The organism is Pseudomonas sp. FP1740 (assembly GCF_030687165.1).
In the GTDB taxonomy this organism is placed as follows: Bacteria; Pseudomonadota; Gammaproteobacteria; order Pseudomonadales; family Pseudomonadaceae; genus Aquipseudomonas.
Genome location: NZ_CP117461.1, coordinates 3,289,891 through 3,405,233, shown reverse-complemented (window position 1 = coordinate 3,405,233; position 115,343 = coordinate 3,289,891). Strand labels below are relative to the sequence as shown.

Sequence of the window (115,343 nt, the reverse complement as noted above, 5' to 3'; positions counted from 1 at the left end):
GTTCGCCATCTCGGCCAGACCGTTCACGAGTCCTATCTGGAGGCCGTATGAAACTGTCCATACGTCACGACACCACCTACAGCTACGCCGATGAAGTCTGCACCAGCATTCAGTTCCTGCGTCTGACGCCGCAGAACAGTGAACGCCAGCGCATCCTGGAATGGCACCTGGAACTGCCGCGCCTGGTGCGCAGCCAGTTTGATCCGTACGGCAACATCCTGCATGTGTTGACGATGGACGAACCCCATGGGGCCTTGGTACTGACAGCTTATGGTCAGGTGGATATCGACTCGGACCGTGAGCTGGAGCGCGACAGCCAATCGCCTTTGCCGTTTTTGCGCACCAGTAAGCTGACGATAGCGGACGATGCCCTGAATGCCTTCGCCGTGCAGCACTGCGGCATACGGCGTGATCGAATGGCGTTGATCGACCTGATGCACGGCCTGGCCGACCATATGGTCTACAACCCGGGCGCAACCACCGTGGACACCACGGCCGCCGAGGCGTTTGCGGGCGGAGGCGGGGTCTGTCAGGACCACGCTCACGCCTTCCTGGCCTGCGCCCGTAGCCTGGGGATTCCTGCGCGTTATGTCTCCGGTTACTTGTGCACCGAAGATGAAAACCACTTGGCCAGCCATGCCTGGGCCGAAGCCTGGCTCGACGATGGTTGGTACAGCTTCGATGTCACCAACCGGCTGTCCCGGCCCGAACGCCATCTGAAACTGGCGGTGGGCCTGGACTACCTCGACGCCTGCCCGGTACGTGGCATGCGTCGTGGTGGCGGGGCCGAGTCGATGCTGGCGCGGGTACAGGTAACGTCGCTGTTTCAGGTTCAGCACCAATAAGCCTGAAATGTTCACCGCAATTGGCCATGCCGTCGGGGAGACGGTATGGCCTTTCATCCAGAATTCACGAGTAAGCGCAAATGACTTATTGCGTCGCTATGCACCTGGCCGACGGTATGGTGTTCATCTCCGACTCACGGACCAATGCCGGTATCGACCAGATTTCAACGTTTCGTAAGTTGTTTATTTTCAGCACGCCGGGCGAGCGGCTGATTGTGTTGCAAACGGCGGGCAATCTGGCCACCTCGCAGTCGGTGGTGAACTTGCTCAAGCAGCGTTGCAGCGGGCCTGGCTCGCACCTGTTGAATGTCCGCACACTCTATGACGCCACTGTGCTGGTGGCCGAAACCGTTCGCGAAGTCGTCGCCCGGGACCGTACCAAGTTGGCCGGCAAGACCGACTTGAGTTGCTCTTTTCTGGTGGGCGGGCAGATCGCGGAGGGGGCGATGGATGTGTACAGCATTTACCCGCAAGGCAACTTCATTCAGGCGACGGAGGACACGCCATTCCTGCAATTGGGTGAAAGCAAGTACGGCCGACCGATACTCGATCGCAACCTCACGTACCGCACATCACTCGAAGAGGGCCTGCGCTGCGGGCTGATCTCGTTCGACTCGACCATGCGCAGTAACCTGTCAGTGGGCATGCCACTTGACCTGCTGGTGTACAGGAAAGACAGTTTTGCCAGCGCGAAAAGTTATCGCATTACGGCTGATGACCCGTATTTTATGCGTATCCGTATGCAGTGGGCTGCCGGACTGCAGGACATGCTTGCCGCATTGCCGGCGCCGCCTGACGCTTACATGTCGGGGGGCTGCCAATAAAGCGCTGACTCTGCGTCAGCGCTGAAGTAAAGCGGCCGGGCCAGCGATTACCAAGTGCGCGATATCGTGATGTCGATTGGCTAAAGCAGCGGAATGCTGTAGCTCACGATCAAGCGATTCTGGTTCTGGTCACGCGCCGCCTCGCTGTTGGACTTGCCGTTACGCCATCCAAATCCGACACCTTTAAGCGTGCCGGACTGAATCACATAGTTCAGATCATGCCCACTACGGACGCGACGCCAGAGGAGATTTTAGAACAGGCTGAGCGGGTAGGGCTCTCTCGGATTGAGGCAGAGGGGCATTCCAGTTGACCTAGGCTCACCCACCTTTCGTCAGCGAGATCAGCAACCCTTGTTGACAGAAAAATGCATCAGGAGAATACTCGCCTCAAGATTCATATATATGACTAGATAACAAGGTGAATAAAGTCGATGAACTCCTTATCCAGTGATGTCCGGCTACCGCTTTATCAGCGCCTGCGAGATCAGTTGGCTGAACAGATTGCCAACAATCGTTGGCGTCCCGGGGAGGCCATTCCCACCGAGGCTGCACTTTCAGCGGAGTACCAACTGTCCACTGGCACCGTACGCAAAGCGGTTGACGCGCTGGTCAGTGAGGGCGTTCTTGAGCGTCAGCAAGGTCGAGGCACCTTCGTTCGCCGGCCGCAGTTTCAATCGTCACTGTTCCGATTTTTCCGCTTCCAGACCGCTGCGGGCGAGCGCCAGGTGCCGGAGAGTCGCATCTTGTCGATTGAGCCGGTGGCCGCACCCTCGGCGGTGGCCCAAACGTTAGGCCTGCCAATCGACGCACCGGTTATTCGCATTGTTCGCGTACGTCTTCTCGATGTTCAGCCGGTACTTGCCGAAGAAATCTGGCTACCTCGCAGCCGGTTTCAGCCGCTGCTGGAGATCGACCTGAGTCGAAAAGGGCCGCTGTTGTATCCGATTTACGAAGAAGTCTGCGGTCAGGTCGTCGCTTCTGCCGAAGAAACACTCACCGCCGAGTCTGTAAACGACGTGCATGCGCGATTGCTGCAAGTACCGGTCAACAGTCCCGTGGTGGTAATCGAGCGTCTGGCGCGTGACTACGCCGGGACGCCTCTGGAATGGCGTCGCTCCCGTGGGCATGCCGAGCATTTCCGTTACAGCGTGGATATTCGCTAGCGCCTTGCCTCAATAGCGGATCGCTCATCGGCGCCTGATCTGCGCCGTCTTCATCGTCTTGCTTGCCATGCCTGGCCTCGTAGCGGCGCGGTTTGCTTTCGGCTGCCTCACGTTTCACTTATAAGGATAAGAAATCATGTTCAGCTGGTATCGCCAAGTCACTCCTCGGGAGCGCAAAACGTTTTGGGCCTGCTTCGGCGGATGGTCGCTGGATGCTCTGGAAGTACAAATGTTCGGCCTGGCCATTCCGGCATTGATCGCTGCGTTCGCACTGACCAAGGGCGATGCCGGGCTGATCAGCGGCGTCACGCTGGTCACTTCGGCCATCGGCGGATGGGTAGGGGGGACGTTGTCCGACCGCTACGGCCGGGTGCGTACGTTGCAGTGGATGATTCTGTGGTTCTCCTTCTTCACCTTTCTGTCCGCCTTCGTCACAGGGTTCCATCAGTTGCTGATGGTCAAGGCACTGCAAGGCTTCGGCATTGGCGGTGAGTGGGCCGCCGGCGCGGTATTGATGGCCGAAACCATCAACCCGAAATACCGCGGCAAAGTGATGGGCACTGTGCAAAGTGCCTGGGCGGTCGGTTGGGGGCTGGCGGTCGGGGTATTTGCGCTGATTTATACAGTCGTACCGCAAGACATGGCCTGGCGTGTGATGTTTATTGTAGGCCTGCTGCCCTCGTTCTTGATCCTCTGGGTACGGCGTAATGTCGAGGAGCCTGACAGCTTCCAACGTTTGCAGAAAGCACACGCCATTCCGCAGAGCTTCTTCAAATCCCTGGCCGGTATTTTCCGACCTGAACTGCTCCGCGTAACGCTGTTCGGCGGGTTGTTGGGCTTGGGCGCACATGGCGGATACCACGCGGTGATGACTTGGCTGCCGACATTCCTCAAGACCGAACGCAACCTGTCGGTGTTGAACTCCGGTGGCTACCTGGCCGTGATCATCTTTGCCTTCTGGTGTGGCTGCGTTGTTAGCGGATTCTTGATCGACCGTATTGGCCGCCGCAAAAACATCGTGCTGTTCGCCCTGTGCTGTGTGGTTACCGTGCAGTGCTACGTGTTCCTGCCCCTGACCAATACCCAAATGCTGTTCCTCGGTTTTCCGCTTGGCTTCTTCGCGGCGGGCATTCCGGCCAGCCTCGGTGCACTGTTCAATGAGCTGTACCCGGCGGATGTGCGCGGCGCTGGCGTTGGGTTTTGCTACAACTTCGGCCGAGTGCTCTCTGCGGTGTTCCCGTTTCTGGTCGGCCATATGAGTGACTCCATGTCGCTGGGCTCGGCCATTGGTATTGACGCCGGGATCGCCTATGGCGTGGCGGTAGTCGCGGCCCTCTGCCTGCCGGAAACCCGTGGTCGCAGTCTCGAAGCTACAGCCTCATCCGTCCCGGTTAACGGCGAGAGCGCCCGGGCGTGATGATCCTTACTTGCGATAGATGAAACCTATGTCTGATACCTGTTCAACATCGATCACTGGCATCGATTCCCATGCTCATGTCTTTAGTCGGGGACTAAGCCTGGCCGCTACACGGCGCTACGCCCCTGACTACGATGCCACGCTTGCCGAGTATCTGAACCACCTGGGTAACCATGGTTTGAGTCATGGCGTATTGGTGCAGCCGAGCTTTCTCGGTACCGACAATAGCTACCTGCTGGCGGCGTTGAGGCAAGCGCCGGAGCAGTTGCGAGGCGTGGTCGTGCTGGAGCCAGGCGTCAGTCGCGCGATGTTGGATGAGATGGATCACCTGGGCGTGGTCGGCGTTCGCTTGAACCTGATGGGTAAGGCGTTACCTGATTTTCGTAACAGTGCCTGGAGAGAGTTTTTCAGCCACATTGCTGATCTTGACTGGCATGTCGAGTTGCATCGGGAGGTAAAGGATCTGCCGGGACTGATCCATCAATTGACGCCGTTCGGTTTGAAGTTGGTGATTGATCACTTTGGTCGGCCGGATGCCAATTCGGGCGTCGATCAGCCCGGCTTTTGCGAGTTACTGGAGTTGGGATCGAAAGGTTCGATCTGGATGAAGGTATCGGGAATCTATCGTTTGGGAGGTACGCCGCAACAGAACATCAATTTCGCTCGAATGGCATTACCGCTGCTGGAACAAAGTTTCGGCCTTCGCCAGCTTGTATGGGGCAGCGACTGGCCGCACACGCAGCATGAGCAAAGCATCGGCTTCGGCACAGTAATCGATCAGCTGCAAGCCCTGGCGTGTTCGACGCAGCTTAGTTATTCGTTGCTGGTGCAAGCACCTCGAAGGCTATTCGGTTTTGCGAAAGGCGAAAGCTGAAACTTACGCGTGCATTAGCAGATAACCATTCATCTCACCCATTTATAACGAAAACATACAGAAAGCTTGAAGTGTGACGTTGCAGTCAAACCTCTCGTGCCGCATCGAGAAGTTCTGCACTGGGTCAGCCTATTCCAATTACAAGAGAGTTGTTTCCATGAACAAGCCATCCAATGATGAAATTGAAAGTTCGACGATGCGCAAGTTGGGGTTTCGCCTGATTCCCTTTCTTGTACTCTGTTATTTCATCGCCTACATCGACCGAGTCAATATAGGCTTCGCTGCCCTGACAATGAACCAGGACATCGGCCTGACGGCCAGTGCGTTCGGATTCGGCGCCACGCTGTTTTTCGTTGCTTATGTACTTTGCGAAATGCCCAGCAACATGGCCATGGAGCGTTTCGGTGCCCGGCGGTGGATCGCGCGTATCATGATCACTTGGGGGATCGTCGGGTTCTGTTCGGCATTTGCGGTCGGGCCGATATCCTATTCGATTTCCCGCTTTCTCTTGGGTGCAGCCGAAGCCGGTTTCTTTCCCGGCGTCATTCTTTACCTCACGCAGTGCATCCCCAAAGCATACATGGCTCGAATAGTTGCGCTGTTCATGGTGGCGATACCACTTTCCAACTTTCTCGGCTCACCTGTGTCGGCACTGCTGTTGCAAATGGACGGCCTGGCAGGCCTCAAGGGATGGCAGTGGTTGCTTATGCTTGAAGCAATTCCCGCCATCACTCTGGGATTGCTCGCGCTGAAGGTATTGCCAAATCGACCAAGCGAAGCGAAATGGTTGACTCAGCAGGAACAGGATTGGCTGAGCGAGCAACTGATCAGCGATAAGGCCGCGCGGGAAAGTCGTATTCCTCAACACGCTCATAGCATAAGCGGCACCCTCAAAGCCGTGTTTACTAACAAATATGTATGGGTACTTTCGATTATCTACATGGGCAGTTCGGCAACCAGCAATACGCTGTCGCTGTGGATGCCGCAGATCCTGAAGTCCTTCCATCTGTCCAACATGCAAACGGGTCTGCTGAACATGATTCCGTTCGGCATGGCCGCCGCTTTCATGATTTTCTGGGGACTGCGTGCGGACAAGAGCGGGGAGCGGATCAAGAGCACTGCTATACCGCTGGCCATTACTGCAGTGAGCTTCGCGGCTACGCTGTTCACGGACTCCCTGACCATCACGCTGATACTGCTGACGCTCGTATTGATGGGCAACTATGCGATCAAGGGGCCGTTCTGGGCACTTTGTTCCGAATCCCTGCCGCCGGCGACTTTGGCCACCGGGATTGCAGCGATCAATACCTTTGCCCACTTGGGTACGGGTGCCATGAGTTCAGTGATCGGGGTACTGCATGATCAGACCGGGAGTTTTCCTATCGCACTGATGCCGCTCTGTGCATTGACCGCGATCGGTTCACTGTTGGTGTTTCTAATTGGCAAACAGAACCGTCGTGCGAAGCAAATCGCTACGGTCAGCAGTTAACTCATTCCTGCTGAGGAGGCTTGGAATTGGCGGGCCTCCTCAATGAGCACGTAAATTGCCCCGGAAGCCAAACGAAAGGCGATGGTGTCTTTCTGGGTGCCGCGCAGAACCGCGCAATGTTGGACTCCCAGGCCATACCGAAGATTGCTTGGTACGACATCGTTTTAACCGGTAACAGAGCATTAAATGAAGTCATGCTTCCAGGCGATCTTCCAATCCAGGAATGCTCAACCAGTCGGAGCGAGCAGTTCCGCTTGCCGGAAAAGGCGCCTAAATTTGGCGACTGATTCATACTTAAATAGTTTTTCAGAGCAATGCTGGGCGCAGGGATTGCTGAGAGCCTAATTTTCGACGGCGTCGCTTGGGCGTTGATCATATGGCTGTCCTTGAAATTCGTGCACCAACACCATGCAGAAAGCTGCAGATTTCACACAGCGTCGTGATTGGTGACATTCCTATATTCGTCGTTCTCGCAGAACGATCAGGCACGACGAACGCTGCAAGGACAGCGCTAGAGATTGGAGAAATCAATTGACTGCCGGACAGGTGATCTGAAAGCAAATCCGTCAATGAGAGACAAAGGCTCGATTCACACGATGACGTATGAAGACTGACGGGCATGTTTAAATAATATTTTCCAGAGCAAGACTGGGGCGTAGGGGCTCGATAAGAGCCTGATTTTACTGCCGTTTCGTATATAGCTGTTTATTCGCATATTTAAAAAATCTCGACAGCTCTAATCGCGGCAGCGTGTGTTGGGCTAATCTTGAAACACAATGTTACGTGTAATGTATATTATGTTAAATGTTGGATCATGTCGTAGATGTTCATGAGCTGCCTAAGCCACTGATTCGACAAATCTGCTTCTGACGCCCACTCTCTCAATGGGCCATGCCCTTCGTGTTCATGGTGAGTCATTCATGAGGTGGCTGCCGATGAAACTGATTCAGTGCCGTTTCTCTTCAGGTCAGCGTGTGTCGCTGCTCGTGCAAGCTGGTCACGCAGCGCCGTTGCCCATACTCATTCCGTTCATCTACGTCCAACTCAAGCTCAGGCACCGCGCTTACAACACAGCTGCGGCGCACCTGCGCGCGATCCAGGCTTTCTACACCTATGCCAAAAGCCGTGACCTCAATATTGATGGCGCCATCTTGGCCTGTCACTTCGAGTCGATTCTGGCTTTACTGGACGGTTACGCCATCTGGCTCCAAAGCGGCCGTCAAGCCGACGACCTGGTCGCCCAAATCGACACAGCTGCAACGGTACCTTTTCTTCAGATCGATCCGCGCACCCGTGACCAGTACCTGCGGCTGTTAAAGCAGTACCTGTCCTGGTGTGTCACCCGCTACATCCCGCGCGAGTCAAAACTCAACCACCCGGGCGAACATCGAGGTTGTATTTGCAGATGTCGCCGACGTCATTGAACGACGCTTTGAAAGCCATATCATCAATGTTCGTCCCGACCACGCTCGTTACCGCAGCCTGACAGATACGCAACTCCAGATCCTTTGATCCACTCATTTCGGAACGCCAAGCGCCGGATGATTTGCAGGACTGCTCATACCTACAGCGCAGTTATGGATTCGCGCTCAGAAAGTATGATTTGAAGGCGATCAAAGTTAAGTCGTCGACATTCAGTCTCGGCGCCTTCTCGAGACTCATAGGTAGTCTTCAGACGTAGTTTCTCTTCGCTACCATAGATGTTGAAACCTTTCGGTGCAGTCTGGCAGTAGAGCGCGCTCCGTTACGCATTGATCCTGTTTCTGTTTGGATTGTAGGAACAACAACGAATCTCAAAATCATTTTCAGGCCCTCTCCTATATTGTCTTGCGGTTTGGTGGTCGCCGCGGTAATCGATAGGCATTCCAACAACAATTTGACGTGGAGCGACGACGTTTGGAATTAAGACAACTGCGATATTTCGTAAAAATCCTCGAACACGGCAGCTTGGGACGCGCAGCTCTTGAACTGGACGTCGGCGTATCAGCCCTTAGCCAACAGATCGCGAAACTTGAAAGTGAGCTGTCAACCCGCCTCCTTAATCGCACCACTACTGGCGTCACACCTACCAGCTCCGGTATGGCGTTCCTGCACCATGCCCAGCTGTGTTTGCGGCAAGCCGAAAATGCGATCATGGCCGCTCACCGTGGGCGAATGAGTGGGTACGTCACCGTCGGAATGGCGCCCACGACTGCCACTGTTCTTGCCCTGCCATTGATCAACGCGATGCGAGAGCGCTACCCGGATATCCAATTGCACCTGGTCGAAATGCTATCCGGGCATTTGGCCACGCAACTCAATGCTCGCCAGATCGACCTGGCCATTCTGTTTCAACTCGAAGGTGGTAAGCGCTGGAGCGTGACACCGCTGCTCGACGAAAAACTATTTGTCATCAGCTCACCGCACCTGCCCCACGCACCACAAGGAACCAGCGTGCAACTGGCGGATCTGGGGCAACTTCCACTGGTAATGCCGAGTGCGCAACACGGTTTGCGTTCTACGCTGATGGTTGCGTTTGAACGTTCGGGATTGGCTCCCAACATCATCATGGAAGTGGATGGTCTTGCCGTATTGATGAACGCCGTACGCGCAGGTCATGCTGCCACCATCCAGCCCGGTGCGGCAGCAGCGCTCAAAGGTGAGTCGGGACTTTCAGTGGTGGAAATTTCCGATGCTCACGTAGGTCGACGAAACCTGCTGGCGACACTGCCTGATGATGAGCTGTCTCCCGCTGCTCTGGCGGCGCGACTGGTTATCACCGATGTCGCTCGACAGTTGGTCGTTGATCAGCAATGGCCGGGAGCGTCGTGGATTGAGGACGTCGCGTCATGATCCCGGCGCACCCTCTTCCCGGTTTCCAATACTGGGGTGTCCGCACCAAAGCCTTTACGAAAACTAAACACCCCCACTCATTTCGCGCCTTTCGACAATAAGCTGACAGCTCTACCTTCTCCCCTCTCGCGAGGAGCACTTCGTTCATGCCTCCTTGCGATTGAGGAGTGATGATGATCGACGTATTAGTAATTGGCGGCGGCAATGCCGCCTTGTGTGCAGCGTTGATGGCGCGAGAGGCTGGCGCTAGCGTGATGCTGCTGGAGGGCGCACCGAAAATCTGGCGTGGTGGCAACTCGCAACACACCCGAAACCTGCGATGTATGCACGACGCACCGCAAGATGTGTTGGTCGATGCCTATCCCGAAGAAGAATATTGGCAGGATCTGCTGAAAGTCACCGGTGGGATTACTAACGAAAAGCTTGCACGTATTGTCATCCGCGCCTCGTCGAACTGCCGTGACTGGATGCGCTCCCATGGTGTGCATTTTCAGCCGTCGTTGTCTGGTGCCCTACATGTTGCGCGCACCAATGCGTTTTTCATGGGCGGCGGCAAAGCGTTGGTTAACGCGTACTTCCGCAGCGCCGAGCGGCTGGGCGTAAAGATCCGCTACAACGCTCAAGTCACCGACATCGAGTTGAAGGACGGAGCATTCGTCGCAGCCCACATCGGTGAACGTGAGGTCAATGGTCAGCGTTTGCCCGCCGAGCGGATCCAGGCCAAGACATGCGTTCTGGCGGCTGGCGGTTTCGAGTCGAACCGCGAGTGGCTCCGTGAGGCTTGGGGTCAAAACGATCGCGGAGAATGGCCGTCAGACAATTTTCTGATTCGCGGGACACGCTTCAATACTGGTGTACTGCTTCGGCGCATGCAGAGCCTGGGCGCCGATTTTATCGGTGACCCAACCCAAGCGCACATGGTGGCCATCGACGCCCGTGCGCCCCTGTATGACGGTGGTATCTGTACCCGTATCGATTGCGTATCGCTGGGCGTGGTGGTCAATCGCGACGGCGAACGCTTTTATGACGAAGGCGAGGATTTCTGGCCCAAGCGCTATGCGATCTGGGGCCGCCTGGTGGCGGGTCAACCCGGTCAACAGGCCTACTCAATCATCGACCAACAAGCCCTCGGCCGTTTCATGCCTCCGGTGTTTCCGGGCACTAAAGCCAACTCTCTGCAAGACCTGGCCCGCCAATTGAAGCTTCCCGTGACGCAATTTGTCAAAACCATCGAGGAATATAACGCAGCCTGCTGCGTCGGCACGTTCGACCACACCGCGCTGGACAATTGCCACACCGAAGGTTTGACACCCGCCAAAACCCATTGGGCCCGCCCATTGGTAAAGCCCCCCTTCTGTGCCTACCCACTTAAGCCAGGCGTGACCTTCACCTATCTGGGGCTGGCTACCGACGATACCGCCGCCGTTCACTTCAACGGCAAGGCTAGCCCCAACCTGTTTGTCGCAGGAGAAATGATGGCGGGCAACGTATTGGGCAAGGGCTATACCGCCGGCATCGGCATGGCCATTGGTACCGCATTCGGTCGCATCGCTGGTGTGCAAGCCGCGGCTGCGGCCGGCTTCCTGACCCCTTCCTCCACGGAGCCCCAACATGCAGCTGTTTGATCCCCAGGCACCGGGTAATTTGATTCCCGTACTCAACCTTGATGAAAGCGAAGTTCAGCGACAAATGACCGTTTGCAATGCCTGCCGTTACTGCGAGGGCTTCTGCGCTGTATTCCCGGCCATGACAAGGCGTCTGGAGTTTTCTCAGGCGGATATCCATTACTTGGCGAACCTTTGCCATAACTGCGGCGCATGCCTGCATGCCTGTCAGTACGCTGCCCCTCACGAATTCGAAATCAATGTGCCCAAGGCCATGGCCAAAGTCCGCCTCGACACTTATGCCGAGTACGCCTGGCCACAGGTGATGGGCAAGTTATACCGGCGCAACGGGTTGGCTCTGGCGCTGGCATCCGGTGCGGGGTTGGCACTGTTCCTCTGCCTCACGTTGATGGTGATGGGCAATCTGTTTACCGCAATGCCGGGGGGGAATTTCTACGGGATCTTCCCGCATAACACCCTGGCACTGATGTTCGGTGCGGTTTTCGGTTTCTCGGTACTTGCGTTAACGATTGGAGTGCGGCGTTTCTGGCGCAACGTTTCACCGGCGGATGCGCCCCAGCAGGAAAAGACAGCCGCTGCACTGGAGGCCACGGCCAACGTCGCCCGGCTCAAATTTCTGGACGGTGGCCATGGCGAGGGCTGCAATAACGCCGATGATCAGTTCACCCAGTGGCGGCGGCGCTTCCACCACTTCACCTTCTACGGCTTCATGCTGTGCTTCGCAGCCACTGGGGTCGCCACGCTCTACCATTTCCTTCTGGACTGGTCGGCGCCCTACCCCGTCTTGAGCTTGCCGGTGATGCTGGGCATCAGCGGTGGGCTCGGGTTGCTGGTCGGCCCTGCGGGTCTGTTGTGGTTGAACCTGCGTCGCAACCCCGAACACGGCGACGAAAACCAGAAACCCATGGATCGCGGCTTTATCGCACTGCTGTTCCTGGTCAGCGCCAGCGGCCTGGCACTCCTGGCGTTCCGTGAAACCGCAGCCTTGGGCCTGTTGCTGGCAATCCATCTCGGCCTGGTCATGGCGTTTTTCCTGACAATGCCCTACAGCAAATTCGCCCATGGCATCTTCCGCAGCGCCGCGCTGCTCAAGTACTCCATCGAAAAACGCCAACCCAACCCGATCAACGCAGGTAGCGACTGATCGGCGATCCATTCATTCCAAAAACAATATTGATCACCACGGTAGCCATGATGAAAACAACAACTCAAGACACCCGATCCAAGGGGTCGAAACTGGGCGCCATCCTGCGGGTCACTAGCGGCAATTTTCTCGAACAGTTCGACTTCTTTCTGTTCGGGTTTTACGCGACCTACATCTCCCAGACGTTCTTTCCTACCACCAGTGAGTTCGCCTCGCTGATGATGACCTTCGCCGTATTTGGCTCAGGATTTCTGATGCGGCCGCTGGGCGCTATCGTGCTGGGGGCGTACATCGACAAGGTAGGGCGGCGCAAGGGATTGATCGTGACGCTGTCGATCATGGCCGCGGGCACGGTCTTGATCGCCTTGGTTCCGGGCTACGCCAGCATAGGCATCGCAGCGCCGATATTGGTGTTGCTCGGGCGACTGTTGCAGGGATTCTCCGCAGGTGCGGAAATGGGTGGTGTTTCCGTGTACCTGGCTGAAATCGCCACGCCCGGACGCCGGGGTTTCTATACCAGTTGGCAGTCGGCCAGCCAACAAGTGGCGATCATTCTTGCGGCTGCGTTGGGCTATACGATTAACGCGTCCATGGAGGCAGCCGACGTTGCAGCCTGGGGCTGGCGTATCCCATTCTTCATTGGTTGCCTGATTATCCCGTTCATCTTCATCATTCGTCGCTCGCTACAGGAAACCGATGCGTTCAAAGCACGCGCGCACCACCCAAGTGCCAATGAAGTGTTTCGCTCGATGCGAGACAACTGGCGAACAGTGCTGGCGGGTGGCTTGCTGGCTTCAATGACCACCACCACTTTCTATCTGATTACCGTCTACACCCCCACCTTCGGAAGGACTGTCCTGAACCTGAGCACCACCGACAGTCTGGTGGTCACGCTCTTCGTCGGCCTGAGCAACTTCATTTGGTTGCCCATCGGCGGCGCACTCTCCGACCGCATCGGCCGTCGCCCCTTGTTGCTGGCGATTTCCTTACTGTGCCTGTTCACCGCTTATCCCGCCATGCATTGGCTGGCCGCGGCGGCAAGCTTTGAACGCCTTCTCGCCGTGCTGTTGTACTTTTCTTTCTTCTTTGGCATTTACAACGGCGCGATGGTTGCGGCTTTGACTGAGGTGATGCCTCAGAACGTACGAGTCGTGGGATTTTCTCTAGCATTCAGTTTGGCGACCGCTTTTTTTGGCGGTTTCACACCGGCCGTATCCACAATCCTAGTGCAGGCAACCGGTGACAAGGCGTCGCCTGCCTACTGGCTGATGTTTGCCGCTTTGTGTGGTTTCACAGCGACGACGATCTTGTATCGCCGGCAAAAGGCAGTGACAGTCAACGCTTGATCAACGAGAGGTTTCGTTGGAGCTCTGGTTTTTAACTGAATAAATCGCTCTACCTTGCCTGCATTGACTCGCTTTTCGTATCAATGCAGGCCTGCCACGCACCTGTCCTGTCCAACACCCTGCCCCCATCGTCCTGATAAAACGCTGGGCAGGCGCGATTGATTCGGTTGGTAGCCATACGCTGGCCAACGTCTGTGCCAGCACTTGTTATGGAGGCACCGTTGCGGCATGCGTGCACTCAGAGTCTAGTGATGTTACCAGTAGCTTCGACAATAGTGACCGCACCACCTCAATTCCATCGATGTCAGCCTGCGCGGATGGATGTGAATAGGCCCGGTTTACCTTCCGAAATTTCCATACAAAGACGTTCTGCTGCCTGAACCACTGTGCTAGCCCAAGAGCTCTATACGGCCTTTAACGAATGATATCGACACCGCCCATGTAGGGTTTGAGCACCTCCGGCACACGGATGGATCCGTCGGCCTCCTGGTAGTTTTCCAGTACCGCGACCAAGGTACGCCCCACCGCCAGCCCAGAGCCATTGAGGGTGTGCACAAGCTCCGGCTTGCCGGTTTCTGGGTTGCGCCAGCGCGCTTGCATGCGACGGGCCTGGAAGTCACCGCAGTTGGAGCAAGAGCTGATCTCACGGTATTTGCCCTGGCTTGGCACCCAGACTTCCAAGTCGAAGGTTTTGACGGCGCTAAACCCCATATCGCCGGTGCACAGAACCAAAACACGGTATGGCAATTCGAGCGCCTGCAACACACGCTCGGCACAAGCTGTCATGTCTTCCAAAGCCTCCATGGACTTCGCAGGCTCAACCACCTGAACCATCTCGACCTTGTCGAACTGATGCTGTCGGATCATTCCTCGATTGCGCCAGTGCGCGGTGCAGGCGCGCCATCGGGCCGTGCAAAACGGAAAAGCGAGCGCCAGACAGCTTGGCTGCGGCCTCAAAGTCCTTGATCCCGTGGGATTCGGCATCGTCCGGAACTACAAGCTTACGACGGCTCGAGCATATGGCGAGCCGCCCAAAGTAACACCACCCCACCAGCTACACTCATTCGATACATTTCCACGCCGAGACTTCGACCATGGCGACCAAAACCGCAATCGTATTCGCTGGCGGCGGCAGCTTGGGTGCGGTGCAGGTGGGGATGTTGCGGGCCTTGGTCGAGGCCGATGTTCGATTCGACATGGTGGTTGGCGCTTCGGTAGGCGCTATCAACGGTGCCTACTTTTCCGCAAGGCCCGATTCCGATGGCGTCGAGGCGCTCGCTGGGTTCTGGCGTGGGCTGAGTAAAACGGACATCTTTCCCCTCTCCTGGCTCGACACCTGTAGAGGACTGCTCAAACGGCGTGGTTTTCTGTTGCAGCCGGCGGCCTTGCACCGATTGCTGGGTCAGGCACTGCCCATTCATCGCATTGAGGATGCGGCGCTGCCCCTGCACATCGTCACCACCGACCTGCTCAGTGGTGCCGAGACGGTTTTGTCCAGTGGTGAACTTGAGCAGGCGTTACTGGCCAGCGCTGCCATCCCACTGGTGTTCCCCTGCGTACAAATCGCCGATCGGTTCCTGGTTGACGGCGGCGTGGCAAGCAATACACCTATTTCGACTGCCGTAGCCTTGGGAGCCACCAACGTCGTGGTCATCCCCACCGGGGTCAGTTGCGCCCTGACACAACCGCCCCGAGGCCTGGTCGCCTTGGCCTTGCACACCGTCAATCTGATGAGCATGCGCCAACTGGTGAGCGACATCGAACACTTCCGCACGCTCACCAGCCTGCACATCGTCCCGCCCTTGTGTCCTGTGGATGTCTCGGTGTTCAACTTCGACCAGACCGAGTCTTTGCTGCAGCGTGCCTATGAGCAGACCCTCCGGTGGCTGGAACATGGGGGGCTCGAACGCACCAAGGTACCGGGGGCCCTGACCATCCATTCACATGCCCATGAGCATTGAGAAAAAACATCGGGTGTCACTGGACGAGCAACTTCACCCGATGTAACGGTCGACGGTAATTAGCTACTTTGATGGCTCAACCCATTTCATTGATGCAGACCACTTTGGGCTGCGTCATGTCCTCATAGGCAAACCGGACACCTTCTCGCCCCAGACTTCCGTACTTGAAGCCACCGAAAGGCATGGCATCAAAACGATAATCGGAAGAGTCATTGATCATCACGCCACCGGCTTGAATTTGTCGCGCCAATTTCAAGGCCTTGGAAAGATCACGTGTGAAGAGTCCCGCATGCAAGCTGTACTCCGGAGCGTTGGCCAGAGCAACAGCATCATCCAGGTGGTCAAAAGGCTCCAGGATGACAACCGGCGCGAAGACTTCCTGCTGCCAGATCCGACTGTTATGGCTTACACGCTCCAGCACGGTCGGCGCATAGCTTCCCACTTCGCGATGGTGCCCACACAGAAGAACGGCCCCCTCGGCCAGTGCTTCATTTACCAATTGCTCGGTACGACGGGCCGCCTGTTCCGTAATCATCGGGCCCACATCCGTTGCTCGCTGGTCAGGATCACCCACTACCAAGGCGCGCGTTTGGCTGACAAAACGCTCACGGAAGTCCTCATAAATTGAACTATGTACAAGGATGCGTTGAGTGCCGATGCAATTTTGCCCTGCTGCCCAAAACGCACCAGACACGCAGGACTCAACAGTCGGTTCGATATCGCAATCTTCAAGCACGAGAACCGGGGCATTTCCTCCCAGATCCATCGCTAGCTTCTTCAACCCTGCACTACGAGCAATGGCCTCACCCGTGGCAAAACCGCCCGTAAAGGAAATCATCCGAACTTCACGAACCTCCACCAATGCTTTACCCAGATCGACGCCACCGGTCGCCGGGGTTACCACAGACGGAGGCAGACCCGCTTCCACCAGGCACTCAACCAGCTTGAGAGCAGACAACGGTGCGAGTTCTGAGGGCTTCAGGATCACCGCATTACCACCGGCGATGGCCGGGCCGAGTTTATGGGCGACCAGGTTCAGCGGATCGTTGTAGGGAGTGATCGCGACGATAAGCCCCAACGGTTCTCGAGTGAACCAGCCCTGGCGCGATTCGGAGCCTTCATATGCCTCAAATGGAATCACTTCCCCGGCATTACGACGAGCCTCTTCTGCCGATAGCTTCAGCGTGTTGACACAACGCTTCACCTCCTTCTCTGCTTGTCGCAGCGTCTTCCCCGCCTCTGCAACAATGAGTTTGGCAAACGCTTCAGCCTCAAGCTCTACACGCCGGGCCGCCTCCTCAAGGATGCGTGCACGAAGGTGACGAGGCATTGCCGCACTCTCGCGCACGCCGATTCGCGCGCGTTCCAGCAAGCCAGGAACTGCGGCGGCATCGAGGCAAGGGACACTGCCCACCAGGCGACCGTCGAATGGACTGAACACATCAATCTGTTTGGCTTCAACAAGCTGGATACTGGCCATGCTGGATACGCTCATGACTATCTCCTGTTATTTGCCGTGGGCGGTGTGGATGGCGACGATGTCCGACAGCAATGCGAAGGCTGTTTCGATGCGCCCTGCCCCAGGCCCGGACACTGTGACAGCTCCCAGCAGTTCGGTATTGAATGACACTGCATTCGTAGCGCCGTTGATTCCGGCAAGAGAATGTGAGTTCGACAGTAACCGAGCTTCCACACTCGCTCGAACCGAGCCATCTGCTTCACGATCGGCTGAGCCAATCAGTTTCCAGCTCGCGCCATTGGCACTTGCCTGGGCAATATCTTGTGCGCTGATATTGCTGATACCCGAGCACGCGACATCGCTGACATTCAGTCGTGCGTTGAGCAGTTCGTTGGCCAGGATCACTACCTTGAGGCGTACGTCAAACCCTTCCACATCGGCGGTTGGATCTGCCTCGGCGTAGCCGAGTTGTTGCGCTTGTACGACGGCATCGTTGAATGCCAGCCCGTCTTTCATCCGGGTGAGCACGTAGTTGGAAGTGCCGTTCAGGATGCCTTCGAAGCCTTGCACGTTGGCACCCGCCAAGGCCTGCCTGGCCAGACGAATCACGGGGGTGCCACTCATCACCGCCCCCTCGTATTCGAAGGCGACCTGGTTGCGACGGGCCAACGCCTTGAGCTCGGCACCGTGCAGCGCAATAGGCCCCTTATTGGTGGTCACTACATGAATGCCGCTTTCCAAGGCCCAGCGGCAAAAGGTAGTGGCGGGCTCGCCATCCACCGGATTGGTAAAAGTGGCCTCAGCGATGATGTCTGCACCGGAATGCTTGATCACGGTTTCGTTGAAGGCCTCAGCATTGCCGCCGGGCAGTTGAGCGAATGCGCCCTTCTCAACCGGCAGCGCCACCAACTGCTTTGCATCCAGACCGTCTTTGGCAACGATTGAGCCGAGAAACAGATCGGTGACGCCGACAATTTTAATGGTGAAGCCGAGGGCCTCTTTCCACTCGGCATTACGATCGGCGACCAATTGGGCGAAGCCACGGTTCACGCCACCAAACCCTACCAAGGCAATTTTGTACTCAGTCATAAGCGCTCTGTTCCTATATTGATGTTGTTCGTTAGGAACATCCTAAGAGCCGGGCTTTGGCAGTTGAATATGGCAGAGTGCTGTATTAGTTGGGCGTTTTGCCCAAGCACAATGTTGTCAAAACACCGCAGAAAGGACGAACGATGTCACGGTGTTTTCCACCCCCGGCATGGCCGCGATTTCCTTCCACACGAGATGGACGCGTTCAGGTGTGGCGGCATTCACACGCAGCATTAAATCGAACTCACCACTGAGTACTTCACATTGCACGACTTCGGGAATGGAGCGCAGCGCAGTCAGTACTTCTTCGCCACGCATGCGGTCGTAGCGGTAGACAAAGATCACCGCGCTGATAAGCGACGTAGGCCGCCGGGACTCGCCGAGAAGTACCGTATAGCCCTGGATCGCACCGTCGCGCTCAAGGCGCTCGATGCGTTGGCGCACTGCATTGCGTGACAAGTTGATCTTGGCACCCAGTTCGATATGGGCTATTCGCGCATTGGCGGTAAGTTCGGCCAGTATGCGTTCGTCCAACGGATCTAGAATGCGCTTCATGCAGACCTCTGCTGCGCCAGACGAAGAGCCTGGCACAGACCGTCAAGATCGCCCTTGGCCAGGTACGGTGGTTGCGCGCGCACCTCGACAGTGCTCGGAACGCTTGCTTGCCAGACGCCCAGTTCGGCCAACAGCGCCGCTGACTTGGCCGGCGCAATTTGCCCGAAGGTGACCATCGGCGCGCCCAGGCTGCGTCGATGAAGCCTGCCGGCTAGTACACCGACGGCGGTGTGAGGATCGATGGCCGAGCCTGTCTCTCGGAACAGTTCGACTACTTCATCGCGCACTTGGGATTCGTGTACGGCATAGGAATCGAAGAGTACTCGAGCACGTAGCCATTGCTGGTTGCCGATGCTCATTTCTCCGCAACTTTCAAAATGCTCCATCAGTGTTTTTGTTGAGCAGCCATCGTGCTCGTAAATCTCCCAGATAAACCGCTCCAGGTTGGAAAACAACGAGAAGTCCATCGCCGGCGACACTGTTCGATTAGTCATCCGGGTGGAGTAGCGATTGCAATGAAAAAACTGGTGCAGGGCATCATTGCTGTTGGTGGAAATGATCACCTGATTGATCGGCAATCCCATTTTCTGCGCAATGTAACCAGCGTAGATTTCGGCCGAGCTGGCAGCTGGAACGCTAAAGCCAACGGGACGCGAGCCACCGCCCAGTTGCAAGGCTGCGTGGAAGTAAAAAACGATCTGGGCCAGGACGCCGATCCAATTGGTCGAGTTGAAACAGATCGGCAACACTTCATCCAACGGCCACTCGCGCAAGAGTCGGGAGACCAGCGTCTGGCAATCATCGAAATTACCGTCAACCGGAAACAGCTGAACCCGCTGCGGGTCGGCTGCCTGCAAGGCACTGAGTTGCTCAGGTGCAAGCCCGTCGCGCGGATACAGTATCGCCATGCGGGCGGCCGGGCAGTTAGCAAAGGCTTCAAGCGCCGCGACGCCGGTATCACCATTAGTTGCACCGACCACCAACGCTTCTTTACCGACATCTTCCAGAAAATGCTCAACCAGGCGCGACTGCAATTGCGCGGCGAAATCCTTGGAGGAACCGGTCGGGCCATGAAACAGCTGGAGTATCCACTCGTTGTGCCCGATTTGCTCAAGCGGCGTAATAGCGCGGTGCTTGAATTGTTGATAGCTGTCACTGAGCAAGGCACGCAGGGTGCTTTCGTCTATGGATGAACCAACAAAAGGCGAAATCACTCGCCAAACCAACTCATCAAACGGCAGCCACGACCAGCCGGCAATCTGTTTCTCGGTAAAGACAGACAAACTGGCTGGGACATAGAGACCACCATTTTCGGCGAGCCCCGACAGAACCACACTGCGAAAATCAGCACGCATGTCGCCGCCGCGAGTGCTTACATAATCCATGGCAACTCCAAATCAGTTTTACAAAAGGCGATGGGCTTGCGCCACCAGCCAGGTAGAAAAATGTGCGGCATCAGGCGATAGCACTTCGTTCTGTTCGTGCACCAGATAAAAGGATTCGCTTGCCTCGATTCGGTGATTGAATGGCGCAACCAATTGCCCGCTCTTAAGCAAATCCTCGACCACGGAAGACCGTGCCAGCGCAACGCCCTGCCCCAATTCGGCCATGCGGATCGTGGAAATCAGCGTGTCAAACTGAAGGCCACGGGAGTAGTCGACGTCGTCTGCTCCAACTCGCTTCAACCAGTAACCCCAACCTTCTTCGTACCCCAACACATGAAGCAGTGAATGGTTCATCAAATCGCGAGGCTCATGTATGGGTGAGCTGGCCATGAGCGTTGGGGAGCAAACAGGCTGAAGGATGTCCCAAGTCAATCGCTGAGCGTGCAAGCCCGACCACTCACCGCATCCCCAGCGAATCTCCAGGTCATCCTCACCGTCCGGTTCTTTCACCCAAATATTGCTGATCTATCGAATATCAATCTGGGGATACTCCCGACAAAAATCTGCGAGTCGGGGGGCCAACCAATAGTGAAGAAAGGAAAGGCTGCCACGCACCTTCAAATGTCTTCGATTGCGCTGGCCGAAAATCTCGTTTGTGCCGACTGCAAGGCGACTGATCGCGTCTTGTACGACAGGCAGGTACGACTGCCCTTCCTCGGTCAATCCAAGTCCTCGAGGTAAGCGCTTGAACAGCGCCACACCGAGGTGACTTTCTAACTGACGGATCTGCTGACTCACAGCCCCTTGAGTCAAATGGAGCTCTTGCGCCGCGTGGGTAAAGTTCAAACAACGCGCCGATACTTCGAATGCCCTCAACCAGTTCAAGGGTGGTAGTGACTTTTGACTCATCGGCGCAACCTCATCAGGGCTTTAACTATGCTCAATCATTGCCTGAGAAATTCACGCAGTGCCAGAGGGATGAACAGCGGCGGCTAAAGCCAACCGCTCTGCTCTCTTGTTTCGAGTGACCCAGTAGACGAAATAACACCACGCGATAAAGGGGAGACCGAAGTAAAGCGCCACTCGCTGCTCAGGATCAAAAGCGATACCCACACAGGCCAGCAGACAACACAACAGTGCACCGATAGGCACCCATGGATAGCCGCGTACACGGAAATGCAGGTCTTCAACTCGTCCGCCATTAGCAACGTATTGGCGACGGAACGCGATCTGGCTGGCAGCAATGCTCATCCACACGACTACGACCGCCAGACCGGAAATGGACACCAAGGCCAAGTAAACCGTATCAGGGGCAAACACACTGCTGAGCAGAGAAGCCACTGCGCCCGCCATACTAAGAACGATGGCGTTCACCGGTGTGCCACGACTGGAGAGCCTGGCGTAGCGCTTAGGCATATGTCCTTGATCGCTCAATGTCCACAGCATGCGCGATGCTGCATACAGCCCCGAATTAGCGGCGGAAATCAGTGCCGTAAGAATGACGAAGTTCATAATGTCGGCAGAGTATGGGATGCCAATCAGCTCAAACACCATGACGAACGGACTTTCTACGAGCCCCGCTTGCTCTCGTGGCAGTAACGTCGCAAGGACGAAAATGGTCCCCACGAAGAACAGCGCCAAACGTACCACTGTCGTGCGAATTGCCTTGGGCACGCTAGTTTGTGGGTCTTGCGCCTCACCTGCCGCAATCCCGATCAGCTCAGTTCCGGAAAATGCGAAGGAAACAGCCAGGAGGGTCATTGCAATGGGTAGAAACCCGGTGGGAAAAAGCCCCTCACGTGTGAAGTTGGAAAGTCCCGCACCCTGCAAACTCTGTACTTTAAAAAGACCGAAAATTGCCGCTCCGCCGATCACAATGAATGTGATAACGGTCAAAACCTTAATCAGCGAAAGCCAAAACTCAGTCTCCGCAAACAACCGAACGGAGACAACATTGCTTGAGAACACTGCGATGGCAAATAGCGCGCTCCAAATCCAGACGGGTGTATCAGGAAACCACCGAACCATCAGTATGCCCGCAGCTGTGAACTCTGAACCGATAGCTACTGCCCAAGTGAGCCAGTAAAGCCAGGCCACTGTATAGCCTGTGCCTGGGCCCAGGTATCGCGTTGCGTAACTACTGAAAGATCCGGTTTCTGGCATCTGTACAGCCAACTCACCGAGACAGACCATGACTAAATACACCATCACTGCACCGATGATGTAAGCAATCACTGCACCGAGTGGCCCTGCCTGATTAACCGTGTAACCGGAGGTAAGGAATAACCCCGTACCGATCACACCGCCCAGTGCCAACATAACGATGTGGCGTGTTTGCATTTCCTTTTTGAAACGCGAGTTTGGGTCGGACTGATGATCTTTAATATGCGTGGACATAGTTTTATTCTCATGAAATGTGCGGACAAGCGTCCTTGTAACTGGCGGTTGGGCAGTACAATTTAGTTGTCGCTGGATTTTATTATTTTCATTCTTCATGAAGGGCTTAAGATGAATCTCGAGCGTCCTGCCCGTATTCAGGTTTCTACCTCAATGAAACGTTGGGCACTATCAGCGTTAAAGCTCGCATCACCATGTTTACCTCGCACTAAAGCGAAAGCTTGTTTTAGGTCAGCCAATAAATCTGCTGAATCTTCAATGCCTACGGACACTCGAACCAAACCTTCGGAGATTCCCAGTGCCTGACGCTCTTCCAAGGTATTTTCCACGTGACTGGTCGTCCGAGCCGGCCCATAGATGGTCTCGACAGCGCCCAAATTACCCGCCCGATGCGCATACCTGAGCAGCGGTAGCAAACGAGTCACTGTGTCCATGCCTCCTTTCAGCACGAAGCTGACGATGGCTCCGAATCCGTTCATTTGCGAACGAGCGATGTCATGACCTGGATGTTGAGGCAGCCCCGGATAGTTCACCGACTCAACCAGCGGTTCGGTACAGAGGTACTCGGCCAAAAGTTTCGCGCTCGCCTGTTGCTGGCGAACACGCAGAGCCAGAGTCTTGATGCCTCGGATGATTAGATACGCCGAAAAAGGATCCAGCGAGGCACCATTGATTTCGCGGTAATGGCGAACTTGAGACATCAAATGCTCGGCGCCGCAGACCACACCACCGAGGACATCACCATGACCGGACAGGAATTTGGTCGCGCTGTGCACAACCACATCAACGCCTAAAGCGAGCGGATTCTGATTCAGAGGCGTCGCGAATGTATTGTCCGCAACAACCAAAGCGCCCACTCGCTTGGCCGCTGCCACAAGGCGCCGAATATCAACGATTTTCAGCGTTGGGTTCGTGGGTGTTTCCAGGTACAGGACGCTGCAGCCTTTAGCGATTTCCTGCTCAAGCGCCATAGTGTCGAGCGTATCGCAAAGGGTTACCTCCACACCCATGCGTGGAAGAAACTCCTCGAAAATCTTGTTCGTACCGCCGTAGCTGTCACGCGTAGATATCACACGCTGCCCATAGGACAGGAAGGTGTGTAGTACACCGCTAATCGCAGCCATTCCGGTACTGAAAGCGACAGCCGACTCTGCGTTTTCGAGCTCACAGAGTTTATCTTCCAAGATGCAGACAGTGGGATTGCTCATCCGGCTGTAAATGAAGCCGGGCTCCTTTCCCAATGCCACGTCATACCACTTATCGATATCGTCATAGCCATAGGCAGCACTGACCACGATGGGTGTCTGCGTCGCATTGTAGGGATGTTGAACCTGCTCTCCTCCCCATACGACTCGAGTCCCCATCCCAATCTCTGAAGCCTGGACGGCGCGTTTCTTATTTTCCATAAAGTTCTCTCGCATCAAGGGAAACACAGCCGTGTTCCAAGTGGGCTTGGGAGGACTATATGGAAAGCTCATGCTTGTGAAAAATCATGATATCCGGGAGTAAGGGGTACTTTTTTTAATGGCTGGGTACCGGGTGCCCTGACCATCCATTCACATGCCCATGAAACATTGAGTGAAGTGAATTACCTATAACAGATGCCCTCTTAGCTGCGCGCCCTTCCCCGCTACACGTGCTGCCATCTGCCATCAATCGAATAGCTTCCCTGACTGCCCGGCAGGCAGCATACGGAGCTGCTAGTGTTAATCCGCATGCCGTCAAAGTCCCTGCAGTCGGGTGGGTGTGAGCCGCCGTTTTGTTCGTGACCGAGTGCTGCACCTGCCGCTGCAGTTCGTTGGCAGTGGTGTAACCCAAGATCTTCCTAATCCATCGAATGGCGCTTAATCCAGGAGAAAAATCATGGCGAAGGTACTGGTTCTCTATTACTCAATGTACGGTCACCTCGAAACGATGGCTGGAGCAGTGGCCGAAGGCGCACGATCCGTACCCGGCGCAGACGTGACGCTCAAGCGTGTCGCTGAAACCATCCCGGCCGAACAGGCAGCAGCCATCGGCGTCAAACTTGACCAGAAGGCACCGGTGGCGACACCTGACGAGCTGGGCAATTACGATGCAATCATCTTTGGTACACCGACGCGCTTCGGCAATATGGCGGGACAGATGCGCACGTTTCTCGACCAGACCGGCGGACTGTGGATGAGCGGCGCGCTGGTCGGGAAAATCGGCAGTGTCTTTGCGTCGACCGGCACCCAGCACGGTGGCCAGGAAACCACGATTACGTCGTTTCACAGCACACTCCTGCATCAAGGGATGGTCATCGTGGGTGTGCCTTACACCTGCGCAGGGCTGACCAACATGAGCGAGATCACCGGCGGTACGCCCTATGGCGCGACCACACTGGCAGGCGCTGACGGTAAACGGCAACCGTCACAGAATGAACTGGATATTGCGCGTTTCCAGGGTAAACACGTCGCTGAGCTTGCAATAAAGATCGCGGGTTAACGCAAGCACCTGAATGGGCGCGTGTTGCAGGACAGGAGCTAGCCTGTATAACGCCGGGGCGGACTTCACCACCGCGCCGCTGATAATCGCTGGTGGCTTGGCGATTCTAGAGAAAGCCTTCGCGTCGGGAGTCATTGAAGACGACGTAAGCGTTTTTGGATTCAGAGGAGCGACGTTCCAGTGAGGTCGCTCCTCATTACCCATACCGCTCATACACCTCCAGCTCAAGCATCGCGCATACAACATTGCTGCAGCGCACCTGCGGGCTATCGATAGCATCTCGTAATACACCTCAATGATGAAAACCCGCCCCCACAGAGCCATCGCTCGCTACCGGAGTGAGCGTCAACAAACTGTTACTTTTTTGATACACCCCTCGAACCGCCGATCAGTTAGTCCGGTTTTTTGACACATCCCCGATATGCGGTCATAACTTTTGCACTCCGCTGGGTCAAAACACGGTGGTTGTCGATGGAATATTGGCATCTTCCGAGGTTTTGGCCGGATACGGAGATAAGCTCATGATTTTCAATGCACAAAATTTTGGCGCCAAAGGAGATGGCATCACTGACGACACAGCGGCGATACAAAGTGCAATTGATGCGGCGGCCGCCGCAGGCGGGGGGCAGGTGTATATGCCGACCGGAACTTACATCGTTTCGGGAGGTGTGGAACCTTCCGACGGTTGCCTGATGCTCAAGAGCAACGTCTATCTGTACGGCGACGGCATGGGCGCAACCACCATCAAGGTGGCTGACGGCTCCGACACCAAGATCACCGGAGTCATCCGCTCCGCCTATGGCGAGGAAACCCACGACTTCGGCGTCAGCAACCTCACCATCGACGGCAACCGTGACAACACTACGGGCAAGATCGACGGTTGGTTCAACGGCTACATTCCCGGGCAAGCAGGCTACGACTCCAACGTCACCCTCGACAGCGTCGAGATCAAGGACTGCTCCGGGTACGGTTTCGACCCCCACGAGCAGACCATCAACATGGTCATCAAGAACAGCGTGTCCCACGGCAACGGCCTGGACGGTTTCGTAGCTGACTTCCTGAGCAACAGCACCTTCGAAAACAACGTCGCCTACGACAACGACCGGCACGGTTTCAACGTCGTGACCAGCACCCACGACTTCACGCTCACCAATAACATTGCCTACAACAACGGCGGCAATGGCATCGTGGTGCAGCGCGGCAGCGAGAACATCCCCTCCCCCAGCAACATCACCATCACCGGTGGCGAGGTGTATGGCAACGGCGCCGAAGGGGTGCTGATCAAAATGTCCAGCGAGGTGACGGTCAGCGGCGTCGACATTCACGACAACACCAGCGCCGGGGTCCGAATCTACGGCAGCAACCACGTCGAGCTTATCGACAACACGCTCCACAGCAATTCCCTGGGCAACCCCGTACCGGAGATCATCATCCAGTCCTACAACGACACCCTGGGGGTGTCCGGCAAGTACTACAACGGCAGCGATAACATCATCCAGAGCAACATCATCACCGGCAGCAACCTGTCGACCTACGGCGTTGCGGAACGCAATGAAGACGGCACTGATCGCAACGCCATCATCGGCAACACCATCAGCCACACCAGCAACGGTGCGACGCTGGTCTATGGCGACGGCAGTTACGTCAGCGACACGGTCCCGATGATCACCGTGCAAGGCACGGCTGGCAATGACACCCTGCTGGGCAGCGCCGGCAGCGAGATTTTCTATGGCGATGCCGGCAACGACACCATCAATGGCGGGGCCGGTGACGACATTCTGGTAGGCGGTGCAGGCATCGACAAACTCACCGGAGGTACCGGCGCCGATACGTTCCGTTTCACCACTCAGTCCGACAGCTACCGCAACGCAACCGCAAGCTTCGATGACACCATCACCGACTTCGATGTCACCCAGGACAAGATCGACCTCGCAGGCCTCGGTTTCACCGGCCTGGGCAATGGCCATGGCAGTACCCTGCAAGTCAGCTACAGCGCCAGCACTAACCGCACCTACATCAAGGACTACGATGCCGACGCCAGTGGCAATCGCTTCGAATTGATACTCTCGGGCAACCTCGCCAGCACTCTGACCGCCAGCAATTTCATCTTCAATCGTGTGCTCACCGGCACCAGCGGCAACGACTCGCTGCTGGGCAGTGATTCGGCCGACACCCTGCTCGGCCTGGCGGGTAACGACAGCCTCAGTGGCGGTGCGGGTGACGACAAACTCGATGGCGGTGCCGGTATGGACACCCTCACCGGTGGCGCCGGAGCAGACACCTTTGTGTTTTCCAATCGCCTGGACAGTTATCGCAATTACAACACCGGTGGTGCCAACCTTGCCGACCTGATCACCGATTTTGATATCACCGCCGACAAGATCGACCTCTCGGCCATGGGCTTCACCGGCCTGGGGGATGGCAAGAACAACACCGTGTACGTGGCGCTCAACAGTACCGGCACCAAGACTTACATCAAGTCCCTGACCGCCGACGCCGATGGCAACCGCTTCGAAGTGGCACTGAACGGTAACTACCTCGACAAGCTGACCAGCGCCAACTTCGTCTTCGCCACGTCGTCACCGACCAACCACGCGCCGGTTCTGGCCGCCCCGCTGCTGGATCAGAACGCCACCGAAAACGCCCCGTTCACCTACGTGGTGCCAGCCACCAGCTTCACCGATGCGGATAATGACAGCCTCAGCTACACCGCCACCCTGGCCGATGGCAGCGCCCTGCCCGCGTGGCTGAGCTTCAATGCCACCAACCTGACCTTCACCGGCACGCCGACCAGCACCGCGTCCGGCAATTACGACGTGCTGGTCAAGGCCACAGACCCGGCCGGTGCATCGGCCAGCGATAGCTTCGCCCTGGGAGTGGCCAACACTGTCACCGGCACCAACAATGCCGAAACCCTCAACGGCACGGCGGGTGCAGACCTGATCCTCGGCCTCGGTGGCAACGACACGATCAAGGCCGGCACTGGCGCCGACATCGTCGACGGCGGCGGCGGACGCGATTCGCTGTATGGCGGCGACGGCGCCGACACCTTCCGCTACACCAACCTGCTCGACAGCTACCGCGACTACGACACCGGCGGTGTCACCGCCACCGACACGATTTATGACTTCACTGCGGGCGTCGACAAGATCGATGTGTCGGGCCTGGGCTTTGTTGGCCTTGGTGATGGCAGTAATGGCACGTTGTACGTGACCCTCAATGCGGCCGGCGACAAGACCTACATCAAGTCCGCCGAAGCGGATGCCGATGGCAATCGCTTTGAAATCGCCCTCAGTGGCAACTACCTCAACACCCTGACCGCCAGCGACTTCGTGTTCGGCACGCGCGCCCAACAGGACATCCTCTACCTGCCCACCCTCGGCCAATCCAATGCGCGCCTGCTGCGCATGACGGAGGACGACAATCAGTCCGGCACCTCGATGCTGGTCAACGACCTGGACCGCTACACCCCCTATGACGTGCGCAGTCAGTTCACCGATGCCGATGGCAACGGCATCGACATCGCGGTGGGCGGCAGCACGGTCACCGGCCTGTCGACGCTCAGCGCCGAAGAACTCAAATTGTGCTGGTGGCTGACCGACACCAACCAACCCGGGGCTGCGCTGTTGCGCGCCGTGACGCTGCTGAGCGACCAGCGCAGCGAACTGCAATCGATCAATAACGTCACCATGGGCATCATTTGGGGCCAGGGCGAGGAAGCCGCCCAGGAGATCGCCCGCGCCACGGACAAAGCAGCGGCAGCGGCGGCCTACAAGGCTGCGACCCTTAAGGTGTTTGATTACCTGCATGCCCAGCTCGGCAACTTCAACGTGTACATGATGGAAACCGGTCACTACGAACAGGACGCGGCGCGTGCCCGTGGTTATTCGGAAGACAAGATTGCCGCCGTCGTCGAAGGGGTTGGTTATGTCCGCGCCGCCCAGGAAGCCATCGCCACCGAGCGCGCCGACGTCAAGCTGGCGGTGGACTACACCGATCTCCCCTTGCGCCACGAAGTCGATGCGCTGACGTATCCCGACGACGTCTGGCACCTGCACGAGGAATCGGCGGAAATCGTCGGCCAGCGCCTGGCCGACTACATTGCCAATGACCTTGGCTTCCAGGGCAACCCTAACGACAACAACAGCGTGCAGGACATTTTCGCCAACAACCGGACGATGATTTCCGGTACCGACCAGGCGGATACCCTGGTGGGCAGCTCGGGTAACGACACGCTGGATGGCGGCCTGGGCGCCGACACCATGACCGGTGGCGATGGCAACGACATTTATGTGGTCAACAACGTGCTCGACCGCGTGGTGGAAAGCAACACCTCGACCTCGCAGATCGATACGGTACAGGCCTCGGTCAGTTGGACCCTGGGCGCCAATCTCGAGAACCTGGTGCTCACCGGCGTGTCGAGCATCAACGGCACCGGCAATGAGCAGCACAACTTCATCACCGGCAATGCCGGCAATAATGTGCTCGATGGTGCCGCAGGGGGCGACAGCATGAGCGGTGGCGATGGCAACGACACCTACTATGTCGACAACGCTGACGACGCCGTGATCGAGACCAACAGCAATGCGGCGTCCGGAGGGATCGACAGCGTGCACAGCAGCCTGGCGGCCTATACCCTCGGCAACAACGTCGAGCGTCTGTATATCGATAGCCCTGGCGCCGCCAATGGCACGGGCAACGCGCTGGACAACACGCTGTTCGCCGGAGCCGGCAACAACGTGCTGGACGGGCGCGAAGGCAATGACACGGTGTCTTATGAACGCGCCGCGTCTGGCGTTACCGTCAGCCTCTCGACGTCAGTGCAACAAAACACTGTGGGTTCCGGGCTCGACACCGTGAAGCTCTTCGAAAACCTCACGGGAAGCGCCTACGCCGACACGCTGTCGGGCAACAGCGGCGCGAACGTTCTGAACGGTGGTGCGGGCAACGATACGTTGGTGGGCGGTTCGGGCGATGACCGGCTGATCGGCGGTGCCGGCACCGACAACCTCACCGGAGGCACTGGCGCGGATACCTACGTGTTTGATGCGCTGTCGGACATGGGCGCCGGCGCTTTACGCGATGTGATCAACGGTTTCAAGAGCACTGAAGGCGATCATCTGGACTTCACCGGCCTGGACGCCAACCCGCTGACCACTGCTATCGACGCCTTCACCTTCATCGGCGCCAACGCCTTCGACCCTGCCGACGCCACCGGCCAACTGCGCTTTGCCGATGGCATTCTCTACGGCAGTGTCGATGCCGACGCCGCCCCCGAGTTCGAAATCACACTGGTGGGCGTCACGGAGTTGCACGCCAGCGATTTCACAGCCTGAGTCAAGCCGAGGGGGGATTTGCAGTGCTCGAAAGATTAAAAACAACACAGACAATGTCGGGGGTATAGACGAATTTTGTGGCGAGGGAGCTTGCTCCCTCGCCACGGGCGCTACTTGAAACCAAGAGATCGCGCTTCTCGGCGAGCCCCTCCTGCAACCCAACCACCGCCGAGCGGTATGGCAAGTTCTGAGCACTGACTTACACTGCGATACACCAATGCGAACGAATAACTATTCAACGCATCGATAAATCCCACGGCAATCCGGGCATCACGTAATGATCTGGGTGAAGCCAACATGAAAACGGTCACGGCCCTTTTCAGCTGTCTACTCGCTGCCAGCGTATGCGTGGCGGCGAGCACTTGTGTTAATGCTGCACCAACCTTCAAGACCAGCTTCGACTGTGCCGAGGCAAAGGCGTCCGTCGAAAAGCTGATCTGTCGCGATCCGCAGCTGGCGCAGATGGATATCGAACTGACGCGTCTTTATCGCCTGGCGCTCACGGATGAACATTCGGTGCCGCGTCCAGACAAGGTTGCGATGGACCAACAGTTCTGGATCGATGCCCGCAATCAGTGCGCCTCCGAGCCTACGCCTAAGGCGTGCACGATCCGCAGTTATGCCGAGCGGGCGCACCAGCTGCGCCAAGGCTCGGCCATTGTGAGAACCAAGGACCCATACAGGCTCACCGAAGGCCCTGTGGCTTTTCGTTGTACAGGGCTTAACCCGCTGGTTGCCGCCACCTTCTTTACCACGCAGCCTGGTGTCGTGTACCTGAAATGGGCGAACACCTCGATCGTCCTGAACCAGGAGCCGAGTGATTCGGGAACCCGATACACAGGCAAGGACTCCCAGGGGAATTACAGTTTCTGGCAAGACGGCGACGTGGTGCTATTCCAGAAGCCAGGCTCAGGGTCAATGAGTTGCAAGGCTGAGCCGGTCGGTTGATGTCGCTGGCGCAAGTCCGGCGCCCTACTCCCTGCCCCAAAACCTGCACGCAAAAAAAAAGCCCCGAAACCACATAAGGTACGGGGCAAAAAATTGGTTGGTTGCGGCCAACCAAAGGAGCATTTTTCAAAGCGGTTACGGGTTACAGGCATTCCTGCGCGGCACGTTCGAAACTCGAAGGCATGAAGTTCGACGCCAGCAAGTGGCGCTCATACAAAAACACCTTGCCGCCGTTTGGCGCTTTGTAGGCTTCCAGGACGTTGTCCGCGGCGACTTTGCTCGGCACCACGATCCTGTAGCTGCGCTGGGTTTGCGAGACCGTCGGGTGCAGTGCGCTGCCCTGCAACTTCGGCACCACGCAATCGGCGTACTCGGCAGGCGTTTTTTTCGTCTGCAAGGTCAGCGTCGGGTCGTTCGGCGCAGAGGCACAACCGGCCAGCAGCAAGGTGGCAACAGCCATGGCAGGAACAAATAAAGGGCGCATCGGTGCAGTCCTGAAGTAAAAAATCTGTTTCGTTGCGCAACGGGTCGCTGTCGTTGCGGTTATGGTCCGGGTGTTCAGCCAGCAGTCACCAGGGTTTTGAGCGAGTCATCGAACTGCTTCAAGGCGCTGAGTTGCAGGTCGCGTTGCTGATCGATCTGGGCGGCAATCTCGGCTGCAGCTTTACGGTGTACCCAGACCGAAGGCATTTGTTTCTCGACGGCGCCTTCGGCCTTGCCGATGTATTGCAGGTTGGCGTCGTAGAACCGTGCGGCGAAACGCGCTTCGACCTGACTGTTGCGTTGGGTCAGCAGACGGTTATGGGTATCGAGCATCACCACCACATCCGGATGGGCCTGCAACAACGCATCGAGGTTGTCGTAGACGGTCACCGACAGGAACTGCTGCTGTAACGAACTCATCAGCCAGTCGATTGCCAACTCTGGGTCGGAGCTGTTGATGAACGCGTCGCGAATCCGCGCATCCAGCGCATCGCGCGCGCCGTTCACCGCCACATCGTGGTAACGCTCGAGGTATTGCAGGTTGTCCAGGGTGTTTTCGCTGTACAGCACACCGACGGTTTGCGAATGCTGCAACCCGGTACTGGCGCCGGCGATGGGTAGAAAATGGCACGATTGGGCGTCGTCTGCGTAGGCGGTTGCAGCAGTAGCAACCCCGCCCATCAACAGGGCGACAATTGCCAGTCGGGTCAATGTCTTCATCGCGCAAATTCCTTGAGCTGCGTCTTCGATGGAGGCGATTTTCCGCCTTTACCCGACCCAGCAGAACTTGCGTTTCTTGATTGTCACTATCACTTGAACCGATAGTTGCGCCGCGTGCCGATTATTTGCTCTTTCCTCCAAGTGCCTGCTCGATCACGCGACGCTCAGCTGATTTCTCCCCTGCGACTTCGCCGCGTAAAGCGCGCGATCTGCACGACCGATCAGTGCCTTTTCATCAGGGTCGCTGCCGTCGGCGACATATGTCGCCAACCCCAGGCTGACGGTCACGATACCTAACGGGCTCGACAAATGCGCAAGCTGCTCGGCCGCAATACCCGACAGGATCGCCTCGGCAACCTTGCGCGCTCCTGATTCGTCCGTATTGGGCATCACCACGGCGATTTCTTCCCCGCCATAGCGAGCCGCCATGTCACCCGGGCGACATACACAGTGCTTGATCGCCTGACCGATGATCCGCAGACATTCGTCTCCAGCGAGATGGCCGTAGTGATCGTTGTAGCGTTTGAAAAAGTCCACATCGATCAGAATCAGTGACAACGGGCTTGCGAGTCGCTTGGCGCGTTTGAGTTCGACATCCAGGAACTGATCGAAATGCCGGCGGTTGGCGAGGCCGGTGAGTTTGTCCTCGCTGGCGAGAACTTCCAGCGTCTGGTTAAGCTCGATCAGTGTGGTTTGAGTGGCGAGCAATTTTTCCTCCGCCCGAATACGCCGACTGATGTGGGAAATCAGCCTGCGCCCCAGTGCGACGAGGAGCCCCAACAACAGCAGCACCACAGCGACAGATTGCTTTGTCTGACTGAGCCACGCTTGCGTTGCCTCGGCCTGCCCCACCGCAACCGTCGTGACGACAGGATATTGATCGCTTCTCTTGAACGCATAGAGGCGATGGATGCCATCGACATTCGACGCAAAATCCACGGTGCCCGATGAGGTATTGCGCAAGTATTCGGAGAATATGGGCGCGCGCGACAGATCACGGCCGATGTCTTCCACTTGAAAGGGATACCGCACCAGCAGGCTCCCTTCGGATGAGGTCAGGCTGATGACGCCGAATTGCCCCACGTGGATGCTTCGATAAAGTTTGAGGAAATGTTCAAGGCTGATGGTCGCAGCGATCACCCCCGCAAAACTTCCATCAGGGTGATCGATGCGTCGGCTGACGGAAATCACCCAGGTGCAAGTGACACGGCTGAGAATCGCCGGGCCGATATAGATACCGCGATCCGCGACGTCTCGGTGATGCTTGAAGAACGCCCGATCTGCGTTGTTGCTATTGGATGAGATCAGCATGTTGGTCGAGAATAGCCAATCCCCTTGGGCGTCATATAGCACCACATTATTTAATTGCGGGAGCGCATCCATCTGCTGGGCAACCAACTTGCTCAGCCGTTCGAGTTGCTCCGGGCCGGTGCCGTCTTTCTCGATCCTTTCTGTCAGGCCCAGCAACAGCACTTCACTTTGCTTGAAGGTGCCCTCGGTGTAAGTGTTGAGCGCCTGAGTCAGGTTCAATGTATCGGTATTGATGTCGCTCAAGGTGTTCTGTCGGGCTGTCCATGTCTGCCAGGCCGTCAGCAGCACCACGGAGACACACACCAGAAAGATCAGAAAAGTGGCAAGTCGAAGATCGCGTTTCAAGGAAGTACCGGGCTGTTGAGTACACTGGCGTCAAAGGCTGCGCATTATAGAAGGCTTTTGGCCATCACTGCTGATGCATATGGATAAGTTAGCCCTGCGCCGGGAATGCTTCCACTCTTAGTTTCTCCATCACCAGTTCAATGAAGGCCGATACCGCCAACGGCAGATGCTGCCGGCTCGGGTAAAGCACGTGCAGGCCAAAGCCTGCACGCTGGAAGTGTGGCAACACGCGTACAAGTCGGCCCGCCTGAAGGTCGAGCATGGCGAGCGTCGGCGGCAGCAGCGCGATGCCCAGGCCGGCCACCGTAGCCTTGCGCAGTGCCTGGGCCGTGTTACCGGAAAAACGGCTGGCGATTTGCACCTCCTCCTCCACGCCCTCTGGTCCGGTCAGACGCCAGGTGGTGAAGCCGCTGGGATGGGCGAAACTCACGCAGTCATGGTTCACCAGGTCCTGCAGCGTACCGGGCATACCGCGAGCAGCGATGTAAGCCGGACTCGCCACCAAGCCCTCGCTGCCTGCACTGAAGAGCTGGCGCCCGACGTAACCTGAGTCTTGCAGCGGACCGCCGCGAAACGCGATGTCGATACGCTCGGCGATCAAGTCGGCGCGGGCATCACTGAGCACGAAGTCAAGCCGCACCCGCGGATGCGCGGCAAGAAAGTCAGCCACCCATTCCATGGGGAAGAAGTCGAAGAAATCCGCCGTCGCAGCGACGCGCACCAAGCCACTGGGTTCCTGGCTGCCCGTCATCAACTCGTGCCCCGCCTCGATCAGCCCGTCCACCGCGCCCACGCAGCGCTCGTGAAAAGCCTGCCCGGCATGGGTCAGCGTCAACTTGCGCGTGGAGCGTTGCAGCAGTCGTGTGTCGAGTTGTGCCTCGAGCTGCTGGACACGCCGGCTGACGGTGTTGGGCGGCATGCCCAGTCGCCGCGCCGCTTCGGCAAAGCTGCCGCTGCGGACCACTTGAACAAACAAGGCAATGTCATTCAAGTCGAGCATAAGGCGATAATTCCAGCAAAAAATGGACGGGCTCAATCCAATTGTTCCATCTAATCAACCAATCCGGGCACGCTTATCCTTCTTGCATCGCGGCAGTTAGCCCTCTAACTGCGTAAACCACAGGCAAGGACATCGTTTCCCATGACTCAAACTTCATCCCTCTCCCCTATTCAAAACCGCATCCTTTGGGGTGTTCGCATCTTTCTGGCCTTGGCGTTCGCTGCGGCCGGCATCGCCAAGCTGGCCAGCGCTCCGCAGATGGTTCAGGTGTTCGATGCCGTCGGCCTTGGGCAATGGTTCCGCTACCTCACCGGTGCCATTGAAGTGGCTGGCGCTGTGTTGCTGCTCATCCCGGTCACGAGCTTTTTCGCCGGGCTGCTGCTGACGGCGACCATGACCGGCGCAGTGGTCACGCATCTCTTCGTGATTGGCGGCAATCCCGCCCCTGCCCTGGTGCTGCTGGCGATGTCTGCCTTCGTGGCCTGGCGGCAGAAGCCCGCGGCCTTGCTCGGTGCAGCGCGCTGATCCATCCCAAGGCGATCGGCTCAAGACTTGAGGAAAACCTATGAACAGCATCATCGCAACACCAACGCGTGCCATCGTTCACCGCACATCCGGCAGCTCTCACGGGCCGATCACGCGACTCATGAGCCCTGGCGACCTGGGCCAGTTGTTGAAGCCTTTTGTGTTTCTTGATCTCTTCGGCTTCAAGCCCCAAGGCGGGCAGAAAGGTTTCGGCATGCACCCGCATTCAGGGATAGCAACACTGACCTACATGATTGAGGGCGGCGTGGAGTACGAAGACACCACGGGCAAGACGGGCGTGCTGCCCACCGAAGGTGTGGAGTGGATGCGCGCCGGTAATGGCGTGTGGCACGACGCTAAACCAGTCGGCGACAGCTCAATATCGGGCTTCCAACTCTGGGTCGCCCTGCCCGCTTCGCACGAAAACACACCGGCGGAAAGCCTCTACCTGGCGCCGTCGCAGATCCCGCAAGCAGGCCCGGCGCGTGTGCTGCTCGGACGCTATGGCGCAGAGCAAAGCGCGATTGCGGCACCTTCGGACATGAACTATCTCGTCGTGCGCTTGAAAGACGGAGAACGCTGGCGCTACACACCTCCCACCGGCCACAACGTGGCGTGGTTGGCGGTCAATGCCGGTCGGCTGGACGTTGGTGGCCCGGTCAATACTGGCGAGTTGGCGGTGTTCGAGGAGTCAGACCAACCCATCGATTTCGTGGCGCACGGCGACACGTCTTTCGTGCTGGGCTCGGCGGTGAAGCACCCACATGATTTGGTGATGGGTCGTTATTCAGTACACACCAGCCGAGCGGCACTGGCGCAGGGCGAAGCTGAAATTCAGCGTATTGGCGCGCGTCTGTTTCATGAGGGACGGCTGGCCTAGCACTCGCTAATGCCATATCTGCATCACTTGGTAAAAACCTGATATGTTGTACGATGACAGATGAGTTAGCGTAATTCATCTGTCATCCTCGCATCTATAACAACAAGGAATTACCCATGAAAAAAGTGAAACTGATTATCGGTTTTTTATGCCTGTTCAGTGGCTACGTGGCGGCCTCCCCCGCATCGAGCGAGAAGGATGTTGCCGCTGCGGTAGACCATCTGACTCAAGCGATGCTGACCAAAAACGTCCCACAACTGAATGCGCTCACCGCTGAAAACCTGACCTACGGGCATTCCAGCGGGAAAATCCAGGACAAGAGAGAATTCATCGCCGACATCGAAACCGGAAAAAGCGCTTTCAAAACGCTGGAGATGCAGAATCAGAAAATCACCGTCTCGGGTGATGTGGCGTTGGTCCGCCATCATTTTTCGGCGCAAGCCATCAAGGGCACCGAGATTGTTCCCACGGAAATCGAGAACTTTCAGATCTGGCAAAAGCAGCAAGGCAAATGGTTACTGGTAGGACGACAAGCGTTCCGGCTCTGACCTGGCGAGGGGTGTCAGGCAGTTGCAATGCTGGATGTGCCGGTCTCTTCGCGAGCAAGCCCGCTCCCACACTGGATTTTCTGTGAGCACAGTATTTGTGCACGCCAGCGATCACATGTGGGAGCGAGCCTGCTCGCGATGGCGTCCGTCGCTACCACTAAACAGCAGCCTTGAACCCCTCCTCCCGCTGCAACGCCCGAGCCTGGATCACATCCAGCACGGCACAGCCTTCACGCGTCAGCAGATGCACCGCCCGGGTGACGCGGGTCAGGTCGCAGTCGGAAATACCTTTGAGGTTGAGACTGGACAAGGTGTCCGTCAGATCGCGAACCACGGTGAATCGATGCATGGCGCAGGCGGCCAGGTCGCTGAGTTCTTTATGGGTATTGATGAAGAGCACCGGGGATTCGGCGTCGTAGGTGTCGATGGGGAGGTAACGCGGCATGACTTGGTCGGACATTGAGGTAGCTCCTGATTAATTGAGTTCTCCTGGGTTATCGACCGGCCAAGATCGTCGCGAATTTTGCCGCGAGCCGGAACTATAAGGGGCGTACTGGAGCGTAGCAACGAGAGACTCTGTCAGAAATTTCCGGAAAATTTGTGCGCCACGTTCCTACGCTTTGCCCGGGAGCGAATGCGGTATGTCAGGCAGACCGCGTCAGTCGGATACACGACTGCTTCGCAGCCGAACGCAGCCTTCGGCAGCTGCTACAGATCGCGCTGGGAGCCAGGTAATCAGCCGTCAATCATCCTCATGCAACTTGATCCCACGCTTATGCAGCAGATACGGCACCAGCAACACCAACAACGTCAACGCCAGCACCGACGCCGCAATCGGTTGCGTCACGAATATCATCCAATCGCCCTGGCTGATGGACAAGGCGTTGCGCAGCTGTTTTTCCGCCATCGGCCCCAGCAGCATGCCGACGATCACCGGGGCGACGGGAAAATCGAAACGCCGCATCAACACCCCCGCCCAGCCGATGCCCAGCATCAGGAACAAGTCGAAGGATGAGTGGCGCATGCCGTACACGCCGATGGTGGCGAACACCAGGATCCCGGCGTTCAGGTACGGCCGAGGGATTTGCAAGAGTTTGACCCACAGCCCCACCAGCGGCAGGTTCAGCACCAGCAGGATGACGTTGCCGATGTACAAGGAGGCCACCAGGGTCCAGACCAGTTCGCCCGAGGTCTGGAACAGCAGCGGCCCCGGTTGCAGGTTGTAGTTCTGGAACGCTGCCAACAGAATCGCCGCCGTGGCGGAGGTCGGTATGCCCAGGGTCAGCAGCGGCACCAGTGAGCCGGTGGCGCTCGCGTTGTTCGCCGCTTCGGGACCTGCGACGCCTTCGATGGCGCCTACGCCCTTGCTGGCGGCGAATTCTTTCGGGTACTTGCTGAGTTTGCGTTCAGTGGAATAGGACAGGAACGTCGGGATTTCCGCGCCACCGGCCGGAATCGACCCGAAGGGAAAACCGATCAAGGTGCCCCGTAACCACGCCGGGACCGAGCGTTTCCAGTCGGCGCGAGTCATCCATAACGAGGTCAGGCGGTGTCGGCCGGCCGTTTCTTCCTTTTGGTAAAGCACGCCGTACAAGGCCTCACCGACGGCAAACAACCCCACCGCGACCAGCACCACTTCGATGCCATCGACCAGCTCGGGAACTCCCAAGGTGTAGCGGGCAATGCCTGACGTCGAGTCGAGGCCGATCAAACCGATGGTCAGCCCGATGCCCAATGAAGCAAAGCCGCGCAGCATCGACGCGCCGAGCACTGCCGACACGGTGGTGAAGGCCAGCACCAGAATCGCGAAATACTCCGCCGGCCCGAATTTCAGCGCCAGCGTGGCCACCAGGGGCGCGAACAACGTCAGCAAGATGGTTGCGATGGTGCCGGCCACGAATGAACCGATGGCGGCCGTTGCCAGCGCCGGGCCTGCCCGTCCATTGCGGGCCATGAGGTTGCCTTCCAGGGCCGTGACCATGGAGGACGATTCCCCCGGGGTGTTGAGCAGGATCGAGGTGGTAGAGCCGCCAAACTGAGCGCCGTAATAGATGCCGGCGAACATGATCAGTGCCCCGGTCGGATCGACCTTGGCGGTAATCGGCAGCAGCAAGGCGACGGTCAGCGCCGGGCCGATCCCCGGCAATACTCCGATTGCAGTGCCCAGCAGACAACCGATAAAACCCCACATCAGATTGATCGGCGTCAGCGCGCCAGCGAAGCCGACGGCCAGATTCGAGAGAATATCCACCTTGTCGACCTCCTTCGGCCTGGATCAGATCCAGGCGTTGATCAAGGGCGGAAGGGAAACCCCTAGCCCGGCGGTGAAAAGCCAGTAGATCGGCAGTGCCAGAGCGATGCCGATGGCCAGGTCCCGCACCGGGCTGCGGCTGCCAAAGCCCCGCGCCGAACAGGCAAACAGCAATGCAGCAGCCAATACGAAGCCGATGTAGGAAATGAGCAACGCCACACCCAGCAGCCCTGCCGTAACCCAGGTCGCCCCGGACTTGCCGCCGGGCTCGGCCCCGGAAGTCTCATGATCATCGGCGAGGTTGCGAAAACCACCGGTGAGCGCCTGATAGCCCATCAACAGACCGACGGCGCCCAGAAATGCCGCCACGGCATAGGGGTAGACGTAGGCCGGCATGATGACGAACCCCATCTCGGCGGGAAACCGCGAGGCGCCGACCGCCAATACCGCACTGATCACGACAATACCGACGCCAATCGCCAGTTGAGCCGGCCTTACGCTCCAGCGCCCGGCCATCTCAAAGCAGCCCGACCTTGACCAGCATCGCGCGCAGGCGTCCGTGCTCCTCATCGACGAATTTGCCGAAATCATCCCCGGTCAGAATGCTCGGCGACCACGCATTGGTTTTTTGGTTTTCCTGCCAGACGGCGCTTTTGGTGGCGGTCAGGACGGCTTCCGTCAGAGCCTTGCGCTGTTCAGGCGTCAGGCCCGCTGCGCCGTAAACACCCCGCCAGTTGCCGATCGTCACGTCGTAGCCAGACTCTTTGAGGGTCGGTGCGTCGATGCCTTCAACGCGGTTGGGCGCGCCGACGGCCAGTAAGCGGAACTGTTTGGACTGCACGTATTTGGCCAGCTCGGCGTAGCCGCCGGTGATCACCGTGATGTGCCCCCCCAGCACCGCGGCAACGACTTCGCCGCCACCGGCGAAGGCAACGTAATTGACCTTGTTGACGGGGATGTCCATTTTGCTCGCCAGTTCGGCGATGCCGATGTGGTCGATCGAACCCTTGGAGCCACCGCCCCATTTGATGCTGGACGGGTTGGCTTTGAAGTCCTTGAGCAAGTCCTCCAGTTTTTTGTATGGCGAGTCGTCGCGTACGGCGATCACGTTGTATTCGGTAAACAGCCGGGCGATCGGGGTTACGTCCTTCAAGGTGATTTGCGGTTTGTTCTGCTCGATGGACGCGACCATGATCGCGCCGACCACGATCAGCGCATCGGGGTCGCCCTTGGTGGCGTTGGCAAATTGCGCCAACCCCAGGGTCCCGCCGGCGCCACCCTTGTTCTCGAAGGTGGCGGCTTTGGCCGTTTGGGCCTCGACCATGGCTTTGCCCAGGACTCGCGCGGTCTGGTCATAACCGCCGCCCACGGAACCTGGGGCCATGAACTTGACGGTGTCCAGGGCAAAAACGGGTGATGCGAGTGCGGCGGCGGTAATGAAAGCGGCGAGGTTGCTGCTGAATCGACGGGCCAGTGCAAACATGAGACGTCTCCGGATAGCCGTTCTTGTAGTTTTCGATCAGGGAAGCCCCTGTTCGGTGAGCATGCGTCTGGAAACAAGCGTAGGTCATAGATGTGTTTGTTGACGGCCTTTGTGCTGATGCGCCGCTAATCAAAGACAGCACATCGACTCAATATCCGCATCGAAATCTACGCAACCATAGGCCCTGTGAACCCACCCACAATCCACTTGCAAGGACATCATCATGGCCATCGCAAAAGCAGCACCTGGCAAAACCCTGCTGAATCCGACCGACCACACCCTGATCATGATCGATCACCAGTCGCAAATGTCCTTTGCGACCAAGTCGATCGATGCCGTCACCCTGCGCAATAACGCCGCACTGGTGGCCAAGGCAGCCCGGGGCTTCAACGTGTCGACCATCCTCACCACCGTTGCCGAGAAAAGCTTCTCCGGCCCGATCTTCGACGAAATCAAGTCGGTGTTCCCGGAACACAACGTGATCGACCGTACCAGCATGAACACCTGGGAAGACGAGCGTATTGCCGTTGAAGTCAACGCCATCGGCAAACAAAAAATCGTCCTGGCCGGTCTGTGGACCTCCGTGTGCATCGTTGGCCCGGCACTGTCGGCCCTCGACCAAGGCTTCGAGGTGTACTTCATCGCCGATGCCTGTGGCGATGTCTCCATCGAAGCCCATGAAATGGCCGTGCAACGCATGATCCAGCTCGGTGCCCGCCCAATGACTTCGCTGCAATACCTGCTTGAACTGCAGCGCGACTGGGCACGTAGCGAGACGTACGACGAGACGGTGAAAACCTCCATCGCCAACGGTGGTGCCTATGGTCTGGGCCTGATCTACGCCAAGACCATGTTCCATGCCTCTGAAGGCCATTGAGAATAAATAGCGACTCTTCGGAGTCGCTATTTCAGGCGGGAGATCAATCATGTTTTCTTTACAAACCCTCCCGCGCATTTCCGGGCAGAAGGACGTACCCAGGGCGTCCTTCTGGCTCTGCGTGTTTTTTGCCGGAACAGCCCTGGCGGATGAGACACCGGATTCCGCGCAAGGATTTCTCGAGGGCGGGAAGCTTGAGGTGCTCAGTCGAAATTTCTTCCTCAACAGCGACTACCGCTCACCCTCGCCTTCGGGCAAGAACTACAAACAAGAGTGGGCTCAAGGCTTTATCGGCTCATTTGAATCCGGATTCACCCCCGGCACGCTAGGTTTCGGCGTCGACAGCCACGCGTTTATGGGGCTGAAGCTCGACGGCGGCAAAGGGCATTCGGGAACCGGGTTACTGCCGCTGGACAGTGACGGTCGCAGCGAAGACAACTACTCCAGTGCCGGTGGCGCGCTGAAAATCAGGGCCTCCCGAACCACCCTGGCCTTCGGTGAAATGACCGTGGAAACCCCGGTGTTCGACACTGCCGACAAACGCCTGCAGCCGGAATACGCCACGGGCTTTCTGTTGAACAGCAACGAAATCGACGACATGAAACTGGTGGCTGGTCATTTCACGGCGTTCAAGAATCAGGACAACACGACAAGCAAGGGCAACTTTTACGGCTACGGTGCCAACACCGAAGCCGGTGGCATCACGTTTCTGGGCACTGACCTGTTCACACACAGTCCTGTCGGCGGCGCGTTATACGCCTCCGAGCTGAGCGACACCTGGCGCCAGTATTACGCCAACCTGCACCTGAAACAGTCCGCCGTGTTCCTCGACGCCAACCTGTACCGCACGCAGGACACCGGCAAGGCACTGGCCGGTGCCATCGACAACACCGCTTATAGCCTGTCGGGCAAATACACCCTGGATGCTCATGCCTTCACCCTGGCCTGGCAACGCATCAATGGCGACACACCGTTCGACTTCGTCGGTGGCGACTCGATTTACCTGGCCAACTCGATCAAGTACGCCGATTTCAACGGCGCCCATGAACGCTCCTGGCAGGCACGCTACGACCTCGACCTCGGCGCTTATGGCATCCCCGGCCTGAGTTTCATGACGCGTTATGTCAGGGGCAGCGACATCGACGGCACCCGTGCGCCCAAGGGTGGGGCCTACAACCCGTTCGACCCGACCATCGGCGAGTACGTGCCTCAACAGGGCGATGGCGGGCGGCATTGGGAGCGCGACATCGACCTGCGCTACATCGTGCAGTCAGGCGCCGCCAAGGGTTTGTCACTGCAACTGTCCCATGTGTCTCATCGGGCCAACACCGCTCAGGCGGGCGATGACATCGACAGGGTTTACGTTGTCATCCATTACCCGCTGACCTTCGGGCATCCGTGATTCAACCTCACCGTGGAAATGGCGGAAGGCAGCCGGAGTCGAACCTGCCCGGGAACGGATGCCATCCCCAACCGGGTTTGAAGCCCGGCCGCGCCACCGGGCGCGATTGCCTTCCTTGAAGTCATACTGCGGTTTGTTGGGCCAGTGCATTGTCGAGCCGGATATGGCGTCGATCGCCAAAGCGGCGGGTCAGGCCGAGCCGGTCGAAGTATTCAAGAATCTGAATACTGCGCTTGCGCCCCAGGCCCACGGCATCGCGAAATGCGGCGACCTGAATCACCGGGTTATCGCTGGCCAGTTGCACCAGCATAGCCGCCAATCGGCGCACCAGTGTTTCGGTGTAAAACAGGTCACGGACGATTTGATGCAGCAGTCCCAACCGGGCCATCTTGCGCAGCAGCAGGCGCACGGCAGCCTCGTCATGGCCAGTGGCTTTGGCCAGATCACGCACCCACGGCGGATCGAAACCCGCCTGTTCGAACAACGGCTGCAATTGTTGCCACAGGGTTTCGTCGTCCTCGCTCAAGCGTACTTGGTGATCGGGTAAATGCAGCCACGGGCCGCTGGCCGCCATTGCACCACTGGCCAGTAATTCGTCGAGCAGGCTGATAAAGGTCGACCGTTCCAGCACGCTGCCGGCGAAACGACGCAGGCGATCCCGGTCCGGTCCCATCTGGTCCGATTCGAGTTGATGAAAGCGTGCGAGGTGTTCCAGCAGCGGCGCTTTCAGCGCTTCCCAACGCACCGCGCTGAACAGCAACGGCCCCTGCCGCGTATCGATGAGACGCACGTCATCGGGCAATTCCCAAGTCTCGCGCGGACGGTTGAACTGGCGTTCCAGTCGCTGCGGATCGAGCCCGGTGTCGCTGTTGGCCAGCAGCGCCGGCAGTGCCGCTTCCAGACTATTGGTGGTGGCCAGCGCTTGTAGCTGCGCCAATCGCTCAGGGCTGCGACGATGTCGGGCCGGGGCGAACGGGTCCAGCACCTGTCCGCCGCCAAGGGTGCGTTGGGCGCTTTGGTCGCGCAGGATCAAGCGGTCGCCCTTCACCGCCAGCACCGGCGCATTGACCAGCAGTTGCGCGAACATCTGCTCCCCCGGGGCCAGGCTCGCGCCCTCCAGCAAGGCCACTCGCCCCGTGATGTCCTGAGTGCCGAGATGCACATGCACCGGTTGAAAGTGTTCGAAGCTTCGCGCTTCGCTGGCTAACACCGTCATCTCGATATCCAGGCGCTGAGTGGGCGCATGCAGCCATTCGGCCACCAGCCAGTGGCCACGGTGGATCTGCTCCAGGGCCAGACGCTCGGCACTCAGGTTCAGCGCGACCCGCTGCCCGGCCGTTGCGCGGTCAGCGGCCTGGTTTTGCGCATGCAGGCCACGTACTCGCACCAGTTTGCCCTGCGGGCTCAACATCAGCGTATCGCCCACCGCCACCTGGCCGGACAACGCCGTACCGGTCACCACGATGCCGGCGCCGGCTACGCTGAAGGCCCGATCAATCGCCAGACGAAAACCGCCGCAGGCGCTGCGTTGAACAACCTCATGCTGCGCATCCAGCAAAGCCTGACGCAGAGTCTCGATACCCTCGCCAGTGACACTCGACAGCGGGATTTGCGGCGCGCCGGCATACGGTCCGGGCGCCAGTAATGTTTCGATCTGCTCACGAACAGCCTGCACCCGAGCCGGGTCAACCCGGTCGCACTTGCTGATTGCAATCAGTGCCCGAGGGATGCCCAGCAACTCGACAATCGCCAAGTGTTCACGGGTTTGCGGCATGACGCCGTCATCGGCCGCTACCACCAGCAACACCAGATCAATCCCTTGAGCGCCGGCCAACATGTTGTGGGTGAAGCGCTCATGGCCGGGCACGTCGATAAAACCGGTCAGGGCGGCGCCCGGTTCCAGCGCCGCATAGATATAGCCCAGGTCGATGGTCATGCCACGTTCGCGTTCTTCGCGGCGACGATCACCGGCCTGCCCGGTCAGTGCCTGGAGCAAGGAAGTCTTGCCGTGATCGATATGCCCCGCCGTGCCGACAATCACCCGTCCCGGTCCTCCTCCTGCAGTTGATCGAATCGCACCAGCTGATTGAGCTGCGCCAGCCATGCCGCTTCGTCATCGAGTTGGCGCACGTCGAGCCACAAGGCGTCATCGTCGATACGCCCGAGCACCGGAATGGGCAGTTGCCGCAACGCTGCCTCCAGCCCTAGTAATCGTCGCCCACGCAGGCGTTTCGAAACGTTTGGCCGCAGGCATAACGCCGCACTGGGCAACCGGGCCACGGGTTGGCTGCCGCTACCGATCATGCCTAGCGCCGGAATCGCGCTGACGCTCCAGCCATCGCCCAGCACCTGCGCCAATGACGGTTGCAGGCGTTCGGCCTGGGCGAGGATGTCGGCTTGGGGTCGGGTCAATAGACGCAGACTCGGCAGTCGTTCGGCCAGACGATCGGGATCGCGGTACAGCGCCAATACGGCTTCGAGGGCCGCCAGGGTCAGTTTGTCGACCCGCAAGGCACGCTTGAGCGGATTTTTCTTGATCCTGGCGATCAGGTCTTGGCGGCCGACGATCAATCCGGCTTGAGGCCCGCCGAGCAGTTTGTCGCCGCTGAAGGTGACGATGTCCGCGCCATCGAGCAGTGCCTGGCGCACCGTCGGTTCGGCGGGCAACCCCCAGCGTGTCAGGTCCAGCAGGCTGCCGCTGCCGAGGTCTTCGAGCAAGGGCAGTCCGTGGCGGTGAGCCAGCTGCGCCAATTCCGCCGTCGGCACTCTCGCGGTGAAGCCTTCGATGCTGTAATTGCTCGCGTGTACGCGCATCAGCAGACCACTGCGCGGGCCGATGGCGGCCTCGTAATCGCGCGCATGGGTGCGGTTGGTGGTGCCCACTTCGTGCAGCTTGACCCCGGCGCGGGCCATGATGTCGGGAATGCGAAACGCGCCGCCGATTTCGATCAGCTCACCTCGGGAGATGATCCCTTCCTTGCGTGTGCCCAGGCTGTTGAGCGTCAGCAACACGGCGGCGGCATTGTTGTTGACCACGGTGACTGCTTCGGCGCCGGTCAGTTCGCGGATCAAGCCTTCGATCAAATCGTCCCGGTCGCCGCGCTTGCCGCTGTGCAGGTCGAATTCCAGATTGAGCGGATAGCGCGCAGCCCGTTGCACCGCTTCAATGGCTTGTTCCGGCAACAACGCACGACCGAGGTTGGTGTGCAGCACCGTGCCGGTGAGGTTGAACACCCGGCGGATCTGGCTGCGATGCTGGATCGCCAGACGCTCACCTGCCCTCCCCGCTAATACGTCGGGGGCGATTTCAATGGCGGCGAGTTCACCGTTGTGCACCGGCTCGCGCAAGTCATCGAGCAATTGCCGCAGGCCGGCCAGCAGTGCGTCGTGTCCGTACCGCTCGGCCAACGGTTGGCAGGCGGGATGGCGTAGCAAACTGTCGATGGAAGGCAGCCGCAAGGTTTGGCCGGCGAGTGTTGCGGGCATCAGAGGCTCCCGGAAGCGAGTGACCGTCGCGTCTGAGTGTAGCCTCTGGGATCGATAAGCTCAGTCGCCTCCGGGCGCCAGCAGCAGATTGGGCGCTGGTCGCTGGTAACCTTCCTGCTCCAGGCGCATGTCCAGCATCAGGCTGGACAGGTCCGCCGACAGGGCTTCGGCTTCGGCGTCGTTTTCCAGGTAGATCAGTTTCAGGTAGCTGTTGCAGCCGGGACAGACCTCCGCCCGCAACGGCGCCTGATTGGCGGCGTGGCGATCATCCTCGAAGCTGACGTATTCCAAGCCCTTGCTCTGTTCGCAATACACGCATTTGACCCGCACCACATGCCATTCACAGGCGCACAGCGAGCACACCAGATAACGCAAACCGTTGTATTTGCCGCGATGACGAATCACCCCGGCCATCGCCGGTGAACCGCAGGCCGGGCATTGGCTGAGGCTGTCGCCATGCTGGCGCTGCAGATGGAGTTCAAGGTTAGGTGTGTTCAGCAGCCAATAACTCCAGGCCGCTTGCAGCGCTGCACCGAGAAACGGCACCAGCGCTGCCGGAAGCATCGAGTACTGGCCGCTGACCAGAGCAATCGCCCACGCCTTGAGCAACCCAGGGTTCGCGCTGCGCAACGTCGCCACGGCGTTTTCTACCGCCGAGTGTGGCAATGGCTGATAGCGCTGCAACAAGGCCTCGAGATAGGGCAGCCAAACGTTTTCGCGCACCAGGCTGTCGGCAGCGAACGGCGGCAAGCCATGTTCTACGCACAATCGCAGGCGTTCGGGGTCGGGCATGGTCGCCACGGGCGGATCGTCCATCAGCTGCTGCTGGACATGACACAACCCCGCGATCAAACGCAGATAGTCCGCCATGGGATGGCCGTCCGCCAAACGTTCCAGGCGCAACGCGCGCAAGGTGAACAGGTTGTTCGGTGGCAGGTACAGAAACGGCGGTGAACTCGCCACCGCTTCTATCTGCCCAGGCTCGAGGATCGTGGCCAAGGGGTTATCCTTTTTTGCTGATCGGTCGCTCAGGCGTTTCGTCACCGGTCACTTCCCGGTACCAGAGCTGATGGTGTTTTCTCGCCCAGGCGCGGCTGACCCGGCCACGCACCATGGCGTGGACCGAACCGCGAATCCAGATACCCGCGTAGACGTGGACGATGATGCTCAGCACCAGGATGAACCCCGCCAACGCATGCAGCAGCATCGCCCAGCGAATGCTGGTAATGCCGAAGTACGCGCTGAACCAGGCACGCCAGATCACCAGCCCGCTGAACAGCAGCACCAGCATGCAGATCAGCAATACCCAGAACAGCAGCTTCTGCCCCGGATTGTATTTGCCGATCGGCGGCACACCCTCCTCCTCGTTACGGATCACATGCCCGACACGCCTGAGCCACAGCCGGTCGTTGGTGATGAAGTAGTTCGCCCGCCAGAAACTGCACACCAGGCCGAGGAACAGCACAAACATCGTCACACCCAGGTACGGATGCAGAATGCGCGTCCACGAACCGCCGCCAAACAGGTTGCTCAGCCAAAACAGCCCCGGATGGAACAGGGCCAGCCCCGACAGCGCCGCCATGAGAAACAGAATTGCCACCAGCCAGTGATTGGTGCGCTGGTTGACGGTGTAGCGCAGGATCGGTTTGTCGTTCATGGCCTGTCCTCCCCGCCCGGTTTGCTCGGATCGAAGGTGTGCACCGACGGATCGAATTCATGCACGGCGGGGTCGACGGTGGTCGGATGTTCGTCCTCCTCGACCAGTTGTGGCCCGACGCGCACGTAGTGGAAGAACCCGGCCAGCACCGCCGCGCCCATGGCCAGCAGCGCCAGGGGTTTGCTCAGGCCTTTCCACAGGTCCACCAGCGGACTGATCGCCGGGTGATCCGGCAAACCGGCATACAACCTGGGCGTGTCGGCATGGTGCAGCACATACATGACGTGGGTACCGCCGACGCCCTCGGGGTCGTACAAACCGGCGTTGTCGAAGCCACGGCTCTTGAGGTCGACGATGCGTTCGGCGGCGTGTTCCTTCATGTCTTCCTTGGTGCCGAACACGATGGCCCCGGTCGGGCAGGTTTTCACACAGGCCGGCTCCAGCCCCACCGCCACCCGGTCCGAACACAGCGTGCATTTGTAGGCCTTGTGGTCCTTTTGCGAGATGCGCGGAATGTTGAACGGGCAACCGGTGATGCAATAACCGCAGCCGATGCAGTGGTCCTGATCGAAGTCGACGATACCGTTGGCGTGCTTGATGATCGCGCCGGGGCTCGGGCACGCCGCCAGGCAGCCGGGCTCGGCGCAATGCATGCAGCCGTCCTTGCGGATCAGCCATTCGAGGTTGCCGGCGTCGGTTTCATGCTCGGTGAAGCGCATCAGGGTCCAGGTGTCTGCGCTGAGGTCGTGGGGGTTGTCGTAGGTGCCGAGGTTGTGACCGACGTCGTCGCGCAGCTCGTTCCATTCCGAGCAGGCGACCTGGCAAGCCTTGCAGCCGATGCACTTGGTGGTGTCGATCAGCTTGGCCACTTCCTCCTGGGTGCGCACCGAGGGCGGCACGGTGGTGGTGGCCGAACGGGCGATGATGTCTTGGCTGGCCATTTAGACTTTCTCCACGTTGACCAGGAATGACTTGGATTCCGGGGTCTGAGTGTTGCCATCGCCGAGGAACGGCACCAGGGTGTTGGTCAGGTAACCGTGGCGGGTGGCGCCGGTGAAACCCCAGTGCAACGGGATACCGATCTGGTGCACCACCTGATTGTTGACCTGCAGCGGACGAATCCGCTTGGTCACCACCGCCACCGCTTCGATATGTCCGCGCTTGGAACTGACCCTAACCCGGTCGCCAGCGGCAATCCCCTTCTCCTTGGCCAGCGCCTCGCCGATTTCGACGAACTGCTCGGGCTGGGTCACGGCGTTGATCGGGCAATGCTTGGTCCAAAAGTGGAAGTGTTCGGTCAGCCGGTAGCTGGTCGCCGCATAAGGGAAGTCCTTGGCCTGGCCCAGGGTGTCCCAGACCGAATCGAAGATCCGCCCGGCCGGGTTGCTGGTCGCCTGTTTGTTGTTGGGGTGCATCGGGTTGATGCCGATGGGCGTCTCGAACGGTTCATAGTGTTCGGGGAATGGCCCTTCGTTCATCTTGTCGAGGGCGAAGAACCGCGCCACGCCTTCGGGGTTCATGATGAACGGGTTCATCCCGGCTTCCGGCGGCACATCGACCTTGTAGTCGGGCACGTCGGTGCCGGTCCAGACCTTGCCGTTCCACCACACCAGCCGTTTTTTCGCATCCCACGGTTTGCCCTGAGGGTCGCACGAGGCGCGGTTGTAGAGAATCCGTCGGTTCGCCGGCCAGGCCCAGGCCCAGCCCAGGTTCTGCTTCATGCCGAAAGGATCGCTGTTGTCACGCCGGGCCATGTTGTTGCCCTGCTCGGTCCAGCTGCCGCAGAAGATCCAGCACCCGGACGCCGTGCTGCCATCGTCCTTGAGCTGGCCGAAGCCGGACAGTTGCTGACCGGCCTTGACCACCGCACCCGAGGCGTCGGTGACATCGGCGATGGCGTAGCCGTTGAATTCCCGGGCCAGTTCTTCTGGCGTCGGGTCATCCGGCACTTTGTAGGGCCAGTCGAGTTTGAGGATCGGCTCGGCCCAGGCGCCACCATTGGCCTGATAGCGCTGGCGCAGGCGCATGAACAGCTCGGCCATGATTTTCACGTCAGTGCGCGCCTGCCCAGGGCCATCGGCGCCCTTCCAGTGCCATTGCAGCCAGCGACCGCTGTTGACCAGCGAGCCGTTTTCTTCGGCGAAACAGGTGGTGGGCAGACGGATGACTTCGGTCTGGATGTCGGCCGTCTGCACATCGTTGTAAGGCCCGACGTTGCGCCAGAACTCCGAGGTTTCGGTGGCCAGCGGGTCCATCACCACCAGCCACTTGAGTTTGGCCAGAGCCTTCATCACCCGGTTCTTGTCCGGCAAGGCGGCAATCGGGTTGAAGCCCTGGCACATGTAGCCGTTGACCTGGCCCTTGCCCATCATGTCGAACATTTTCAGGATGTCGTAGCCGGGAATGTCCAGTTTCGGCAGCCAGTCGTAGCCCCAGTTATTCTCGGCGGTGGCACTGGCGCCATACCAGGCTTTCATCAGGCTGACGTGGAACTTGCCGTAGTTCTGCCAGTAGGACATCTGCCCGGGACGCAGCGGCTTGAGGGCACGCTTGGCGATGTAGGCGTTGTAGTCCTGTTCGGCTTCGGCCGGCAGGGTCAGGTAACCGGGCAGCAGGTTGGACAGCAAGCCGAGGTCGGTCAGGCCCTGGATGTTGGAGTGCCCGCGCAGGGCGTTGACACCTCCGCCCGGCATGCCGATGTTGCCCAGCAGCAGTTGCACCATGGCCGCGCTGCGGATCATCTGCGAGCCGATCGAGTGCTGGGTCCAGCCCAGGGCATAGAGAATCGTCATGGTCTTGCCCGGTTGCGCACACGTGGCAATCTCTTCCCAGATTTTCTTCATCGCGTCGGTGGGCATGCCACAGACCTGACTGGCCAGCTCCAGGGTGTAGCGGCTGTAATGCTGCTTCATCAATTGATAGACGCAGTGTGGGTCCTGCAAGGTCGGGTCGACTTTGGCAAAGCCGTCCTCGCCGATCTCATACCCCCAGCCGGACTTGTCTGTGTAGCTGCGCTTGCTCGCGTCGTAACCGCTGAACAAGCCGTCCTCGAAACCGTAGCCGGCCTTGACGATGAACGACACGTCCGTATAGGCCCGCACGTATTCGTGCTGGATCTTGTCTTCAGTCAACAGGTAATTGATCAGCCCGCCCATGAAGGCGATGTCGGTGCCGGTGCGGATCGGTGCGTAATAGTCCGCTACCGAGGCCGTACGGGTGAAACGCGGGTCGACCACAATCAGCCGCGCCTTGTTGTGGGCTTTGGCTTCGGTCACCCATTTGAAACCGCAAGGGTGCGCTTCTGCTGCGTTGCCGCCCATCACCAGAACCAGATTCGCGTTGGCGATATCGGTCCAGTGGTTGGTCATGGCACCACGGCCATACGTCGGGGCAAGACTTGCCACCGTCGGGCCATGTCAGACACGTGCCTGGTTATCGAACCCCAGCATGCCCAGACTGCGAATGACCTTGTGGGTGATGTAACCCGCTTCGTTGGACGAGGCCGAGGCCGCGAGGAAACCGGTGGTCAGCCAGCGGTTCACCGTTTGCCCCTGGGCGTTCTTCTCGATGAAGTTGGCGTCACGGTCGGCCTTCATAAGGTCGGCGATACGGTCCAGCGCTTCATCCCAGGAGATCCGCGTCCACTCCTTGGTGCCGGGCTTGCGCACCTGCGGGTATTGCAGACGGCTGGGGCTGTGAATGAAATCGAGCAGGCCTGCGCCTTTGGGGCAAAGGGTGCCGCGATTGACCGGGTGGTCGGCATCGCCTTCGATGTGAATGATGCTCTGGGCGACATTCTTCGCATTGTCGCCCTGGCTGTACATGATCAAGCCGCAGCCGACCGAGCAGTACGGGCAGGTGTTGCGGGTTTCATGGGTATGGGCGAGCTTGAAATGACGCACTTGTTCGGCGAAGGCTGGCGTCGGGGCCATGCCCAGCGCGCCGAGGGTGGATCCTGCAAGGCCGAGACCAGCGACCTTGAAGAACTGACGACGGTTGAGGTCCATCGTGCACTCCTGATCAGGTGGAAGCCCGGTGCGTTGGCCGGGTTTTTCTGGACGATCACGGTGACGGCAACGGAACTACCGCCAATTAGAACTTTAGACAATGTTGTGGTGCACGGTCTGAAAACCGACCGTCGGCGGCTTGCCGGTCATGCCCTGTTGCACAACTCGCCAGCAGTGAAGGTTGGCGCTTATCATGGCCGCCGGATTACCCCCTCTGCCTTTTATGAGACTGAGCATGACTTTCGATTTTGATCAGGTGTTCGACCGCCATGGCACCGGCAGTACCAAGTGGAGCCGTTACCCGGCCGACGTGTTGCCGATGTGGGTCGCCGACATGGACTTCGCCGCGCCGCCGGCGATCATTCAGGCCCTGCAAAAACGCCTGGAACACCCGATGCTCGGTTACAGCGTGGCCCAGGATGACTTGCGTGACGCCATCGTCGCCGACCTGTGGGACAAGTACACCTGGCGTGTGCAGCCCCAGGAACTGGTGTTCCTGCCGGGTATCGAATCAGGCTTCAACATGGCCCTGCATGCACTGGTTCAGCCGCAACAGAACGTGGTCGTGCAGACGCCCAACTACCCGCCACTGCGCCATGCGCCGGGCCACTGGCAGCTGAACAAGGTCGAACTGGACTTCAACGTGCTGGCCGATGGCACGTACGCCACGCCACTCGATGCCTTGCGCCAGGCTCTGCAAGGCGGTGGCGCGTTGCTGCTGAGCAACCCGCATAACCCGCTGGGCAAGGTCTTCCCCCGGGAAGAACTGCAAGCGGTTGCCGACATCTGCCTGGAACAGGATGCCTGGATCATCTCCGACGAGATCCATTCCGAGCTGTGCTTCGATGGGCGCGTGCATATTCCGACCGCCTCGCTCAGCCCGCAGATCGCCAAGCGCACCATCACCTTGATGTCGGCGAGCAAGGCCTACAACATCGCTGGCCTGAAGACTGCGTTCATGATCATTCAAGACGCAGCGCTGCTCCATCGCGTCAACCATGCCCGCTGCGGCATGGTCGACAGCGTCAACCCGCTGGGCCTGGAAGCCACCCGCGTCGCCTACAGCGAAGGCCGCCCATGGCTGACCGAACTCATGGCCTACCTGCAAAGCAATCGGGACTATCTGGTGGAGGCGATTCGCACGCGGTTGCCGGGCGTGACCATGAACGTGCCCCAGGGCACTTATCTGGCGTGGCTCGATTGCACGGCACTGGGGCTGGACAACCCGCAGCAATTCTTCCTCGAACAGGCCAAAGTCGGGCTGAGCGCCGGGCTGGATTTCGGCGATCACGCCCGGCAATTCGTGCGCCTGAACTTCGGCTGCCCACGGGCGTTGCTGGAAGAAGGAATTGCGCGGATGGAGCATGGTTTGCGTAGCCGCAAGGCCTGATAGCAACGAAGATCCAATGTGGGGCTTGCTCGCTCCCGCACTGCTCGCATGATGCTGTCCCGGCAAAAAAAATGAACCCTGACGATTGAAGCACCTCGATACCTTAGGAGCCCAAGGTTAAGTGCCTTGGGCCAGCCATCCCTCGGCGGTCGGCCGCACGTATCCGGGAACCAGGCATGAGTTTCATCGTTTGGATGGCGGTGTTGGGGGCGGTGCTGCTGACCCTGGCGCTGACCTCTTCCTATCTGCGCTGGATGCCGGTGACCACCTCGGCGGTGTGCCTTGCGCTGGGCGTGGCGATCGGCCCGGCGGGCCTGGGCTTGCTGAAACTGGACATCAAGGACGCTGCGGTCTGGATGGAGCACCTGACGGAAGTCGCGGTGCTCTTTTCGCTGTTTGTCTGCGGACTCAAATTGCGCCTGCCGCTCAAGGATCGCCAATGGCGGGTGGCGTTCGGCCTGGCGGGACCGGTGATGGTCTTGACCATCATTGGCGTCTGCCTGTTGCTCCACTATGGATTTGATCTGGCATGGGGGCCGTCGCTGCTGATCGGGGCGATTCTGGCACCCACCGATCCGGTGCTGGCCTCGCTGGTGCAAGTCAACGACGCCAGGGATGACGACGCAGTACGTTTCGGGCTCTCCGGTGAGGCCGGCCTGAACGACGGCATCGCTTTTCCTTTCGTGATCCTTGGTTTGTTGTTTGTGCAGCAGAACGGCGCCAGCGATGCCTGGCTCGGTGAATGGGCCTTGAAACGCGTGTTGTGGGCCGTACCGGCGGGCTTACTCATTGGTTACTGGATGGGCCATGGCATCGGGCGCCTGACCTTGTCGATGCGCATCCGCAATGCCGACAGCACCCTTTCCCCCAACGATTACCTGACCCTGGCTTTGATCGCCCTGGCTTACGTCGCCGCCGAACAGATCCATGGCTATGGCTTTCTGTCGGTATTCGCCGCTGGCCTCGGTTTGCGGCAAGCCGAAGTCAAATCCACCGGCGACACCCAGATGCCCGCCGAGCATCTGGTGCAACCGGTGGTTGGTCACCAGAACGTCGAGCCCGAAGCCGCCGTCCATGGCGACGTGTCGAATCTGCAGGACACTCAAGTGGCGGCCGGCATCATGATGGGCGACATGCTGGCTTTCGGCGGCCTGGTGGAGCGCGCCATGGAAGTGTTTCTGGTGACCCTGCTGGGCGTGGTGCTGGTCGGACACTGGGATTGGCGAGCGCTGGTGGTTGCGTTGGTGCTGTTTTGTGCCATTCGCCCTTTAAGCGTATGGCTTATGCCGTGGGGGCGTTTGCTGGATGGCCGACAACGCCTGTTAATCGGCTGGTTCGGGATTCGCGGCATCGGTAGCTTTTACTATCTGTTCTACGCCTTGAATCATGACCTGGGTCCATCGGCAGCGACGCTGTGCACCGACCTGACGTTGTCGGTGGTGGCGCTCAGCATTCTCGCCCATGGCGTCAGCACTCAACCGATGCTTGCCCGTTATGAGCGGCGCAACCGGCCGGATGTCTGAGGCGGTCTCGTCATGGCTTCGGTCAACCTGCACTGAACAGCTACGCCGATTCATGCAGGCTGCACGACGACGGCCACCCGCGGTTAACCGTAACCGACTGTTTTCAATGAGTTTATCTTTAGTACAAAAACAGGCACGGGAAATGCTCCAACCATAGGAGCGACTGACGGGGAGAACACCGTTTTGCGCTTGCCCCGTGACTAAACAAGAGGTTCGACCATGAACGCCATTGACCTGTTGAAAGCCGACCATGAACGTGTAAAAGACATCCTGAGCCAGTTGAGTGAATCCACCGAGCGTGGCGTGAAAAAACGCACCGAGCTACTGGCCAAACTGGAAATGGAGATCTCGATCCATACCCGCCTGGAAGAAGAAGTCTTGTACCCGGCGTATAAAAAGGCCGGGGGCAAGGAGCAGGACGTGATGTATTACGAAGCCAAGGAAGAACATCGCACTGTCGATTCGCTGGTGCTTCCCGACCTGAAAACCACCGATCCCTCTACTCCGCAATTCGCCGGCCGAGTGAAAGTGGTCAAGGAGTTGCTGGAACATCACATCGAAGAAGAGGAAAAGGAAATGTTTCCTCAGGCCAAAAAGCTGCTGAGCAAAACGACGCTTGAGGAGTTGGGCGCAGAGATGGAAAGCCTCAAAGCTCGGTATAAAAAAGAGTATGGACTAGCGGCTTAATACAAACGCGGTCTGTAGCAGCTGTCGAGCTTGCGAGGCTGCGTTCGGCTGCGAAGCAGTCGTCAAACCAGAACTTGCGGTACATCAGACACACCGCGTTAGCGCGGATTAAAGACTGCTGTGCAGCCGAACGCAGCCTCGCAAGCTCGACAGCTGCTACAAGTGAACGCAGGTTTTACCGCTGTGACGAACAAGGACTTTTTGGACCCGAGTGCCTCCGTCATTCACTTCATGACCAGAGCAATGACTTCCACCAGGTTGAGTTGGGTAAAAGGCTTGGACAGGCGCGGAAGTCTGGCCGCGAAGCCTTCCAGTCGCTCGGCGTAACCGGTGGCGAGGATGATCGGCAGGTGTGGCTTCAAGGTCCGGATCGCCTGCGCCAGTTGCGCGCCACTCATTCTGGGCATGACCATGTCCGTAATCACCAGGTCAATGTCATGTCCGTTGTCGAACAGCTCCAGTGCCTGGGCACCGGACGCGGCACTGATCACCCGATGGCCAAGGTCCTCAAGCAACAAACTGGTACTGGTCAACACCAGGCTGTCATCGTCAACGACCAACACACACAAACTGGGCACCCGCGACGCAGCGGTCTGCTCGGTAGCGGGTTCGGTGGTTGAGCCTGCGACTGCGACGGGTAACCAGAGTTCGGCAGTGGTGCCTGCATTCTGCTGGCTTTTCAGGATGAAGCGCCCGCCCAGTTGTTCGGTAAACCCATGAACCATCGACAGTCCCAGGCCTGTGCCTTTGCCGACGCCTTTAGTGGTGAAGAACGGATCCATTGCCAACGCCAGGGTAGCGTCATCCATACCCTCCCCCGTGTCCGTGACACTCAGGCAGACGTAACGACCGGCCGCAAGGGATAACTTCGTCTGATCGCAGACCTCCTCCATCCGGGCACTGATGAGAAGTTTTCCACCGTCGGGCATTGCATCGCGGGCGTTGGTCGCCAGATTCAGTACCGCCAGTTCGAGCTGATTGACGTCGGCCATCACGGGTTCGAGTTCGGGCGCAAAGCGGGTTTCTATGCTCACCGAAGGCCCTAGGGAGCTGCGCAGCAACCCGGTAATTCCCTGCACCAGCGTCGGTATCTCGACCGGTTCGGTCTTGAGCTCCTGGCGCCGGGCAAACGCCAGCATGCGCTGGGTCAGGGAAACGCCACGCAAGGCACCCTGGGTCGCGTTGTCGAGCAGGCGGGTAATTCTCGGATCGTCCGCTGCGCGTTTGCGCACGATTTCCAGATTGCCGAGGATAACGGTCAGCAGATTATTGAAATCGTGGGCAATGCCCCCGGTGAGTTGGCCGATGGCCTGCATTTTCTGCGCCTGAAACAACGCTTCGCGGGTTTGTTCAAGCGCCTGCTGGGCTTGTGTCACCTCGGTGATGTCCCGGGTGATCTTGGCAAATCCCAGCAATGTACCGGTGTCGCCCCAGATCGGATCGACCACGACGTGCGCGAAAAAGCGCGTACCGTCTTTGCGAACGCGCCAGGCCTTGTTTTCGAATCGGCCCTCGCGAGTCGCAATGTCCAGCGTCCGCTGCGGTTCGCCGGCTTCACGGTCTTCAGGGGTGTAGAAAATCGAAAAATGTTGACCGATGACTTCTTCTGGCCGGTAACCCTTGATGCGCTGTGCCCCCGGATTCCAGTTGGTCAGGCGTCCATCGGGGGCGAGCATGTAGATGGCATAGTCCGTAACGCTTTGAACCAGCAGCCGGAACTGCTGCTCGCTTTGCTTGAGGGTTTCCTCGGCCATCTTGCGATCGGTCAAATCCCGGGTGATCTTGGCAAAACCCAGCAACTTGCCCGACGGATCGAAAATGGGATCGATCACGACGTGGGACCAGAAATGCGTGCCGTCCTTGCGAACCCGCCAGCCTTCGCCTTCGAAACGCCCTTCGTTAATGGCGGTATCAAGGGCGCGCTGAGGCAAGCCGGCCTTGCGATCTTCCGGGGTATAAAAACGCGAGAAGTGCTGGCCGAGGATCTCCGCTTCTTCATACCCTTTGAATCGCTTGGCGCCAGCGTTCCAACTGGTAATGATGCCATCGGGGTCAATCATGTAGATCGCGTAATCGACCACCGCATCTATCAGCAGCCGAAAGCGCATCTCTTCAATGGCATTCTTGGTCCGGTCATCGCTCATGGAACCCTGCCCTTATTGTTGTTCTTCTGGAGTATGCGACAAACCAAACGGGTGGAAGGTCCAAAAATAACCAATACGTTGGTGTGTCGCAGTGACGGGACGAATTACCGGTGCACGTATTTGACGATATAGGCGTACAGCTCGTTGTAGACGAAGTTCGGGACATAGCGGGCATGAGTCCGGGACTTATGCAATGCCACATGACACTCTTTGACCATTTCGTCCCGGTCGGCCATCGCGAAGACATGCTTGTCGATGATGCCGGAATAGACGCCGTGCGAAAAAAGCGTGTTGAGGGTCGTCGAGTCAGTCGTTCCGTTGGCGGCCTTGGTGTAGGTACTCTGAGCGCGCAAGACACGGTCTTTCAAACCACCAAACCCACGCTCGTACAAGATGATTTGCGAGCCGCTGATCGCCTTTGCGGCTGTCTCGAAGGCCAGGATGATCGCTTGTGCATATCTCATGCTGGCCTCCAGCTTTGATGCCGGGAGAAATCTTTCCATTTCCTGATCTTCCAGGCTTTTCAGTGCTCTTTTGATGCTCGACACATGAGCGAACTCCTGACTGCAGGCGACGATGTGAGTTTCGAACTGGTAGCCGGCAGCCGTCGCCGTCGGTGGGAAAGCCGCGAAATCGATGCTGTCGAATGCACATTCCATGATGATGTTGTATTTGTTTTTAAACGCCTCGGTGAAGATCTTCGTGCTCACATCCCGGACAAAAGCCTCCGTATGTTCATAAGCGTGCAGGACACCGAGTTTGATCATTTCTGCGTATTGAGGGTGTTTTTTTCGGTATTCGGGCAAGTACAGCCGGACATAATTGGTATAGCGCTTGGTGGGCAAAAGGTTTTTTTCCAGCAGATAGGTTTTACCCGAGCCCTGTACCCCCGCGACAATCAGCATTTTGGGGAGTGTTTCGGCGGTGATGCCACTGAATAATGTGGTGGTGATTTCAGTGAACGCTGCGGTGACTTGTTCTGGGGTGTAAGCGTAATTCGGTGCTACTGACATACCTTGATTTCCTTATCAAAGATTCGCTTGAAAGTGATTGCCTGCCCTTTGAATAAAGCGGTGTTTCGTTGTTTGTTCAAACGAGCGTGTCTTTCAAGATATGTCACTGTTTTACAAGGTAAAAACCCCTACAAGCCAGAAGGAAAATGCGTCAGCTCAACGGACCACCAACGCGGCAGTAATTGCTTGACCTTACTCTCGCCAAACCGGTCGTCGATCAGCATCACCACCCCTTGGTCCTCCCGTGTACGGATCACCCGCCCCGCCGCCTGCACCACTTTCTGCACACCTGGAAACAGGTAGGTGTAGTCATAACCGGCACCGAAAATCGCCGCCATGCGCTGTTTCAGCTGTTCGTTGACCGGATTGAGTTGCGCCAGCCCCAGGGTGGCGATGAAGGCGCCAATCAAGCGGGCGCCGGGCAAATCGATGCCTTCACCGAACGCGCCACCCAGCACCGCAAACCCGATACCCTGCCCGTCGGCGGTGAACTGGTCGAGAAAGTCCTGACGCTGCGCTTCCCCCATGCCCCGGGACTGCGACCACAGCGTGATCTGCGGATACCGCTCGGCCAGCAACTGCGCCACTTGCTGCAAATAGTCGAAGCTGCTGAAAAACGCCAGGTAGTTGCCCGGACGCTGGCTGAACTGTTTGGCCATCAACTCGACGATGGGCGCAAGGGAGGCCTGACGGTGAACGAACCGCGTGGAGATCTGGCTGACGATATGCACTTGCAGCTGATCGGCGTGAAATGGCGACTCCACGTCGATCCACACCGTGTTCTCGGGTGTTCCCAGTAAATCGGCGTAGTAATGCCGGGGGCTCAGGGTCGCGGAAAACAGCACCGTGCTGCGTGCCGCGGTCAGGCGTGGGCGGATGAAACCGGCGGGCACCACATTGCGCAGGCACAGCTGCGACAGGTTGCGCTTGCGCTCGAGGTCACGTTTGCTGATGTCGAATAGAAAATGCTCATCAAACAGTTCAGCCACGCGGCCGAATTGCAGCATGTCGAAGTAAAAAGTCTGCAACCCGCTGTCCAGCCCCTGAGGGTGGTCATTCAGGTAGTCGCCGATGCTCGCACAGCACAAGGACAGTGCCTGAAGCAGTTTTTCCGGGACTTTGTCGTAGGCCTGATATGGCGCGAGTTGCTGATCGTGCAGGGTATTCCATTCACGATTGACTCGCTGCAAGGATCTCTTCAACGGCTCGGGCGCGGTTTTTCGTACGCCATTCAAAGTCGCCTGGTCGAGACTGGCGCTGTACATCTGCCGCCCGCGCTCCACCAGGTTGTGGGCCTCATCCACCAGCACCGCGACGTTCCAGTTATTGGCCTGGGCCAGCCCGAACAACAACGCGCTGAAGTCGAAATAGTAGTTGTAGTCAGCGACCACCACGTCCGCCCAGCGGGCCATTTCCTGGCTCAGGTAGTAGGGGCAAACCTCATGCTGCAGGGCCACCTCACGCAAGGCACTCTGGTTCAACAGGCTCAATTGACTGGCGGCCTGACGCGCGTCCGGCAGACGATCATAAAAACCCTGGGCCAACGGGCAGGATTCGCCATGACAGGCCTTGTCCGGGTGCTCGCAAGCCTTGTCCCGGGCGATCATTTCGAGGACTCGCAACGGCTGCGCATCGGCGCTGTCGAGGATGACCTGAGCCGCGTCCAGCGCCAATTTGCGCCCCGGGGTTTTCGCCGTGAGGAAAAACACCTTGTCCAATTGCTGCGGCGCCAGGGCCTTGAGCATCGGGAACAGCGTGCCAATCGTCTTGCCGATACCGGTCGGCGCCTGGGCCATCAGACAGCGGCCGGTGCTGACCGCCTTGAACACCGATTCGGCCAGATGCCGTTGGCCGAGGCGAAAGTCGGCATGGGGAAAGCCCAGCTGTCGAGCCGCCAGATTGCGCGCTTCGCGATGGGCCATTTCCTGCTCGGCCCAGTGCAGGAACAACCCGCAGTGGTGCTCGAAGAACAGCTGCAAGTCGGCGGCGCTGAAGGTCTCGACCAGACGGGTTTCCTTCTCGCTGATGATGTCGAAGTACACCAGGGCCAGGTCGATCTGCGCCAAATCCAGTTTCTGACACATCAACCAGCCATAGACTTTCGCCTGCGCCCAGTGCAGTTGCCGGTGATTGGCCGGTTGCTTGCTCAGGTCGCCCCGGTAGGTTTTGATTTCTTCGAGGCAGTTTTGCCCCGGATCGTAGCCATCCGCCCGGCCTTTCACGGTCAAGGTTCGATACTGGCCTTCGAGCGCGACCTCGTTCTGGTAACCCTCGCTGCGTCGTGACGCCACGGTACGATGGCCGACAATGCCTTCCAGCGCGGTTGGCGACGGGGTGAAGCGCAGGTCGAGGTCGCCAACCTTGGCGGTGAATTCACACAACGCCCGCACCGCGATGCTGTAGCTCAAGCGCCCTGCTCCACCCATTGCACGTAGCAAACGGCAATGGGCATCTGGTGCTCGTGACAGAACTCCAGCCAGCGCAATTGGTTGTCCTGCAGGCGATCGCCGGGGCCTTTGACTTCGATCATTCGGTAGGTTTTGTGTTGCGGCCAGAACTGGATCAAGTCCGGCATGCCGGCGCGGTTGGCCTTGATGTCGAGCAGCAGTCGATTGAACCAGTGCTTGAGGTGTTCGGCGGGCAGACAGTCGAGCGCCTGCTCCAGCAGCTCCTCGCTCAGCGCGCCCCAGAATACGAACGGCGACTGCACGCCCCACTTGGCGTTGTAACGCTCGCGGATGGTTTGGGCGTAACGCCCGTCATCGAGTTCGGCGAGGCAGGCCTGGAACAGATCCGCACGCCGCGCATGAAAGTCTTCGTTGTGCAGGTCCACCGGGCCGCGCTGGAATGGGTGAAAAAACGCCCCCGGCAACGGGGCGAAGATCGCCGGCCAGCACAGCAACCCGAACAGCGAGTTGATCAGGCTGTTCTCGACGTAATGCACCGGTGCCGACTCGTCCGCCAGATGCGCCTGAACGTAATACTCCACCGATAACGCCGGGTCATGCCTGGGCAATTGCAGGTCCAGACGCTGCATGGCCCGCGGGGCTGGCCGCTTGATCGGCGGCCCGCCCAGTTTGCGCCGCAGCCTGGGCAGCACACGCAATAAATGCTGATGTTCGGTGGCGCTTTCCGGGGTTTGCTCGGCGTGGCTCGCCAAATCCATGGCCAGTTGAAATTCACCACAGCGCTCCAGCACGCGAATCAGCCGCAGGCGTGCGCCGGGATAGGCGCAATCGCGGTAGAGGCTCAGGGCGGTGGAAAAATCCGCCATGCGTTCGCAGTGCTGAGCGATCTGGAACAGCAGCTTGGCCCGACGTCTTTGCAGCCAGGGATTGGCGAGTTCCAGCCCGTTGATTTGCTCGACAACCACCGCCACCTCTTCACCCGCCTCGAAACGCTGCTGACAGCTGTGCAGGAACAGGCAGGCGTCGACGTCCTCGCGACAGCGCAAGCCTCGGGAATCGGCGCAAAACTCGACTTTTTCGTAGGTGTAGATGCCGAGGTCAGCCAGCACGAATTCCGACCAGTCCTGATAAAGGTTGCCGAAGAACATCAGGCGCAACCGATCGCACAGGCCCATGACGGTCAGGCTGAACAGCCGGTCTTCCAGTGCCGGGCACCACTGGGCAAAACTTTGCTCTTCAGGAAACTGCTCGCTCAGGGCCGGCAACCAATCGCTCTTTTTGCCTTTCGGTTGATCGATGGCGTCGCCAAAACACTGGAGAATCTCGGCCTTGAGCAGCACCTCGAATACCTCCTCGACAGGCAGCGGCAACTGCTCGTCGATCCAGCCCAGGGCCAGGAGCGGTGCCGCGGCACTGGCGATGTCGCCGATTTCGACGTAACTCAGTTTGCCGGACCTGAAATGCACGCCCTTGCGCATCACCAATCTGACCAACAAAGCCTGGGACTCGCGGGGCAGTCGATTGAAGTCGCGGATGAAGTCCTGCTCTTCGATGCTGAGTACATCGGCATAACGATGCTCAAGCCAATCAAGCACTTGCATGAAGTTGTTCAAGTAATAGAACGGATCATCGAGCGGATTTACAATCACGGGCAATCGGGCCATGGCAAGCGAATACTGGTTATGCGTACAGATACCAGCTATGCCCCACCCGGTGCAAACGGAAAAGGATAAGTGGCGACGCTATCGGGCAATTTTCGGGTGACCATCGAACTTTCTGCAATTCCATCGCACAAACCGCGTTAGAAGCACAGTGAGGATTGATCTCGAATGAGGCGTTCGCATTGTTTTTATTGAGTGATGGAGGTGTGTATGAATATCAAGACTCTGGGTTTGCCCCTGGTGGTAGCGGCCCTTCTGGCCCTGACCGGTTGCTCGACGCCAACGGTCGTGACCCTGCAGAACGGTACCCAGTATTTGACCAAGGACATGCCGAACACCAAGGGCAAGGATGGCTTCTTCGAGTTCGAAGATATTTCCGGGGCGAAAGTGAAAGTCCGCGCCGATGACGTGGCCACGATTCGCAAGGAGGACTGATCCCCTGCGTTCGGCCGTAGCAGCCTCGCAAGCTCGACAGCTGCTACACAAGGAGTGCGTCGCAGGCTTTAAAGCGCTTGCGCAATCGCCTTGCCGACCTCCTGAGTCGAGCCCTGTCCGCCCAGATCCGGGGTGATTGGCCCTTCTGCAATCACCCGTTCAATCGCCCGCAGAATCCCGTCGTGTGCGGCGCGATAGCGCTCATCGCCATTGCCCAGAAAATCCAGCATCAACGCACCGGACCAGATCATCGCGATCGGGTTGGCGATGTTGCGCCCGTAGATGTCCGGGGCCGAGCCGTGCACCGGTTCGAACAACGACGGAAAACGCCGCTCGGGATCGAGGTTGGCTGATGGCGCAATGCCGATGGTGCCGGCGCAGGCAGGTCCCAGGTCGGACAGGATGTCGCCGAACAGGTTCGACGCCACCACCACGTCGAACCGGTCCGGTTGCAGTACAAAACGCGCGCACAGGATGTCGATGTGCTGTTTGTCCCAAGTGATGTCCGGGTACTGCGCGGCCATCAATGCCGTGCGTTCGTCCCAGTACGGCATGCTGATGGAAATCCCGTTGGACTTGGTCGCCGCCGTCAGGCGTTTGCGCGGTCGGGTCTGGGCCAGATCGAAGGCGAACTTGAGAATCCGGTCTACGCCGCGCCGGGTGAACACCGACTCTTGCAGCACGAACTCATGTTCGGTGCCTTCGAACATCTTGCCGCCGACCGAGGAATACTCGCCTTCGGTGTTCTCGCGGATCACCACGAAATCGATGTCCCCCGCTTTGCGCCCGGCCAGCGGGCACGGCACGCCGGGAAACAGGCGCACCGGGCGAATGTTCACGTATTGGTCGAAGTCGCGACGAAACTTCAGCAGCGAGCCCCACAAGGAAATGTGGTCCGGCACCTTGTCTGGCCAGCCGACGGCGCCAAAGTAGATCGCATCGAACCCCTTGAGCTGGTCGAACCAATCGTCGGGCATCATTTGCCCGTGTTCCAGGTAGTAATCGCAGTGAGCCCAGTCGAGCACTTCGATGCTCAGCTCCAACTGCCACTTCTTCGCGGCTTGCTCCAGTACCCGCAACCCTTCCGGCAGGACTTCCTTGCCGATGCCATCGCCAGCAATCGCGGCGATTCTGAATGCCTTACTCATCAATCGTGCCCCCGTGTCTGTGAATTACAGCCCGCCAATATGAAAGGCTTTGACTTCAAGGTATTCATCCAGGCCGTACTTGCTGCCTTCACGGCCCAGGCCTGATTGCTTGATGCCGCCGAACGGCGCGACTTCCATGGAGATGATCCCGGTGTTGAGGCCGACCATGCCGAACTCCAGCGCCTCGCCGAACCGCCAGGACCGGCGTAGATCCTGAGTGAAATAGTAGGCACCCAGACCAAAAGGCGTGGCATTGGCCAACGCAAGCGCTTCGGCCTCAGAGGTAAACCGCATCAACGGCGCCACCGGGCCGAAGGTTTCTTCGTTGGCCAGCAACATGTCGGCGTGGGTGTCGCCAAGGACGGTCGGCTGAACGAACTGGTTGTCACCCTCGGGAATGCCGCCGCAGAGCAAACGCGCGCCCTGGCTCAGGGCATCGTCGATGTGCCGGGCGACCTTGCTCACCGCCGCCGGGTTGATCAGCGGGCCAATGGTCACGTCGGCGTCCAGGCCATTGCCGACCTTGAGTTTGCCCACCTCCTCCACCAGTCGCTGGGCGAAACGTTCGTAGATGCCATCCTGCACCAGAATGCGGTTGGCACAGACGCAGGTCTGCCCGGCGTTGCGAAATTTGCTGAGCATGATCCCGGTTACCGCCTGCTCCAGGTCGGCGTCGTCGAACACAATGAACGGCGCGTTGCCGCCCAGTTCCAGGCTCAAGCGCTTGATGTGCTCAGCGCTCTGACGCATCAGCAGCCGACCGACCGCAGTGGAGCCGGTGAAGGAGATCTTGCGCACCGTCGGATTGCCGGTCAGTTCTTCGCCGATGCCGGCGGGCATCCCGGTCAGCACGTTGAACACCCCGGCCGGAATGCCGACCCGTTCGGCGAGTACAGCCAGGGCCAGGGCCGACAGCGGGGTCAAGTCCGAGGGTTTGACGATGATCGGGCACCCGGCGGCCAGGGCCGGCGCGCACTTGCGGGTGATCATCGCGTTGGGGAAATTCCATGGGGTAATCGCAGCACACACGCCGACCGGTTGCTTGAGGGTCAACAGGCGGCGGTCGCCGCTGGGGGCCGGCATGGTTTCGCCGTAGACCCGGCGGGCCTCTTCGGCGAACCACTTGACGAACCCGGCACCGTAGCGGATTTCACCCTTGGCTTCGTTCAGAGGTTTGCCCTGCTCGCAGGTCATGATCAAGGCGAGGTCGTCGAGGTTATCGATCATCGCCTGATACCAGCGCTCCAGCAGCGCCGCCCGTTCTGCTGCCGGGCGTGTGCACCACGCGGGCCAGGCCCGCTCGGCGGCTTCGATGGCGCGTCGGGTTTCTGCGCCCTGCATGGCCGGCACCCGGGCAAGCAACTGGCCGGTGGCCGGGTCGATGACGTCCAGGGTCGCGGCGTTATCGGCGCCGATCCACTGCCCGTCCACATAAGCGAGTTCTGCCAGAAGGCTGGGGTCTTTCAAACGATTCTTGAGCATGGTCGAGTCCTGATCCGAGACATTTCCAGTCTAGGGAGGTGCCACGGATAAGGATGCTGAAAGCGTTTGATGGGCAGTGTTGGATGCTGAAATTCGCGGTGGGACGGCAGGCTCTACCGAGGGCCTAATGATCGTTCCCACGCTCTGCGTGGAAATGCCTCAATGGACGCTCTGCGTCCGCTTCGAAAGGGACGCGGAGCGTCCCGGGCTGCATTCCCACGCAGAGCGTGGGAACGATCTTTCACACCTTCAGAGAACCGAGCAGGCCATCCAAAAACCGCTCCCCAGCCTCTATCTGGCTGATCTCGATGAACTCGTCCGGCTTGTGCGCCTGTTCGATCGAGCCCGGGCCGCAGACCACCACCGGTACGTCCAGACGCTGCTTGAACAACCCGCCCTCGGTGCCGAACGAGACTTTGGCGGTGCCGGTGTCCGGGGCGGCGAAGTTTTTCAGGAAGCGCACCGCTTCAACGCTCGGGTGGGTATCGAGGCCCGGATAGACGTTGAGGGTTTCGATCTCGATGTCTGCCACGCTGGACAGCTTTTTCGCCTCGCGCACGATCACTTCGGCACGCTCGCGCATCTGCTCCAGGAACTGATCCAGATCGTCCGCCGGCAAGTTACGTACCTCGAAATCCAGGGTGCACAGGTTCGGCACGATGTTCAGCGCCTTGCCGCCGACAATCTGCCCGACGTGCACGGTGCTGTAAGGCACGTCGTAATCCGCATCCTGTGCGCCCTGCTCTTGCAGTTGCTGCTGGCTCTGACGCAGAGCCGCGATGAAATCGCAGGCCACGTGAATTGCATTGACCGAACGCGGCGCCAACGAGGAATGCGCTTCCAGGCCACGGCAGTAAGTGCGGTAAGACCCCTTGCCCTTGTGCCCCAGCACGAACTGCATGTTGGTCGGCTCACCAATCAGGCACAAAAACGGCCGCACTGGCGCCAGGTGCAGCACGTCGAGTAAACGTCGTACACCGACGCAGCCGGTTTCTTCGTCATGGGACAAGGCGATTTGCAGCGGTCGGCTCAACGAATGGTCGGCGGCATCGAGCATGGCGTCGATGGCCAACGCGATAAACCCCTTCATGTCGCAACTGCCACGGCCGTAAATCCGCCCGTCCTGAATCGTTGCCTGAAACGCCGGCAAGGTCCAGGCCTGCCCCGCCGCCGGCACCACGTCGGTGTGGCCGGACAACAGAATGCCCGGTAACTCCTTGGGACCGGTGCTGGCGAACAGGTTGGCTTTTTTGCCCGTTTCGTCCTTGACGATCAACGACTCGATGCCCTTGGTCAGCAGCAGGTCGCGCACGTACTCGATCAGGGCCATGTTCGACTCCGAAGACACGGTGTCGAAGGCCATCAAGCGCTTGAGAATGTCCAGCACGCGGGGTTTCATGAGGCCCTGCTCCTTTGCTCGGTTGTCCGTTGTTCGGCTGAAGGGGCGAACCGGCGGATGGAGAACGGTTCAATCGACGTGCGGGTGCTGCCGGTGCTGATCAATTCGGCCATCACATCGCCGACGCCAGGACCGAGCTGGAAGCCGTGGCCGCAGAAGCCGAACGCGTAGTACAAGCCGTCAACGTTGCCGCTGGGGCCCATCACCGGCAGGGAATCGGGCAAGTAGCCTTCGATGCCGCTCCACACGCGGATGATGTTCAGGTTGCCGACGCCCGGCAGCAGGCGACGCATCTGGTCCATCTGATTGAGAATGCTGCGTGGCTCGACATAGGCGCGGCGGTTGAGCATGTCCGGTTTGCTGCGGTAGCCGCCACCGATGATGATGTTGCCGCGCGGGATCTGGCGGAAGTAGATCACCTCCTCGGGGATTTTGGTGTACACGCCGATCACCGTCGGCAAGGCGTACGGCACCGGTTCGGTCACGGCCATTTGCGGGCCGTTGGTATCCAGCGGCACCGGTTCGCCAAACTGCGCCGAGAGTTTCTGGCCCCAGGCGCCGGCGGTGATCAGCAAGCGCTCGGCGCCGAACTGGCGACCGTCGGTGGTGGTCACCGTGAACTCGCCGGCAATTTTCTGCACCTCGGCGACTTCAGTCTGTTCCTCGATCCGCGCCCCGAGGCGGCGGGCAGCCCGTGCAAATGCCGGCGCGGCCAAGCGCGGGTTAGCATGGCCATCGTGGGGCGCGTAAGAACCGCCCTTCACGTCCGGCCCGAGGAACGGAAAGCGCTGGTGCAGCTCGGCGCCACGATAGATTTTCAAATCCAGCTGCGCCGCCTCGGGTGCTGCCGCATAGGCTTCCAGTTCAGGGATTTCATCCTCGCGGTAACACACGCGCATGTGCCCGCTGGCGATGAATTCGAGGTCGTCGTCAATCAGCTCAGGCAAGCGTTTCCACAGCGCCCAGGAACGGTTGGCCAACTCCAGTTGGCCAAGGAAGCGCCCCTGCCGCCGGACGTTGCCGAAGTTCACGCCGCTGGCGTACTGACCAATCTGGTCGCGCTCCAGCAGAATCACCGACTGCCCGCGCTGGCGCAGGAAAAACGCCGCCGCCGAGCCCATCAGGCCGCCGCCAACAATCACTACATCGGCTTTGTGTAGCGTCATGGCGACACCTCCTCGGTGAGCATCGAAAGGGGTTTGACCGGTGCCTGTCCACGCTGCCGACCGACCTGTTGCACACTGACGCCTGCCGCCGCCGCGATCACTTCGGCCCCGGCCTGGGAGCAATAACGCCCCTGGCAGCGGCCCATGCCGACCCGGCTGAAGGCCTTGGCCCGATTGACTTCACAGGCACCCTTCTCACTCACGGTACGGCGCAACTCGCCGGCGCTGATCATCTCGCAGCGACAGACGATGGCTGAATCCGGCAAGGCTTTGGCTTGCGCCGTCGGCCAGGGAAACGCCTGGGCCAGGCCGAGGCGAAACTCATCCATCACCGCCAGCGCGTGCCGTTGTTCGTCACGCAAACCGGCGTTCACCGGTTGCTGCAGATCTTCCAGCAACGCCATCGCCACCAATCGCCCGGCGTGCTCGGCGGCATCGGCGCCGCGAATCTTCGAGCCGTCCCCGGCGGCATACACACCGTTGACCGAGGTGCGGCCCTCTTCATCGACGGCCAGCCACCACTGGCTGGACGCCTCATCGAAGCGCATGCGACAACCGGCCAGATCGGCTAGTTGGGTTTCCGGGCGCAAGTGATAACCCAACGCCACAGCATCACAGTCCACCGTTAACGTCTCACCGCGCGCGGTACGCACCCGCACACCGCTGACGCCACTGGCCGCGTCGCCTTGCACCTGAAGCGGCGAAATCCCCAGATGCACCGGGATTTTCGCCCGGTACAACTGCGCCAGTAACTTCATCCCGGTGAACAGCAATCCCGGACGCGCCATCAGCTTCGGCACTGCCGCGATACGCTTGCTGAGGGGCGAAGTGTCGAGCACCGCCGCCACATTCGCGCCTGCTTTGACGTATTGGCTGGCGACCAGATACAGCAACGGCCCGCTGCCCATGAATACCACGCGGTGGCCGATGGACACCGCCTGGGACTTGAGCGCGATTTGCGCCCCGCCAAGGCTGTAGGTGCCTGCCAACTGCCAGCCTTCGATCGGCATCAAGCGGTCGGTGGCGCCGGTGCACAGGATCAGCGCGTCGTAATCCACCGTCGAGTGCTTGCCCTGGCTGACGCAGCACAATTGCCCCGGCGTCAGGTTCCACACCAGCGTGTCGGGGCGGTAGTCGATTTGCCCGCGCAATCGGTCGAAACTCTGGTGCAGATTCTTGGCCTTGGCCGCTTCGGTGCCATACAGGGTGGCGTATTCCCGGGTAAAACCTTCGGGCTGGCGCCGGTAGATCTGCCCGCCATCCCGGCGATTCTCATCGATCAGGATCGGTTTCAAACCAGCCGCCAGCAGCGTTTCGGCACAGCGGATGCCGGCCGGCCCGGCGCCGACAATAACCACTCGTTGAGCGCTCAGCCGTGCAGTGGCCATATTGCCTCCGGTTGTGTGGTGACGATGTCCAGCCCTTCGCGGACTTCATTGGAACAGGCGCGCAGGCGCTCGCCGCTGCGGGTCCAGACCCAGCAATCCTGGCAGGCGCCCATCAGGCAGAAACCGGCGCGGCGGCCTGGGTCGAACTCCGATTGACGCAGCGCCGAGCCCTGGGTCAGCAACGCGACCATTAATGTGTCGCCCTGCAACGCCTCAATGGGCGAACCGTCCACCGTCAGCTTGACGGTCGGCCGGCCCTGTTCGGCCAGCCTCACAAAACGCCCTTTCATGCATAAGCTCCCAGGCTCATGGTGGATAACCCCTGCTGTGTTTTCAGCAACTCGGCACTGTCGTGATGACAAAGAATTTCGCTACCACCGTCGATGATCCGCCGGTTCGGCGCGGTGTGATTGCACAGGCCGTCGACCCGCACCGGGCAGCGACTGAGAAAGGTGCACAGCTCTGGCACATTGGCCTTGGCGCCAATCGGCGGCAGCGTGCCGCAGGTGGTGCCGCAGTTTTCCAGCCAGCCCTGACGCAGTTCCGGCACCGAATGGATCAACAGGTCGGTGTAGGGATGGAACGGTGCCTGGGCAAACGCCTGCCGGCTGCCGGCCTGAACCTTGTGGCCGCTGTACATCACCACAATGTCGTCGCACAGCGCGCGTACCGTGGAAATGTCATGGCTGATGAACAGATACGACACGCCCAGTTGCTGACGCAGGTCGCGCAGCAGTTCGAGAATCGCCGCGCCGACCACGGTGTCCAGCGCCGAGGTCACCTCGTCGCAGAGGATCAGGTCCGGTTTGGCCGCCAGGGCACGGGCCAGGTTGACCCGCTGTTTTTGCCCGCCGGAGAGTTCATTCGGGCGACGTTCGGCCATGGCTCGGGGCAAGCGCACCAGGTCCAGCAGTTCGCCGATACGCTCGCGCAGCGCGGCACCCTTGAGGCCGAAGTACATTTTCAGCGGACGGCTCAGAATAGTGCTGACGCTGTGCATCGGGTTGAGCGCGGTGTCGGCATTCTGGAACACCATCTGAATCCGGCGGAACTGCTCATCGGTGCGCTCGGACAGGCTGCCGCCCAGTGGCTGGCCATCGAAGGTCAGGCCGCCCAAGGCCGGCGTCAGCAACCCGGCCACCACCCGCGCCAGGGTCGACTTGCCGGAGCCCGACTCGCCGATCACACCGATGGCCTGGCCCCGACGCACGGTCAGGTCGATGTCTTCCAGCACGCGAATCGACGGCATGCCTTGCAGGTTCTTGTTGCCGTAACCGGCGGTCAGCCCCTGAATCGTCAGCAACGGTGTTTCTTCAGCGATGCCACAAGGTGGGCGGATCGTCGTGTCCGGGCGGGCCGCCAGCAGCAGGCTGCGGGTGTATTCGTGGGCCGGGGCCTTGAGCAGCGGCGCGGTGGCGCTCTGCTCGAAAATCTGTCCGCCGTTGAGTACCACAATCTGATCGGCCATTTGCGCGACGACCGCCAAATCATGGGACACATAGACCGCCGTCGCCCCACGTTCGCGGACCACCCGCTTGAAGGCGCGCAGCACGTCGATCTGCGTCGTCACGTCGAGGGCGGTGGTCGGCTCGTCGAGCACCACCAGCAGCGGATCGCTGATCAGCGCCATGGCCGCCATCACCCGTTGCAACTGCCCGCCGGATACTTGGTGCGGGTAACGCTGGCCAATGTGATCGGGGTCCGGCAAGGCCAGATCGCGGAACAGTTCGATGGCTTTGGCTTCCAGCACGGCCCGGCTACCCAGGCCGTGAATCAATGCGCCCTCCACCACTTGATCGATCAGTTTTTTCGCCGGGTTGAACGCAGCGGCGGCGCTCTGGGCAATGTACGACACCCGATTGCCGCGCAGGCCTTGCAGCTCGCCTTCGCTCAACGCCAGCATGTCGTGCTCGCCGACTTGCACCACGCCGGACGCCAATCGACAACCGCGTCGGGCATAGCCGAGCAACGCCAGCGCTATGGTGGTCTTGCCGGAGCCGGACTCACCGATCAACGCCAGCACTTCACCTTTGGCCAGGGAGAAGCTCACGCCTTTGACGATCTCCACCTCGCCACGCTCGCCGCAAGCGACCACGCGCAGGTCTTCGACTCGAATCAAATCACTCATTTCAATGACCTCCCGTACGTCGACTACGCCGTGACGACAGTCGGTCGATGAACAGATTCACGCCGATGGTCAGGGTGCCAATGGCCAGCGCCGGAATCACGATGGCTGGCGCGCCCTGATTGAGGCCGCCGATGTTCTCGCGCACCAGGGAGCCCAGGTCGGCGTCCGGTGGCTGCACGCCGAGGCCAAGGAAGCTCATGCCACTGAGCAGCAGCACGATGAAGCCGAAGCGCAGCCCCAGATCGGTCAGCACCGGGTTGAGCATGTTCGGCAGGATTTCCACGCAGGCGATGTACAACCGGCGCTCGCCACGGGTGCGGGCCACTTGCACGTATTCCAGCGCTTCGATGTTCACCGCCATGCTGCGGGCGATGCGGAACGCGCCTGGGGTGAAACTCAAGACTGCGGTGCAGATCAGCAACAGCACCGATGAACCGAACGCCGAGACCATGATCAACGCCAGCATCTTGCTCGGGATGGATATAAAGGCATCCATCAAACGGCTGATCACTTCGTCCAGCCATTTCGGCGACACCACCGACAGCAGCGCACATCCGGTCCCCAGCGTGCTGGCCAACACCGCTGAAATCAGCGCCAGGCCCACGGTGAACCGCGCGCCGACGAGAATGCGGCTGAGCATGTCGCGGCCCAGGTAATCGGTGCCCAACGGGTAAGCCGCGCTGAGGCTGTCGAACACGTTATCGGAGACCACTTCACCCACCGGGTGCGGCGCCAGCCACGGACCGAAGATAGCCACCAGCAGCCAGATCACACACATCGCCGCCCCGACCAGTCCAAGCCACGACGGCCCATGGGCGACCTTGCCCAATGCCAGCTCCGGTCCGGCAGGCGCCGATTTCGCCATGAGATCGTTCATTGGTTTCTCAGCCTCGGATTGGAAAGAATCGCGCACAGGTCGGCAATCAGCACCAACCCCAGGTACGCCGTACAAAACAACATGGTGCAGGCCTGAACCAGCGCCATGTCGCGGTTGGTCACGGCATCGACCATCAGGCTGGCGATGCCGGGGTAGTTGAAGATCGTCTCGACGATCACCACCCCGCCCAGCAGGTACGACAGGCTCAGGGCGATGGCATTGGCAATCGGCCCGATGGCATTGGGCAAGGCATGGCGCAGGACAATCCGCACCGGGCTCACGCCCTTGAGCCGGGCCATTTCCACATAGGCGCTGTCGAGCTGATCGATCACTGCCGCCCGGGTCATGCGCGCCATTTGCGCGACGATCACGCAGCACAGGGTCATCACCGGCAAGGCGTAGGTGCGCATGAATTGCCAAGGTGAGGTGATGTCGCTGGCATAGGACAGCGCCGACAGCCAGCCCAGGTTCACCGCAAAGATCAGCACCGCCAGGGTCGCCACCAGAAACTCCGGCACGGCAACCAGGGCCAGGGTGATAAAGCTGAGGAAGCTGTCGATGCGCCCGCCCCGGCCCATGGCCGAGCCGATGCCGATGATCAGCGCCACCGGCACCGACACCAGCGCCGTGACGGCCGCCAGCATCAGTGTGTTGGGCACCCGCCCGGCCATCAGCTCGCTGACCGGCAAGGCATTGGACACCGATTGCCCCATGTCGCCGCTCAGCAGGTTCATCAACCAATGCAGGTAACGCACCACACCGGGTTGATCCAGCCCCAGTTTCAGGCGCAAGGCCGCCACCTGTTCCGGCGTGGCGAATTGCCCGAGTGCCTGTTGCGCCGCGTCCCCCGGCAATACCGCCGTGATCGCAAACACGACCATAGACACGATCAACAAAGTCACGATCGCCGCGCCCAGGCGCCGGCCGATCAACCACAGTGTGTTGCTATTCATCGCCCTACCCTCATGCAATAGCCCCGCTGACGCCCGTGTGCGGCCGATCAGGCATCGAGCCAGACCTGTTCGGCGAACATGTAGCCCATGAAACCGCCGAGGGGGTTGCTACCGTAGCCCTTGATGCGCTGGTCGACGCCGTCGATGTTGCTGATGAACACCGGCACGCCGATGCCACTGTGTTCATGCACCAGTGCCTGCATATCGGCGTACATCTTGCTGCGCTTGGCGTCGTCGGTTTCACCGCGGGCGAGCATCAGCAACTGGTCGAACTGATCGTTCTTCCAGCCCGACTCGTTCCAGGGCGCGCTGGACTGGAAGAACTGCGAGAACATCACGTCGGCGTTCGGCCGTGGGTTGATGTTGCCGAAGCTCAGCGGGTGCTTCATCCAGTGGTTGGACCAGTAGCCATCGCTGGGCAGGCGGTTGACGTCGAGCTTGAGCCCCGCCTGTTTCGCCGATTGTTGCAACAGCACGGCGATGTCCACCGAACCGGTCGCGGCAGGCGATGCCACCAGCGGCATGCTGATGCTTTCCATGCCGGCTTTCTTGAGCAGGAATTTGGCTTTTTCCGGGTCGTAGGCCCGCTGCGGCAGGTCGGCGTTGTAGTAGCGCGAACCCGGGGAAATCGGATGGTCGTTACCGACCACGGCAAAGCCACGGAACACCGCGGATTTGACCTGTTCACGGTCCAGCAGGTACTTCATCGCCTGAGTGAATTCAGCGCTTTTACCCGGCATTTGGTCCTGACGGATGATCAAGTCGGTGTAGTTGCCCGACGGCGCATCGACGACCCGGTGTTTGGCACTGGCCTTGATCCGTGTGGTCGAGCGCGGGTTGACCTCGTTGATCATGTGCACGTCGCCCGACAGCAGCGCGTTGACCCGTGACGGCTCGTCGGCAATCGCGATGAATTCGATCTCGTCGAGGTACGGCAGGCCCGGTTTCCAGTAGCCGGTGTTGCGCGCGGCAATCGAGCGCACCCCCGGTTTGAATTCCTTGACCGTGAACGGCCCGGTGCCGATGCCCTGGTTGAAGTCGGTGGTGCCCTCGGGAACGATCAGCAAGTGCGACACGGCGAGGATCGACGGCAGCTCGGCGTTCGGCGCGCTGAGGCGGATCTGCACTTCGTGGGTGCCGGTGGCCTTGATCTCTTCGAACTGCGCCATCAACGGCATGACCTTGGAACCGGTCAGCGGGTCCTTGTGGCGCGACAGCGAGAACACCACGTCGGCGGCGCTCAGGGTCTTGCCGTTGTGGAAGGTCACGTCCTTGCGCAGGGTGATGATCCACAGCGTCGCATCGGTGTTATCGATGCGCTCGGCCAGTTCCAGTTGCGGCACCAGGTGGCTGTCGAAACGGGTCAGGCCGTTGTAGAACATGAAGTGACGCACGTAGTCGGTAGACAGCGCGCCCTTGGCCGGGTCCAGGGTGTCGGCGGTGGAACTGGACATGCCGGCGACGCGAATCCGCCCGCCCGGCTTGCCTTTGCCCGGGGTTGCCGCTTCTTCGGCGAACAGTTTGCCGGCAGCGCCGAACAGGCTACCGGCACCCGCTGCGGCAACACCCGCCACGCCGAGCATCTGCAAGGCGTGGCGGCGCGACATGCCACGGTTGAGGCCTTCGAATACCCGCAGGCTGTCCTGGCCGGAAATCAGTTTCGAGTCGATCTTGTTGTCAGTCATATCAGTTGTACCTGTCGAAAATCAGAAGATTCGAGTGCCCCGGATGTCCGGAGCGTCCTGGAAACGCAAACGACGGTGACGCCACAACATCAACTCAATGCAAATAGTCCTGGAGGCGGTAGTAAGCGCCCACGAACGGCAAGAACCACGGCTTGCCGAAATGTCCGGGAATCGCTGGCCAGTCGAGTTCGCGCCAGGGATTGGCCTCGACTTTGCCGGCCATCACCTCGGCCATCACCTCGCCCATGTGCACCGACATCTGCACCCCATGGCCGCTGTAGCCCATGGAGTGATAAACCCCGCCATGCTGACCGGCGCGAGGCAATCGATCGGAGGTCATGTCCACCAGCCCGCCCCAGCAGTAGTCGATTTTCACCTTGGCCAACTGCGGGAACATCTGCACCATCGCCGCTTGCAGCACCTTGCCGCTCTTGGCATCGTTCACGCTGTCGGACATCGCAAACCGCGCACGGCCGCCGAACAGCAAGCGGTTATCCGGGGTCAGGCGAAAGTAGTTACCGATCATGCGGCTGGTAACATAGGCACGCCGACCGGGCAGCAGTTGATCGATCAGCCACTGCGGCAACACCTCAGTAGCGATCACGAAACTGCCGACCGGCACGATCCGCCGCCGATACCAGCCCAGACCGCCGTGCTGACAGGCGCCGGTCGCCAGCAATACTTGCCCGGCGTGCAGCGAACCCTTGGCGGTGTTGACCCGATAACCGCCGGCCTGGGCTTTCCAGTCCGTCACCGGCGTGCCTTGATGGATCAACGCACCGTGACGTGCGGCGGCCTCGGCCAGACCGACGCCGAAGCGTCCGACGTGCATCTGCACGCCGTTGCGCTGCAGCAAGCCGCCATGGAACTGCGCCGAATTCACTTCGGCGCGGGTCTGTTCGGCGTTCAGCAACTCGACCTCGGCATCGACTTCCTTGCGAATCAATTCGAAAGTGCGCGCCAGGCCTTCGTAGTGCAGCGGTTTGGCCGCCAGTTTGAGCTTGCCGTTGCGCTTGAGGTCGCAGGCAATCTGCTCCTGCTCCACCAGGGACACAACGCTCTGTACCGCGCTTTCATAGGCCTGGTAATAGGCCCGCGCCTTGTCGGCACCGAGGCTGGCACTCAGCCCGGCATAGTCCTGGGCAACGCCGGTGTTGCATTGGCCGCCGTTGCGCCCGGAGGCCTCGCCGATCACTCTCCCGGCTTCCAGCACCACCACACTGGCGCCCTTCAAGGCCAGCGCGCGAGCCGCCGCCAGGCCGGTGAAACCGCCACCGACGATGGCCACGTCGACCTGCCCGGGCAATGCGCCGAGCTGAGCACCGGAAAAGGCCGGTGCGGTGTCGAGCCAGTAGGATTCACTGCCCATGTCTAACCCCTTATTGCGTGAAGAGCGCCGTTACCGTTCAACTCAGAGACCGACCAGCGCCGCCAGTCCACCGATGTCGGTGATCTGCTGGTAGCCGTAGAACGCATTGCCCGGAACCTCGTGACCGCGGGCGACGAAGGCCTTGTTCTTGATCTTCATGTCGTGGGCCGGCATCAGGTCGTAACGGAAACTGGAAGACACATGCAAGATGTCTTCCGGGCCGCAGTTGAGGTTGTCGAGCATGTACTCGAACGCGGCCAGGCGCGGCTTGTAGGCCTGGGCCTGTTCGGCGGTGAAGACTTTGTGAAACGGTGCGCCGAGCTTGTCGACGTTGGACATGATCTGGCTGTTGCTGGCGTTGGAGAAAATCACCAGGGGGATCTTGTCGGCGATTTTCGACAGACCGGCCGGCACGTCCGGGTGCGGGCCCCAGGTCGGCACGGCGTCGTAATACAGCTGGCCTTCGCCACGGTATTCGACACCCCAACGCTTGCAGACCCGCGCCAGGGAGGTCTTGAGGATTTCGTCATACGGCATCCAGTCACCCATGACCTGGTCCAGGCGATAGGCCGAGAAGTCCTTGACGAACTGATCCATCTGCTCGGGCGCCACGCGGTCGGCGAACAGTTCGCGAGTCATCGTGCCCATGTGGAAATTGGTCAGCGTACCGTAGCAGTCGAACGTAATGAATTTGGGGCGTAGAAAGCTCATTGAGTGCGGTCCTGAAGTTCGTTGAGGTCATGGCGCGACAGGTATTCGCTGCGTTTCGGGAGCGGCGATGCAACGCTGCAGCACACCGTCATTACAACACCGTGAAATCAGCAGATGGCGTTAAAAGCGACCTCTGCTTGATACAAACCACCGTTTTAGCCTGCCCCCTCAGCAGACTTTGCGGCTCGCTCCAGCCTTGGGCAAACCCCGTATTTATGCGCTCTTATGGACCTTCATGGCTATGCGAGGCTGACGAACGCCCCCATTCACGGCAGAACCTGCGCCGGGCTGAACGAAAACGGGCGCTTCCCTGAGGAAGCGCCCGTTTGGGTGCGGTTTGAACCTTCTCTTGATGACTACCCGGTGTAGCAGCTGCCGAGCCTGCGAGGCTGCGTTCGGCGGCGAAGCCGTCGTGAAATCAGCTATTGCGGTGTGTCATGAAAACCTTGCAAATCGGGTTTACGACGGCTTCGCCGCCGAACGCCGCCTCGCGCTGCTCGGCAGCTGCTACGGGGGCCGTGTTATTGGACGATATCGATCAGCACACTCTTGAAGCGCAGATTGGCTTCGAAGGCTTCGCGCCCCAGGTCCTTGCCGATGCCGGAGCGTTTGTAGCCGCCGGTCGGCAGGATGTAGTCGTTGCTGCGTCCATAGCGGTTGACCCACACCGTGCCCGCCTCCAGCCGCCGGACCAGTCGCAGGGCGCGGTTGATGTCGGCGGTGTGCACGCCCGCCGCCAGGCCGTAGGTGGCGTGTGCGGCCAGGTTCAACGCCTGCTCTTCGTCATCGAACGCCTGCACCGTCAGCACCGGGCCGAAGATTTCTTCACAGATCGCCGGGTTCTGATTGTCCAGGCCGGCCAGCAAGGTCGGCTGGTAATAGGCACCGCCCAGCCCTTCGAACAAACCACCGCCAGTCAGCACTTCGGCCCCGGCCTGGCGCGAACGCTGGACGATGCCGTCGATACGGCTGGCCTGCAACCGGGAAATAATCGGCGACAGCGTGCTCTCGGACGACCAGGTCGGGCCTGGACGCAATTCCTCGAAATACGCCTGCAAGTGTGCAACGAACGGCTCCATGATCGAGCGCTCGATCAATAACCGCGAACCAGACACGCACACCTGCCCGGCATTGCCGGTGATGGCCAACGCCACGGTGCGTGCGGTTTTCGCGATGTCCGGCACGTCAGCGAACACCATTTGCGGGCTCTTGCCGCCCAGCTCCAGGGTTACCGGTTTCGGCCCCACCAATGCACAAGTGGACATGATGCTCGAGCCCGTCGCCGTGGACCCGGTAAAGGTTACCTTGCCCACCCGTGGATGACGGCACAACGCATCGCCGGTAATCCGCCCATCGCCCTGAACCACGTTGAAAATCCCGGCAGGAATGCCCGCCTGCAGCGCCAGTTCGGCAAAGCGCAGGCTGGAAAACGGCGTCAGCTCCGACGGTTTGAGCACCACGGCGTTGCCGGCAGCCAGCGCCGGCGCGACTTTCCACGAAGCCATGCTCAAGGGGAAATTCCACGGCGCGATGGCGGCGATCACGCCGTACGGTTCAGCGATCTGCATGCCCAGGCGATCGGTCTGGGTCGCCGCGACTTGGCCGCCGTGCTTGTCCGCCAGTTCGGCAAAGAAACGAATGCCCTCGGCGACATAAGGAATGTCCCAGGCGATCACATCTTTATGCGGACGGGTCGAGCCCACCGCTTCCAGCGGCGCCAGCACGGCGACATCGGCTTCGATCAGATCGGCCCAGCGACGCATGACCCGTGCCCGTTCCCGGGGCGGACGGCTGGCCCAATCGCTGCGGTTAAACGCCTGCCAGGCATCGTTGACCGCCTCATCCACCAGGTCGGCATCGGCGATCGGCAACTGGGCATAGGCCTGACCGTCTGAAGGGCGAACCACTTCCAGCCCCGGTTGGGCGTCGCGGTATTTGCCGGCAATAAAATGAGCGCTGCGCACAGCGATAAGGCGAGGATCGAAGCTATCCATGGAGCACTCCAAAAAGGGACGGCGAGGCGTTTACTCAGGCCTCCATCGTAGAAAAAAAGCCCAAGCATTTGCTGCCGACCTTATGGGGCAATTAAGTAGTAAGTGTGGTCTATGGGCCTTTGATGTGAGGAATCTGCCGAATCTTTCCACCCCCCTTGTCAGGCCTTCACGCAGATGGGATACAGGCATCCTCGCGCCGGAAAACCGGTTGATCGCGCACACTGTAAAACGGAGACTCGCCATGTCCGCCTCGCACCCTTCCGCTTATGTCTATCGGCCGATGACCGCCGCCGATTTGCCTTCGGCCCATGCCTTGTCTGTTGAGTTGAAGTGGCCTCATCGCCTGGAAGACTGGGCGATGCTGCAGCGGGTCAGCGAAGGTTTCGTGGTGCTCGATGGCGAGCGTTTGATCGGCACCGCATTCGCCTGCCGGCAAGGCGACTTCGCCACCATCGGCCTGGTGATCGTCAGTGACGACTATCAGGGCAAGGGCATCGGTCGTCGATTGATGGAGCACGCACTGGAGGCCTGCCAGTCGCGCACGCCGATGCTCAATGCCACCCTCGCCGGTGCGCCGCTTTACGCCAGCCAGGGGTTTGTCGAGTTCGGACGGATTCAGCAGCATCAAGGCCTGGCCCAGGCGCCCGCGCTTGAACCTCTGGCGGACGGTGAAGAATGCCGCCCGTTGCAGGCGACGGACCGGGTTCGGCAACTGGAGCTGGCCAACGCCGGCAGCGGGCTGGACCGGCAAGCGGTGCTCACGGAGCTGTTTGCGGTGGCCGAGCATTCTGTGGGCATCGAGCGTGACGGTCAGCTGCGTGCCTTCGCCCTTCTACGCCCGTTCGGTCGCGGTCGTTGCCTCGGCCCGGTCATCGCCGAAACCCTTGAACAGGCGAAACACCTGATCACCGTGTTGCTGGCCCAGGTGCCGGACGCTTTCGTGCGAATCGACATTCCAGCAGACAGTGGTTTGAGCGAGTGGCTGGCGCTGGCCGGTCTCAAACAGGTCGACACCGTGGCGCAAATGGCACGGGGCACACCGCCGCAAGCGGTCAAGGGCGTCCGCCAATTTGCCCTTGTCACCCAAGCCATCGGCTGATTCCGGCGCGCGATGAAGCGAGCGCCCTCCAACACCTTCTACCCCCCATTAGCAGGGAGCGTCACCCGCATGTCTCAACCCACCATTGTGCTGTTGGCCCGCGCCGACTGCAGCCGTGTTTCTACGTCTTTCAAGGCAGCGCCCTTGAGTTCCATCGATCCGTTCATGGACGGTCGTCAGATCGCCTACATCGGGTCCGACGGCGTCTCGGCGGGCCTTGTTCACACCAGCAAAACCGTCGATATCGAGCGCTTCCCGCACACCGAAGTGATCGTGGTCCATGCGGGGCACGTCGTGCTGCAATCCGGGGAACAGGTGCTGGAACTGGGCATCGGTGCCAGCGCGGTGATCGGTCGCGGCACAGCGCTCAGGTTTCAGGCACAACCCGATACGTGCTGGGCCTTCTGCGCCGTCACCAGCCCCAGCGCCGAACAGAAACCGGGGCTGACAGCGCTCGACCCGCTGGCGATGCTGTCCCCTTCGGCGGCACCGGAACCGCAGATACTGATCGGGCCTACGCCGCAGTGCCGCTCGCGCAATGCCTTCGAAGATGACACCACTGATCTGCGCGTCGGCGTGTGGGATTCGACGCCGTACACCCGCCATGGCCGAGCGCACAAACTCAATGAGTTGATGCACCTGTTTGAAGGCAGCGTGACTTTGCAGGCGTCGGATGGAACCAGCGTAACGGTCAACCCCGGTGACACCGTGTTCGTGCCACAAGGCGCACCGTGCGCCTGGAGCAGTGCGCGGTATGTGCGCAAGGTGTATGCCGTCAAATAGGGAACTGTGGGAGCGCCGCACCGCCGCTCCCACAGGTATTTGTGCTGAGTTCAGCAAGATCTTTGAATCAGAGGTATTTGAGAATCGCGATGTCGCGACGCTGCTGCTTGAGGTTGGCGAACCAGCGCGTCGGGAAGAACAGCAGCACCCCGAGAATCACGCTCCACAGCCAGACCATCGGCAGGTTGTCGAAGCCGTAATAGGTGCCTTGATTGGCGCCCCAGATGGCAACGGCCACCAGGTACATGGCCTTCAGCACATACAGGTGCAGCAAGTAGAAGAACATCGGCGCACCGCCGTAGACCGCCAGGGTCGCGGTGGACCAGCGATCCTGGGCCTTCTCGAACACCGCCAGAAGAATCAGCCCCAGGCCGAGGGTCGGCATCAGGAACATCAGTGACGGCGGGTACTTCTTCGCGCTCATGAAACTCATGAAGGTGCGCAGCGAATCACCGGTCTGCACCCAGGGTTTCTCGCCGTAAACGTTCAGGTATCGAATGAATACGAACGCCAGCAGCAGGCCGACGCCAACCTTGAGCAAGCGGGAAATCCGCTCGGCCGGTTCCATGTCCTTGCCGAACCATGGCCCGATGGCCCAGCCCAGCAGAATCACGCCGATCCACGGCAACACCGGATACGTGGTGCGAGCCCGGGTGAACTCGGTGATGTCGATGAATACCCGCTGATGCAGGATCGACCACGGCACGAAGACCGGCGACTCCGGCCCCACGGTCACGCCATCGAGCAGGTTGTGCCCGGCGACAATGGCCACCCCGAGTACGATCAGCCAGCCGCGCTTGAAGTGCAGCAACCCGGCGAGCACGATCATGCAGATGCCGATGCACCAGATCACTTGCAGCCACAGCGTCTTGGGCGGGAACTCGGCGTTCCAGGCAAAGCACACGAACGTGAGCTCCAGAAACACCAGGAACAGCCCGCGCTTGAGCAGGAACACCGAGGTTTCACTGGCCGTGTGTTTCTGGCTGTAGAGCCAGGCCGACAAACCGGTGAGGAAGATGAACACCGGGGCGCAAAGGGTGCTCAGCAGGCGGGTGAAGAACAGGTCCGGGGTCACGCTCAGCGCATCGATCGGGTCGGTGACCTGGCGGTGCAGCAGAAAGGTTTCCCGCACATGGTCAATCAGCATCAGCAGCATGACGAAGCCGCGCAGGGCATCGATGGCGAGCATCCGGGTGTTGGTTTTGGCAACGCTGGTGGCCAGCGCAGGGGAAACACTTCCCGCCTGCCCTGTCACGCTTGTGGATAGAGTCATATCAGTCACTCATGTCTTGGTCAGTGGACTACCGCTGGCTCAGCCCTGTTTCTTCAGCCTGGCAACTTCCGATGCCGGCAGCTGCGACGGCGCCCGCGGCAAGGGTACCTGACCTTCCTTTCGATAGAGAGACAGTGTTGAACTGAAGCCGTGCAACGACCTGCCCCTTCAGTGCCGCAACAATTTGCGCAGCGGCACGCCATCCTTGAGTACGGGTGACTTGATGACGATGTAGCTGAAATACTTGGAGATGCCGATGTTCTTGTCCAGCAGGCTTTCGACCACTTCCTGATAATGCTGGATGCTGCGTGTCATGAAGCGCACCAGGTAATCGTAGCCACCGCTGATCAGGTGGCATTCGAGCACTTCGTCGACCAGACGGATATTGGACTCGAACTTGGCGAAGTCTTCGCGCTTGTGGTCGCTCAAGGTGATCTCGGTGAACACCGTGACCGAGTCGGTGATCTTGGCCAGGTTCAGGTGAGCCTTGTAGCTGGAAATATACCCGGCCGACTCCAGCCGCTTGACCCGTTGCAGGCAGGGGCTGGCCGACAGGCCCACGGCATCGGCCAGGCTGACGTTGGTCATGCGCCCGTCCTTTTGCAGCTCAACCAGGATGCTGATGTCGATTCGGTCCAGTTTTACTAAACCTTCCATTGCGTACCTCTTGACTGCCGTTTGTAAGACAATCTTCTAGCAAAATCAGCGCCGTAAAGACAGCTGATGCTGAGCCACCAGATCCGCCATGCTGCTAATGCAGTAATCCGCCGCGCACGGCGACGGTTGTCTGGCCCGGCCGCGACAGACCAGGCAGACCGCCCCCGCCCCCGGTTGCCGGGCGCCAGGCCGGGTTACCTGGAGGATGGTGTTGGCATCAAGGTCATTGGCCGCCAGCCAATCGTGATCCCGCAGTGGGTCGCTGGCCAGGGAAATAAAATCGTCGGGCATGATCCCCAGGCGTTCGCACAGCAGGCCGCGATCTTCGGCGTCACGGTCGCCATGCACCAGCAGGCGATAGAACTTGCGCAAATACAGCATGGCGCCGGGTGCATCCTCGAACAACGACCAGCCGACGACGGACCGGGCGAAGCTCATGCCCTCCTCCCAGCTGGCTTTCAACTCCCAGCGCTCGGCTAGTTGACGGTGTGCAAAACACAGCAAACCGCTGAAGCCCAACTCGCCGAAACGCGGGTACAGCGCCCGCACCACCTCGCTGAATTCGGCCAGCACCTGAGCCTTGTCCGGGTGACCGCCACGGCTGTCGAGCAGCGGCTGCAACGCCGCCCAGACTCCGGAATCGCGATCCACCAGCACCTCATCGCAATCGATCAGCAACGCTCGATAATCAGTCAGCCCCATGGTGTGTAAAGCCTCCGATGATGCATTCCATCAATCCATGCTCCATAAATGCTCACGGGCGATGCCGTGTGGCAGCGCCCGTGAGCTGGCGTGAGCTCAGTTCAAGACTCGTGCCAGTGCCGCGTCGAGAATCTGCAACGCTTCATCGATCTGTGCTTCGCTGGTCACCAGTGGCGCGAGGAAGCGCAAAACGTTGCGTTGCACGCCGCACTTGATTACCAACAGGCCACCGGCCCGGGCTTCGTCGATCAGTCGTTGGTTGAGGTCGGCATCCGGGGTGCGCGCCTCGTCATCCTTGATCAGCTCGATCGCCAGCATGAAGCCGCTGCCGCGCACGTCGCCGATCCGCGGGTAACGGGCCTGCAAGCGCAACAGTCCCTGACGCAGACGCTCGCCCAACGCTTCGCCACGGGCCAGCAACTGCTCTTGCTCGTAGGCCTCGATCACCGCCAGCGCCGCCGCGCACGACAGCGCGTTGCCGCCGTAAGTACCGCCGAGGCCGCCGGGCAATGGCGCGTCCATGATCTCGGCTTTACCGACCACACCGGACAGCGGCAAACCGCCGGCCAGACTCTTGGCCACGGTGACCAGATCCGGCTGAATCCCGGCGTGCTGGAAACCGAACCATTTGCCGGTACGCCCGAAACCGGTCTGGATCTCATCGAGGATCAGCACGATGCCGTGCTTTTCAGTCAGGGCACGCAGGGCCTGAAGAAACTCCGCCGGTGCCGCAAGGAAACCGCCATCGCCCTGCACCGGTTCGATGATGATCGCCGCGACCCGCTCAGGCGCCACTTGGGTCGCCAACAACTCGTCCAGCGCCTTGAGCGCCATGTCGCTGGTGACACCGCGATAGGCATTCGGATACGGGGTGTGGAAGACCTCCGGCGCGAACGGCCCGAAGTTCTGTTTATACGGCTGGCTCATGCCAGTCAGCGTGGTGCCGAGCAAAGTCCGGCCATGGAACCCGCCACGAAAGGCGATCACCGCCGAGCGGTTGGTGTGGGCGCGGGCAATCTTCACCGCGTTTTCCACCGCTTCGGCGCCGGAGGTGAAGAACGCCGCTTTATAAGCGTCCTGGCCGCCGATCATTTCGCACAGGCGCTGGGCCAGGTCGAGATAAGGCTTATAGGCCACCACCTGAAAACAGGCGTGGGAGATTTTTTGCAACTGCGCCTGCACCGCCGCGACCACCTTCGGGTGATTGTGACCGATGTTAAGCACACCGATACCGCCGACAAAGTCCAGGTAGCGCTTGCCGTCCACGTCCCACAATTCTGAACCCAGGGCCCGATCGATCACCAACGGATGCGCGGTAACCAGGCCACGTGGCACGAATTGATCGCGCTGACGGAGCAAATGAGGGGTTTCGTCGACTTTGCTATTCATGGCATTTCCCATCGTGAGTCCGGCAACCGGGAAGTGGTTGCGATGGTGTTCAGGTTAAGGCTTGCGCGAAACGAACTACGCCGAACTTGCCCCCTGAGAAATTCGGATCGACTGTTTTCACCCCGCCAAACGGCAGATTCCTTCAGCCCGCCGAATCTGCCGATGCCGGGTCGATACAAGATCACACAACCCGTTAAAGCCGCTTCTTTCGACAGATCCTGCGCTGGTATTGCGCGATGATGGGCAGCCCCTTCACCTTTCAGGAAATGCCCATGGCCCTGCTGTATAAAGCTGACCCTGTGCGCGGCGAACAGTGGAAAGCGCTATTTGCCGAACACGCCCCGGATATCGAATGGCGCGCCTGGCCGGACATCGGCGACCCGAAGGACATTCAATACCTGGCCGCGTGGCAGGCACCTGACGATCTCGACGTTGTGCTGCCTAATCTGCAAGTACTGTTTGCCCTGTCCGCCGGCGTCGATCAACTCGACCTCGGACGCCTGCCGGCGAGCTTGCCGGTGGTGCGTCTGCTGGACCCCGGCATCACTCGCGGCATGTGCGAATACGCGACTTTTGCCGTACTCAGCCTGCACCGGGACATGCTGCGCTACCGCCAGCAACAAATGGCCCGCTGCTGGCAGGCGCACTTGCTGCAACCGGCGGCCAAACGTCGGGTCGGGGTCATGGGGCTCGGTGCCCAGGCGCAGCAGATTCTGGCGACCTTGCAACCGCTGGGCTTTGCCTTGTCTGGCTGGGCGCGCAGTGCCCATCACATTCCGGGGGTCGATTGCTATGCTGGCAACGCACAACTGCCGGCGTTCCTCAGTCAGTGCGACATTCTGTTGTGTGTGTTGCCGCTGACCGAACAGACCCAGGGCATTCTTGATCGCAACCTGTTTGAGCAACTGCCCAAGGGCGCGGCGCTGATCAACATGGGCCGTGGCGGGCATTTGATCGAAGAGGATCTGCTGGAAGCGCTGGACAGCGGGCACTTGAGCGGCGCAGTCCTTGATGTGCTGCAACAGGAACCGGCACCGGTAGATCATCCGTTCTGGCACCACCCACAGATTCTGCTGACGCCACACATCGCCGCGATGACTCAGCCGGAAAGCGCGTTCGGGGTGTTGCTGGAGAACATCCGCCGGCATCAACGGGGTGAGCCGATGCTCGGCGAGATCGATCGCGTGCAGGGTTATTGAGCGCCGATGCAGTAACGGGCGCTCAGGGGCTAATGCCGGTCAGTTCAGCCGCAACGCACTCTTTGTGCGTTCGCCGTAGCAGCTGTCGAGCTTGCGAGGCTGCGTTCGGCTGCGAAGCAGTCGTGAATCCGGCTAACGCGGTCTGCCTGATGCACCGCAATGTCTGGTTTTACGACTGCTCTGCAGCCGAACGCAGCCTCGCAAGCTCGACAGCTGCTACAGATCGCATTACGGCTTAATTGTCCGGCATTAATAGGTTTAGTGGGTGCCCGGAATGCTGTTATCGCAGGAAATGTATTGCCCGCCACGCCGGAGCAGTTGTTCCTGCATCCGCTGGCAGCGCTCCTGTTCCTGCTGCATCGAACGGTCAATGCTGATGTTGCCGGTCTTCTCCGGTTGTTTGCCATCGCCCAGGCGCAACGTCACCCAGGGCTGTTCCGGCTGGAGCTGGAAGCGGCTTTTTTCTTCGATGGGCTTGGCGGCTTCGGTTGCTGGCGGTTTCGGCAGTTGATCGGAGGTGACCCCGTAACGGGTCAGAATCGAGCTCTGAGGCAGTTCTGCGGTGGCGCTTGCCGATAACAAGGCCAACGCCAGACCGAAGCTGTACCTCTTGCTGTTACTCACGTTGCAAAATCTCCTGTACTCAATGGCGGCATGCAGCACCGGCGTCATAAGGATAACGCGTGAATGGGCTGATGCTTTAGGGCCAGTTGCTGTTGAGGCAGGTATTGGAGTCCGGGAGTGGCCAGTGAGTCACGGGGACAGGCAGGATTACCGCGTCATCGTTCATCGCGGGCAAGCTTCGCTCCTGCATTGGAATGTATTTCCCCTGTAGGCGCGAAGCTTGCTCGCGAAGAGGCCCTTACCGGCGCCGCCTCACCCTCAGGCGATCACAATCGCGCTACTGGACAAACTGTCCAGCCCAACGCCTACCAGGGTCACCGAATCACTGCCAAACGTCAGCAGCGTATCCTGCCCAACCGCCGTGGCATGGGCGCGGAAGTCGTCGTTTGGCGCAACGCCCTGAACCCCGAGGAACACCAGTTTGTCGTTGGCCTGATAACCCACCACCCGGTCCTGGCCAAACGCGCCGCTGAACAGGAAAGTATCAATCCCGCCGCCCGACTCGATCAGGTCATTACCCGCCCCGCCGACAAACACATCGTTGCCGGCGCTGCCGATCAAGTGGTCGTTGCCGTCCAGGCCAAACAACCAGTCGCCCGTTGCATGGGCCTTGAGAGTGTCGGTGCCGGTGGTGCCCTTCACGCTCGAGGCGTACTGGGTCAGGTTGCTGCCGACGGTGAGGCCATTGGCGGTGACGCTGTGGGTCACGTCATCCTTGAACACGCCCCAGAGAAACCCCGGCTCCTTGGTGACGATGCTACCGATGTCGCGGGTGATGCTGATGCCGCCATTGGCGTCGCGCACGTACAGGTTGCCGGTACCGTCATTGGCGAAGACGAAGTTCTTCACCGACTGCTGCAAGTCCAGCACGTTGCTGCCCTTGCCGCCCAATAGGATGTTGTAGCCACCGCCGTCGCGGAAGGTGTCGTTGCCGTCGCGGCCTTCGATGTAGTCGTTGCCTTTGCCGCCCTGGATCAGGTCGTTACCGTCGCTGCCGATGATGAAGGTGCTGCCTTTGTGGGTTTCGGCGTTGCGGTTCAAGTCCTGGACCCAGGTGTTGGCTCGCGCCGGGTCCGAGAGGTTGGCGACGATGATCGTCGAGTCCTTGCTGGTCAGGTCGTAGAACTTGGACTCCAGCACCCGGGTCATGCCGTCGCCGTAACCGGTGGGCAAGTGTGAAATCCAGGTGGCGATGTTGGTGATGGAATACGGCAACACATTCCACGCCGTCGAGGCGTAATGGTCGTTGAAGCTGACGATGTTATCGGTCGCTGAATCCTTGGGAGCGTCGTGCACGCCCACCGAAGCCAGGTTGAACGACGAGCCATCGAGCGCGCGGAACACCGGGTCGTTTTCATAACCGATGTTCAGCACTTTGTCGCTGCTGCTTTGGGTCGGTGAGGCGTAGGCGATGTAGTTGGAATCCTGATAGAACCCGGACCATTTTTCGCTGCTCAAGTCCGCCAGGCTGTTGACGGCCAACCCGCCGAGGCTGTGGCCGCTAACCAGCACGTCCTTGCCCGCCAGGCCATTGGCCTGGGCAAACGCCGCGACTTTGCCGAGCAAATTGCCGAAGGCTTCGCCCGCATAGTTTTTTGCGTAATCCTTGGGGCCGAGCGCCGACAGCAGATCGTTGATCACATCACCGATGGAATCGCCGATCTGGATTTCCCTTGGGCCGCTGGTGCCACGAAAGGCGATGCCGATTTCCGTGAGATGGCCCTGGGCGTCGTACTTGCCGAGGATCTCCACTTGCGCACTGGTGTAACCGGCCTTCTCGCCGAAGAAGGTTCCGCGAGCGTCGGTCTTGCCGTCATAGCCCAGTTGCGTGGCCGTGATCGGGGTCCAGCCGGCCTTTTGCACGGCGTCGAGCGCGGCCTTTTCCGAATCGAGGTTCCAGGGAATGCCGGGGATCACGCCCTGGGAATCGGTGCCGCCGATCAGCGCGGTCACCAGGGTGGCCGGCAGGCCCAGGCCGAAGCCGTTTTGCTGGTACCCGGTGGCGAAACCGTTGTCGAGGTTGTGATAGGAATACAGCGTGATCGCCATGGCGTCGCTGAACAGCGCCTTGGAGTCTGCTGTGCCGAAGTTCTTGTAGTCATACACACCCATGGTATTGCCTCTCTTTGTTGGATTTATCAGAGACAGCTACAGCCGGGACGCCCCGCTATGGGGCGCCCCAGTGTCTTTAGTGCAATGCTTTCATTCGGTTTTTCAGGCAAATACAAATCCCGAAGCCGACAGGTTATCCAGTCCCACCCCCACCAGCGTCACGGCGTAATCGCCAATCTTCAGCACCGTGTCGTTGCCGGCCTGTGAAGCGTGCTGGGTGTAGTCATAGCCCTGCCCCGCGCCCTGGACGCCCATGAACACCAGTTTGTCGCTGCCCTGGTAGCCATTGATCGCGTCGAAACCGAAGGCGCCGCTGAACAGAAAGGTGTTGCCGCCACCCGAGGCATGCATCACGTCATTGCCCGTGCCGCCGACGAAGGTCACGTGGCTTTTGTCGCTGCGCAGCAGGTCGTCGCCGGCATTGCCGAACAGCCAGTCACCGTCGACGCTGGCCACCAGCGTGTTGCTGAAGGCATCGCCGTTGAGCGAGTGGTTGTAGTGGGTCAGTTCCGTGCCATTGAGCAAGCCATTGGCGGTGACGTTGTAGGTCACCTCCTTGCTGCCCCACCACGAGCCCGATTCCTTGCTCACCAACGCGCCGATGTCGCGGGTCATGCTGATGCCGCCGTAGGCATCGCGCACGTACAGGGTGCCGTCGCCGTCATTGGCAAAGCTGAAGTTCTGCAACGGCTTCTGCAGCTCGAAGGTGTTGCTGCCCTTGCCGCCCAGCAGCAGGTTATAGCCGCCGTCATCGCGGAACCGGTCGTTACCGTCGCGACCTTCGATGAAGTCATTGCCGGCGCCGCCCTTGAGCCAGTCATGGCTGTCGGTGCCGATGATGAAGGTGCTGCCGGTGTGTGGCTCGCCGCTGCGGCCCAGGTCTTCGACCCAGGTGCTGCCTCGGGACGACTCCGACAGGTTGGACACGATCAGCGTCGAGTCCTTGTCGGTGAGGTCGTAGAAGCGCGAGTCGATCACCCGGTTCAAGCCGTCGGCATAGCCCAACGAGCCATGGGCCGACCAGTTCAGCGGGTTGAGGATGCTGAACGGCACCAGGTTCTGCGCGGTGGACGCGTACTGGTCATTGAAGTTGACGATGTTGTTGGTCGCCGAATCCTGATGACCGTCGTGCTTGCCCAGCGAGCCACTGCTGAAGGTGGTGCCATCGAGCACGCGAAACACCGGGTCGTTCTCGTAACCGATGTTCAGCACGGTGTTGCCGGTGGCGCTTTGGGTCGGCGAGGCGAAGGCGATGTAGTTGGCGTCCTTGAAGAAACCGCCCCAGTTATTGCCGCTCAACTCCGCCAGGCTGTTGACCCCCAGCCCGCCGAGACTGTGCCCGCTGACCAGCACGTCCTTGGCGCTCAGGCCGTGGGCAATGGCAAACGCAGCGACATTTTTGAGCAAGGTGTCGAAGGCGTTTTTTGCGTAGTTCGTCGCGTAATCCACCGGGCCGACTGCGGCCAGCAGGTTGTTTTTCATGTCGCCGAAGGTGTCGCTGTAGCCCAGGCCGCCGGTGCCACGGAAAGCAATGCCGAGGCCGATCAGCTGCCCTGCCCCGTCGTATTTACCGAGGATTTCGGCTTCGGCGCTGGTGAAACCGTCCTTCTCGCCATAGAAGGTGCCTTGAGGCCCGACCTTGCCCTGATAGCCCAAGGCCGCCGCGCCAATCGGCGCCCAAGCGGTTGCCGGCAGTGGCTGGCCGGTGGGTGTGTACGCGTAGAGCGTCAGCGCGATCGCGTCGGAGTACAACGCCTTGCCGGCCTCGCTGCCGGCATTTTTGTAATCAAACAGTCCCATGTTGTGGCTTCCTTTGCGTCAAATCAGAACTGCCAGTCCAGGGTCAGGCCCACACCGTGGTCTTTTTCCCGGGAGCCGAGCAGCCCGTTGTAATCCAGGTTCAAACGGGTATCGCGGCCCAGCGCCAGTCCGGCACGAGCGCCGACCACCGCGGCATCGCGGTCCATCGACACGCTTTGCACGCTGAACGCGGTGTTGCCGTTGACGAAGGCCAGGTGGTCTTCGGAACGGGTGCTGCTCAGGTTGTGCTGCCAGCCGAGCGTGCCGGACAGTTCCAACTGGTGCTGGTCGGACAGCACAATGGCTTTGCTCACCCGCAGGCCGAGGGTCGAGAGCACCGCGTCGCGGTTGTTTTCACCGCCCTTCAGTGCGGCGGCATCACCTTTTTCGCTGAAGCTGTCGCTGTTCAAATGCACGTAGGCCAGGTTGGCGAACGGCTCCAGTGCCAGCGGTTGCAGGTCCAGGCGATAGGCCGCTTCGGTGAACAGTTGTGCGGTGGTCGCATCGCGTTTGGATTTCTGCTTGCCACTGACGTCACCGAATTGCAGGTCGCGTTTGACGTCGATGCGATGCCAGCTGTAAGCACCGCCGACACTCAGGCGCAGCGTGTCGATTTCATGGCCCAGGTAGGCGCCCAAGTGGTAGCTGTCGACCGAGGCTGAAGAGTGTGTGCCGTCGCCCATGTTCGACGAGCTGTCGCTATAACCGGTGACGAAACCCAGACGCGTATGTTCAGTGATCAAGCCATCGACACCGGCCAGCAGCCCGCCAATGGAGCTGTTGGAACTGGCGTTGTCATGCCCGCCATCGCTCTTGCCCCAGGCGCCGAGCACTTTGAGCCAGGCATTGCTGCGGTCATCGGTCGGTGCGCCGGCGTCGAACAGATCATGCTCGCGCAAACGTTCGCCGACGGCATCGCGCAGGTAGTGGCTGTCGTTGATCAGCAGCGTGCCGATCGCCGGATGAATCTCACCAGACAGCTGCTGGAACGCTTGTTGCGCGACAGCGGCGGTCGGCGACAGCAACAGGGTTTCGTACAGCGGATTGCCTGCGCCCAGTTGCTCGGCGGCAGCGGCCACGGCGCGTTGGTTCGGGGTCTGGCCGGCGCTGGTGAAGGATGTTGCGTTGCGCTCGACGGCCAGCTGAATGCCGTTGGCCGCGTAGTCGAGGGTGCCACCGATAAACAGGTAATCCGGCACCACCGCACCGAAGCGCCCTTCGATTCCACCGGCCGCTTGCAGGATGTTGTACTGAGTGCCGAGCAGGGTTTTCGCCTCGCCGGTGGTCAGCAGCGTCGGGCTGTTTTCCAGCGACAGGCTGACCGTTGCGCCGTCAATGATCGCCTTGCCGCCGGCGATGATCTGGTCGCTGCGGGTGGGCGACAGCTCCACGGCGTAGGTCGAGCCAGGTTCAAAGGTCACGTCACCCGCCACCTGCAAGGTGCCGATGGAATTGCCGGGGGCCACGGTGCCGCCGCTTTTCGCGGTCAGCGCCGCGATACTGCCGTTACCGCCGAGAATGCCGCTGTCATTGACAGTGACCGCCGACAGCAGCGAACCGTTGATCGCCAATCGGCCCTGATTGACCAGGGTCGGCCCGGTGTAGGTGTTGGCGCCGGTCAGCACCAGCGTACCGATGCCCTGCTTGGTCAGGCCGCCGTGACCGGAAATGTCGTTGCGCCAGAAGTCGAGCCCGCAGTGCACGTCATTGCACACACGCTCGGTGGGTTTGCCGGCGTCGATGATCGCGCCGATGCCTGGCAAGTCCGCGACAAACTGGCTGGAGCCGTAGGCGCCGTCGATGCGGAACTCTTCGGGAATGTCCTGCTCGGTGACGAACATCGCCGGGCCGTCGATGCCTTTGCGCAGGTTGATCATGCCCCAGCCGTACAGTGCGTCGACGCCGGGTGCGCCGAGGTCGGTGGCGGTGGTGCGCAGTACGCTGGCGACTTGCGCGCCGGTCATGTACGGGAAGCGTTCCATCAACACCGCCACAGAGCCGGCAACGTGCGGCGCCGCCATCGAGGTGCCGTTGTAGTTGGCGTAGCCGGTGGTCAGGTCAGCGGCATTGGTGCCGCTGATGATCGAGCTATAGATGCGGCTGCCCGGTGCCGACACGCAGAAACTCGCGGTGTAGCCGCAACGCGACGAGAAGGTGCTGATGGTGTAGAGGTCGGGGCTGTTGATGTCCGGGTTCCTCTGCAACGCGGCGACGGTCATCCAGTTCGGCGCGATCTGGGGGACGAAGTAACCGAGGCCGGCGATGGCGTCCGGGTTGTTGAGGTTGTAGTCGTTGCCGGCGGCGAAGATCGTGACGATGCCGCTGCGGGCCGCCGCGATGGCGCCGTCGTAGGCACCGCCGGGCTTGGTCCCGAGCAAGGTCTGGATCTCGTTGAACTGCAGTTGCGCGTCCTGCACGGTGAAGTGCGGGTATGCCGGGTCCCGGCCGCCGAGGTCGAAGCGGTCGGTGATGCCGATGCCCCAGCTGTTGTTGATGATCCGCGCGCCGCTGGCGATCAGGGCGTCCCAACCGGCCTTGTACACCGCGCCGTCGTTGCCACGGATGATGCCGTCTTCCGGGCCGGGGTCGCCGTTGTCGGCGCTGATGATCTGCGCGCCAAAGGCGACGCCGTGCATCGGCCCGCCATCGCGACTGCCGGCGGCGATTCCGCCAACGTGAGTACCGTGGGCGCCGAGTTTGCCGTTGGAACCTACAGAGGGCGAACCGTCATAGAGAAAGGCGTCCCCGGCTTTGACCGGAATGTACGGGTCGGTGTACTCGCGGATGCCGCTGGTGACCAGGGTTATCACCTTGTTGGCCCCGGAAAACTCCGGGTGCAAGGCGTAGACCGGCTGGTCGAAGATCCCCAGTTTCACCCCTTTGCCGGTGTAACCGGCCGCATAGGCATCCTGAGCGTTGATCGCCCCCAGCCCCCAATCGGCGTTGAACTCCGCGCTGCGCCAACTGTTCGGGTCACCGACCCTGCCGTTTTCCACATAGGGCGCCGCGTGTGCGGTGCCCAGGGTTGCCAGTGCACAAAGCAAGGCAAGTTTGTTGTACTTGTTATCCATCAAGCTACCGTCCTTAGTTGTGTTGCAAAAATCCTTGTGGCCTTCAAAGGCGTGTCTTGTCCTGCTGATACACCACGCATCAACCCGATCTGTAGCAGCTGCCGAGCAGCGCGAGGCTGCGTTCGGCGGCGCAGCCGTCGCAAACCCTGCCTGCAAGGTTTTCCTGACACACCGCGATAGCTGACTTCACGACTGCTTCGCAGCCGAACGCAGCCTCGCGCTGCTCGGCAGCTGCTACAGGCGAAATACTAAAACTGCCAATTGAGACTCAGCCCGACTCCATGGCTCTTCTCGCGGCTGGCCAGTTGGCCGGTGTAATCGAGGTTCAACCGAATGTCCCGACTCAAGACCAGGCTGGCATGGGCGCCCACCAGCGCCGCATCACGAACCAGCGGCGAGCTCTCCACCGCGAACGGTGCGCCACCGCTGGCAAACGCCAGGTGTTCTTCGGAATCGGTGTTGCTCAGGTTGTGCTGCCAGCCAAGGCTGCCGCTCAGGTCCAGCTGTTGCTGGCCGGATAACGCCAGGGTTTTCAGCGCGCGTACGCCCAGCGTGCCGAGCACCGCGTCACGCCGTTCGCCACTGCTTTTGAGCGCGGCGGCGTCGCCTTTTTCGGTGAAACCTTCGGTATCGAGGTGCACGTAAGCGAGGTTGGCGAACGGTTCCACCGCCAGCGGTTGCAGGTTCAGGCGATAGGCCGCTTCACCGAATACCTGAGTGGTCCCGGCATCGACCTTGGCTTTCTGTTCGGCGCTGACGTCGCCGTATTGCAGGTCACGTTTGATGTCGGCCCGGTGCCAGCTGTAGGCACCGCCGGCACTCAAGCGCCAAGCGCCCATTTCGTGCCCGGCGTAGGCGCCCAGGTGATAACTGTCGACCTGCGCCGATGAATGAGTTCCAGAGCCCATATTGACCGAGCTGTCGCTATAGCCGGCGACCAGACCGACACGGGTTTCGTCATCCACAGCGCCATCGACACCGGCCAGCAAACCACCAATCGACGTGGTGTAGCCGGCGGTGTCGTGGCGTTCATCGGTCTTGCCCCAGGCGCCCAAGGCTTTGATCCAGCCATTGCTGCGCGAACCGTTGGCTTCATTGAGACGCTCATCCACCGCATCGCGCAGATAGCGACTGTCATTGATTAACACCGAGCCCAGCGCCGGGTAGATTTCCCCCGACAATTGCTGGAACGCCTGTTGCGCGGAACTGGCGGTCGGCGACAGCAGCAGGCTTTCGTACACCGCATTACCCGCGCCAAGCCCTTCCACCGTAGTCGCGACGGAACGCTGATTGGGGGTTTGCCCGACGCTGGCGAAGGTCGTGGCATTGCGTTCAACGTTCAGCTGAATGCCGGTCGCGGCGTAATCTAGACTGCCGCCGATGAACACATAGTTGGGCAGCACCGCACCGAACTGGCCTTGAATTCCGCCGGCCGCTTGCAGGATGTTGTACTGATGCCCCAGCAGGCTTTGCGCTTGTTGGGTGCTGAGCAAGGTCGGGCTGTTTTCCAGCGACAGGCTGACGGTGGCGCCGCTGATCGTGGCCGCGCCGCTGGCAATAATCTGGTCGCTGCTGCCAGGCGAGAGTTCGACGGCATAGGTCGACCCCGGCGCAAACGTCACATCGCCACTGACTTGCAACGTACCAATGGAATTACCGGGCGCTACGGTGCCGCCGGCATTGGCGGTCAAGGCAGCGATTCGTCCGTTACCGCCGAGGGTGCCGCTGGCATTGACCGTCACCGCCGATGTCAGCGAACCGTTCACCGCCAGTAAGCCGCCGTTGACCGTGGTCGGGCCGCGATACGTGTTGTTGCCAGTGAGCATCAAGCGTCCGGCGCCGGACTTGATCAGGCTGCCTTCGTAGGCCCGGCTGGCGGCGGCGGAATCTCTCGCCATACCTACTGCATAGTCGGTCTGATCCTGCTGACTGGCGCCGGCCGGAATACCGTTTGCCCAGCCTTTGTCCTGCAACGTCTGTTGCCAGGCGCTGTGTTCGGCGGCGTCTTCGGCCTGGCGCTGAATCAGTGCCTTGTCCGAAATGTCATTGCTCCAGACATCGCTCTGCCCTGCCCCCAGATGGGCGTCGAACGCGCCGAGCAACTGCCCCGGTCCGCGCATTGCCCGCTCAAGGTTGGCCACGCCCCAGCCGAGGCTTGTACTCGGAGCCTCGGTGATCGAACCGTCGAGCCGGGTTGCGGTGGTCAGCAGCACCTCCAGCGCTTGCTGATTGCTCATATACGGATAGCGCTCCATCACCAACGCCAGTGCCCCGGTGGCATGCGGCGCGGCCATGGAGGTACCGGATTTGATCGCGTAGCCGCCGCCGGGAATGGTGCTGTCGATCTTCGCGCCCGGCGTGGTGATGCACCAATACTTGGCGATGCCGCACTGGTTGTATTTCTGCTGGTTGCCTTGATCCAGCCCCGATACCGCCAGCCAGTGGCCTTCCAGGTCCGGCTGAAAATACGGCAGGGCCGAACGGACACTGGCATTCGGGTAACCGCTGTTGCCGGCGCTGAACACGTTGATCACGCCACGGCGCGAAACGTCGGCGGCGGCGTCGAGCCAGGTGCCTTGGTTCCAGTGTTGGGCATAAGCGGCGTGCAGGTCGTCGAGAGTCCGGTAGCTGACGTCCTTCGGCTGGCTGCCCCAACTGTTGTTGATCGCGCGCACCCCGGCATCCGCCAGGGCGTCATAGACCGCTTTGAAGTAGCGCGGGTCGGGGTTGGGACCGAACAGGAAACTGTCGTTCTTGTTGGTGTTGCCGACGTAGATTTGCGCGTTGAACGCCACACCGTGCGTGCCGCTGCCATCCCGGGACGCGCCCATGGTGCCGGTGACGTGGGTGCCGTGGGAGTCATTGTTGGCGTTGAGCGTGCCGTCGACGTTGAACGCTTGACCATCGACATAGCTGCCGCTGGCCGTCACGGTGTGATAACGGTCGGCGGCGAATTCGGGATGGCTGGAATCGAAACCGGAATCCAGCGCGCCGATTTTCACGCCTTTGCCGGTGATGCCGGCGGCATAGGCTTGATCGGCCTGCATCCGCCCCAGGCCCCAATCGCGCTGGAACTCCGCCGAACGCCAACTGGCCGGGTCACCAAGGGTGCCGGTTTCCAGGTACTGCGCCTGGGCCGAACCCGGCGCTGATGAAATCAAGAGCAGCAGCGTGCCGACCGACATCGGCTTGATCTGTACGTCCATGTGCATGAAATCTCGCTTTCTTGGCGTTTTTAGAGTTCTAGGCCCCGGTCCCAGGGGCGAGGTGTTGCTGTGATTCTGTGGCGAGGGAGCTTGCTCCCGCTGGGCTGCGAAGCAGACCCAATGGCGGTTGCTGCGCAACCGAACGAGAGCAAGCTCCCTCGCCACACTGTTTTCTAACGGCTACTCCTCGTGCCCTGGCCGAACGCCTCATCCACCTTGGCCAAATCCTGTTCGTTCAAGGTGCCGGCGTAGTAATGCAACTTGGTCCAGGCCATCAGGTAGTCGTAGCGTGCCTGTGCCAGATCCCGGCGGGTGGTAAATAGTTGTTGTTCGGCATTCAATGCGTCGAGGTTGACCCGTTCGCCGCCCAGAATGCTTTGTTTGGTCGAGACCACCAGCGCTTCGGCCGAGGTCAGGGCCTTCTGATAAGCGCGCAGCTTGTTGACCCCCGACAGGCAGGCGCTGAACTGGCGGCGCAGCTGGATCAAGGTTTCCCGGGTCTTGCCGTCCAGCTCGTACTCGGCCTGTTCCATGGTGCGGCTGGCTTGCCGGGTCGAGGCCGAGACGCCGCCACCGGCGTACAGCGGCACATTGACTTCAATACCGATGGTGTTGGTGTCATAGCGCTGGTTGTAGGTGTTGCCACTTTCCGATTCGTTCTGGCGCAGCGAGGCGTAGGCGCTGACTTTCGGCAGGTGCCCGGCGCGGTTGCGTTCGACTTCATAGCGCGCCACTTCCACCGCCTGCCGCTGGGAGGCCAGGTTCGGGTTATTGGCCACCGCCATCTCGTGCCAGGTGTCGTAATTGGCCGGTTGCAGGGTGAATGTCTGGAAGTTCTGATCCAGCGGCGTCAGGTCGCCAATGTCGATTCCTGCTACACCCACCAGGGCACCCAGTTCCCGCAGAGCCGCATCCTGTTCGTCACGCGCTTCGATTTCCTCGGCGGTCGCCAGTTCGTAACGAGACTCGGCTTCGAGGATATCGGTGCGCGTGCCTTCCCCTTGGCGGAACATCTGCTCGTTCTGCTGAAACTGCTCCTCGAAGGCTTTTTTCTTCGCCCGCGCGATGTCGATCTGGTCCTGGGCGAACAGCGCCTTGGTGTAATTCTCCAGCACGCGAACCAGCAGTTCTTGGCTCTTACCCCGGAAGTTTTCATCGGCGAACAGCGATTGCGCCACACCTTTGCGATACGCCGCGTAAGCCTCGTAGTCGAGCAATGGCTGTTGCAAGGTCAAGGTCGAGCCGTAGCTGCTGTAGTTGCGATCTTCACTCTGTCTGTTGCCGCGATCGTTGAGGTACGTGACCTTGGACGAGTTACGCCCCTTGTTGTAGTTGTAACCCAACTTCGGCAATAACCCGGCGCGGCCGATGGCGCGGTTTTCAAGGCCGGCATCGCGCTCCTTGATGGCACCGAGGAACACCGGATCATTGCGTAACGCTTGCTCATAGATGTCGAACGGCCCCATGGCCATTGCACTGTTGCACGTCAGCAACGCCAGGGTCGCTGCAAGCAGGGAAAGCTTATTCATACAACCGAACATCCTTATTCCTCGGTCAACGCGGAGCCTGCCCGGTCGAGCAGCGGTTTGAACAGATAGTTGAGGAGTGAACGTTCACCGGTGCGCACGAACATTTCTGCCGGCATGCCGGGCTTGATTACCAGACCGTTGAGTTTTTCCATGGCCTGATCGCTGACGCTGCTGCGCAGCACGTAATACGGCGCACCGGTTTTCTCATCGACCATTTGGTCGGCGGAAATCAGGCTGACTTCGCCCGGCACTCGCGGGGTACGGCTCTGGTTGAACGCGGTGAACAGAATGTCCACCGGCAAGTGCGTGCCGACCTTGTCGATCAGGTTGATCGGCAAGTGCCCTTCCACTTCCAGGCTGGTGCCTTGCGGGACAATCTCCAGCAGGTTTTCGCCCTGGCGTACCACCGCGCCTTCGGTATGAACCCCAAGGTTGACCGCAATGCCGTCCGCGGTGGCGACGATTTCGCTGTGTTGCAGGTCGAAGCCGGCGGAAGTCAGCTGCTCTTCCAGGGTCACGCTTTTGAGCTGCGCGTCGGCCAGTTGGCTGCGCACTTCCTTCTGGTACTCCTCGCTGTGCTGTTGCAGCTTCAGTCGGGATTCGAGGATGCCCTGCTCCACCCGGCCGCTTTCACCGGTGTTCTCTGCCAGTTGTTGCTGCACTTGCGACAGCTGACGCTGGTACTCCATCAAGCGGTTGCGCGGGATGTAGCCGTTGTCTGCCAAGGGCTGCAGATTGCTCAATTGTTGTTGCAGGGAACTGGCCTGGGCCGTCAGGTCCGTGCGCGCGCGGCGCATGCCAGCCAGTTGCGCGCTGGCGCCTTCGATGTTCGCGCGCAAAGCGGCTTGCTCACGGGAAAACGCTTCGCGGCGGCTGCTGAACAATTGCCGTTGGCCTTCAAGCACCAGCGCCAGCCGTGGATCGGGGTCGTTGCTCAGTTCGGCGGGGAAATTCACCTGCTTGAGGTTGTCCCGTTCACTCTGCCAGCGCGCCAGGCTGGCCCACGCCATGCGGTATTGCGCTTGCAGCGATTGCACGTCGGCCGCGACCTGGGTCTGGTCGAGGCGGAACAGCGGCTGGCCTTGTTTCACTACTTGGCCTTCACGCACCAGAATCTGGCTGATCACGCCGTTGCTCATCGATTGCACAGCTTTGCGCTTGCCCGAGACCACCACGGTGCCCTGCACCGGGATGCCTTGATCGAGCGGCGCGAGGCTCGCCCAAGTGAAAAAACTGCCGGCGCCGACAATCGCCAGAATCCAGCCCATGCGGGCGAAGAAACGGGCGTCGCGCTCAGGGCGTTCGGCAATGTAGTCGTGTTCCATCGTCGCTTCGCTGTCGTTGTTCATGCGTGTGCTGCTCATACACCCGAATTCCTGGTCGTGGGCTGATACTGCCGGCTCATGCTGAGCCCGCCCGGTGCCTGCGCGGCTTTTTCACGCGGCTGTTCCTGGGGAGCCGACGGGTTGCCGGCAAGTGCCTTGAGCACTTCCTGGCTTGGGCCGAAGGCTTGCAAGCGACCTTCGTTGAGCACCAGCAACTTGTCGGCCTGGGCCAGGGCCGAAGAACGATGGGTGACCAGAATCACGCTGGTGCCCCGGGCCTTCATATGTGCGATGGCGCCGGCCAGCGCCGCTTCGCCGACGGTATCGAGGTTGGAGTTCGGTTCATCCAGTACCACCAGGCTCGGATGGCCGTACAACGCGCGAGCCAGGGCCACGCGTTGCTTCTGGCCACCGGACAAACCGCTGCCGTCTTCGCCGAGCATGGTGTCGTAGCCCTGGGGCATGCGCAGAATCAATTCATGGACGCCAGCCTGTTGCGCGGCTTCGACGACTTTGTGCGGGTCTGCCTCACGGAATCGGGCGATGTTTTCGGCAATGCTGCCGCTGAACAATTCGATGTCCTGGGGCAGATAGCCGATGTAAGGGCCGAGGTCGTCGCGGTTCCAGCGATGAATGTCCGCGCCGTCGAGGCGCACCGTGCCGCCCAGCGTCGGCCAGACGCCGACCAGCACCCGGGCCAGGGTCGACTTACCGGAGCCGGAAGCCCCGAGCACGCCCAGCACTTCGCCAGCGCCGAGGTTGAAATTGACCATGTGCAAGGTCGCTGCCCGCTGCCCCGGCGGGCCGGCGCTGACTTGCTCGAACGTGATCTGGCCTTTCGGTGCCGGCAGCGCCATGGCCTCGTCACTCGGAGGAAAGGCTTGCAGTAAGGCGTCGAGGCGGTGGTAAGCGAGTTTGGCGCCGCTCCACTGTTTCCACACAGCGATCAACTGATCGATGGGGCTCAGCACCCGGCCCATCAAAATGGAGCCGGCGATCATCATCCCGGCGGTCATGTCGCCCTTGATCACCAACAAGGCGCCCAACCCCAGAACCAGGGACTGCAGGCACAGGCGCAGGGTTTTGCTCAGGGAGCTGATGACCGCGCCGGTATCGCTGGCCTGATTCTGCAGACCGAGAAAACGCGAGTGCACCCCAAACCAGCGTTTGCGCAAGGCGCCGAGCATGCCCATGGCTTGAATGGTTTCGGCGTTATGCAGGTGACTGGTGGCCAGTTGGCTGGACTTCTGGGAAAACCCCGCGGCTTCGCCCAAAGGTTTTTTGGTCATGGCCTCGTTGAGGCAGGCCAGCCCGATCAGCAGCACCGCCCCTGCGGTGGCCAATACGCCGAGCCAGACGTTGAACAGGAAAATCACAAACAGATAGACCGGAAACCATGGCGCATCGAAGAAGGCAAACAACGCCGGGCCGGTGACAAACTGGCGAATATGGGTCAAATCGCCCAGGGATTGCCCGGCGTTGCCCTCACCCTTGAACAGGTTGCGTTCGAAAGCAGCCTGATACACCCGCAGGTTGAAACGGCGCTCCAGCTGGCTGCCGATACGGATGACGATGAAACTGCGCACGGTCTCCAGCAACCCGATGAAGGCGAAGAACCCGACCACCATCAGCGACAACATCGCCAATGTGGTTTCGTTTTGCGACGACAGCACCCGGTCATAAACCTGGAGCATATAAATCGACGGGACCAACATCAGAACGTTGATCAATGCGGTAAAGCAGCCGACGCTGATCAAGATGCTCTTATAGTCGCCCAGTGCCTTGAATAACGGTGCGGTGGCCGGGCTCTTCGCCATCTTCATTGGTTTTTCCTGAGGTATTAAGCCTCGCCTCACTTGGCAAGGTTCCAATTAACTGTCCGCACACGGGTCGAGACATTCTTTTGCCGGTTATTGCTGACAGATTAATAACAACTTTTTGTGGACTTTAAAGAGTCCTGGTTATTGATCTGCTGCTTATAACTGCAACAACGGTCTTTATATTCAGTACCTGCCGTCGGTCCGACGCTTTTCGCTTATTGCGCTGCGCGCGTGAGCGTAATAATCAGCCCCGACTTCAAGGTGCTTTTATAAAGCCCCTCATGCTGTCGGCTGAAAAACACAATTCTTGAGCCTTCTTCCCCGGTCACGGCAATGCCGTCCGGCTCCGGGAACCAGCCCATCGCCGATTTGTTCAGCCAGGCACTGAGGCAATCGGCCCCCTCACCCAGGGTCTGGTCCGATTTAAGTTCTATCGTGCAGACATTCGACGGTTTGTCCTGCAGCGCCTGAGACTCGGGCGAGTCTTGCGCGGTATTCAAAATGGCTTGCCATTTGCCGGCGAGCTCCGAAGGGTCGGCTAATTTCAGACTGCTTGCCATGGCTACTTCTCCAAGAAACATCATCAGCGTCGCTAACAGCCACGCGGTTGTTTTGCAGGTAAAAGCGTTCTGGGTCATAGGGCGTTTTACTCTGGATCGGGGCAGAGAGCGACGCGTAAAGCGCCGCCCTCCTTTATGCCTTGAGTCAGGCCACGATGTCCGAGAACGCCGCCTGGCCAACGGTGCTGACCAGGAAATCAGCCACGCCGTGCCCGGAGAAGTCTACCGACAACAGGCTGTTGCCGCCCGAAGTGGTCAACACTGCATCGCCTGCCGCACCGGTGAACGAGTTCACGAAATGCAGGCCCGCGCCTTTGGTGATGCCGGTCAGGTCGATCTTGTCCAGGCCGCTGACAAAATCGAGGATCTGGTCGACCGCGCCTGGCTTGGAGTCGCTGCTGGCCGCGAATACAAAGGTGTCCGAACCCGAGCCGCCCCACAGTTTGTCTGCACCGCCCGCGCCGAAGAGGATGTCGTTGCCGGCACCGCCCTTCAGTTCGTTGGACACACTGTTACCGATCAACAGGTCGCTACCCGAGCCGCCAATCGCGTTCTCGATCGTGACGCCTTTGGCGATGGACACGTTGCCCACCAGGCCGCCAACGTCGGAGAACGAGGCTTCATTGAGGTTGATCTTCTGGTTCTGGGTAAAGCCGGAGAAATCCAGGGTGTCCTTGCCGCCCGCATCCCACACCGAGAACACGACTTTGTCCGACGAGGAAGACGCGCTCAAGAAGTCGCGACCGGCGTTGGAGTTGAAGCCGTAGGTGGTGTCACCGGTACGGGTGGTGGTGTTGGCACCGTAGAGTTTCTGGATGGCCGCGATATCGTCCATCAGCGGGCCGGAAGAATACGCTTCCACACCGCCCTTGCTGAAGTTTTGATCGGTATTGCTTTCACTCCAGTAACTCATGACGCTATAACCGCGGGTGTCTTGCCCGTAAGTCGCGTCATTGTAGGTCGGCGCACCTTCACCGGCGTTGTAATCGCCAGGGTGGGCCAGCCCCAGGGTATGACCGATTTCGTGGGTCAGGGTCTGACGGCCGTAGTTGTTCAGGTCCGGCGTCTTGTTCGGCGTATAGCTGCTGTTGGTCAGGTACCACGAAGTACCGTCATAACCGGCGCCCGTGCCAGGCAGATAAGCGAATGCCGCTGCGCCATCCTGACCACCGCTGTAGTTGCCGAAGGTCATGTGACCGTCACCGCCGGAGGACTTCTCGGTGAAGGTGACGTTGGCCACGTCGGCCCAGGATTGCATGGCGAGCACGGCCTGGGCTTTCTGTTGCGTATTGAACTGGCTGAACCCGGTAATGCCGTGCTTGTTCATGGTGCTCGACGAGGCCGAGGTCAGGAACGTGTAGGTAAGTTCGATTTTGCCACTGCCGTCCTTGTCCTGATAGGCAGCGCCGTCACGCAGCAGCTGGGTAGCGGCCTGGTCGACGGAGAAGGAGGGTTTGCCATTGACCGTGAGATTGCCACCCCGATCATACTGATGGCTGAAACTATCGACCTGGTTGTAGGCAGAACTGGCGGCAGCCAATGGTGCAAAGGCCTGTTCGGCAAGATCAATAGCGTTGTCTTTTACTTTCGACATAAACACACTTCCTTGTTTAGCAATGGAACAGTTTTTGTCCGATACGACAATCTCTGGCGAGATCGTCCTATCACTCGCCCAATGAAGGCGTATGAAAACTGACACAATTCGAAATCAAACGTCTACATTTTTTTTGACGTCAAATTGAACTGTTTCGCAGAACTCCAGCAAACATTGCTTGTGCTGTCGAAAGATTGTTTTTAGTGCAGGGCTTCAGCCGGATTGTTCGACAATTTCGTATTTAAATATTAAATATTGGTAAGTTGTTTTTTGTTGATTGGCTCTCTTTTTTTGGACTTCTTAGTATCAGTGCCAGTGTATTGACATCAACTAAATTAAACGTCCAGTTAGTTGCCGAGGTGGACGACGACAGAGCTCCGACGACCCCGTTAATCCCGGCACCGCCCTCAGACCATGCTCGTGATTGCGGCCTGCTAGACTGATTACGCTCTGGCTTGCCAGGCCACCGCATCCGAACGGCCAAAGTCCCTGTCTCCTGATCTGGAGGTATCCCATGAGCAACAGCACCGAACTCACTACTTTTACCGGCTGGGCCGCAACATCGGCAGGCGCGCCGCTGGAGCGCTATAGCTACGACCCCGGTCCATTGGGCGCCGAGGAGGTGGAAGTCGCCGTGGAGTATTGCGGCGTCTGCCACTCCGACCAATCGATGATTGATAACGAATGGGGCCTGAGCCACTACCCGTTTATCCCTGGCCACGAAGTAGTCGGCAGTATCGTGCGAGTGGGCGCACAGGTACGCGGTCTCGAAGTGGGGCAACGGGTGGGCATCGGTTGGTACAAGGGCAGTTGCATGCATTGCTCCTCGTGTATCGAAGGCTCCCACCAGCTATGCAGCACAGTCCAACCCACCATCGTCGGCAGCAACGGCGGCTTCGCCGATCGCCTGCGTTCGCACTGGGCCTGGGCGCTTGCGATACCGGACGGACTTGACCCGGCCATGGCCGGACCGCTGTTCTGCGCAGGCTCGACGGTGTTCAACCCGCTCGTGGAATTCGACGTCAAGCCCACTGACCGGGTCGGTGTCGTGGGAATCGGCGGCCTCGGTCATCTGGCACTACGCTTCCTCAACGCATGGGGTTGCGAAGTCACGGCCTTTACCTCGTCGCTGAACAAGCAGGACGAAGCCAAGCGCCTGGGGGCACACAACGTGCTCGCCTCTACCGACAGTAACGCGCTGAAATCCATTGCCGGCACCCTGGATTTTCTCCTGGTCACCGCCAACGCCGACCTCGACTGGTCGGCCATGCTCGGCACGCTGCGCGGCAAGGGTCGCCTGCACTTTGTCGGTGTCGTGCCTGGCGCTATTCCAGTGCACGTATTCAACCTGCTGCCCCAACAAAAGAGTGTGTCTGCCTCGCCGGTTGGCTCGCCCAGTAACACGGCAACCATGCTGGAGTTCTGCGCCCGGCATCAGATCTTGCCGCAGGTCGAACACTTTCCCATGAGCCGGATCAACGACGCCATTGATCACCTACGCAGTGGCAAGGCGCGTTACCGCGTCGTGCTGGACGCCAGCAAATGACAGACTGGCGCGTCGGGTAATACCGCACGCGCCTTTTTGCCATCGCTACGTAAGGCGATCCTGGAAGCAAGCGATGTTGACCTGGTCACTTCTGGGTGCCCCAGTTGCCCCCGGACACCTGTTCGTTTCCAAAAGAGGTACCAACCCTATGAAGGACACGACTGCTGCGCAGCCGAACGCAGCCTTCGGCAGCTGCTACGGGTCCGCGCACGCCACGGCTTTTGTAGCAGCTGGCGCAGCCTGCGTTCGGCTGCGCAGCAGTCGTAAATAATCACAGCCAACACGCATCCCACAGCGGATAATCATGAACACGTATCACCAGTCCCGCCCGAACAGGATTGGCAACGACATATCGGGCAAGACCTTTCACGTCCTCCTCTTTCCGAACCGCTCAATCGTGATAGCCCTTCTGCCACAAACGTCCGCTTCGCCCTAGCGCCTGATTAACGGCTAGACTGCTTCGGGATTTGATTCGGCACATCAGCTCGGCCAGTGTTTTATCCCGAAGTTCTACCAAACAGTGCATATGATCTGGCATCACCACCCACGTCAAAAACTCTGCCCAATGCTCCTCCTGAGCCTGATGTAATTGTTGGGCAACCAGCCTACCTAAGCGCCAATCGGTAAAAATTGGCTGCCGATCGTGAACCACAGCTGTTAACAAGTAGATGCGCCCAGGCTCCGAGTACCGCCCAATGCGTAGATGACCAGCTTTCGAACAGACAGGCATTCCATTGCCTCCTACTTACTGAAAGAGGCATGGAATCTAACCCATTGCAGTCAAACCAACCGTCGCCATTGGCCACAAAAGATGACCAATCAGCTACCGGTCCTGATCTTGTTCCACACCCGCGTCCGCACCCGGTCAATGTTCAACGGCATCGCCTCAAGGGCAAACAATTTGCCCATCATTTCCGGGCTCGGATACACCTTGGCGTCGTTCTTGATCGCCGGATCGATCAGGTGGTCGGCCTGTTCGTTGCCGTTGGCGTAGTGCACGTAGTTGCTGATGCCGGCCATGACGTCGGGACGCAGCAGGTAGTTCATGAACGCGTAACCGGCTTTCTCGTCCGGGGCGTCGGCGGGCATGGCGACCATGTCGAACCAGATGGCCGCGCCTTCCTTGGGAATCGAATAGCCGATGTCCACGCCGTTCCCGGCTTCCTTGGCGCGGTTTTCCGCCTGGAGAATGTCGCCAGAGAAGCCGACGGCCACGCAGATATCGCCGTTGGCCAGGTCGCTGGTGTATTTGGATGAGTGGAAATAGCTGACATAGGGCCGGACTTTCATCAGCAGCGCTTCGGCCTTTTTATAGTCTTCGGGGTTCTTGCTGTGATGCGGCAGCCCCAGGTAATTCAACGCCGCCGGCAATAGTTCGGGCCCGTTGTCGAGGATCGCCACGCCGCACTTTTGCAGTTTTGCCATGTTCTCGGGCTTGAAGATCAGGTCCCAGGAATCCACCGGCGCGTTGTCGCCCAGCACAGCCTTGACCTTGGCCACGTTGTAGCCGATGCCGGTGCTGCCCCATAAATACGGGAAGCCATGCTCGTTGCCCGGGTCGTTGGCTTGTAACGTTTTGAGCAACACCGGGTTGAGGTTTTTCCAGTTCGGCAGCTGGCTCTTGTCGAGTTTCTTCAGGGCCCCGCCCTCAATCTGTCGGGCCATGAAGTGGTTGGACGGGAATACCACGTCATACCCGGATGTGCCGGTCATCAATTTGCCATCAAGGGTTTCGTTGCTGTCGAAGACGTCGTAACTGAAGGCGATACCGGTTTCTTTCTGGAAGTTTTTTGTGGTGTCCGGGGCGATGTAGTCCGACCAGTTATAGATTTTCACGGTCTCGGCGGCCTGACTGAGGGTCGCGACGAGCGCAAATGGAGCAAGCGTCAGTGTCTTTCGGATCATGGGTCGATTCCTGTATGGGTTGTTTTCTTTTTATTGGAGAACTGGCAGGCAATCAGAGATCAAAAAATCAAAACGTAGGTCTTGCGCACGGTTTCCTGGATGTCCCAGATGCCGAGGCTGTTGGCTGGCAACATCAGTGCATCGCCGTTCAGCGCATGAAACCTTCCATGAACCCCGCGACCCGGCCGGCCAGTTTGCGACGCCAGGGCGCGGTGGACGGATTGGCCAGGGTCTGGTCTTCGTGAACGAAGCTGCGGATGATTGCGTTGTAGCCCAGCCAGCGGCAGGGCTCCGGCTCCCAGGCCTTGAGCGCGTCGAGACCGCCCTCCGCAATCACCCACGGCTGGCGCACCAACTCGGTATCGCGCCGAAGAATCAGATCGGCCAGCGTCCGCCCGCCGAGGTTGCTGGCACCCACGCCTTCCCCGCCATAACCGCCCGACAAGGCGATGCCGCTGGCCTGATCGCAGAGCATGTGCGGCTTGAAGCGCCGGGACATCCCCAGGTTTCCGCCCCAGGCGTGGGTGATTCGCACGTTCTTGAGCTGCGGGAAGAGTTCACCGAACAGGTAGCGTCGTAACTGCACTTCGCTGGCGCTCAGCTCGAAGTCATGGCGCAACTTACCAGCAAACTGATAGCCGCCACGGGCGCCAAATACCAGACGGTTGTCGGCCGTGCGCTGGCCGTAGGTGACCTGGCGGCTGCTTTCGCTGAACGCCTGACCATGGCTGAGGCCGATGTCGTCCCAGGTCGCGGCGGACAGCGGTTCGGTCGCCACCAGTAAACTCTGCACGGGCAATTGATAACGACCCAGCGGCGGCAACGTGACCGCGTAACCTTCTACCGCCGGCACGATCCAGCGGTTGCGAACCTGCGCGCGGGCGGTACGCAAACTGCCCGACTGCCATTGGGTGACCGGGCTGTTTTCATAAATTTTGACCCCCATGCACTCCACCGTCCGTGCCAGACCTCGCACCAACTTTGCCGGGTGAATGGTCGCCACGTGCGGTGCATAGATACCGCCATAAGGTTTGGCAATTCTGATCTGTTGCGCCAATTGCTCGGTGTTGAGCCAGCGGTAGTCGGCCTCGGTCAGCCCTTGGCGGTAGAGCGCGTCCAGATAATCGCGCAGGCTGGCTTCCTGCTCCGGGTAACGCGCCGCACAGTAAAGCGCCCCGCCCTTGCGGTAATCGCAGTCAATGCCTTCTCGTTCGAGGACGATCTCTACTTCATCAGGGATGCTGTGCAACAGATCGAAAGAGGCGCGACGTTGTTCCGCCGGTAGTCCGGCGATCAAGCGGTCTTCACCCAGCAGATTGCCCATCAACCAGCCGCCGTTACGGCCCGACGCACCAAACCCCGCGGTTTGGGCTTCGACGATGGCGATGTTCAGTCCCGGCGCCAGGCGTTTGAGGTAGTACGCCGTCCAGAGCCCGGTGTACCCGGCGCCAATGATGGCCACGTCGACGTCCAGGTCCTGTTCCAGCGCCGGGCGCGCCAGCATCGGCTCGTCGAGTTGATCCATCCACAAACTGATCGTTCGCCACGCTGCCATGCAAGACTCCGCCACTCAATACTTCGATGGCGTCGATCCTAGTGCGTGGGCTCAGGGGCCGTCTTGCGCGCGTGCACGCAAAGAAATTTGTTTGACGTAAGCCTTGGGCGACAGACCGGTGTGCTGGCGGAAACAGCTGTAAAACGCCGACAGCGAATTGAAGCCTGCGGCAAAGGCCAGCTCATCGATACGCAGTGGTGGAGTGGCACTGTCCAGTGCCGCGAGCAAATGCTGCAACCGCGCCTGATTGACGTAACGGTAGAAACTTCGGCCGAGCACCTGGTTCAACAGGTAGGAAATCTGATTGCGGCTGTATCCGCACTCCTTCGCCACCCGTTGCAGGTCGAGTTCGGGATCCAGGTACGGCTGCTGCCCCTGGAAATACTGCTGCAAGTCTTCGGCCATGAAGCTCAGCTGTCGCGGTGACAGCCCGAGCCGACTGACCGCCGGGCGCAGGTTGCGGGCGGCTTTGCCGGATGTTTGTTCATGTACAAGGGTGGCGTATTCATTGACCCGCCAGATCAGCCCGTCACGCACAGTGATCGCCTCGCTGGTCCGAAACGACACCAGCCCTTCACCGCCGCGAAGGGTGATGCGGTATTGAATGAACGCCGTGTTGCCATCCAGTCGAATACGGTCCGAGTGCTCCAGCGCCTCATCCGGATCCCGGGGCATGCTGTCGCGCACGTAGTCGCGCAACGCGTCCAGCCCCATCACGCGGTTCTGGAAAAAGTCGTTGTACTGAATGTCCGGGTGATAAAGCGCCATCACACCATCCAGATCGCGGTGCTTCCAGCGCAGGTGGTAACGCATGACCGTGTCGCCCGTGGCCTGGGTTTGCGACGGACCATCATCATCGGCGTGCATAGAGGACTCGACGAGAAAAAATCGAGCTTGCCGAAGTTCTGTCCGGGCTTCAATGACCAATGGGATGCCCGGCAATGCCGGCCCTTGGCCGAGATGCCCGTATCTCATGACCTGCATCAAAAAAAACTGAACCAATCGCTGAACGGTCTGAAAAAATCCACATGATTTTCACATCCGGGTGCTACTTTTAAAGACAGTCACCGGTTGAGCCATTGAAGGCTCTTCCCTCCTAACATGAGCTAAAGGAAGCGCTCGATGAAGAAGGTGGGCAACACATGAATCAAGGTTCATTCAGCAAGGTCACTTTTCCAAATGCCTGCCAGCTGATGCGCTGGCATTTTCATCCCATGGGTTTCGAAGCGACCATGGATGCACCGGGCAGCATGGTTGCTCGTCTATTCGACCGAGCCAGCGGCGAAACCATGATCGCCATTGCCGGCATTCCTTGTGCAACGGTCATGAACGCTGCCGATGTAGAGCGGATTATCGAAGCGGTCGAGGATGAGCTGGAAGCGTTCATTCCTCCGCAGACGCTCAGGAGTTATGCCTGACAGCCAACACCCGACAAAAAGCCCGCTTATCGATTTAGCGGGCTTTTTGTAGCAGCTGCCGAGCCCGATCGGCTTGTAGCAGCTGTCGAGCCTGCGAGGCTGCGTTCGGCGGCGAAGCCGTCGTAAAATCAGAACTCACGGTGTATCAGGCAGACTATGTCAACCGGATTCACGACGGCTTCGCCGCCGAACGCTGCCTCGCGCTGCTCGACAGCTGCTACAAGGAGTGCGTCGCCGCAACTTGCATCAGCGCCTGGCCCAGATCGGCGCGTAGGTCTTCGACATCCTCCACCCCCACAGACAAACGCACCAGCGCATCGCTGATACCTAGCTGTGCGCGCGTTTCTGCGGGAATGGTGGCGTGAGTCATGATCGCCGGGTGCTCGATCAGGCTTTCCACCCCGCCCAGGCTCTCGGCCAAGGCAAAGATCCGCACACTCTCGAGAAAACGCCTGGCGCCCGTCAGGTCGCTGTTCAGTTCGACGGAAATCATCCCGCCGAACCCGCGCATCTGCCGCCGCGCCAATTCGTGCTGCGGGTGCGATGCCAGGCCCGGATAATACACGCGTGCCACTTGCGGCTGACGTTCCAGCCATTGCGCCAACTCCAGCGCGTTACTGCAATGACGTTCCATGCGCAGCGCCAGGGTCTTCACCCCGCGCAAGGTGAGGAATGCGTCGAACGGCCCGGCGATCGCCCCCACTGCGTTCTGCAGAAAGCCCAGGCGCTCGGCCAGTTCTGCATTCTGCCCGACCACTGCGATGCCGCCGATCACGTCGGAGTGGCCGTTCAGGTATTTGGTGGTCGAGTGCAACACGATGTCGAAGCCCAGCTCCAGCGGCCGCTGGATCCACGGGCTGGCGAAGGTGTTGTCCGCCACGCAGATGATGCCGCGCTCGCGACAGATCCGTGCGACAGCGGTGAGATCAGTGAGGCTGAGCAAAGGATTGCTCGGCGTCTCGACCCAGACCATTCGCGTGTCGTCCTGCAGCGCCGCTTCGAAGGTCGTCAGATCAGTCATATCGACAAAGCTGAAGCGATGCCCGGCGCTGCGCCGGCGTACCCGTTCGAACAGGCGGAAAGTCCCGCCGTACAAGTCATTGCCAGAGACGATGTGCGCGCCAGCGTCGAGCAGTTCGAGCACCGTGGCGATCGCCGCCAGGCCGGAGGCAAAGGCGAACGCCTGGGTACCGCCCTCAAGGTCCGCCACGCAACGCTCCAGCGCAAAGCGCGTCGGGTTGTGCGAACGCCCGTAATCGAAGCCCTTGTGCACACCGGGGCTCTGCTGCGCATAGGTGGAGTTGGCGTAAATCGGCGGCATCAGCGCCCCGGTGGTCGGGTCCGGTGTTTGTCCGGCATGGATCACACGGGTGGCAAAGCCCCGTGGCGCGGTGCTTTCATCGTGCTGACTCATGCCAGTGATCTCCGCAAGTGATTGAGCATGTCGACGCGGGTAATCAGGCCATGGAAGCCCGAGGTATCGGCGATGATCGCCACCAGCCCACGGTCGAGCACCGCCTCCAGTTCAGCAAGACTGGCGCCGGGAGGCAGGGTTTCGAGTTTGTCGGTCATCGCGCTGGTCACGGTCATGCGAAAATGCGTGGCGTCTTCATGCACGCCAAACAGAATATCGGACTCGTCGATGACCCCGACCAGCCGCTGTCCATCCACCAGCACCGGCAGTTGCGACACATCCGCCAGGCGCATGCGCTGGAAGGCGGTGAGCAAGGTGTCGTCCGGGCCGACGCTGACCACCCGGCCATCCTCGAAACGCCGCGCAATCAGGTCACGTAAATCGCCGTAGCGTTTGCGCGCAAGCAAGCCCTGATCGTTCATCCACTGGTCGTTATAGATCTTCGACAGATAACGGGTGCCGGTGTCGCAAACGAAACTGACCACCCGCTTCGGCTGGGTTTGTTCGCGGCAGTAACGCAGCGCCGCCGCCAGCAAGGTGCCAGTCGAAGAGCCGCCGAGAATGCCTTCGGCGCGCAGCAGTTGGCGGGCATGATCGAAGCTTTCCTCGTCGCTGATCGAATAGGCCTTGCGCACGCTGGAAAGGTCGGCAATCGACGGAATGAAGTCCTCGCCGATGCCCTCCACCGCCCAGGAGCCGGGCGTACCGAGGGTGCCGCTGCGGCTGTATTCGGCCATCACCGAGCCGACCGGATCGGCCAGCACCATTTCCAGATTCGGTTGTACGCGCTGAAAGAAACGAGTCAGCCCGGTCAGCGTGCCAGCCGAACCGACACCGACCACGATGGCATCCACATCATGCTGAGTCTGCGCCCAGATCTCCGGCGCGGTGCTGCACTCGTGGGCCAGAGGATTGGCCGGGTTGTTGAACTGATCGGCGAAGAAGGCGTCGGGAATGTCCTTGGCCAGCCGCGCAGCGACGTCCTGGTAATAATCCGGATGCCCCTTGCCGACGTCGGAGCGGGTGATGTGCACTTCGGCGCCCATCGCCTTGAGGTGCAGGACCTTCTCGGTGGACATTTTGTCCGGCACCACCAACACCACCCGGTAACCCTTGGCGCGGCCAACCAGTGCCAGCCCCAGACCGGTGTTGCCGGCGGTGGCCTCGACAATAGTGCCGCCGGGGCGCAGGCGGCCATCGCGCTCGGCGGCGTCGATCATCGCCAAGCCGATGCGATCTTTGATCGAACCGCCGGGGTTCTGCGATTCGAGTTTGAGAAACAGAGTGCATGGGCCGGTATCGAAGCGGCTGATACGCACCAGCGGCGTATTGCCGATCAGTTCGAGCACGGCGGGACGGGAGTTGTTCGGCATGTCGTCACCTCGCTACGGGTATCCGCACTGGATGGACAGCGACCTGAAGCCAGTCGAGCGCCTCGTCGCAGTCAAAGCCTCGCTTGGACCATAGGCCGGGATCGCGCCCCTCGCAACTTTTGTGGCGAGCGAGCTCCCTCGCCACAGGTTTTTTGACTCAAGACTCTCTTGAGGTTCAGGCCTGTACTTTTCCCTGACGGTGATCGGCAAAAAACGCCTTGCCCTTGCCGATCCGGTCGGAGGCCTTGGGCATATTCGCCGCCTGGGTATCCTGGCCATCGACATACCAGTAGCAATGGCTCACCGCCCGGGTGATGCCCACGTAGGCCAGACGCAGGATCTCGTCTTTCTGTGCGCTGTCGTAGGGCTCGCTGTCGCCGGCCTTGCCTAGCCCGGCCATGCGATAGACCTGGTTCTTGTAAGGCGAACTGGTCAGATGCTGGCAATCTCCCAGCAGGAATACCGCATCAGCTTGCAGGCCCTTGGCGCTGTGATAAGTCAGTTGCTTGAGCCGCCGCGCGTCGTACGGCAAGCTAGAATCCACATTAACTACAGACTGAATATGCTCTTCTATCAATGACTTATCGCTACTTTTTCGATAAAGCATCAAGATTGAATCGCCTTTTCTGTAGTGCTCGATCAGGCGCTGGGCCATACCCTGGTCATCCCGTTCGAGAACGTTCACCGGCAGCAACGCCTTGGGTTCTCCGCTGGCCTTGGCCTTCTTGCCGGCGATTGCCGGTGCGGCGCGGACGATGTGCTCCGCCGCGTCGATGATGTGCTGATGGCTGCGGTAATTGTCGCTGAGCATCACCTTGGTCGTGCTCGGTGACGGGAACTCCTTGTTGAACTCCATGAAATAGCTCGGCGAACTGCCACGCCAGCCGTAGATCGATTGCCAGTCGTCCCCCACACACAGCAATGACGAACGTCGCGCCCCTCGCCCTACGTGCATGGCCGGGCCACGACTGCGGATCTCGGCCAGGCTGGCGCGAATCCAGGAAACGATCTGCGGCGACACGTCCTGGAACTCATCGATCATCAAGTGCGACATCGGCCTGAGCAGTTCATCGCCGAGCAACTTGAGATTCTCCGGTGAATGCTCGCTGAACAGGGCAAACATCCGGTTGTAGGTCATCACGGGTGGCGATTGATCCAGCAGATGATCTTCCAGCGCTCGCCAGAACAGGCTCAAGGCCTCGAAGAAGAATCGGTCCGGATCATCCTTGGCGAAACTCATCTGGCCCACGGCATTGGGCACATCCAGGCCGAGGTTTTCGATAAACCCGGCTGCCGCGACAAAACAGTCCAGCAACGGCGCGGAAGCAAGCTCGCCCTTGACCTTGTAATCGAAGCCCGGCCCGGCGCTGGCATCACCGGCAAGCGACGCCAAAACACGTTTTGAAGATTCGTAGCTATCCAGCCATATCAATGGCTTACGACAGAAAGCTTGAAACAGGGTGCGCTTTACAGCCCATTCCGCACGTACCGTCAGCTTGGCATTCGGGCGGCTGACCTGCGAATTTTCCCGAGGATCGAAACCCAGCACCACCCAGGCATCCAGCGCCGGAATGTAACCGTGGCAATGGAAGGTCGAACCGTTGATGTCGAAGGTCTGACGATTCGGCTCGATGCCCTCGATCGGCCAGGCGCCGGCGCGAAACCACAGGTCCTCGATGGTGTCGCACAGATCTTCAT

The 115,343-nt window shown here is 59.8% G+C and carries 87 protein-coding genes, 1 tRNA gene and 5 pseudogenes (2 of these 93 only partly in view); 30 read left to right on the top strand and 63 right to left on the bottom strand.

Annotation, left to right across the window (positions count from 1 at the left end; all coding sequences use genetic code 11):
* From PSH69_RS15325 to PSH69_RS15315, 3 genes are all read left to right on the top strand, one after another.
* On the top strand, positions 1 to 51 hold the end of the coding sequence (locus PSH69_RS15325) for an alpha-E domain-containing protein (protein ID WP_019578892.1). The gene continues 900 nt to the left of window position 1, outside the view; 51 of the gene's 951 nt are visible here — the last part of the coding sequence; its start codon lies off the left edge, out of view; it ends in the stop codon at positions 49 to 51.
* Positions 48 to 845 (top strand): transglutaminase family protein, encoded by a 798-nt coding sequence (locus tag PSH69_RS15320; RefSeq protein ID WP_305408935.1) that lies wholly within the window; start codon positions 48 to 50, stop codon positions 843 to 845. The genes PSH69_RS15325 and PSH69_RS15320 overlap by 4 nt, the downstream gene beginning before the upstream one ends.
* 80 nt (positions 846 to 925) lie before the next feature.
* Positions 926 to 1,669, top strand: coding sequence for a proteasome-type protease (locus PSH69_RS15315; protein WP_305408934.1), 744 nt, complete (start codon positions 926 to 928; stop codon positions 1,667 to 1,669).
* 80 nt (positions 1,670 to 1,749) lie between these two features.
* On the opposite strand, the pseudogene PSH69_RS15310 reads toward PSH69_RS15315, so the two are convergent.
* Positions 1,750 to 1,884: pseudogene (locus tag PSH69_RS15310) on the bottom strand (OprD family outer membrane porin); the annotation flags it as partial.
* A 216-nt stretch (positions 1,885 to 2,100) separates the two neighbouring features.
* Between PSH69_RS15310 and PSH69_RS15305 the strand changes: the two are divergent.
* The 9 genes from PSH69_RS15305 to PSH69_RS15265 all read left to right on the top strand — a co-directional run bounded on the left by PSH69_RS15305 (position 2,101) and on the right by PSH69_RS15265 (position 13,559).
* A complete protein-coding gene (locus PSH69_RS15305; protein ID WP_111453331.1) occupies positions 2,101 to 2,832 on the top strand; it encodes a GntR family transcriptional regulator in 732 nt (243 codons plus the stop codon).
* 136 nt (positions 2,833 to 2,968) lie between these two features.
* The gene (locus tag PSH69_RS15300; RefSeq protein ID WP_305408933.1) at positions 2,969 to 4,249 is read left to right on the top strand and encodes an MFS transporter; all 1,281 of its coding nucleotides are present in this window, start codon (positions 2,969 to 2,971) and stop codon (positions 4,247 to 4,249) included.
* Between the two features lie 28 nt (positions 4,250 to 4,277).
* Positions 4,278 to 5,123 (top strand): amidohydrolase, encoded by an 846-nt coding sequence (locus tag PSH69_RS15295; RefSeq protein ID WP_305408932.1) that lies wholly within the window; start codon positions 4,278 to 4,280, stop codon positions 5,121 to 5,123.
* Between the two features lie 157 nt (positions 5,124 to 5,280).
* A complete protein-coding gene (locus PSH69_RS15290; protein ID WP_305408931.1) occupies positions 5,281 to 6,612 on the top strand; it encodes an MFS transporter in 1,332 nt (443 codons plus the stop codon).
* A gap of 935 nt (positions 6,613 to 7,547) precedes the next feature.
* The gene (locus tag PSH69_RS15285; protein ID WP_305408930.1) at positions 7,548 to 8,036 is read left to right on the top strand and encodes a hypothetical protein; all 489 of its coding nucleotides are present in this window, start codon (positions 7,548 to 7,550) and stop codon (positions 8,034 to 8,036) included.
* 472 nt (positions 8,037 to 8,508) lie between these two features.
* Entirely contained in the window at positions 8,509 to 9,444 is a 936-nt protein-coding gene (locus PSH69_RS15280; RefSeq protein WP_096374285.1) for a LysR substrate-binding domain-containing protein, read from the top strand.
* Positions 9,445 to 9,617: 173 nt separating this feature from the next.
* Complete coding sequence (gene tcuA / locus PSH69_RS15275; protein WP_305408929.1) at positions 9,618 to 11,069, top strand: FAD-dependent tricarballylate dehydrogenase TcuA; 1,452 nt, start codon at positions 9,618 to 9,620, stop codon at positions 11,067 to 11,069.
* Entirely contained in the window at positions 11,056 to 12,213 is a 1,158-nt protein-coding gene (tcuB, locus tag PSH69_RS15270) for a tricarballylate utilization 4Fe-4S protein TcuB (protein ID WP_305408928.1), read from the top strand. Before tcuA ends, tcuB begins: the two co-directional genes overlap by 14 nt.
* Before the next feature lie 47 nt (positions 12,214 to 12,260).
* Positions 12,261 to 13,559, top strand: coding sequence for an MFS transporter (locus PSH69_RS15265; RefSeq protein WP_305412835.1), 1,299 nt, complete (start codon positions 12,261 to 12,263; stop codon positions 13,557 to 13,559).
* 414 nt (positions 13,560 to 13,973) lie between these two features.
* Here the strand turns inward: PSH69_RS15265 and PSH69_RS15260 are convergent.
* Positions 13,974 to 14,538: pseudogene (locus tag PSH69_RS15260) on the bottom strand (aminoacyl--tRNA ligase-related protein); the annotation flags it as partial.
* Between the two features lie 115 nt (positions 14,539 to 14,653).
* Between PSH69_RS15260 and PSH69_RS15255 the strand changes: the two are divergent.
* Positions 14,654 to 15,520 carry a patatin-like phospholipase family protein gene (locus tag PSH69_RS15255; protein ID WP_305408927.1) on the top strand — a complete coding sequence of 289 codons (867 nt, stop codon included), beginning with the start codon at positions 14,654 to 14,656 and terminating at the stop codon, positions 15,518 to 15,520.
* Between the two features lie 76 nt (positions 15,521 to 15,596).
* On the opposite strand, the gene PSH69_RS15250 is transcribed toward PSH69_RS15255, so the two are convergent.
* The 7 genes and pseudogenes from PSH69_RS15250 to PSH69_RS15220 form a co-directional block, all read right to left on the bottom strand.
* The gene (locus PSH69_RS15250; protein ID WP_305408926.1) at positions 15,597 to 17,015 is read right to left on the bottom strand and encodes an aldehyde dehydrogenase family protein; all 1,419 of its coding nucleotides are present in this window, start codon (positions 17,013 to 17,015) and stop codon (positions 15,597 to 15,599) included.
* Positions 17,016 to 17,027: 12 nt separating this feature from the next.
* Positions 17,028 to 18,068 carry a homoserine dehydrogenase gene (locus tag PSH69_RS15245; RefSeq protein ID WP_305408925.1) on the bottom strand — a complete coding sequence of 347 codons (1,041 nt, stop codon included), beginning with the start codon at positions 18,066 to 18,068 and terminating at the stop codon, positions 17,028 to 17,030.
* 117 nt (positions 18,069 to 18,185) lie between these two features.
* Positions 18,186 to 18,623, bottom strand: coding sequence for an Lrp/AsnC family transcriptional regulator (locus PSH69_RS15240; RefSeq protein ID WP_018925939.1), 438 nt, complete (start codon positions 18,621 to 18,623; stop codon positions 18,186 to 18,188).
* The gene (thrC, locus tag PSH69_RS15235; protein ID WP_305408923.1) at positions 18,620 to 20,008 is read right to left on the bottom strand and encodes a threonine synthase; all 1,389 of its coding nucleotides are present in this window, start codon (positions 20,006 to 20,008) and stop codon (positions 18,620 to 18,622) included. Before thrC ends, PSH69_RS15240 begins: the two co-directional genes overlap by 4 nt.
* An 18-nt stretch (positions 20,009 to 20,026) precedes the next feature.
* Positions 20,027 to 20,917: pseudogene (locus tag PSH69_RS15230) on the bottom strand (LysR substrate-binding domain-containing protein).
* Between the two features lie 51 nt (positions 20,918 to 20,968).
* Positions 20,969 to 22,405, bottom strand: coding sequence for an amino acid permease (locus tag PSH69_RS15225; RefSeq protein ID WP_305408922.1), 1,437 nt, complete (start codon positions 22,403 to 22,405; stop codon positions 20,969 to 20,971).
* A gap of 137 nt (positions 22,406 to 22,542) precedes the next feature.
* Positions 22,543 to 23,811, bottom strand: a complete 1,269-nt coding sequence (locus tag PSH69_RS15220) for a cystathionine gamma-synthase family protein (protein ID WP_305408921.1) — start codon at positions 23,809 to 23,811, stop codon at positions 22,543 to 22,545.
* A gap of 457 nt (positions 23,812 to 24,268) precedes the next feature.
* On the opposite strand from PSH69_RS15220, the gene wrbA reads away from it, so the two are divergent.
* The 3 genes from wrbA to PSH69_RS15205 all read left to right on the top strand — a co-directional run bounded on the left by wrbA (position 24,269) and on the right by PSH69_RS15205 (position 31,155).
* Complete coding sequence (wrbA, locus tag PSH69_RS15215; RefSeq protein WP_007938311.1) at positions 24,269 to 24,871, top strand: NAD(P)H:quinone oxidoreductase; 603 nt, start codon at positions 24,269 to 24,271, stop codon at positions 24,869 to 24,871.
* Between the two features lie 521 nt (positions 24,872 to 25,392).
* Positions 25,393 to 30,207: a glycosyl hydrolase family 28-related protein gene (locus PSH69_RS15210; protein WP_305408920.1), complete on the top strand. Its 4,815-nt coding sequence runs from the start codon at positions 25,393 to 25,395 to the stop codon at positions 30,205 to 30,207.
* A 297-nt stretch (positions 30,208 to 30,504) separates the two neighbouring features.
* Complete coding sequence (locus tag PSH69_RS15205) at positions 30,505 to 31,155, top strand: MliC family protein (RefSeq protein ID WP_305408919.1); 651 nt, start codon at positions 30,505 to 30,507, stop codon at positions 31,153 to 31,155.
* A gap of 142 nt (positions 31,156 to 31,297) precedes the next feature.
* On the opposite strand, the gene PSH69_RS15200 is transcribed toward PSH69_RS15205, so the two are convergent.
* From PSH69_RS15200 to PSH69_RS15185, 4 genes are all read right to left on the bottom strand, one after another.
* Positions 31,298 to 31,639: a hypothetical protein gene (locus tag PSH69_RS15200; RefSeq protein WP_096480211.1), complete on the bottom strand. Its 342-nt coding sequence runs from the start codon at positions 31,637 to 31,639 to the stop codon at positions 31,298 to 31,300.
* Between the two features lie 74 nt (positions 31,640 to 31,713).
* A complete protein-coding gene (locus PSH69_RS15195) occupies positions 31,714 to 32,358 on the bottom strand; it encodes a hypothetical protein (RefSeq protein ID WP_019578963.1) in 645 nt (214 codons plus the stop codon).
* A gap of 153 nt (positions 32,359 to 32,511) precedes the next feature.
* On the bottom strand, positions 32,512 to 34,014 hold the full coding sequence (locus PSH69_RS15190; RefSeq protein WP_305408918.1) for a sensor domain-containing diguanylate cyclase: 1,503 nt from the start codon (positions 34,012 to 34,014) through the stop codon (positions 32,512 to 32,514).
* An 88-nt stretch (positions 34,015 to 34,102) separates the two neighbouring features.
* Complete coding sequence (locus PSH69_RS15185) at positions 34,103 to 35,014, bottom strand: LysR family transcriptional regulator (protein WP_138867557.1); 912 nt, start codon at positions 35,012 to 35,014, stop codon at positions 34,103 to 34,105.
* A gap of 141 nt (positions 35,015 to 35,155) precedes the next feature.
* Between PSH69_RS15185 and PSH69_RS15180 the strand changes: the two genes are divergently transcribed.
* The 3 genes from PSH69_RS15180 (at position 35,156) to PSH69_RS15170 (ending at position 36,967) form a co-directional block, all read left to right on the top strand.
* On the top strand, positions 35,156 to 35,539 hold the full coding sequence (locus tag PSH69_RS15180; RefSeq protein ID WP_019578966.1) for a DoxX family protein: 384 nt from the start codon (positions 35,156 to 35,158) through the stop codon (positions 35,537 to 35,539).
* A gap of 40 nt (positions 35,540 to 35,579) precedes the next feature.
* Entirely contained in the window at positions 35,580 to 36,419 is an 840-nt protein-coding gene (locus PSH69_RS15175; RefSeq protein WP_305408917.1) for a pirin family protein, read from the top strand.
* 116 nt (positions 36,420 to 36,535) lie between these two features.
* Positions 36,536 to 36,967 (top strand): nuclear transport factor 2 family protein, encoded by a 432-nt coding sequence (locus PSH69_RS15170; RefSeq protein WP_305408916.1) that lies wholly within the window; start codon positions 36,536 to 36,538, stop codon positions 36,965 to 36,967.
* 157 nt (positions 36,968 to 37,124) lie between these two features.
* Here the strand turns inward: PSH69_RS15170 and PSH69_RS15165 are convergent, their stop codons facing one another.
* The 4 genes from PSH69_RS15165 to PSH69_RS15150 all read right to left on the bottom strand — a co-directional run bounded on the left by PSH69_RS15165 (position 37,125) and on the right by PSH69_RS15150 (position 40,701).
* Complete coding sequence (locus PSH69_RS15165) at positions 37,125 to 37,427, bottom strand: hypothetical protein (RefSeq protein ID WP_305408915.1); 303 nt, start codon at positions 37,425 to 37,427, stop codon at positions 37,125 to 37,127.
* Positions 37,428 to 37,709: 282 nt separating this feature from the next.
* The gene (locus PSH69_RS15160; RefSeq protein ID WP_018925959.1) at positions 37,710 to 39,218 is read right to left on the bottom strand and encodes a tripartite tricarboxylate transporter permease; all 1,509 of its coding nucleotides are present in this window, start codon (positions 39,216 to 39,218) and stop codon (positions 37,710 to 37,712) included.
* Positions 39,219 to 39,242: 24 nt separating this feature from the next.
* Positions 39,243 to 39,734, bottom strand: a complete 492-nt coding sequence (locus tag PSH69_RS15155) for a tripartite tricarboxylate transporter TctB family protein (protein WP_111453354.1) — start codon at positions 39,732 to 39,734, stop codon at positions 39,243 to 39,245.
* Position 39,735: 1 nt separating this feature from the next.
* Positions 39,736 to 40,701 carry a tripartite tricarboxylate transporter substrate binding protein gene (locus PSH69_RS15150; RefSeq protein ID WP_305408914.1) on the bottom strand — a complete coding sequence of 322 codons (966 nt, stop codon included), beginning with the start codon at positions 40,699 to 40,701 and terminating at the stop codon, positions 39,736 to 39,738.
* A 223-nt stretch (positions 40,702 to 40,924) separates the two neighbouring features.
* On the opposite strand from PSH69_RS15150, the gene PSH69_RS15145 reads away from it, so the two are divergent.
* Complete coding sequence (locus PSH69_RS15145) at positions 40,925 to 41,578, top strand: hydrolase (RefSeq protein WP_305408913.1); 654 nt, start codon at positions 40,925 to 40,927, stop codon at positions 41,576 to 41,578.
* Between the two features lie 49 nt (positions 41,579 to 41,627).
* Positions 41,628 to 42,980 carry an OprD family porin gene (locus PSH69_RS15140; protein WP_305408912.1) on the top strand — a complete coding sequence of 451 codons (1,353 nt, stop codon included), beginning with the start codon at positions 41,628 to 41,630 and terminating at the stop codon, positions 42,978 to 42,980.
* A 19-nt stretch (positions 42,981 to 42,999) separates the two neighbouring features.
* Here PSH69_RS15140 and PSH69_RS15135 read toward each other — a convergent pair.
* The 7 genes from PSH69_RS15135 to fdnG all read right to left on the bottom strand — a co-directional run bounded on the left by PSH69_RS15135 (position 43,000) and on the right by fdnG (position 52,130).
* A tRNA-Sec gene (locus PSH69_RS15135) sits at positions 43,000 to 43,095 on the bottom strand.
* Positions 43,096 to 43,101: 6 nt separating this feature from the next.
* Entirely contained in the window at positions 43,102 to 45,021 is a 1,920-nt protein-coding gene (gene selB / locus PSH69_RS15130) for a selenocysteine-specific translation elongation factor (RefSeq protein ID WP_305408911.1), read from the bottom strand.
* Positions 45,018 to 46,466: an L-seryl-tRNA(Sec) selenium transferase gene (gene selA, locus PSH69_RS15125; RefSeq protein WP_305408910.1), complete on the bottom strand. Its 1,449-nt coding sequence runs from the start codon at positions 46,464 to 46,466 to the stop codon at positions 45,018 to 45,020. The genes selB and selA overlap by 4 nt, the downstream gene beginning before the upstream one ends.
* Positions 46,467 to 46,526: 60 nt before the next feature.
* Positions 46,527 to 47,465 carry a formate dehydrogenase accessory protein FdhE gene (gene fdhE / locus PSH69_RS15120; protein WP_305408909.1) on the bottom strand — a complete coding sequence of 313 codons (939 nt, stop codon included), beginning with the start codon at positions 47,463 to 47,465 and terminating at the stop codon, positions 46,527 to 46,529.
* 4 nt (positions 47,466 to 47,469) lie between these two features.
* Complete coding sequence (locus PSH69_RS15115) at positions 47,470 to 48,123, bottom strand: formate dehydrogenase subunit gamma (protein ID WP_305408908.1); 654 nt, start codon at positions 48,121 to 48,123, stop codon at positions 47,470 to 47,472.
* Positions 48,120 to 49,064, bottom strand: coding sequence for a formate dehydrogenase subunit beta (fdxH, locus tag PSH69_RS15110; RefSeq protein WP_105341656.1), 945 nt, complete (start codon positions 49,062 to 49,064; stop codon positions 48,120 to 48,122). Before fdxH ends, PSH69_RS15115 begins: the two co-directional genes overlap by 4 nt.
* Positions 49,065 to 52,130, bottom strand: a complete 3,066-nt coding sequence (gene fdnG / locus PSH69_RS15105; RefSeq protein ID WP_305408907.1) for a formate dehydrogenase-N subunit alpha — start codon at positions 52,128 to 52,130, stop codon at positions 49,065 to 49,067.
* Between the two features lie 235 nt (positions 52,131 to 52,365).
* Between fdnG and PSH69_RS15100 the strand changes: the two genes are divergently transcribed.
* The 3 genes from PSH69_RS15100 (at position 52,366) to PSH69_RS15090 (ending at position 55,730) form a co-directional block, all read left to right on the top strand.
* Positions 52,366 to 53,520 (top strand): MalY/PatB family protein, encoded by a 1,155-nt coding sequence (locus PSH69_RS15100; protein ID WP_305408906.1) that lies wholly within the window; start codon positions 52,366 to 52,368, stop codon positions 53,518 to 53,520.
* A 176-nt stretch (positions 53,521 to 53,696) separates the two neighbouring features.
* Complete coding sequence (locus PSH69_RS15095) at positions 53,697 to 55,043, top strand: sodium:proton antiporter (RefSeq protein ID WP_305408905.1); 1,347 nt, start codon at positions 53,697 to 53,699, stop codon at positions 55,041 to 55,043.
* 219 nt (positions 55,044 to 55,262) lie between these two features.
* The gene (locus tag PSH69_RS15090; RefSeq protein ID WP_105341669.1) at positions 55,263 to 55,730 is read left to right on the top strand and encodes a hemerythrin domain-containing protein; all 468 of its coding nucleotides are present in this window, start codon (positions 55,263 to 55,265) and stop codon (positions 55,728 to 55,730) included.
* A 224-nt stretch (positions 55,731 to 55,954) separates the two neighbouring features.
* On the opposite strand, the gene PSH69_RS15085 is transcribed toward PSH69_RS15090, so the two are convergent.
* The 4 genes from PSH69_RS15085 to PSH69_RS15070 form a co-directional block, all read right to left on the bottom strand.
* Positions 55,955 to 57,874, bottom strand: coding sequence for a PAS domain-containing sensor histidine kinase (locus tag PSH69_RS15085; RefSeq protein ID WP_305412764.1), 1,920 nt, complete (start codon positions 57,872 to 57,874; stop codon positions 55,955 to 55,957).
* 104 nt (positions 57,875 to 57,978) lie between these two features.
* Positions 57,979 to 58,887, bottom strand: a complete 909-nt coding sequence (locus PSH69_RS15080) for a zeta toxin family protein (RefSeq protein ID WP_305412763.1) — start codon at positions 58,885 to 58,887, stop codon at positions 57,979 to 57,981.
* Between the two features lie 128 nt (positions 58,888 to 59,015).
* Complete coding sequence (locus tag PSH69_RS15075) at positions 59,016 to 61,295, bottom strand: ATP-dependent DNA helicase (protein WP_305412762.1); 2,280 nt, start codon at positions 61,293 to 61,295, stop codon at positions 59,016 to 59,018.
* Positions 61,292 to 62,959, bottom strand: a complete 1,668-nt coding sequence (locus PSH69_RS15070) for a VRR-NUC domain-containing protein (RefSeq protein WP_305412761.1) — start codon at positions 62,957 to 62,959, stop codon at positions 61,292 to 61,294. The genes PSH69_RS15075 and PSH69_RS15070 overlap by 4 nt, the downstream gene beginning before the upstream one ends.
* A gap of 207 nt (positions 62,960 to 63,166) precedes the next feature.
* Between PSH69_RS15070 and PSH69_RS15065 the strand changes: the two genes are divergently transcribed.
* The gene (locus PSH69_RS15065; protein WP_258674117.1) at positions 63,167 to 63,391 is read left to right on the top strand and encodes a YgdI/YgdR family lipoprotein; all 225 of its coding nucleotides are present in this window, start codon (positions 63,167 to 63,169) and stop codon (positions 63,389 to 63,391) included.
* Positions 63,392 to 63,459: 68 nt separating this feature from the next.
* On the opposite strand, the gene PSH69_RS15060 is transcribed toward PSH69_RS15065, so the two are convergent.
* The 13 genes from PSH69_RS15060 to PSH69_RS15000 all read right to left on the bottom strand — a co-directional run bounded on the left by PSH69_RS15060 (position 63,460) and on the right by PSH69_RS15000 (position 79,691).
* Positions 63,460 to 64,539, bottom strand: coding sequence for a tartrate dehydrogenase (locus PSH69_RS15060; protein ID WP_305412760.1), 1,080 nt, complete (start codon positions 64,537 to 64,539; stop codon positions 63,460 to 63,462).
* 24 nt (positions 64,540 to 64,563) lie between these two features.
* Entirely contained in the window at positions 64,564 to 66,021 is a 1,458-nt protein-coding gene (locus tag PSH69_RS15055; protein ID WP_305412759.1) for an NAD-dependent succinate-semialdehyde dehydrogenase, read from the bottom strand.
* Between the two features lie 241 nt (positions 66,022 to 66,262).
* Positions 66,263 to 67,420: an acetylornithine deacetylase gene (gene argE / locus PSH69_RS15050; RefSeq protein WP_305412758.1), complete on the bottom strand. Its 1,158-nt coding sequence runs from the start codon at positions 67,418 to 67,420 to the stop codon at positions 66,263 to 66,265.
* Entirely contained in the window at positions 67,417 to 68,586 is a 1,170-nt protein-coding gene (locus PSH69_RS15045) for an FAD-binding oxidoreductase (protein WP_305412757.1), read from the bottom strand. The genes argE and PSH69_RS15045 overlap by 4 nt, the downstream gene beginning before the upstream one ends.
* The gene (locus PSH69_RS15040) at positions 68,583 to 69,974 is read right to left on the bottom strand and encodes an NAD(P)/FAD-dependent oxidoreductase (RefSeq protein ID WP_305412756.1); all 1,392 of its coding nucleotides are present in this window, start codon (positions 69,972 to 69,974) and stop codon (positions 68,583 to 68,585) included. The genes PSH69_RS15045 and PSH69_RS15040 overlap by 4 nt, the downstream gene beginning before the upstream one ends.
* On the bottom strand, positions 69,956 to 70,264 hold the full coding sequence (locus tag PSH69_RS15035) for a (2Fe-2S)-binding protein (protein ID WP_305412755.1): 309 nt from the start codon (positions 70,262 to 70,264) through the stop codon (positions 69,956 to 69,958). The genes PSH69_RS15040 and PSH69_RS15035 overlap by 19 nt, the downstream gene beginning before the upstream one ends.
* Positions 70,261 to 72,102: an ABC transporter ATP-binding protein gene (locus PSH69_RS15030; RefSeq protein WP_305412754.1), complete on the bottom strand. Its 1,842-nt coding sequence runs from the start codon at positions 72,100 to 72,102 to the stop codon at positions 70,261 to 70,263. Before PSH69_RS15030 ends, PSH69_RS15035 begins: the two co-directional genes overlap by 4 nt.
* Position 72,103: 1 nt before the next feature.
* On the bottom strand, positions 72,104 to 72,979 hold the full coding sequence (locus PSH69_RS15025) for an ABC transporter permease (RefSeq protein ID WP_018925983.1): 876 nt from the start codon (positions 72,977 to 72,979) through the stop codon (positions 72,104 to 72,106).
* Positions 72,976 to 73,932 (bottom strand): ABC transporter permease, encoded by a 957-nt coding sequence (locus PSH69_RS15020; RefSeq protein ID WP_305412753.1) that lies wholly within the window; start codon positions 73,930 to 73,932, stop codon positions 72,976 to 72,978. Before PSH69_RS15020 ends, PSH69_RS15025 begins: the two co-directional genes overlap by 4 nt.
* Positions 73,933 to 73,979: 47 nt before the next feature.
* Entirely contained in the window at positions 73,980 to 75,617 is a 1,638-nt protein-coding gene (locus tag PSH69_RS15015; RefSeq protein WP_111453369.1) for an ABC transporter substrate-binding protein, read from the bottom strand.
* A 94-nt stretch (positions 75,618 to 75,711) separates the two neighbouring features.
* The gene (locus PSH69_RS15010) at positions 75,712 to 76,986 is read right to left on the bottom strand and encodes an FAD-binding oxidoreductase (protein ID WP_305412751.1); all 1,275 of its coding nucleotides are present in this window, start codon (positions 76,984 to 76,986) and stop codon (positions 75,712 to 75,714) included.
* A 42-nt stretch (positions 76,987 to 77,028) separates the two neighbouring features.
* On the bottom strand, positions 77,029 to 77,697 hold the full coding sequence (locus tag PSH69_RS15005) for a haloacid dehalogenase type II (protein WP_018925987.1): 669 nt from the start codon (positions 77,695 to 77,697) through the stop codon (positions 77,029 to 77,031).
* A gap of 521 nt (positions 77,698 to 78,218) precedes the next feature.
* Positions 78,219 to 79,691: an aldehyde dehydrogenase gene (locus PSH69_RS15000; protein WP_305412750.1), complete on the bottom strand. Its 1,473-nt coding sequence runs from the start codon at positions 79,689 to 79,691 to the stop codon at positions 78,219 to 78,221.
* 241 nt (positions 79,692 to 79,932) lie between these two features.
* On the opposite strand from PSH69_RS15000, the gene PSH69_RS14995 reads away from it, so the two are divergent.
* Complete coding sequence (locus tag PSH69_RS14995; protein ID WP_305412749.1) at positions 79,933 to 80,790, top strand: GNAT family N-acetyltransferase; 858 nt, start codon at positions 79,933 to 79,935, stop codon at positions 80,788 to 80,790.
* A gap of 69 nt (positions 80,791 to 80,859) precedes the next feature.
* Entirely contained in the window at positions 80,860 to 81,573 is a 714-nt protein-coding gene (locus PSH69_RS14990; RefSeq protein ID WP_305412748.1) for a cupin domain-containing protein, read from the top strand.
* Positions 81,574 to 81,640: 67 nt separating this feature from the next.
* Here PSH69_RS14990 and PSH69_RS14985 read toward each other — a convergent pair whose 3' ends face one another.
* The 4 genes from PSH69_RS14985 to gabT form a co-directional block, all read right to left on the bottom strand.
* Entirely contained in the window at positions 81,641 to 82,846 is a 1,206-nt protein-coding gene (locus PSH69_RS14985; RefSeq protein WP_305412747.1) for a DUF1624 domain-containing protein, read from the bottom strand.
* A 168-nt stretch (positions 82,847 to 83,014) separates the two neighbouring features.
* Positions 83,015 to 83,503, bottom strand: coding sequence for an Lrp/AsnC family transcriptional regulator (locus tag PSH69_RS14980; RefSeq protein ID WP_003174918.1), 489 nt, complete (start codon positions 83,501 to 83,503; stop codon positions 83,015 to 83,017).
* A gap of 45 nt (positions 83,504 to 83,548) precedes the next feature.
* On the bottom strand, positions 83,549 to 84,205 hold the full coding sequence (locus PSH69_RS14975) for a 2-haloalkanoic acid dehalogenase (protein ID WP_305412746.1): 657 nt from the start codon (positions 84,203 to 84,205) through the stop codon (positions 83,549 to 83,551).
* A gap of 96 nt (positions 84,206 to 84,301) precedes the next feature.
* Complete coding sequence (gabT, locus tag PSH69_RS14970; RefSeq protein WP_138867575.1) at positions 84,302 to 85,594, bottom strand: 4-aminobutyrate--2-oxoglutarate transaminase; 1,293 nt, start codon at positions 85,592 to 85,594, stop codon at positions 84,302 to 84,304.
* A 272-nt stretch (positions 85,595 to 85,866) separates the two neighbouring features.
* On the opposite strand from gabT, the gene PSH69_RS14965 reads away from it, so the two are divergent.
* Positions 85,867 to 86,793, top strand: coding sequence for a glyoxylate/hydroxypyruvate reductase A (locus PSH69_RS14965; protein ID WP_305412745.1), 927 nt, complete (start codon positions 85,867 to 85,869; stop codon positions 86,791 to 86,793).
* A gap of 258 nt (positions 86,794 to 87,051) precedes the next feature.
* Here PSH69_RS14965 and PSH69_RS14960 read toward each other — a convergent pair whose 3' ends face one another.
* The 10 genes from PSH69_RS14960 to PSH69_RS14915 all read right to left on the bottom strand — a co-directional run bounded on the left by PSH69_RS14960 (position 87,052) and on the right by PSH69_RS14915 (position 104,434).
* On the bottom strand, positions 87,052 to 87,417 hold the full coding sequence (locus PSH69_RS14960) for a hypothetical protein (protein WP_305412744.1): 366 nt from the start codon (positions 87,415 to 87,417) through the stop codon (positions 87,052 to 87,054).
* 258 nt (positions 87,418 to 87,675) lie between these two features.
* Positions 87,676 to 89,529, bottom strand: coding sequence for a polyurethanase (locus tag PSH69_RS14955; RefSeq protein ID WP_305412743.1), 1,854 nt, complete (start codon positions 89,527 to 89,529; stop codon positions 87,676 to 87,678).
* A gap of 102 nt (positions 89,530 to 89,631) precedes the next feature.
* Positions 89,632 to 91,329: a polyurethanase gene (locus PSH69_RS14950; protein ID WP_305412742.1), complete on the bottom strand. Its 1,698-nt coding sequence runs from the start codon at positions 91,327 to 91,329 to the stop codon at positions 89,632 to 89,634.
* 23 nt (positions 91,330 to 91,352) lie between these two features.
* Entirely contained in the window at positions 91,353 to 94,400 is a 3,048-nt protein-coding gene (locus PSH69_RS14945; protein WP_305412741.1) for an autotransporter serine protease, read from the bottom strand.
* Between the two features lie 248 nt (positions 94,401 to 94,648).
* On the bottom strand, positions 94,649 to 97,606 hold the full coding sequence (locus tag PSH69_RS14940) for an autotransporter serine protease (RefSeq protein ID WP_305412834.1): 2,958 nt from the start codon (positions 97,604 to 97,606) through the stop codon (positions 94,649 to 94,651).
* Positions 97,607 to 97,779: 173 nt separating this feature from the next.
* Complete coding sequence (locus tag PSH69_RS14935) at positions 97,780 to 99,147, bottom strand: TolC family outer membrane protein (RefSeq protein WP_305412740.1); 1,368 nt, start codon at positions 99,145 to 99,147, stop codon at positions 97,780 to 97,782.
* Positions 99,148 to 99,149: 2 nt separating this feature from the next.
* Entirely contained in the window at positions 99,150 to 100,499 is a 1,350-nt protein-coding gene (locus tag PSH69_RS14930; protein WP_019649882.1) for an HlyD family type I secretion periplasmic adaptor subunit, read from the bottom strand.
* Positions 100,496 to 102,283, bottom strand: a complete 1,788-nt coding sequence (locus PSH69_RS14925; protein WP_305412739.1) for a type I secretion system permease/ATPase — start codon at positions 102,281 to 102,283, stop codon at positions 100,496 to 100,498. The genes PSH69_RS14930 and PSH69_RS14925 overlap by 4 nt, the downstream gene beginning before the upstream one ends.
* Positions 102,284 to 102,495: 212 nt before the next feature.
* Positions 102,496 to 102,918 (bottom strand): AprI/Inh family metalloprotease inhibitor, encoded by a 423-nt coding sequence (locus tag PSH69_RS14920; RefSeq protein WP_019649884.1) that lies wholly within the window; start codon positions 102,916 to 102,918, stop codon positions 102,496 to 102,498.
* A 67-nt stretch (positions 102,919 to 102,985) separates the two neighbouring features.
* Positions 102,986 to 104,434 carry a serralysin family metalloprotease gene (locus PSH69_RS14915; RefSeq protein ID WP_305412738.1) on the bottom strand — a complete coding sequence of 483 codons (1,449 nt, stop codon included), beginning with the start codon at positions 104,432 to 104,434 and terminating at the stop codon, positions 102,986 to 102,988.
* A gap of 514 nt (positions 104,435 to 104,948) precedes the next feature.
* On the opposite strand from PSH69_RS14915, the gene PSH69_RS14910 reads away from it, so the two are divergent.
* Positions 104,949 to 105,980 (top strand): NAD(P)-dependent alcohol dehydrogenase, encoded by a 1,032-nt coding sequence (locus PSH69_RS14910; RefSeq protein ID WP_305412737.1) that lies wholly within the window; start codon positions 104,949 to 104,951, stop codon positions 105,978 to 105,980.
* 271 nt (positions 105,981 to 106,251) lie between these two features.
* Here PSH69_RS14910 and PSH69_RS14905 read toward each other — a convergent pair.
* The 5 genes and pseudogenes from PSH69_RS14905 to PSH69_RS14885 form a co-directional block, all read right to left on the bottom strand.
* A pseudogene (locus PSH69_RS14905) lies at positions 106,252 to 106,710 on the bottom strand (transposase).
* An 89-nt stretch (positions 106,711 to 106,799) separates the two neighbouring features.
* Positions 106,800 to 107,885, bottom strand: a complete 1,086-nt coding sequence (locus tag PSH69_RS14900) for a polyamine ABC transporter substrate-binding protein (RefSeq protein WP_305412736.1) — start codon at positions 107,883 to 107,885, stop codon at positions 106,800 to 106,802.
* Positions 107,886 to 107,944: 59 nt separating this feature from the next.
* Positions 107,945 to 108,031 (bottom strand): annotated as a pseudogene (locus PSH69_RS14895) (cupin domain-containing protein); the annotation flags it as partial.
* 2 nt (positions 108,032 to 108,033) lie between these two features.
* Positions 108,034 to 109,440 (bottom strand): FAD-binding oxidoreductase, encoded by a 1,407-nt coding sequence (locus PSH69_RS14890; protein WP_305412735.1) that lies wholly within the window; start codon positions 109,438 to 109,440, stop codon positions 108,034 to 108,036.
* Between the two features lie 51 nt (positions 109,441 to 109,491).
* A complete protein-coding gene (locus PSH69_RS14885; protein WP_305412734.1) occupies positions 109,492 to 110,307 on the bottom strand; it encodes an AraC family transcriptional regulator in 816 nt (271 codons plus the stop codon).
* A 275-nt stretch (positions 110,308 to 110,582) separates the two neighbouring features.
* On the opposite strand from PSH69_RS14885, the gene PSH69_RS14880 reads away from it, so the two are divergent.
* Entirely contained in the window at positions 110,583 to 110,858 is a 276-nt protein-coding gene (locus PSH69_RS14880; RefSeq protein WP_018926009.1) for a DUF1652 domain-containing protein, read from the top strand.
* A 217-nt stretch (positions 110,859 to 111,075) separates the two neighbouring features.
* Here PSH69_RS14880 and PSH69_RS14875 read toward each other — a convergent pair whose 3' ends face one another.
* From PSH69_RS14875 to PSH69_RS14865, 3 genes are all read right to left on the bottom strand, one after another.
* Positions 111,076 to 112,272, bottom strand: coding sequence for a cystathionine gamma-synthase (locus PSH69_RS14875; protein ID WP_305412733.1), 1,197 nt, complete (start codon positions 112,270 to 112,272; stop codon positions 111,076 to 111,078).
* Positions 112,269 to 113,645: a cystathionine beta-synthase gene (locus tag PSH69_RS14870; protein ID WP_305412731.1), complete on the bottom strand. Its 1,377-nt coding sequence runs from the start codon at positions 113,643 to 113,645 to the stop codon at positions 112,269 to 112,271. Before PSH69_RS14870 ends, PSH69_RS14875 begins: the two co-directional genes overlap by 4 nt.
* Before the next feature lie 175 nt (positions 113,646 to 113,820).
* Positions 113,821 to 115,343, bottom strand: the 3' portion of a protein-coding gene (locus PSH69_RS14865) for a UvrD-helicase domain-containing protein (protein ID WP_305412730.1). It continues 952 nt past the right edge of the window; 1,523 of the gene's 2,475 nt are visible here — the last part of the coding sequence; the start codon falls outside the window, past its right edge; its stop codon occupies positions 113,821 to 113,823.

Bases quoted from the DNA above. Each gene is read 5' to 3' on its own strand.
- PSH69_RS15320 (WP_305408935.1), top strand. From the start codon at position 48: ATGAAACTGTCCATACGTCACGACACCACCTACAGCTACGCCGATGAA.
- PSH69_RS15315 (WP_305408934.1), top strand. From the start codon at position 926: ATGACTTATTGCGTCGCTATGCACCTGGCCGACGGTATGGTGTTCATC.
- PSH69_RS15305 (WP_111453331.1), top strand. From the start codon at position 2,101: ATGAACTCCTTATCCAGTGATGTCCGGCTACCGCTTTATCAGCGCCTG.
- PSH69_RS15300 (WP_305408933.1), top strand. From the start codon at position 2,969: ATGTTCAGCTGGTATCGCCAAGTCACTCCTCGGGAGCGCAAAACGTTT.
- PSH69_RS15295 (WP_305408932.1), top strand. From the start codon at position 4,278: ATGTCTGATACCTGTTCAACATCGATCACTGGCATCGATTCCCATGCT.
- PSH69_RS15290 (WP_305408931.1), top strand. From the start codon at position 5,281: ATGAACAAGCCATCCAATGATGAAATTGAAAGTTCGACGATGCGCAAG.
- PSH69_RS15285 (WP_305408930.1), top strand. From the start codon at position 7,548: ATGAAACTGATTCAGTGCCGTTTCTCTTCAGGTCAGCGTGTGTCGCTG.
- tcuA (WP_305408929.1), top strand. From the start codon at position 9,618: ATGATCGACGTATTAGTAATTGGCGGCGGCAATGCCGCCTTGTGTGCA.
- tcuB (WP_305408928.1), top strand. From the start codon at position 11,056: ATGCAGCTGTTTGATCCCCAGGCACCGGGTAATTTGATTCCCGTACTC.
- PSH69_RS15265 (WP_305412835.1), top strand. From the start codon at position 12,261: ATGATGAAAACAACAACTCAAGACACCCGATCCAAGGGGTCGAAACTG.
- PSH69_RS15255 (WP_305408927.1), top strand. From the start codon at position 14,654: ATGGCGACCAAAACCGCAATCGTATTCGCTGGCGGCGGCAGCTTGGGT.
- PSH69_RS15250 (WP_305408926.1), bottom strand. From the start codon at position 17,015: ATGAGCGTATCCAGCATGGCCAGTATCCAGCTTGTTGAAGCCAAACAG.
- PSH69_RS15245 (WP_305408925.1), bottom strand. From the start codon at position 18,068: ATGACTGAGTACAAAATTGCCTTGGTAGGGTTTGGTGGCGTGAACCGT.
- PSH69_RS15240 (WP_018925939.1), bottom strand. From the start codon at position 18,623: ATGAAGCGCATTCTAGATCCGTTGGACGAACGCATACTGGCCGAACTT.
- thrC (WP_305408923.1), bottom strand. From the start codon at position 20,008: ATGGATTATGTAAGCACTCGCGGCGGCGACATGCGTGCTGATTTTCGC.
- PSH69_RS15225 (WP_305408922.1), bottom strand. From the start codon at position 22,405: ATGTCCACGCATATTAAAGATCATCAGTCCGACCCAAACTCGCGTTTC.
- PSH69_RS15220 (WP_305408921.1), bottom strand. From the start codon at position 23,811: ATGGAAAATAAGAAACGCGCCGTCCAGGCTTCAGAGATTGGGATGGGG.
- wrbA (WP_007938311.1), top strand. From the start codon at position 24,269: ATGGCGAAGGTACTGGTTCTCTATTACTCAATGTACGGTCACCTCGAA.
- PSH69_RS15210 (WP_305408920.1), top strand. From the start codon at position 25,393: ATGATTTTCAATGCACAAAATTTTGGCGCCAAAGGAGATGGCATCACT.
- PSH69_RS15205 (WP_305408919.1), top strand. From the start codon at position 30,505: ATGAAAACGGTCACGGCCCTTTTCAGCTGTCTACTCGCTGCCAGCGTA.
- PSH69_RS15200 (WP_096480211.1), bottom strand. From the start codon at position 31,639: ATGCGCCCTTTATTTGTTCCTGCCATGGCTGTTGCCACCTTGCTGCTG.
- PSH69_RS15195 (WP_019578963.1), bottom strand. From the start codon at position 32,358: ATGAAGACATTGACCCGACTGGCAATTGTCGCCCTGTTGATGGGCGGG.
- PSH69_RS15185 (WP_138867557.1), bottom strand. From the start codon at position 35,014: ATGCTCGACTTGAATGACATTGCCTTGTTTGTTCAAGTGGTCCGCAGC.
- PSH69_RS15180 (WP_019578966.1), top strand. From the start codon at position 35,156: ATGACTCAAACTTCATCCCTCTCCCCTATTCAAAACCGCATCCTTTGG.
- PSH69_RS15175 (WP_305408917.1), top strand. From the start codon at position 35,580: ATGAACAGCATCATCGCAACACCAACGCGTGCCATCGTTCACCGCACA.
- PSH69_RS15170 (WP_305408916.1), top strand. From the start codon at position 36,536: ATGAAAAAAGTGAAACTGATTATCGGTTTTTTATGCCTGTTCAGTGGC.
- PSH69_RS15165 (WP_305408915.1), bottom strand. From the start codon at position 37,427: ATGTCCGACCAAGTCATGCCGCGTTACCTCCCCATCGACACCTACGAC.
- PSH69_RS15155 (WP_111453354.1), bottom strand. From the start codon at position 39,734: ATGGCCGGGCGCTGGAGCGTAAGGCCGGCTCAACTGGCGATTGGCGTC.
- PSH69_RS15150 (WP_305408914.1), bottom strand. From the start codon at position 40,701: ATGTTTGCACTGGCCCGTCGATTCAGCAGCAACCTCGCCGCTTTCATT.
- PSH69_RS15145 (WP_305408913.1), top strand. From the start codon at position 40,925: ATGGCCATCGCAAAAGCAGCACCTGGCAAAACCCTGCTGAATCCGACC.
- PSH69_RS15140 (WP_305408912.1), top strand. From the start codon at position 41,628: ATGTTTTCTTTACAAACCCTCCCGCGCATTTCCGGGCAGAAGGACGTA.
- selA (WP_305408910.1), bottom strand. From the start codon at position 46,466: ATGCCCGCAACACTCGCCGGCCAAACCTTGCGGCTGCCTTCCATCGAC.
- PSH69_RS15115 (WP_305408908.1), bottom strand. From the start codon at position 48,123: ATGAACGACAAACCGATCCTGCGCTACACCGTCAACCAGCGCACCAAT.
- fdxH (WP_105341656.1), bottom strand. From the start codon at position 49,064: ATGGCCAGCCAAGACATCATCGCCCGTTCGGCCACCACCACCGTGCCG.
- PSH69_RS15100 (WP_305408906.1), top strand. From the start codon at position 52,366: ATGACTTTCGATTTTGATCAGGTGTTCGACCGCCATGGCACCGGCAGT.
- PSH69_RS15095 (WP_305408905.1), top strand. From the start codon at position 53,697: ATGAGTTTCATCGTTTGGATGGCGGTGTTGGGGGCGGTGCTGCTGACC.
- PSH69_RS15090 (WP_105341669.1), top strand. From the start codon at position 55,263: ATGAACGCCATTGACCTGTTGAAAGCCGACCATGAACGTGTAAAAGAC.
- PSH69_RS15085 (WP_305412764.1), bottom strand. From the start codon at position 57,874: ATGAGCGATGACCGGACCAAGAATGCCATTGAAGAGATGCGCTTTCGG.
- PSH69_RS15080 (WP_305412763.1), bottom strand. From the start codon at position 58,887: ATGTCAGTAGCACCGAATTACGCTTACACCCCAGAACAAGTCACCGCA.
- PSH69_RS15070 (WP_305412761.1), bottom strand. From the start codon at position 62,959: ATGGCCCGATTGCCCGTGATTGTAAATCCGCTCGATGATCCGTTCTAT.
- PSH69_RS15065 (WP_258674117.1), top strand. From the start codon at position 63,167: ATGAATATCAAGACTCTGGGTTTGCCCCTGGTGGTAGCGGCCCTTCTG.
- PSH69_RS15060 (WP_305412760.1), bottom strand. From the start codon at position 64,539: ATGAGTAAGGCATTCAGAATCGCCGCGATTGCTGGCGATGGCATCGGC.
- PSH69_RS15055 (WP_305412759.1), bottom strand. From the start codon at position 66,021: ATGCTCAAGAATCGTTTGAAAGACCCCAGCCTTCTGGCAGAACTCGCT.
- argE (WP_305412758.1), bottom strand. From the start codon at position 67,420: ATGAAACCCCGCGTGCTGGACATTCTCAAGCGCTTGATGGCCTTCGAC.
- PSH69_RS15045 (WP_305412757.1), bottom strand. From the start codon at position 68,586: ATGACGCTACACAAAGCCGATGTAGTGATTGTTGGCGGCGGCCTGATG.
- PSH69_RS15040 (WP_305412756.1), bottom strand. From the start codon at position 69,974: ATGGCCACTGCACGGCTGAGCGCTCAACGAGTGGTTATTGTCGGCGCC.
- PSH69_RS15035 (WP_305412755.1), bottom strand. From the start codon at position 70,264: ATGAAAGGGCGTTTTGTGAGGCTGGCCGAACAGGGCCGGCCGACCGTC.
- PSH69_RS15030 (WP_305412754.1), bottom strand. From the start codon at position 72,102: ATGAGTGATTTGATTCGAGTCGAAGACCTGCGCGTGGTCGCTTGCGGC.
- PSH69_RS15025 (WP_018925983.1), bottom strand. From the start codon at position 72,979: ATGAACGATCTCATGGCGAAATCGGCGCCTGCCGGACCGGAGCTGGCA.
- PSH69_RS15020 (WP_305412753.1), bottom strand. From the start codon at position 73,932: ATGAATAGCAACACACTGTGGTTGATCGGCCGGCGCCTGGGCGCGGCG.
- PSH69_RS15015 (WP_111453369.1), bottom strand. From the start codon at position 75,617: ATGACTGACAACAAGATCGACTCGAAACTGATTTCCGGCCAGGACAGC.
- PSH69_RS15010 (WP_305412751.1), bottom strand. From the start codon at position 76,986: ATGGGCAGTGAATCCTACTGGCTCGACACCGCACCGGCCTTTTCCGGT.
- PSH69_RS15005 (WP_018925987.1), bottom strand. From the start codon at position 77,697: ATGAGCTTTCTACGCCCCAAATTCATTACGTTCGACTGCTACGGTACG.
- PSH69_RS15000 (WP_305412750.1), bottom strand. From the start codon at position 79,691: ATGGATAGCTTCGATCCTCGCCTTATCGCTGTGCGCAGCGCTCATTTT.
- PSH69_RS14995 (WP_305412749.1), top strand. From the start codon at position 79,933: ATGTCCGCCTCGCACCCTTCCGCTTATGTCTATCGGCCGATGACCGCC.
- PSH69_RS14990 (WP_305412748.1), top strand. From the start codon at position 80,860: ATGTCTCAACCCACCATTGTGCTGTTGGCCCGCGCCGACTGCAGCCGT.
- PSH69_RS14985 (WP_305412747.1), bottom strand. From the start codon at position 82,846: ATGACTCTATCCACAAGCGTGACAGGGCAGGCGGGAAGTGTTTCCCCT.
- PSH69_RS14980 (WP_003174918.1), bottom strand. From the start codon at position 83,503: ATGGAAGGTTTAGTAAAACTGGACCGAATCGACATCAGCATCCTGGTT.
- PSH69_RS14975 (WP_305412746.1), bottom strand. From the start codon at position 84,205: ATGGGGCTGACTGATTATCGAGCGTTGCTGATCGATTGCGATGAGGTG.
- gabT (WP_138867575.1), bottom strand. From the start codon at position 85,594: ATGAATAGCAAAGTCGACGAAACCCCTCATTTGCTCCGTCAGCGCGAT.
- PSH69_RS14965 (WP_305412745.1), top strand. From the start codon at position 85,867: ATGGCCCTGCTGTATAAAGCTGACCCTGTGCGCGGCGAACAGTGGAAA.
- PSH69_RS14955 (WP_305412743.1), bottom strand. From the start codon at position 89,529: ATGGGTGTGTATGACTACAAGAACTTCGGCACAGCAGACTCCAAGGCG.
- PSH69_RS14950 (WP_305412742.1), bottom strand. From the start codon at position 91,329: ATGGGACTGTTTGATTACAAAAATGCCGGCAGCGAGGCCGGCAAGGCG.
- PSH69_RS14945 (WP_305412741.1), bottom strand. From the start codon at position 94,400: ATGGATAACAAGTACAACAAACTTGCCTTGCTTTGTGCACTGGCAACC.
- PSH69_RS14940 (WP_305412834.1), bottom strand. From the start codon at position 97,606: ATGGACGTACAGATCAAGCCGATGTCGGTCGGCACGCTGCTGCTCTTG.
- PSH69_RS14935 (WP_305412740.1), bottom strand. From the start codon at position 99,147: ATGTTCGGTTGTATGAATAAGCTTTCCCTGCTTGCAGCGACCCTGGCG.
- PSH69_RS14930 (WP_019649882.1), bottom strand. From the start codon at position 100,499: ATGAGCAGCACACGCATGAACAACGACAGCGAAGCGACGATGGAACAC.
- PSH69_RS14925 (WP_305412739.1), bottom strand. From the start codon at position 102,283: ATGAAGATGGCGAAGAGCCCGGCCACCGCACCGTTATTCAAGGCACTG.
- PSH69_RS14920 (WP_019649884.1), bottom strand. From the start codon at position 102,918: ATGACCCAGAACGCTTTTACCTGCAAAACAACCGCGTGGCTGTTAGCG.
- PSH69_RS14915 (WP_305412738.1), bottom strand. From the start codon at position 104,434: ATGTCGAAAGTAAAAGACAACGCTATTGATCTTGCCGAACAGGCCTTT.
- PSH69_RS14910 (WP_305412737.1), top strand. From the start codon at position 104,949: ATGAGCAACAGCACCGAACTCACTACTTTTACCGGCTGGGCCGCAACA.
- PSH69_RS14900 (WP_305412736.1), bottom strand. From the start codon at position 107,885: ATGATCCGAAAGACACTGACGCTTGCTCCATTTGCGCTCGTCGCGACC.
- PSH69_RS14890 (WP_305412735.1), bottom strand. From the start codon at position 109,440: ATGGCAGCGTGGCGAACGATCAGTTTGTGGATGGATCAACTCGACGAG.
- PSH69_RS14885 (WP_305412734.1), bottom strand. From the start codon at position 110,307: ATGCACGCCGATGATGATGGTCCGTCGCAAACCCAGGCCACGGGCGAC.
- PSH69_RS14880 (WP_018926009.1), top strand. From the start codon at position 110,583: ATGAATCAAGGTTCATTCAGCAAGGTCACTTTTCCAAATGCCTGCCAG.
- PSH69_RS14875 (WP_305412733.1), bottom strand. From the start codon at position 112,272: ATGAGTCAGCACGATGAAAGCACCGCGCCACGGGGCTTTGCCACCCGT.
- PSH69_RS14870 (WP_305412731.1), bottom strand. From the start codon at position 113,645: ATGCCGAACAACTCCCGTCCCGCCGTGCTCGAACTGATCGGCAATACG.